The sequence below is a fragment of the Galbibacter kalidii genome, assembly GCF_026241135.1.
GTDB lineage: Bacteria > Bacteroidota > Bacteroidia > Flavobacteriales > Flavobacteriaceae > Galbibacter.
Genome location: NZ_JAPFGA010000015.1, coordinates 1 through 115,343 on the forward strand (window position 1 = coordinate 1; position 115,343 = coordinate 115,343).

111 protein-coding genes (1 of these 111 running past the window's edge) are annotated in these 115,343 nt (G+C 39.0%); 65 read left to right on the forward strand and 46 right to left on the reverse strand.

From position 1 onward, the window contains the following. Positions 1-103: 103 nt before the first annotated feature. Positions 104-1,435 (reverse strand): AGE family epimerase/isomerase, encoded by a 1,332-nt coding sequence (locus tag OOZ15_RS14590; RefSeq protein WP_265957166.1) that lies wholly within the window; start codon positions 1,433-1,435, stop codon positions 104-106. 143 nt (positions 1,436-1,578) lie between these two features. Here OOZ15_RS14590 and OOZ15_RS14595 point away from each other — a divergent pair, with 143 nt between their 5' ends. The 22 genes from OOZ15_RS14595 (at position 1,579) to OOZ15_RS14700 (ending at position 24,290) form a co-directional block, all read left to right on the forward strand. Continuing rightward, positions 1,579-4,062 carry a glycoside hydrolase family 9 protein gene (locus OOZ15_RS14595; RefSeq protein ID WP_265957167.1) on the forward strand — a complete coding sequence of 828 codons (2,484 nt, stop codon included), beginning with the start codon at positions 1,579-1,581 and terminating at the stop codon, positions 4,060-4,062. A 445-nt stretch (positions 4,063-4,507) separates the two neighbouring features. Next, a complete protein-coding gene (locus OOZ15_RS14600) occupies positions 4,508-5,980 on the forward strand; it encodes a DUF5687 family protein (protein ID WP_265957168.1) in 1,473 nt (490 codons plus the stop codon). A 7-nt stretch (positions 5,981-5,987) separates the two neighbouring features. Then, on the forward strand, positions 5,988-6,707 hold the full coding sequence (locus OOZ15_RS14605) for an ABC transporter ATP-binding protein (RefSeq protein ID WP_265957169.1): 720 nt from the start codon (positions 5,988-5,990) through the stop codon (positions 6,705-6,707). Between the two features lie 246 nt (positions 6,708-6,953). After that, positions 6,954-9,488: a type IX secretion system periplasmic lipoprotein PorW/SprE gene (porW, locus tag OOZ15_RS14610; RefSeq protein ID WP_323053914.1), complete on the forward strand. Its 2,535-nt coding sequence runs from the start codon at positions 6,954-6,956 to the stop codon at positions 9,486-9,488. Positions 9,489-9,492: 4 nt separating this feature from the next. Further along, positions 9,493-9,921: a bactofilin family protein gene (locus OOZ15_RS14615; protein ID WP_265957170.1), complete on the forward strand. Its 429-nt coding sequence runs from the start codon at positions 9,493-9,495 to the stop codon at positions 9,919-9,921. Further along, positions 9,875-10,123 carry an AtpZ/AtpI family protein gene (locus tag OOZ15_RS14620; protein WP_265957171.1) on the forward strand — a complete coding sequence of 83 codons (249 nt, stop codon included), beginning with the start codon at positions 9,875-9,877 and terminating at the stop codon, positions 10,121-10,123. Before OOZ15_RS14615 ends, OOZ15_RS14620 begins: the two co-directional genes overlap by 47 nt. Positions 10,124-10,212: 89 nt before the next feature. Continuing rightward, a complete protein-coding gene (locus OOZ15_RS14625; protein WP_265957172.1) occupies positions 10,213-10,653 on the forward strand; it encodes a DUF6168 family protein in 441 nt (146 codons plus the stop codon). Between the two features lie 131 nt (positions 10,654-10,784). Further along, positions 10,785-11,864, forward strand: coding sequence for a F0F1 ATP synthase subunit A (atpB, locus tag OOZ15_RS14630; protein WP_265957173.1), 1,080 nt, complete (start codon positions 10,785-10,787; stop codon positions 11,862-11,864). A 202-nt stretch (positions 11,865-12,066) separates the two neighbouring features. Next, the gene (gene atpE, locus OOZ15_RS14635; RefSeq protein ID WP_265957174.1) at positions 12,067-12,267 is read left to right on the forward strand and encodes an ATP synthase F0 subunit C; all 201 of its coding nucleotides are present in this window, start codon (positions 12,067-12,069) and stop codon (positions 12,265-12,267) included. 85 nt (positions 12,268-12,352) lie between these two features. Beyond that, positions 12,353-12,844: a F0F1 ATP synthase subunit B gene (locus OOZ15_RS14640; protein WP_265957175.1), complete on the forward strand. Its 492-nt coding sequence runs from the start codon at positions 12,353-12,355 to the stop codon at positions 12,842-12,844. 11 nt (positions 12,845-12,855) lie between these two features. Then, positions 12,856-13,404, forward strand: a complete 549-nt coding sequence (atpH, locus tag OOZ15_RS14645; protein ID WP_265957176.1) for an ATP synthase F1 subunit delta — start codon at positions 12,856-12,858, stop codon at positions 13,402-13,404. Between the two features lie 60 nt (positions 13,405-13,464). Next, positions 13,465-15,039, forward strand: coding sequence for a F0F1 ATP synthase subunit alpha (gene atpA, locus OOZ15_RS14650; RefSeq protein ID WP_265957177.1), 1,575 nt, complete (start codon positions 13,465-13,467; stop codon positions 15,037-15,039). A 53-nt stretch (positions 15,040-15,092) separates the two neighbouring features. Next, a complete protein-coding gene (locus OOZ15_RS14655; RefSeq protein WP_265957178.1) occupies positions 15,093-15,428 on the forward strand; it encodes a four helix bundle protein in 336 nt (111 codons plus the stop codon). Positions 15,429-15,458: 30 nt separating this feature from the next. After that, positions 15,459-16,322: an ATP synthase F1 subunit gamma gene (atpG, locus tag OOZ15_RS14660; RefSeq protein ID WP_265957179.1), complete on the forward strand. Its 864-nt coding sequence runs from the start codon at positions 15,459-15,461 to the stop codon at positions 16,320-16,322. Between the two features lie 213 nt (positions 16,323-16,535). Further along, positions 16,536-17,042, forward strand: coding sequence for a hypothetical protein (locus OOZ15_RS14665; RefSeq protein ID WP_265957180.1), 507 nt, complete (start codon positions 16,536-16,538; stop codon positions 17,040-17,042). A 240-nt stretch (positions 17,043-17,282) separates the two neighbouring features. Then, positions 17,283-18,746 (forward strand): lipopolysaccharide biosynthesis protein, encoded by a 1,464-nt coding sequence (locus tag OOZ15_RS14670; protein WP_265957181.1) that lies wholly within the window; start codon positions 17,283-17,285, stop codon positions 18,744-18,746. Further along, the gene (gene dut, locus OOZ15_RS14675) at positions 18,743-19,177 is read left to right on the forward strand and encodes a dUTP diphosphatase (protein WP_265957182.1); all 435 of its coding nucleotides are present in this window, start codon (positions 18,743-18,745) and stop codon (positions 19,175-19,177) included. The genes OOZ15_RS14670 and dut overlap by 4 nt, the downstream gene beginning before the upstream one ends. Before the next feature lie 152 nt (positions 19,178-19,329). Beyond that, positions 19,330-20,340, forward strand: a complete 1,011-nt coding sequence (locus OOZ15_RS14680; RefSeq protein ID WP_265957183.1) for a sugar phosphate nucleotidyltransferase — start codon at positions 19,330-19,332, stop codon at positions 20,338-20,340. A gap of 222 nt (positions 20,341-20,562) precedes the next feature. Beyond that, entirely contained in the window at positions 20,563-21,258 is a 696-nt protein-coding gene (locus OOZ15_RS14685) for a cyclase family protein (protein WP_265957184.1), read from the forward strand. 59 nt (positions 21,259-21,317) lie between these two features. After that, the gene (locus OOZ15_RS14690) at positions 21,318-22,250 is read left to right on the forward strand and encodes a tetratricopeptide repeat protein (protein WP_265957185.1); all 933 of its coding nucleotides are present in this window, start codon (positions 21,318-21,320) and stop codon (positions 22,248-22,250) included. Next, complete coding sequence (lolB1, locus tag OOZ15_RS14695) at positions 22,250-23,041, forward strand: lipoprotein insertase outer membrane protein LolB1 (protein WP_265957186.1); 792 nt, start codon at positions 22,250-22,252, stop codon at positions 23,039-23,041. Before OOZ15_RS14690 ends, lolB1 begins: the two co-directional genes overlap by 1 nt. Before the next feature lies 1 nt (position 23,042). Next, positions 23,043-24,290 (forward strand): murein hydrolase activator EnvC family protein, encoded by a 1,248-nt coding sequence (locus OOZ15_RS14700; protein ID WP_265957187.1) that lies wholly within the window; start codon positions 23,043-23,045, stop codon positions 24,288-24,290. A gap of 4 nt (positions 24,291-24,294) precedes the next feature. Here OOZ15_RS14700 and OOZ15_RS14705 read toward each other — a convergent pair whose 3' ends face one another. The 5 genes from OOZ15_RS14705 to OOZ15_RS14725 all read right to left on the reverse strand — a co-directional run bounded on the left by OOZ15_RS14705 (position 24,295) and on the right by OOZ15_RS14725 (position 30,067). Further along, positions 24,295-24,807, reverse strand: a complete 513-nt coding sequence (locus OOZ15_RS14705) for an acyl-CoA thioesterase (RefSeq protein WP_265957188.1) — start codon at positions 24,805-24,807, stop codon at positions 24,295-24,297. Between the two features lie 121 nt (positions 24,808-24,928). Beyond that, positions 24,929-25,951, reverse strand: a complete 1,023-nt coding sequence (locus OOZ15_RS14710) for an alpha/beta hydrolase (RefSeq protein WP_265957189.1) — start codon at positions 25,949-25,951, stop codon at positions 24,929-24,931. A 156-nt stretch (positions 25,952-26,107) separates the two neighbouring features. Beyond that, a complete protein-coding gene (locus OOZ15_RS14715; protein WP_265957190.1) occupies positions 26,108-28,429 on the reverse strand; it encodes a glycoside hydrolase family 3 protein in 2,322 nt (773 codons plus the stop codon). 121 nt (positions 28,430-28,550) lie between these two features. After that, positions 28,551-29,111, reverse strand: a complete 561-nt coding sequence (locus tag OOZ15_RS14720) for a Crp/Fnr family transcriptional regulator (RefSeq protein WP_265957191.1) — start codon at positions 29,109-29,111, stop codon at positions 28,551-28,553. Positions 29,112-29,125: 14 nt separating this feature from the next. After that, on the reverse strand, positions 29,126-30,067 hold the full coding sequence (locus tag OOZ15_RS14725; RefSeq protein ID WP_265957192.1) for an HU domain-containing protein: 942 nt from the start codon (positions 30,065-30,067) through the stop codon (positions 29,126-29,128). A 271-nt stretch (positions 30,068-30,338) separates the two neighbouring features. On the opposite strand from OOZ15_RS14725, the gene dprA reads away from it, so the two are divergent. Further along, positions 30,339-31,448: a DNA-processing protein DprA gene (dprA, locus tag OOZ15_RS14730; protein WP_265957193.1), complete on the forward strand. Its 1,110-nt coding sequence runs from the start codon at positions 30,339-30,341 to the stop codon at positions 31,446-31,448. On the opposite strand, the gene trpS is transcribed toward dprA, so the two are convergent. Further along, entirely contained in the window at positions 31,445-32,413 is a 969-nt protein-coding gene (gene trpS / locus OOZ15_RS14735) for a tryptophan--tRNA ligase (RefSeq protein WP_265957194.1), read from the reverse strand. The genes dprA and trpS overlap by 4 nt on opposite strands. A gap of 222 nt (positions 32,414-32,635) precedes the next feature. On the opposite strand from trpS, the gene OOZ15_RS14740 reads away from it, so the two are divergent. Further along, positions 32,636-33,376, forward strand: coding sequence for a lysophospholipid acyltransferase family protein (locus OOZ15_RS14740; protein ID WP_265957285.1), 741 nt, complete (start codon positions 32,636-32,638; stop codon positions 33,374-33,376). A 111-nt stretch (positions 33,377-33,487) separates the two neighbouring features. Here OOZ15_RS14740 and OOZ15_RS14745 read toward each other — a convergent pair whose 3' ends face one another. The 6 genes from OOZ15_RS14745 to OOZ15_RS14770 all read right to left on the reverse strand — a co-directional run bounded on the left by OOZ15_RS14745 (position 33,488) and on the right by OOZ15_RS14770 (position 39,370). Continuing rightward, on the reverse strand, positions 33,488-34,993 hold the full coding sequence (locus OOZ15_RS14745; RefSeq protein WP_265957195.1) for an outer membrane beta-barrel protein: 1,506 nt from the start codon (positions 34,991-34,993) through the stop codon (positions 33,488-33,490). Between the two features lie 6 nt (positions 34,994-34,999). Continuing rightward, entirely contained in the window at positions 35,000-35,539 is a 540-nt protein-coding gene (locus OOZ15_RS14750) for an RNA polymerase sigma factor (RefSeq protein WP_265957196.1), read from the reverse strand. A gap of 23 nt (positions 35,540-35,562) precedes the next feature. Then, on the reverse strand, positions 35,563-36,012 hold the full coding sequence (locus OOZ15_RS14755; RefSeq protein WP_265957197.1) for a hypothetical protein: 450 nt from the start codon (positions 36,010-36,012) through the stop codon (positions 35,563-35,565). A 111-nt stretch (positions 36,013-36,123) separates the two neighbouring features. Beyond that, on the reverse strand, positions 36,124-37,131 hold the full coding sequence (gene recA / locus OOZ15_RS14760; RefSeq protein ID WP_265957198.1) for a recombinase RecA: 1,008 nt from the start codon (positions 37,129-37,131) through the stop codon (positions 36,124-36,126). A gap of 302 nt (positions 37,132-37,433) precedes the next feature. After that, positions 37,434-38,915 carry an MbnB/TglH/ChrH family RiPP precursor modification enzyme gene (locus tag OOZ15_RS14765; protein WP_265957199.1) on the reverse strand — a complete coding sequence of 494 codons (1,482 nt, stop codon included), beginning with the start codon at positions 38,913-38,915 and terminating at the stop codon, positions 37,434-37,436. Continuing rightward, the gene (locus tag OOZ15_RS14770; protein ID WP_265957200.1) at positions 38,912-39,370 is read right to left on the reverse strand and encodes a hypothetical protein; all 459 of its coding nucleotides are present in this window, start codon (positions 39,368-39,370) and stop codon (positions 38,912-38,914) included. The genes OOZ15_RS14765 and OOZ15_RS14770 overlap by 4 nt, the downstream gene beginning before the upstream one ends. Positions 39,371-39,538: 168 nt before the next feature. Here OOZ15_RS14770 and trhO point away from each other — a divergent pair, with 168 nt between their 5' ends. The 7 genes from trhO (at position 39,539) to OOZ15_RS14805 (ending at position 47,013) form a co-directional block, all read left to right on the forward strand. Further along, the gene (trhO, locus tag OOZ15_RS14775; protein ID WP_265957201.1) at positions 39,539-40,570 is read left to right on the forward strand and encodes an oxygen-dependent tRNA uridine(34) hydroxylase TrhO; all 1,032 of its coding nucleotides are present in this window, start codon (positions 39,539-39,541) and stop codon (positions 40,568-40,570) included. Positions 40,571-40,685: 115 nt separating this feature from the next. Further along, a complete protein-coding gene (locus OOZ15_RS14780; protein WP_265957202.1) occupies positions 40,686-41,849 on the forward strand; it encodes a PSP1 domain-containing protein in 1,164 nt (387 codons plus the stop codon). Next, a complete protein-coding gene (locus tag OOZ15_RS14785) occupies positions 41,842-42,327 on the forward strand; it encodes a gliding motility lipoprotein GldH (protein WP_265957203.1) in 486 nt (161 codons plus the stop codon). Before OOZ15_RS14780 ends, OOZ15_RS14785 begins: the two co-directional genes overlap by 8 nt. Positions 42,328-42,331: 4 nt before the next feature. After that, on the forward strand, positions 42,332-44,680 hold the full coding sequence (locus OOZ15_RS14790; protein ID WP_265957204.1) for a penicillin-binding protein 1A: 2,349 nt from the start codon (positions 42,332-42,334) through the stop codon (positions 44,678-44,680). Between the two features lie 16 nt (positions 44,681-44,696). After that, positions 44,697-45,236, forward strand: a complete 540-nt coding sequence (locus tag OOZ15_RS14795) for a nicotinamidase (RefSeq protein WP_265957205.1) — start codon at positions 44,697-44,699, stop codon at positions 45,234-45,236. A 347-nt stretch (positions 45,237-45,583) separates the two neighbouring features. Beyond that, positions 45,584-46,285: a CoA transferase subunit A gene (locus tag OOZ15_RS14800; RefSeq protein WP_265957206.1), complete on the forward strand. Its 702-nt coding sequence runs from the start codon at positions 45,584-45,586 to the stop codon at positions 46,283-46,285. Positions 46,286-46,356: 71 nt separating this feature from the next. After that, complete coding sequence (locus OOZ15_RS14805) at positions 46,357-47,013, forward strand: CoA transferase subunit B (RefSeq protein ID WP_265957207.1); 657 nt, start codon at positions 46,357-46,359, stop codon at positions 47,011-47,013. Positions 47,014-47,525: 512 nt separating this feature from the next. Here OOZ15_RS14805 and OOZ15_RS14810 read toward each other — a convergent pair. The 3 genes from OOZ15_RS14810 to OOZ15_RS14820 all read right to left on the reverse strand — a co-directional run bounded on the left by OOZ15_RS14810 (position 47,526) and on the right by OOZ15_RS14820 (position 51,107). Then, positions 47,526-48,272: a succinate dehydrogenase/fumarate reductase iron-sulfur subunit gene (locus OOZ15_RS14810; RefSeq protein ID WP_265957208.1), complete on the reverse strand. Its 747-nt coding sequence runs from the start codon at positions 48,270-48,272 to the stop codon at positions 47,526-47,528. Positions 48,273-48,429: 157 nt separating this feature from the next. Continuing rightward, complete coding sequence (locus OOZ15_RS14815) at positions 48,430-50,433, reverse strand: fumarate reductase/succinate dehydrogenase flavoprotein subunit (RefSeq protein WP_265957209.1); 2,004 nt, start codon at positions 50,431-50,433, stop codon at positions 48,430-48,432. A gap of 14 nt (positions 50,434-50,447) precedes the next feature. Then, entirely contained in the window at positions 50,448-51,107 is a 660-nt protein-coding gene (locus OOZ15_RS14820) for a succinate dehydrogenase cytochrome b subunit (protein WP_265957210.1), read from the reverse strand. A 257-nt stretch (positions 51,108-51,364) separates the two neighbouring features. Between OOZ15_RS14820 and OOZ15_RS14825 the strand changes: the two genes are divergently transcribed. From OOZ15_RS14825 to OOZ15_RS14835, 3 genes are all read left to right on the forward strand, one after another. After that, entirely contained in the window at positions 51,365-52,657 is a 1,293-nt protein-coding gene (locus OOZ15_RS14825) for an aminopeptidase P family protein (protein ID WP_265957211.1), read from the forward strand. A gap of 79 nt (positions 52,658-52,736) precedes the next feature. Next, complete coding sequence (locus tag OOZ15_RS14830; RefSeq protein WP_265957212.1) at positions 52,737-53,516, forward strand: alpha/beta fold hydrolase; 780 nt, start codon at positions 52,737-52,739, stop codon at positions 53,514-53,516. Positions 53,517-53,568: 52 nt separating this feature from the next. Next, entirely contained in the window at positions 53,569-53,820 is a 252-nt protein-coding gene (locus OOZ15_RS14835; RefSeq protein WP_265957213.1) for a DUF1660 family phage protein, read from the forward strand. 103 nt (positions 53,821-53,923) lie between these two features. On the opposite strand, the gene thiL is transcribed toward OOZ15_RS14835, so the two are convergent. Next, positions 53,924-54,973, reverse strand: a complete 1,050-nt coding sequence (gene thiL / locus OOZ15_RS14840; protein ID WP_265957214.1) for a thiamine-phosphate kinase — start codon at positions 54,971-54,973, stop codon at positions 53,924-53,926. A gap of 411 nt (positions 54,974-55,384) precedes the next feature. On the opposite strand from thiL, the gene OOZ15_RS14845 reads away from it, so the two are divergent. The 5 genes from OOZ15_RS14845 to sufD all read left to right on the forward strand — a co-directional run bounded on the left by OOZ15_RS14845 (position 55,385) and on the right by sufD (position 59,920). After that, a complete protein-coding gene (locus OOZ15_RS14845) occupies positions 55,385-55,714 on the forward strand; it encodes a HesB/IscA family protein (RefSeq protein ID WP_265957215.1) in 330 nt (109 codons plus the stop codon). Between the two features lie 119 nt (positions 55,715-55,833). Then, on the forward strand, positions 55,834-57,279 hold the full coding sequence (gene sufB / locus OOZ15_RS14850; RefSeq protein WP_265957216.1) for a Fe-S cluster assembly protein SufB: 1,446 nt from the start codon (positions 55,834-55,836) through the stop codon (positions 57,277-57,279). Between the two features lie 87 nt (positions 57,280-57,366). Further along, a complete protein-coding gene (locus OOZ15_RS14855) occupies positions 57,367-57,696 on the forward strand; it encodes a four helix bundle protein (protein WP_323053925.1) in 330 nt (109 codons plus the stop codon). Positions 57,697-57,739: 43 nt separating this feature from the next. Continuing rightward, positions 57,740-58,492 (forward strand): Fe-S cluster assembly ATPase SufC, encoded by a 753-nt coding sequence (sufC, locus tag OOZ15_RS14860; protein ID WP_265957217.1) that lies wholly within the window; start codon positions 57,740-57,742, stop codon positions 58,490-58,492. Between the two features lie 111 nt (positions 58,493-58,603). Continuing rightward, positions 58,604-59,920, forward strand: coding sequence for a Fe-S cluster assembly protein SufD (gene sufD, locus OOZ15_RS14865; protein ID WP_265957218.1), 1,317 nt, complete (start codon positions 58,604-58,606; stop codon positions 59,918-59,920). A gap of 70 nt (positions 59,921-59,990) precedes the next feature. Here sufD and OOZ15_RS14870 read toward each other — a convergent pair whose 3' ends face one another. Then, positions 59,991-60,404, reverse strand: coding sequence for a hypothetical protein (locus OOZ15_RS14870; RefSeq protein ID WP_265957219.1), 414 nt, complete (start codon positions 60,402-60,404; stop codon positions 59,991-59,993). After that, positions 60,376-61,053, reverse strand: coding sequence for an RNA polymerase sigma factor (locus OOZ15_RS14875; protein ID WP_323053918.1), 678 nt, complete (start codon positions 61,051-61,053; stop codon positions 60,376-60,378). Before OOZ15_RS14875 ends, OOZ15_RS14870 begins: the two co-directional genes overlap by 29 nt. Positions 61,054-61,117: 64 nt before the next feature. On the opposite strand from OOZ15_RS14875, the gene OOZ15_RS14880 reads away from it, so the two are divergent. Then, positions 61,118-61,465, forward strand: a complete 348-nt coding sequence (locus OOZ15_RS14880; protein WP_265957287.1) for a DUF6249 domain-containing protein — start codon at positions 61,118-61,120, stop codon at positions 61,463-61,465. 85 nt (positions 61,466-61,550) lie between these two features. Here OOZ15_RS14880 and OOZ15_RS14885 read toward each other — a convergent pair whose 3' ends face one another. From OOZ15_RS14885 to OOZ15_RS14895, 3 genes are read right to left on the reverse strand one after another with little or no spacing between them, the layout of a single operon-like run. Beyond that, positions 61,551-62,612, reverse strand: a complete 1,062-nt coding sequence (locus OOZ15_RS14885; protein ID WP_265957220.1) for a bestrophin family protein — start codon at positions 62,610-62,612, stop codon at positions 61,551-61,553. Positions 62,613-62,659: 47 nt separating this feature from the next. Then, complete coding sequence (locus OOZ15_RS14890; RefSeq protein ID WP_265957221.1) at positions 62,660-62,950, reverse strand: YciI-like protein; 291 nt, start codon at positions 62,948-62,950, stop codon at positions 62,660-62,662. A gap of 8 nt (positions 62,951-62,958) precedes the next feature. Then, entirely contained in the window at positions 62,959-64,311 is a 1,353-nt protein-coding gene (locus OOZ15_RS14895; RefSeq protein ID WP_323053920.1) for a serine hydrolase domain-containing protein, read from the reverse strand. A gap of 292 nt (positions 64,312-64,603) precedes the next feature. On the opposite strand from OOZ15_RS14895, the gene OOZ15_RS14900 reads away from it, so the two are divergent. The 5 genes from OOZ15_RS14900 (at position 64,604) to OOZ15_RS14920 (ending at position 68,370) form a co-directional block, all read left to right on the forward strand. Further along, complete coding sequence (locus tag OOZ15_RS14900; protein ID WP_323053921.1) at positions 64,604-65,818, forward strand: aminotransferase class V-fold PLP-dependent enzyme; 1,215 nt, start codon at positions 64,604-64,606, stop codon at positions 65,816-65,818. A gap of 232 nt (positions 65,819-66,050) precedes the next feature. Next, positions 66,051-66,473, forward strand: coding sequence for a SufE family protein (locus OOZ15_RS14905; protein ID WP_265957222.1), 423 nt, complete (start codon positions 66,051-66,053; stop codon positions 66,471-66,473). 6 nt (positions 66,474-66,479) lie between these two features. Next, a complete protein-coding gene (locus OOZ15_RS14910; protein WP_265957223.1) occupies positions 66,480-66,803 on the forward strand; it encodes an SUF system Fe-S cluster assembly protein in 324 nt (107 codons plus the stop codon). Between the two features lie 36 nt (positions 66,804-66,839). Then, positions 66,840-67,346 carry a DUF2480 family protein gene (locus tag OOZ15_RS14915; RefSeq protein ID WP_265957224.1) on the forward strand — a complete coding sequence of 169 codons (507 nt, stop codon included), beginning with the start codon at positions 66,840-66,842 and terminating at the stop codon, positions 67,344-67,346. 133 nt (positions 67,347-67,479) lie between these two features. Then, on the forward strand, positions 67,480-68,370 hold the full coding sequence (locus OOZ15_RS14920; RefSeq protein WP_265957225.1) for a DUF3078 domain-containing protein: 891 nt from the start codon (positions 67,480-67,482) through the stop codon (positions 68,368-68,370). Positions 68,371-68,551: 181 nt separating this feature from the next. Here OOZ15_RS14920 and hflX read toward each other — a convergent pair whose 3' ends face one another. Next, positions 68,552-69,763, reverse strand: a complete 1,212-nt coding sequence (gene hflX, locus OOZ15_RS14925) for a GTPase HflX (RefSeq protein ID WP_265957290.1) — start codon at positions 69,761-69,763, stop codon at positions 68,552-68,554. 53 nt (positions 69,764-69,816) lie between these two features. Here hflX and OOZ15_RS14930 point away from each other — a divergent pair, with 53 nt between their 5' ends. Both OOZ15_RS14930 and OOZ15_RS14935 read left to right on the forward strand, forming a co-directional pair. Further along, positions 69,817-70,773 (forward strand): endonuclease/exonuclease/phosphatase family protein, encoded by a 957-nt coding sequence (locus tag OOZ15_RS14930; RefSeq protein ID WP_265957226.1) that lies wholly within the window; start codon positions 69,817-69,819, stop codon positions 70,771-70,773. Positions 70,774-71,049: 276 nt separating this feature from the next. Then, complete coding sequence (locus tag OOZ15_RS14935; protein ID WP_265957227.1) at positions 71,050-73,557, forward strand: S8 family serine peptidase; 2,508 nt, start codon at positions 71,050-71,052, stop codon at positions 73,555-73,557. Positions 73,558-73,560: 3 nt separating this feature from the next. Here the strand turns inward: OOZ15_RS14935 and OOZ15_RS14940 are convergent, their stop codons facing one another. From OOZ15_RS14940 to hemA, 14 genes are all read right to left on the reverse strand, one after another. Continuing rightward, complete coding sequence (locus OOZ15_RS14940) at positions 73,561-74,274, reverse strand: 3'-5' exonuclease (RefSeq protein ID WP_265957228.1); 714 nt, start codon at positions 74,272-74,274, stop codon at positions 73,561-73,563. Positions 74,275-74,345: 71 nt separating this feature from the next. Further along, on the reverse strand, positions 74,346-74,822 hold the full coding sequence (locus OOZ15_RS14945; RefSeq protein WP_265957229.1) for a methylated-DNA--[protein]-cysteine S-methyltransferase: 477 nt from the start codon (positions 74,820-74,822) through the stop codon (positions 74,346-74,348). Next, complete coding sequence (locus tag OOZ15_RS14950) at positions 74,800-75,909, reverse strand: CNNM domain-containing protein (RefSeq protein WP_265957230.1); 1,110 nt, start codon at positions 75,907-75,909, stop codon at positions 74,800-74,802. Before OOZ15_RS14950 ends, OOZ15_RS14945 begins: the two co-directional genes overlap by 23 nt. 101 nt (positions 75,910-76,010) lie before the next feature. Continuing rightward, positions 76,011-76,514 carry a DinB family protein gene (locus OOZ15_RS14955; RefSeq protein ID WP_265957231.1) on the reverse strand — a complete coding sequence of 168 codons (504 nt, stop codon included), beginning with the start codon at positions 76,512-76,514 and terminating at the stop codon, positions 76,011-76,013. 122 nt (positions 76,515-76,636) lie between these two features. After that, the gene (locus OOZ15_RS14960) at positions 76,637-78,802 is read right to left on the reverse strand and encodes a TonB-dependent receptor (protein WP_265957232.1); all 2,166 of its coding nucleotides are present in this window, start codon (positions 78,800-78,802) and stop codon (positions 76,637-76,639) included. 483 nt (positions 78,803-79,285) lie between these two features. After that, complete coding sequence (gene hemB, locus OOZ15_RS14965; RefSeq protein ID WP_265957233.1) at positions 79,286-80,275, reverse strand: porphobilinogen synthase; 990 nt, start codon at positions 80,273-80,275, stop codon at positions 79,286-79,288. A 46-nt stretch (positions 80,276-80,321) separates the two neighbouring features. Further along, a complete protein-coding gene (gene hemF / locus OOZ15_RS14970) occupies positions 80,322-81,287 on the reverse strand; it encodes an oxygen-dependent coproporphyrinogen oxidase (protein ID WP_265957234.1) in 966 nt (321 codons plus the stop codon). After that, complete coding sequence (locus tag OOZ15_RS14975) at positions 81,284-81,955, reverse strand: hypothetical protein (protein WP_265957235.1); 672 nt, start codon at positions 81,953-81,955, stop codon at positions 81,284-81,286. The genes hemF and OOZ15_RS14975 overlap by 4 nt, the downstream gene beginning before the upstream one ends. Positions 81,956-81,981: 26 nt before the next feature. Continuing rightward, entirely contained in the window at positions 81,982-83,007 is a 1,026-nt protein-coding gene (gene hemE, locus OOZ15_RS14980; RefSeq protein ID WP_265957236.1) for a uroporphyrinogen decarboxylase, read from the reverse strand. A gap of 20 nt (positions 83,008-83,027) precedes the next feature. Continuing rightward, the gene (locus OOZ15_RS14985) at positions 83,028-83,702 is read right to left on the reverse strand and encodes a uroporphyrinogen-III synthase (protein WP_265957237.1); all 675 of its coding nucleotides are present in this window, start codon (positions 83,700-83,702) and stop codon (positions 83,028-83,030) included. A gap of 10 nt (positions 83,703-83,712) precedes the next feature. Continuing rightward, the gene (locus OOZ15_RS14990; protein ID WP_265957238.1) at positions 83,713-84,402 is read right to left on the reverse strand and encodes a potassium channel family protein; all 690 of its coding nucleotides are present in this window, start codon (positions 84,400-84,402) and stop codon (positions 83,713-83,715) included. 18 nt (positions 84,403-84,420) lie between these two features. Continuing rightward, positions 84,421-86,163 (reverse strand): TrkH family potassium uptake protein, encoded by a 1,743-nt coding sequence (locus OOZ15_RS14995; RefSeq protein ID WP_265957239.1) that lies wholly within the window; start codon positions 86,161-86,163, stop codon positions 84,421-84,423. Next, positions 86,164-87,117, reverse strand: coding sequence for a hydroxymethylbilane synthase (hemC, locus tag OOZ15_RS15000; RefSeq protein WP_265957240.1), 954 nt, complete (start codon positions 87,115-87,117; stop codon positions 86,164-86,166). Further along, the gene (gene hemA, locus OOZ15_RS15005) at positions 87,114-88,367 is read right to left on the reverse strand and encodes a glutamyl-tRNA reductase (protein WP_265957241.1); all 1,254 of its coding nucleotides are present in this window, start codon (positions 88,365-88,367) and stop codon (positions 87,114-87,116) included. Before hemA ends, hemC begins: the two co-directional genes overlap by 4 nt. A gap of 237 nt (positions 88,368-88,604) precedes the next feature. Between hemA and OOZ15_RS15010 the strand changes: the two genes are divergently transcribed. The 8 genes from OOZ15_RS15010 (at position 88,605) to OOZ15_RS15045 (ending at position 96,449) form a co-directional block, all read left to right on the forward strand. Further along, entirely contained in the window at positions 88,605-89,462 is an 858-nt protein-coding gene (locus tag OOZ15_RS15010; RefSeq protein ID WP_265957242.1) for a helix-turn-helix domain-containing protein, read from the forward strand. Between the two features lie 24 nt (positions 89,463-89,486). Further along, positions 89,487-90,248, forward strand: a complete 762-nt coding sequence (locus OOZ15_RS15015) for a ThuA domain-containing protein (protein WP_265957243.1) — start codon at positions 89,487-89,489, stop codon at positions 90,246-90,248. 130 nt (positions 90,249-90,378) lie between these two features. Continuing rightward, positions 90,379-91,407, forward strand: coding sequence for a ferrochelatase (gene hemH, locus OOZ15_RS15020; RefSeq protein ID WP_265957244.1), 1,029 nt, complete (start codon positions 90,379-90,381; stop codon positions 91,405-91,407). Positions 91,408-91,423: 16 nt separating this feature from the next. Continuing rightward, complete coding sequence (locus tag OOZ15_RS15025; RefSeq protein WP_265957245.1) at positions 91,424-92,782, forward strand: MATE family efflux transporter; 1,359 nt, start codon at positions 91,424-91,426, stop codon at positions 92,780-92,782. Positions 92,783-92,933: 151 nt separating this feature from the next. Continuing rightward, positions 92,934-93,263, forward strand: a complete 330-nt coding sequence (locus OOZ15_RS15030; protein WP_265957246.1) for a hypothetical protein — start codon at positions 92,934-92,936, stop codon at positions 93,261-93,263. Between the two features lie 262 nt (positions 93,264-93,525). After that, positions 93,526-94,077 (forward strand): CopD family protein, encoded by a 552-nt coding sequence (locus tag OOZ15_RS15035; RefSeq protein WP_265957247.1) that lies wholly within the window; start codon positions 93,526-93,528, stop codon positions 94,075-94,077. A 129-nt stretch (positions 94,078-94,206) separates the two neighbouring features. Further along, entirely contained in the window at positions 94,207-95,634 is a 1,428-nt protein-coding gene (locus OOZ15_RS15040) for a sensor histidine kinase (RefSeq protein WP_265957291.1), read from the forward strand. Between the two features lie 38 nt (positions 95,635-95,672). Next, positions 95,673-96,449 (forward strand): enoyl-CoA hydratase/isomerase family protein, encoded by a 777-nt coding sequence (locus OOZ15_RS15045; RefSeq protein WP_265957292.1) that lies wholly within the window; start codon positions 95,673-95,675, stop codon positions 96,447-96,449. 26 nt (positions 96,450-96,475) lie between these two features. On the opposite strand, the gene OOZ15_RS15050 is transcribed toward OOZ15_RS15045, so the two are convergent. The 3 genes from OOZ15_RS15050 to OOZ15_RS15060 form a co-directional block, all read right to left on the reverse strand. After that, positions 96,476-97,132, reverse strand: a complete 657-nt coding sequence (locus OOZ15_RS15050) for an HD domain-containing protein (protein ID WP_265957248.1) — start codon at positions 97,130-97,132, stop codon at positions 96,476-96,478. Positions 97,133-97,134: 2 nt separating this feature from the next. Then, positions 97,135-97,869: a lysophospholipid acyltransferase family protein gene (locus tag OOZ15_RS15055; RefSeq protein WP_265957249.1), complete on the reverse strand. Its 735-nt coding sequence runs from the start codon at positions 97,867-97,869 to the stop codon at positions 97,135-97,137. 233 nt (positions 97,870-98,102) lie between these two features. Beyond that, positions 98,103-98,513, reverse strand: a complete 411-nt coding sequence (locus tag OOZ15_RS15060; protein WP_265957250.1) for a BrxA/BrxB family bacilliredoxin — start codon at positions 98,511-98,513, stop codon at positions 98,103-98,105. A 451-nt stretch (positions 98,514-98,964) separates the two neighbouring features. Between OOZ15_RS15060 and OOZ15_RS15065 the strand changes: the two genes are divergently transcribed. The 4 genes from OOZ15_RS15065 (at position 98,965) to OOZ15_RS15080 (ending at position 102,689) form a co-directional block, all read left to right on the forward strand. Further along, positions 98,965-99,699, forward strand: a complete 735-nt coding sequence (locus OOZ15_RS15065) for a TerB family tellurite resistance protein (RefSeq protein WP_265957251.1) — start codon at positions 98,965-98,967, stop codon at positions 99,697-99,699. A gap of 212 nt (positions 99,700-99,911) precedes the next feature. Next, positions 99,912-100,505, forward strand: a complete 594-nt coding sequence (locus OOZ15_RS15070; protein WP_265957252.1) for a HupE/UreJ family protein — start codon at positions 99,912-99,914, stop codon at positions 100,503-100,505. A 108-nt stretch (positions 100,506-100,613) separates the two neighbouring features. Next, positions 100,614-101,048: a deoxycytidylate deaminase gene (locus OOZ15_RS15075; protein WP_265957253.1), complete on the forward strand. Its 435-nt coding sequence runs from the start codon at positions 100,614-100,616 to the stop codon at positions 101,046-101,048. Continuing rightward, entirely contained in the window at positions 101,049-102,689 is a 1,641-nt protein-coding gene (locus OOZ15_RS15080; RefSeq protein ID WP_265957254.1) for a S41 family peptidase, read from the forward strand. Between the two features lie 8 nt (positions 102,690-102,697). On the opposite strand, the gene OOZ15_RS15085 is transcribed toward OOZ15_RS15080, so the two are convergent. Genes OOZ15_RS15085 through OOZ15_RS15095 form a run of 3 tightly spaced genes read right to left on the reverse strand, consistent with a single transcriptional unit; the run spans position 102,698 to position 104,096 of the window. Continuing rightward, positions 102,698-103,303 carry an FAD-dependent oxidoreductase gene (locus OOZ15_RS15085; protein WP_265957255.1) on the reverse strand — a complete coding sequence of 202 codons (606 nt, stop codon included), beginning with the start codon at positions 103,301-103,303 and terminating at the stop codon, positions 102,698-102,700. Further along, the gene (locus OOZ15_RS15090; protein ID WP_265957256.1) at positions 103,303-103,506 is read right to left on the reverse strand and encodes a hypothetical protein; all 204 of its coding nucleotides are present in this window, start codon (positions 103,504-103,506) and stop codon (positions 103,303-103,305) included. The genes OOZ15_RS15085 and OOZ15_RS15090 overlap by 1 nt, the downstream gene beginning before the upstream one ends. 17 nt (positions 103,507-103,523) lie before the next feature. After that, complete coding sequence (locus tag OOZ15_RS15095; RefSeq protein ID WP_265957257.1) at positions 103,524-104,096, reverse strand: MarC family protein; 573 nt, start codon at positions 104,094-104,096, stop codon at positions 103,524-103,526. Positions 104,097-104,222: 126 nt separating this feature from the next. Here OOZ15_RS15095 and OOZ15_RS15100 point away from each other — a divergent pair, with 126 nt between their 5' ends. The 5 genes from OOZ15_RS15100 (at position 104,223) to OOZ15_RS15120 (ending at position 109,356) form a co-directional block, all read left to right on the forward strand. Then, on the forward strand, positions 104,223-104,792 hold the full coding sequence (locus OOZ15_RS15100; RefSeq protein WP_265957258.1) for a DUF3109 family protein: 570 nt from the start codon (positions 104,223-104,225) through the stop codon (positions 104,790-104,792). A gap of 80 nt (positions 104,793-104,872) precedes the next feature. Next, complete coding sequence (locus OOZ15_RS15105; RefSeq protein ID WP_265957259.1) at positions 104,873-105,160, forward strand: nucleotidyltransferase family protein; 288 nt, start codon at positions 104,873-104,875, stop codon at positions 105,158-105,160. Beyond that, the gene (locus OOZ15_RS15110; RefSeq protein WP_265957260.1) at positions 105,153-105,509 is read left to right on the forward strand and encodes a HepT-like ribonuclease domain-containing protein; all 357 of its coding nucleotides are present in this window, start codon (positions 105,153-105,155) and stop codon (positions 105,507-105,509) included. The genes OOZ15_RS15105 and OOZ15_RS15110 overlap by 8 nt, the downstream gene beginning before the upstream one ends. Before the next feature lie 316 nt (positions 105,510-105,825). Next, a complete protein-coding gene (locus OOZ15_RS15115; RefSeq protein ID WP_265957261.1) occupies positions 105,826-106,806 on the forward strand; it encodes a ribonucleotide-diphosphate reductase subunit beta in 981 nt (326 codons plus the stop codon). 120 nt (positions 106,807-106,926) lie between these two features. Beyond that, on the forward strand, positions 106,927-109,356 hold the full coding sequence (locus OOZ15_RS15120; RefSeq protein WP_265957262.1) for a ribonucleoside-diphosphate reductase subunit alpha: 2,430 nt from the start codon (positions 106,927-106,929) through the stop codon (positions 109,354-109,356). A gap of 280 nt (positions 109,357-109,636) precedes the next feature. Here OOZ15_RS15120 and OOZ15_RS15125 read toward each other — a convergent pair whose 3' ends face one another. From OOZ15_RS15125 to OOZ15_RS15135, 3 genes are all read right to left on the reverse strand, one after another. Next, entirely contained in the window at positions 109,637-110,323 is a 687-nt protein-coding gene (locus tag OOZ15_RS15125; protein ID WP_265957263.1) for a DUF4386 domain-containing protein, read from the reverse strand. Between the two features lie 266 nt (positions 110,324-110,589). Further along, positions 110,590-112,869: an inorganic phosphate transporter gene (locus OOZ15_RS15130; protein WP_265957264.1), complete on the reverse strand. Its 2,280-nt coding sequence runs from the start codon at positions 112,867-112,869 to the stop codon at positions 110,590-110,592. A 124-nt stretch (positions 112,870-112,993) separates the two neighbouring features. Further along, the gene (locus OOZ15_RS15135; protein ID WP_265957265.1) at positions 112,994-114,196 is read right to left on the reverse strand and encodes a porin; all 1,203 of its coding nucleotides are present in this window, start codon (positions 114,194-114,196) and stop codon (positions 112,994-112,996) included. 322 nt (positions 114,197-114,518) lie between these two features. Between OOZ15_RS15135 and OOZ15_RS15140 the strand changes: the two genes are divergently transcribed. Continuing rightward, a protein-coding gene (locus OOZ15_RS15140) for a deoxyguanosinetriphosphate triphosphohydrolase (RefSeq protein ID WP_265957266.1) crosses the window boundary here: on the forward strand, positions 114,519-115,343 show its 5' portion. Its footprint extends 516 nt past the window's final position; 825 of the gene's 1,341 nt are visible here — the first part of the coding sequence; its start codon is at positions 114,519-114,521; its stop codon lies off the right edge, out of view.

The window sequence follows — 115,343 nt, forward strand, 5'->3', positions numbered from 1 at the left end:
GCAAGGAAACAATATTTAATAACCTTATTACCAAAATGGTCAATAGTGATGTTGTATATCAATCGAAATTGATAAGTAACTAACTACTGACCTCTAAAAGCTGTTATTCCTCCAACATATGTATACAATTGACCAAAGCGCGGTAGTTGTGGTAAGTAGATTTCCATATTTGTCCCTTTAGGGCTGTTTTTGCTTCCGGCCTTTTGTCGATGCCCCATTCATACCATCCGCCATGGTCTTGGTCTATGATATAGTTTTCAGTGTATTCCCACAGTGTTTCAAAATGCTTTCTGTAGTTCATTTCGTCCTGGGGGAAATGTTGACTCATCATAAGGAGGGCGTTCAACCCTTCAGCTTGTGACCACCAATTCTTGTTTTCATTTACAATTTGAATGTCTTGTTCGTCATTAAAATAATAACCTCCGTCGTAAAATCCACCTACCTTGTTGTCAAAACCGTTTTTTAAGGCGTGGTCGACCATTTTTTTACCTGTTTTAAGGGTAATGTCGTTTTCCAAACCTAAAGCATGGGAAGCTTCCAGCATTAAATAGGCAGTTTCTACGTCATGTCCAAATGATACATGTTCCAGATAATAGTGCTTTTTAATATTTTCTTTGGAGGTATTTTTAAAAGAAACCGGAGTCCAATCCGCTTCAAAGAACAGCTTCATATAACCATCATCGGTAGTGATAGTATCCCTGATAAGAACGAGTAACTCGTGCAAACGCTTTTTTAATAGCTCGTTGGGCCAAACTTCATACAAAGCGGTAAAAGCTTCTAACAAATGGATAGAGCTATTCTGGTCTTTATAGCCTATATCTGATGTAGATGGGAAATCCGACGTTCTTGCGATTGGTGTTCCGTCCAGTTCAAGCGATTGGAAATAGCCTTTGTGTTTTGGGTCGTGACTATGCCTTTCCAACCAATAAAAAGTTTCTTGGGCCAGCGTTAAAGCTTCACTGTTTTGAGAAGCTTTATAATAAGTGGCGAGTCCGTAAATGGCGAAAGAATTTCCGTATGCGGTTTTCTTTTCGCCCTCTCTTGAAATAGGCTCTCCTTGTTTGGTCACTAAAGTATGAAAACCGCCGTTTTCCTGATCCCACATTTTGTTTTTAATAAAGTCGAAACCATGTTTGGCGTTTTCAAGATAGGTTTCTTTTTTTCCGGGGTTTTCCATGGCCGCTATAGCATTCACCCACATATGGCGGGCTTGGGTAACGATCATTTTTTGTTGGTTTTCACCCAGTTTGAAATCGTAGGTGATATCGCTGTAATATCCTCCGTCCTCTTTATCGATAACCAAAGGATACCATTTATCAAGTAGCTGGGAGGTAGCGGCTTCTTTAAGTGTTTTTACTAAATCTTCGTCCGTTTTTTGGGCATTTAGGACAAAAACACTGCACAATAAAGTTATAAGGATACTGATAGGTTTCATGTTACTACGATTTTGGCTGAGTAAAGATATAATATTATCCTTATTTTATGCTTTTATGTAATTATTTAATATAAAATTGATAAAATAGTATTAATGGAGGCTTTATTGTCCCCCTAACTTTAACCATTCAAACTAACTGACTTATGAACAAGCTTTTTTTAACATTTTGTTGTATCTGTATTGGGCAGATATACGCACAAAACAAAGGAAAATCAGAACAAGAATTTAAAATCAATGACCAGGAATATCTGGAAATGCGTGGTGCCAATGTAATGCTGGCACACGATTTCTATCCGGAAAGCCATCAGGGTGGTATCGGGATTATTCAAAACGGAATTCGCATAGCGACCAACGGGGATTTAAGACTAGAACAAACGCCGGGACAATGGCAGCCTGTGCCCAAGGTTGGAGAAAGGGAAGTTGACCTGAAAAAACAAGAGATCAGCGTTCGCATGTCTTATCCTGATCCTGATAAAAACAGGGTCGGATTTAACCCTATTATATACCCCGACCTCAATTTTTCATATACCCTGAAAGTAGTTCCGCAGGGTAAATCGTTCAAGATTATAGTGGATTTGGATAAACCGCTACCGGAAGAGTGGGTAGGAAAAGTGGGAATGAATATTGAATTGTTCCCGGGAATCCTGTTCGGAAAGTCTTATTATATGGATGACTCTTTTGGGATTTTCAACCGGCAGGCAAACGGACCGGGATATTATGACGATGATAAGAAGTATCAACTAAAACCAATGGCAACCGGAAAGCAACTGGTTATTTCTCCTGAGGATGAAAAACAAACCCTGACCATCGAAAATTTAAAGGGAAATACCTTAGAGTTGTTGGACGGACGTGCCCAACACAGTAACGGATGGTTCATTGTACGGTCGTTAGTGCCTTCCGGAGCAACCAAAAATGCGATTGAATGGCTGATAACTCCAAATACGGTTGAAAACTTCATTTATGATCCGGTGGTGCAGGTTTCACAAGTGGGATATCACCCCGAACAAGATAAAATAGCGGTGATTGAAACCGATAAAAACGATACCAACGTCAAGAAGGCAACGCTGTTGCGGGTAAACAATGAAGGTGGTTATTCCGAAGTAATATCTAAAACGCCTGCAAAATGGGGTGATTTTTTAAGGTATAACTATTATCAGCTGGATTTTTCCAAGATCGAAGAACCCGGAATGTATGTTGTAAAATATGGCGATTATACCACACATGCATTTCAGATAAACAAAGACGTATTCAAAAGGAATGTATGGCAACCTACGGTAGATTATTTCTTGCCGGTACAGATGTGCCACATGCGTATTAATGACAGGTATAAGGTATGGCATGGCTTGTGTCATATGGACGATGCGAGAATGGCGCCCACAGACCTGAATCATTTTGATGGATATCTACAAGGAGAAAAAACGCTGACAAAATACCAATCGGGAGATCACGTTCCCGGTATCAATGTTGGAGGATGGCACGATGCAGGGGATTATGATCTTAGGGTAGAGTCACAAGCATCTACGGTACAAGGCTTATCGCATATCTATGAAAACTTTGGGGTGGATTATGACAACACAACGATTGATCAGAAAACACGTTCGGTAATCATTCTTCAACCGGATGGAAAATCCGACATCCTTCAGCAAATAGAACATGGAGCGTTGTCCATTGTCGGTGGATATGAGTCCATGGGACGTTTTTACCGAGGGATTATTACACCAACTTTACAACAATATGTGTTGCTGGGGGATGCTACAAATCAGACCGATAACGAAATTTTTACCGAAAATGGTAATACCAATATTGAAATAGGTCTGCCCGGTGCACCGGACGACCGTTGGGTTTTTACTGAGGAGAATCCGTATCGGGAATTGAATACCGCTGCAGGTCTTGCCGCAGGGGCACGCGCATTGAAAGCATATAATCCGCAACTCTCCGGAAAGTGTTTAAGCATAGCTGAAAAAATATGGAGGATAACCGAAGTTGACAATCCATTGATTAAGGTAGGTTTGGCCTCCGAATTGCTGAAAACCACAAAGGATAAAAAATATGCCGATTTCCTAGTAAGTCAAAAAGAAGGTATTGTTGAAAACATCAACCGGACAGGATGGGTAATCGGACCGGTAATGTCGCTGATAGATGATAAGGATTTTGAAAAATCGATCAGGGGAGCCATAGAAAAATATTATACTGAAATTGAGGCTTTAGGAGAGAAAACACCTTACGGAATGCCTTATGAACCCAATATTTGGGGTGCTGGATGGGGAATTCAAAATTTTGGGATGAAACAGTATTTCTTACACACATCTTTTCCCGATATTTTCCCGAACACTTATATGCTGAATGCGATGAATTTTGTTTTGGGAGTACATCCTGGGGTTAATACCTCTTCTTTTGCATCCGGTGTAGGTTCCAGGTCGATTACACAGGCTTATGGCACCACTCGTGGGGATTTTTCTTTTATCCCAGGCGGAATAGGTTCCGGAACAGCACTTATACGTCCTGATTTTCCTGAATTGTTGGAATGGCCTTTTTTATGGCAGCAAACGGAATATGTGCTCGGTGGAGGAACAACCGATTATATATTCCTGATATTGGCGGCCGATCAGCTTTTAAATAAAAATTAGATTGAAAATGAAAAACATTGCAGACCGTATCTGTTGAAAATGGGAGTGTTTCCTTTGAATTGGAAGGTGATAGCTTTGTATCGTTGTTCAGTAAGTAGTAGGATAGGGGGCATACGCATTATACAATCAAATCTATATGAATAGGTTTTGCAACCACATTTCTCATAATTGATGCAGACCCGAAAATCTTGGACTATTTAATTTTTTGCTATAAAGATTCCGGTTTTAACCCCGTTAGGAGTGATATATTAATAGCATGGATTGAGTGAAAAGTATTTTAAGCCCGCCCTAGGCGGGGCGGCATATTTAATCACGCGGGAAGGTTTTTCAGATTAAATGTGATGCGTTTGTCTTGGTAAGTAGGGTAAGGATGCATTGAAATAATTCCTTAAGTTTGTAACACTCGTCAAGCTTTGTAGACATATTTTGTAACAACCTTAAACTAATGATAAAACACTTTATATCACTTCAGTGGAAGTCGTTTGTTAGAGCTGCTTCTTTTTCTTCCAACCTAGCCATTAAAATATTGTTGGGCTTTTTTGCTTTGTACATGATAGCCAGCTTTTCCATTATGGGCGGTCTTGCTTATTATTTGATTGAGGAAAATCTGCAAATGGAACCCGTGGAGGTCATCAACCGTTTTCTGATCTATTATTTGGTCATCGATCTTTTCTTTAGGTATCTATTGCAGAAAATGCCAGTGGTGAATATTAAGCCCTTGTTGTACTTGCCTTTTAAAAAATCAAAAATAGTACAGTTCAGTTTATGGAAAACAGCCGTGTCTTTTTTCAATATTATTCACGCTTTTTTCTTTATACCATTCGGTATTGTGTTAATGATGAATGGATATCCGCCTTTACAGGTCATCCTGTGGGTTGTTTCAATATATGCATTGGTATATTGTAATAATTTTATCAATGTTTTCCTGAATGGTGTCGATGTGTTCTTCTATTCATTTATAAGCCTTGTTGCAGCACTGGGCGTGTTGCATTATTATGATATTTTTGATGTGACGGTATATATACATCCGATCTTTCAAGCATTATATGACCAGCCGTTGTTATGCATTATACCAATTGGTTTATTAACTTTGCTATATTATTCAGCATTTCGTTATTTTAAAAGACACTTGTTTCTGGATGCCGGTCTGGCTGTAAAACAACAAGAAGCGACTGCCGAGAATATGGATTGGTTGAACCGCTTCGGAAGCATTTCGGTATTCCTTAAAAACGACATTAAATTGATCAAAAGGAACAAACGCTCAAAAACAACGGTGTTTATGAGTTTCCTTTTTATTTTTTATGGACTCCTGTTCTTTACCGGGGCACTTGAAGTGTATGAAGCACCACCATGGCGTATTTTTGCCGCTATTTTTGTTACCGGTGGCTTTCTTTTTAGCTTTGGACAGTTTGTACCGAGTTGGGACAGTGCCTATTACCCGTTGATGATGAGTCAGAATATCCGCTATCGCGATTACCTCAATTCAAAATGGTGGTTAATGGTGATGGCTACGGTTGTAACCACAATCTTAGCTTCGTTCTACCTTTATTTTGGCTGGGAAGTGTACTTGGCCATTATTGTTAGTGCGATCTATAATATCGGAGTGAATTCTTATATGGTTTTATGGGGTGGCGCTTATGTAAAAACCCCGATCGACCTGACCAGCAACAAAAAAGCCTTTGGCGACTCTCAGGCTTTTAATGCCAAAACCTTGTTGCTGACGATCCCTAAATTGGCTATCCCAGTAATTGTATATGTTATAGGTCATTATACTGTCGGACCGTTTTTAGGATATGCTTTGGTAGTGATTGCCGGGATGTTGGGCTTTGCTTTCAAAGAAAAAGTATTTAACAAAATAGAAAAAGTATATAAAGCCGAGAAGTATAAAACCCTTGCGGCATACAAACAAAAAAACTAATCGAAAGATGATCAGAATAGAAAACCTCTCTAAAAAATATAGTGGAACCACCGTTTTATCAATTGATAATATGGAAATACCTAAAGGACAAATTTTTGGTTTGGTGGGTAATAATGGGGCTGGAAAAACCACCTTGTTCAGTTTGTTGTTGGATTTGATTCAGCCGTCTTCCGGTTTTGTGCTGAACAACGACATCAAAGTTGACGAAAGTGAAGACTGGAAACCCTTTACTTCAGCTTTTATAGACGAAACCTTTTTGATTGGCTATCTGACCCCCGAAGAGTATTTTTATTTTATAGGGGAATTGAGAGGGCAAAACAAGGAGGATGTAGATATAATGCTGAAAAAGTTTGAAGACTTTTTCCACGGGGAGATTTTAGGAGGAAAGAAATACCTGCGCGATCTCTCCAAGGGAAATCAGAAAAAAGCGGGGATTGTGGCCTCCTTTATCGGGTCGCCCGAAGTCATTATCCTCGACGAACCTTTTGCCAATCTCGATCCGACAACGCAGATCCGTTTAAAAAAGATCATCAACGAGTTTAGAGATGATGCAGACACAACCGTTTTGATTTCCAGTCACGACCTGTTGCACGTGACCGAGGTTTGTGAGCGCATCGTGGTGTTGGATAAAGGCATAAACATAAAAGATATTCGAACCTCAGAGGCGACTTTAAAAGAATTGGAAGCTTTCTTTTCTGAAGAAATTTTAGCTCCGGTAGCGAAATAATAAGGCTCTATTTCTTTTTTTACCCAAAAAGAAATGTATTTTTACTCACGAAGTGAGGAGGTTGCCTTCTAAAAAGCAGCAAATTCCGATGTCATACTGAGCCTGTCTGCAGACAGGCTCAGTATGACAAATCAAATTCAACAAGGGCTTTTTAGGAATCCTCAGCTCCGATGTTTGCCCCAAGGTTTTGACTTGATTTGGGCAATAAACGGTCAACTTCTTAGTTAATATTGCAACAACTTGACTTTGAACAAATACCTGAAAATATCAACTTTCCTAATGCTTTTGGTGCTGGCAGCAACGGCTTGTTCGACCAAAAAGGATGCTTTTGTCAATAGAAATTGGCATGCGCTAAACACTAAATTCAACGTACTTTATAACGGTCAGGTTGCCCTGGAAGAAGGGAGAAAATCACTTATCGAGACCTATGTGGACAATTATTGGGAAATACTTCCCGTGGAGCGGATGGAAATTCGCGACGAAATCATCATAGACACTGCTCAATTAAATCCGAATTTTCAAAGAGCTGAAGAAAAAGCGACCAAAGCTATCCAAAAACGGGGGATGAATATCAGGGGACGGGAGCGAAATGCACAAATAGATGATGCCTACCTTTTGTTGGGAAAAGCACGCTATTACGATCAGCGTTTTGTACCAGCCATGGAGGCATTCAATTACGTACTGCGAAAATACACCGATGCCGATGTGGTCCATCAAGCTGCGATTTGGCGTGAAAAGGCCAATATCAGAATGGAAAATGAAGAAGTCGCCATCATCAATTTAAAGAAAGTACTTGCTTCAGCAATCAATAAACAAGAATATGCAGATGCTTCTGCTATGATGGCCCAGGCCTATATCAATTTAGAACAAAAAGACAGCGCTATTTTTAGACTGAAAGTGGCCTCTAACACCACAAAGAATTTTGAGGAAAAAGGACGCTACAACTATATCATTGGTCAGCTGTACAACGAAATGGGGCTTCCTGACAGTGCAAACATTGCTTTTGATAAGGTGATAGCCCTGAAACGAAAGTCACCCCGGATTTATATGATGAACGCCTATGTGGAAAAGATCAAGAATCAATTTCAGAAGGGGGATCAGGATGAAGAATTGATGACCTTGCTCGAAAAACTGGAAAAAAACAGGGAGAACAGACCATATTTAGACAAGTTATACCGCTTGAATGCGATGTATTACCTGAAAAACGACAGTGTTGAACTCGCACAGCTGTATTTGGATAAATCCTTGAGAAATACCACAACTGACAATACGCTAAAAGCGATGAACTACGAAGATTTGGGCGTGATGTATTTTGATAAGGCCGAATATAAACTGGCAAGTGCTTATTATGATAGTACGCTTACCTATCTGGATGAAAACACGGCCAAATACAGGGGCTTGGCCAGAAAACGGGAAAACCTTCAGAATGTCATTAAATATGAAGACATCGCCCAACGCAACGATAGCATCCTCTATGTGGTAAACCTTTCGGATATAGAAAAAGAAGCCTATTATCAAAAACATATCGATTCGCTTAAAGAAATCGAAGAAGAAGAGCGCGAGCGGGCCAAAATAGCTTTATTGGCTCAAAATAGAAGGGGTTCTTCCCTAGGGAGCTTGCAAAGCAATTCAGATTCTGAATTTTATTTTTACAACACCACCAGTGTTCAATACGGAGTTCAGGAGTTCAAAAAAAGATGGGGAAACAGAAGCCTGGAAGACAACTGGAGGTTGAACAATAAGACGGTTGTTTCAAGGGAAGAAGAAGAGTTGGCAGAGACAGAAACAGCATCCAGTTCGGATTCGCCTGACTTCTATATCAGTCAGTTGCCAACAGAAGCCAAGGCGATAGATAGCATTCACAAGGAACGGAACTTTGCCAATTATCAACTCGGACTTATCTACAAAGAACGGTTTCAGGAAAACCGTTTGGCAGCTCATAAACTGGAAACGCTACTGAACAACAATCCGGAGGAAAAATTGGTGCTTCCGGCCAAATACAATCTGTATAAGATCTATGAAGCATTGGAGTTGCCCATGGCACAGCAGTTGAAAACAGACATTATTTCAAGCTTCCCTGATTCAAGATATGCAGAGATTTTGAAGAATCCCGAAGCTGTTTTGTCAGATGACGGTAATAGTCCGGAAACGGTCTATGCCAATCTGTATAAAGATTTTGAAGATCAGAACTATGAAAAAGTAATAACAGAGGCGGACGAACACATTTCAACATACAATGGTGAGGATATTATGATGAAGTTTGAAATGCTGAAAGCAACGGCTACGGGAAGATTGATCGGTTTTGAAGCCTATAAGGAAGCCCTGAGTCAGATTGCTTTAAAATATCCTAATGCCGAGGAAGGGGAAAGAGCGCAAGAGATCATAGACAAAACCTTGCCGAGGATGGCTTCCAAAAGTTTTGATGAAGACGATTCATCAACGGTTTGGAAAGTGGTCTATCCTTTTCAGCAAACAGATACAACAGGGATACGGACATTAGAAGAAAAGGTGGATCAATCTATAGAAGAACTGAAATATCTTTATCTTAGTCATTCAAAGGATATATACGACAGGGACAAGCTGTTTTTTGTGATTCACGGATTTGATTCCAAACAAAAAGCAGAAGGATATGCGGAATTATTAAACATTAACAAAGATTATTTGGTTGATAATGAGAAATTTGTAATTTCGTCATCCGACTATAAAACGATTCAGATCCATAAGAATCTGGACGAGTATTTAACCGAAGATCAATTTATTAACCCGAGTCTTAATAATTAGTAAGATGTTTGCAGAATCCAAAAAAAACAGAATCGAGCCCATTGCGGGGCAGACCAACCGAATTGTAGAAAACACAAAAATCAAAGGAGACCTGACTTCAGAAGCCGATATACGCATTGACGGAGAACTGGACGGAAGCATTACCGCCAAAGGCAAAGTAGTGATAGGAAAAGAAGGCAAAGTGAATGGTAAAATTCAATGTATGAATGCCGATGTTGAAGGTAAATTTGACGGCGAATTAAAAGTAGAAAACATTTTGAGCCTAAAAGGTTCAGCAGTAATAGAAGGTGACGTTATTGTCGGGAAACTGGCAGTAGAACCCGGAGCTACTTTTAACGCTTCTTGTTCGATGAAAGGGGCTTCCATTAAGTCCTTAAAAGGAGAACATGACCAAAAAGAAAAAGAACAAAAAACCAACGAGAAATCAGCTTAATTCCTGGATAAAATTCAGTAATATAGGTTTTCAAATGGCCATTATAATTGGCGGAGGAACCTATTTAGGAGTTTGGTTGGATGAAAAATATCCAAACAACTATTCAACATATACCATAATATGTTCACTTGTTAGTGTGTTTATTGCCTTGTATGTTGTGATTAGACAGGTAAAGAACCTTAATAAAGATGAAGAAGAATAGTGATTGGATTGAAAGAGATTTGCCAACCACTTTCTTTTAAGTTGGAACTAAAAAGATAAAAAACACCTGTGAGACTTTCCCTTAAAAAGATGGGACTCACAGGTGTTAATTTTGTTATAGAACAAATTTTTGATACCGCTTTTAGGTCTATGAAGAAAAAAATTATTTCTTTCTTAGGAATAGTAAGTCCACTGGTTGTTATTCTTGCAGTTGCACAAAGCTATCTACAAACTTCCCTGTTTCCTGATACAATGTTTTATTATTCAATGTGGAGTATTTATACTTTTCACTTCCTTTCAACCATTATTGTATATTTCTCTACTTTAGGAGTGAACAAAAAAATGCCTGATAAAACCGGGTTTGCTTTTTTGGCTTTAAGCTTGCTAAAAATGTTGGCAGCCATTGTTTTTTTGGTTCCTTTAATACAAAGTGAAATGACAGACCCGATACCGAGTGTATTTAGTTTTTTTATTCCCTATTTTATCTTTCTGTTTATTGAAACATTCTTTGTTTTAAAACTCTTGAAATGAGGTTTTTTTGATATGAAAATTTATTTATCGATAGCGAATTAAAAAAAATAGTTGTTAACATTTCAAATGTGAATAAAAAATGTACCTTTGCAGCGAATTTTTGAGGACCAATTATTTTATCAACAAAAGGTATGATATTAGCACGGAAATCTTTTAAGAGATTTTTTCTTTTAGTAATGTTCTTGGCTTCTTTTGCTACAACGGCACAAGAGCACGAAGACACTCATAATGAAGAAGCTGCGGAAGAAGCTTTTGATCCTACGGAATTAATAGACCACCACACAAAAGATTCGCACGAGTTTCATATTGTCGGTTCGGTTTCTATGCCCTTACCGGTAATATTGTGGACCGATAATGGGTTGGTTACCTTCATGTCTTCTGCATTTCATCACGATGAAGAAGGGAAGGTTGTTGTGGAACGAAACGGAATGAAGTTCGTTCGTGTTCATGACGAAATTTATTATACCAATGCGGATGGTGGTGTTACTTATGATGAAGAACATCATCCTACCAATGAGCGCCCGCTTAACTTTTCAATTACAAAAAACGTATTTACATTAATGCTGACATCCATATTGATGTTGGTGATATTCATTCCTGTGGCTCGATCATATAAGAGAAATGAAAGAGCGCCCAAGGGGCTTGCTGCTTTTATGGAACCTTTGGTGGTTTTTGTACGTGACGATATCGCCAAACCAAATATTGGAGAGAAGAAATACGAAAAGTTTATGCCCTATTTGTTGACGGTATTTTTCTTGATTTGGATTGGGAACCTATTTGGACTGATCCCCTTCTTTCCGTTCCAGGGAACTTTAACTAATGACATTATATTTACAGGGGTATTGGCGACCATTACCTTCCTGATCACAATATTTAACGGTAACAAACATTACTGGGGACATATATTTGCAACCCCGGGAGTACCAAAATGGTTGTTGCCTATTATGATACCTGTAGAGGTTTTGGGGATGTTTACCAAGCCGTTTGCACTAATGATTCGTTTGTTCGCCAACATTACGGCAGGACATATCATCATTCTTAGCTTGGTATCCTTGATATTTATATTTAAATCGGTAGCGGTTGCGCCTATTTCTATAGCATTTTCATTATTTATGTATGTGCTAGAGTTATTGGTAGCTGCCTTGCAGGCTTATGTGTTTACGCTGTTGTCGGCCTTGTTTATTGGTCAGGCAGTAGAAGCTCACCATTAAGAAACAGTTTGAATTTGTTTTGTGCGGAATTTTATAGGTTATTTTTGAGCGAAACAAGGCAAATTTTTATAGGATAGCAGGGCTATCGTTGAAAAATTTAACGAAGTTGCAGCCAAAAAGAAGCATAAAAAACGTGCTAAAATAATTTTAAACTGTTTCTAAGAATTGAGTTTTATTTAATAACTATTATAAATTTTTAATTATGATTTTAGCTGGAATAGGAGCTGGATTAGCTGCAATCGGTGCAGGAATCGGGATTGGTAGAATCGGTGGTTCTGCAATGGACGCTATCGCGCGTCAGCCGGAAGCAACTTCAAAAATTCAAACTGCTATGATTATTGCGGCGGCACTTATTGAAGGTGTTGCACTTTTCGCAGTGGTTGTTGCGTTGATCGCAAAATAATTTTTGACAAATAAACTACACTGTAACGGTTGGTTACAGTGTAGTTTACATTAAGAGTAGAAAACGTTATTTAATATTTTTTATAATGAAAGTTACACATCCTGAAAGTTTAATTTTTTGGTCTATAATAGTTTTTATAATTCTATTTGTACTATTACGTAAATATGCTTGGAAACCAATTTTAGGAGCCGTAAAGAGCAGGGAAGCGTCTATCAACAAAGCATTGGATACTGCAGAAGAAGCACGTAAAGAATTACAAAATCTTCAGGCAGATAACGAGAAGTTGTTGAAAGAAGCCCGTGCAGAAAGAGATGCCATGATCAAAGAAGCAAGAGAGATCAAAGATAAAATGATCACTGATGCCAAAGGACAGGCACAAGTAGAAGCTGATAAAATGATACAACAAGCGCGTCAGTCTATAGACAGTGAAAAACAAGCTGCGTTGGCCGATTTGAAAAACCAAGTGGCGTCGTTGTCTGTGGAGATTGCAGAAAAGGTTATAAAAAGAGAGTTATCATCAAATGATAGGCAATTGAAGCTTGTTGATGATATGTTGGATGAGGTTACTCTAAATTAATTGCAGGGAAGATGATTGGTACAAGAGCTGGAAATAGATACGCAAAGGCTGTTTTGAATTTTGCCAAAGAGCAAAACACCCACGAAGTTGTTAATGGAGATATGAAAGACATCTTCAAAACAATTGACGGAAGTGAGGAGCTGGCCGATATGCTGAAAAGCCCTGTGACTAAATTAGCAACTAAAAAAGCAGTGTTGAAAGAGGTATTTTCAGGAATCAATTCTGTTTCTGAAGGACTTATCAATGTGCTTATAGAAAACAACAGGATCGATTTGTTGAAAGTTGTCGCTGAAAAATATATTGTTCTTTTCGACCAGTACAAAGGGGAACAGGTTGCTGTAGTTACTACTGCGGTGCCTTTATCGGGGGAATTGGAGAAGAAAGTACTGGCAAAAGCAGAAGAGCTTACAGGCAGTAAGGCAACGATTGAAAATAAAATAGACGAAAGCATTATTGGCGGATTTATATTGCGTATCGGTGATTTGCAGTACAACGCCAGTATTGCCAATCAATTAAGTAACCTGAAAAGGGATTTAAATAATAATACATACGTTAATTAAAAAAATAGGTAGAATGTCCCGGTGTTTTTCTGGACATGAAAAATCTAAATACTAAATAAGATGGCTGAAGTTAAAGCGGCTGAAGTATCAGCAATATTAAAAAAGCAACTATCAGGATTTGAAGCGAAAGCTTCATTAGACGAAGTGGGAACTGTTCTAACGATAGGGGATGGTATCGCCCGTGTTTACGGATTGTCGAATGCACAATACGGCGAACTTGTTCAATTTGAATCAGGTTTGGAAGGGATTGTACTTAACCTTGAAGAAGACAATGTAGGTATTGTACTTTTAGGGCCTTCAAAAGAAATTGGAGAAGGAGATACTGTAAAACGCACAGAGCGTATCGCATCTATCAAAGTAGGTGAAGGAATGGTAGGCCGTGTTGTTGATACACTAGGGAACCCAATCGATGGTAAAGGACCTATCGAAGGGGAGACCTACGAGATGCCTTTGGAGCGTAAAGCACCGGGGGTTATCTTCCGTCAGCCGGTAAACGAACCTTTACAAACAGGAATCAAGTCGATCGACGCGATGATCCCTGTAGGTAGAGGACAGCGTGAATTGGTTATCGGTGACCGTCAGACTGGTAAGACTACGGTTTGTATCGATACCATTATCAATCAAAAAGAATTTTACGATGCGGGTGAACCTGTATTTTGTATATATGTAGCTATCGGACAGAAAGCTTCTACAGTTGCGGCCATTGCCAAAACATTGGAAGACAAAGGCGCTTTGGACTATACGGTAATTGTAGCTGCAAATGCTTCAGACCCTGCTCCAATGCAGGTGTATGCTCCGTTTGCCGGTGCTGCTATCGGTGAGTATTTCAGGGATACAGGCCGTCCAGCACTTATTATTTATGATGATCTTTCCAAACAAGCGGTTGCTTATCGTGAGGTGTCGTTATTGCTTCGTCGTCCACCGGGGCGTGAGGCTTATCCAGGAGATGTTTTCTTCTTGCACTCAAGATTATTGGAGCGTGCCGCTAAGGTAATTGCAGATGACGATATTGCAAAAGGAATGAACGACCTTCCGGAATCCTTGAAACCAATCGTTAAAGGAGGGGGATCGCTAACAGCATTACCTATTATTGAAACACAAGCTGGTGACGTTTCTGCTTATATCCCGACTAACGTGATTTCGATTACAGACGGACAGATTTTCTTGGAGTCCGACTTGTTCAACTCCGGGGTTCGTCCTGCGATTAACGTGGGTATCTCTGTATCACGTGTAGGTGGTTCGGCACAGATCAAATCGATGAAGAAAGTAGCCGGAACACTTAAACTGGATCAGGCGCAGTATCGTGAATTGGAAGCTTTTGCTAAATTCGGTTCAGACCTTGATGCAGCGACCATGAACGTAATTAGTAAAGGTAAACGTAACGTAGAGATCTTAAAGCAGGCACAAAACGACCCTTATACGGTAGAAGATCAAATCGCGATCATCTATGCAGGTTCAAAAAACTTGTTGAGAGATGTTCCTGTAGAAAAAGTTAAAGAGTTTGAAAGAGACTATATAGAGTTCTTAAACGCTAAACACAGAGATATATTGGATACTTTAAAAGCAGGTAAACTGACTGACGAAGTAACCCAAGTACTATCAGACGTAGCGAAAGAGCTTTCAGCAAGATATTAATCCTTAATGAGTTATGAGTGCTTAGTTAAGAGTGTTGAGTTTGAGTCGTAGTGATGAAGAACGATGAAAGTCCTATTCGAATAAAAAGTTTTGAATTTGCTTGTGATATTGTTAAGTATTGCGACATTTTAAAACAAGAAAAGGATTTTGTGATAGCTACCCAATTGCTAAAAAGTGGTACAAGCATTGGAGCAAATACTAGAGAAGCACAACGAGGAGTAAGTAAAAAGGATTTTAAAAATAAATTTGGAATTGCGCTAAAAGAAGCTGATGAAACCAAATATTGGTTAGAGATACTTCAAGCAACTGGAAGGCATGTACCCAAAGGAATGATGGAAAAGTGTGAAGAGTTAATAAGGATATTGGTTTCAATAATTAAAAACTCTTAACTCTACACTCACAATTCATAACTTGAAAAAATGGCGAATTTAAAAGAAATACGTAGTAGAATAACATCGGTAGGATCAACGATGCAGATTACCAGTGCCATGAAAATGGTATCGGCTGCCAAGTTGAAAAAAGCACAGGATGCCATCACGGCTATGCGTCCGTATGCCGATAAACTTACCGAACTTTTACAAAGCTTAAGTGCAACATTAGACGGTGATTACGGAAGTGTCTTTGCTCAGCAGCGAGAAGTTAAGAACGTGTTGGTTGTAACGATTACCTCCAACAGAGGGCTGTGCGGGGCTTTTAATTCGAATATCATAAAAGAGGCTAATAAACTGGCCAAAGAAGCTTATGCAGATAAAGAAGTATCCTTTATGACTGTTGGAAAAAAAGGACATGATATATTGAAGAAAAATTATTATGTGATCAACAACAATAATGATATTTTCGATGACCTTAACTTTGACAATGTTGCTGCAGTAGCAGATCGTTTAATGAATTTGTATGCTGAAGGGACCTATGATAAAATAGTGTTGGTGTACAATCACTTTAAAAACGCAGCTACACAAATTGTAAAGACAGAGGATTTCTTACCGATAAAACCTGTTGAATCTGAAAATGTAAATACATTAACTGATTATATTTTTGAGCCTTCAAAAGCAGAGATTGTAGAAACTTTGATTCCAAAATCATTGAAGACTCAGCTATACAAGGCGATAAGGGATTCTTTTGCGAGTGAGCACGGTGCGCGTATGACCGCTATGCACAAAGCAACCGATAACGCATCTGAACTAAAAGACAACCTAACGCTTACATACAACAAAGCCCGTCAAGCTGCCATTACCAATGAGATTCTTGAAATTGTTGGTGGTGCGGAGGCGTTGAACAATTAGGCGTTAGCCAAATTGTTTAATTAGGAAGAGAAGCGCTGAATAACTAAGAAGTAAGTTATAATTGATATAAAAAACCCCGAAGATTTTTCTTCGGGGTTTTTGTTTTTAACGGATTTGGCATCAATTTTGAAATTGTATCTTTATAACAAAGAAAAAACATCACCATGGAACACCCATCATGTAGTTTCTTTTTAAAACAAATAAAATATACACATGAAACGGATTTTTAACACCATTATAGGAACAGTCATTATTTTAGGATTTTCACAATGTGGATCTTCACAGGGACTTACCGAAAACCCGCCTTTTGAATTGGGTGAAGTGAGAAGCGAGCCCTGGACAGCCGGAGCAGAGAAAGAACAGGAGGGAGAGAACATTTTTTTACCCGTAAGCAATGGGAAAGAGATTGTCTTGGATAGTTTGTTCTACAAAGGAAAGGTCGTTAAGCTTGAAAAAATACAAAGGGACAATTATTTGGTCTATATAGGCAGGTTTTCCAAAGCGGATACGAAGTATGATGATTTGATCATGCACGCCGATCCGAAGGAAGAATTTGGTAATAAACCACCAAAGCTCAATAAAAAAATACCTTTTGAATTAAAAGAGGGTGAAGCTGTAGTGAGTTATATTGAGGACGGAAAAACAAAATACTATAAGGTAAAATCTATGAGGCCGGCTACGCCTGTACACTACGAAAAGGCGCCTACATCAAAAAACTAAGGTCTTGTTTTGACGGGAGTTGATAAATCGATACTTTTACTCACTAAGTGAGATTTAAAATGCTCCGATGCTTGCCCTGTGAAATTCCTTCGGGAATATTTCACAGGGCGAGCGTCGAAATGTTTTTTTAGGTTTTTCCGCCTAATGTCTCGTGGGCTTTCCCCGAGGTGGTTGACTATAAATCAAAGCCTGTCGGGGCAGTCCAGTAAAACCCACTTATGGGATTAAATCATCTTATCGTTGAGCGCATTTAAAAAGCTATTCAAACAAACGGCAATTTATGGTCTGGCAACTGTTATGCCACGGATGCTTAGTTTTTTGTTGGTGCGGATACATACAGACTCAGATGTCCTTCAATCGGTAGCAGACTATGGAGTGGTTTCAAAAATATATGCCTGGTTTGTAATATTCAATGTGATCTTAGCCTACGGAATGGAAACTGCATTCTTCAGGTTTTACCATAAGGAGAAAAACAAAGAAAACATTGTAAGCACATCAACAACTTCGCTTTTATTTTCATCGGTTGTCTTTTTGATACTGGGCTTACTCTTTAAAGAGCAAATAGCCTATTTAACCAACTTAAAAGTTGAATATATTACCCTTGTTGTCTGGATATTAATGCTCGATGCCTTGGTTATTATTCCTTTTGCCTGGTTACGGGCTATGGAAAAGCCTATGCGATATGCAGTGATCAAGATATTGAATGTGGTGGTGAATTTAGGGTTGAATATCTTTTTCTTATTGTTCCTCGAAGGAATGGCAGCAAAAAGCTCCTTTTGGAACAGTATTTATATACCGAACTTTGAGATAAACTATATTTTTATTGCCAACCTTATTGCCAGTACATCTACATTGGCGTTAATGCTGCCTTTTTATGTTAAAGTGCAGTATCAGTTTGATAAGGTTTTATGGAAAAAAATGCTCAAGTATGCTTTTCCGGTGCTTATTGCCGGTATTGCCTTCTCTATCAACGAAGCTTTTGACAGGTTGTTACTCGACTTTATATTGCCAAAAGACATTTCTGAAACCGCCATAGGGATGTATTCGGCCTGCTATAAATTAGGCTTGTTCATGATGCTTTTCGCTACAGCTTACCGATTGGGAATAGAACCCTATTTCTTTAGTCATGCAAGCAGTGATAATCCGCAGAAGAACTACGCAAAAATATTAGAGTTCTTTGTTATTTTCGGTTCGGTTATTTTGTTGGTTGTAGTGGTTTTTGCTGATGTATTAAAAGTGATATTCATCGGAGATGAGGTCTATTGGGAAGCCATGTCCATCGTCCCCATCATTTTAATGGCAAACTTTTGTTTGGGTATTTACCATAACCTTTCCGTTTGGTATAAAATAACGGACAGAACTAAGTTCGGGGCATATATATCGGTTGCAGGAGCAATCATCACATTAATTTTAAACTTTGCACTTATCCCGATTATCAGCTACAAAGGCTCAGCCATTGCAACCCTGGCAGCCTACGGCAGCATGATGTTACTGTCTTTTTACTTCGGAAGAAAATACTATCCAATTCCATATAACTTAAAGAAAATTGGTTTATATATGTTGGTTTCGGTTTTATTATCTGTATTGATTTTTTACGTATTTAACCGAAACCTTTATATAGGAACCATGTTTGTTTTGCTATTTTTGCTGATGATACTTCTTTTAGAAAAAAACGAACTTAAAAAAATATTGAAAAGAACATGACGATCAAGATTATAAACAAATCCCAACACGCCTTACCAAATTATGAAACCGAAGCTTCTGCAGGAATGGATATACGTGCAAACTTGGCAGAGCCGATTGTTTTAAAACCCTTGGATAGGGCTATTGTTAAAACTGGCTTGTTTATCGAACTTCCGGTAGGTTTTGAAGCTCAGGTAAGACCTAGAAGTGGACTGGCTGCCAAAAAAGGGATAAGTGTATTGAATGCCCCCGGGACCATAGATGCAGACTATCGCGGCGAAATAGGCGTTATTTTAGTAAACCTTTCCAATGATGATTTTACAGTGGAAAACGGTGAACGCGTAGCCCAACTGGTTATAGCCAAACACGAACGCGCCGAATGGAATGAGGTAGAAGTGCTTTCAGAAACATCCCGTGGAGAAGGAGGATTTGGAAGTACCGGAACTTCGTAGAGGGCAAATAATCCCTGCGCAGGCAGTGAGATATAAAAAACAAAGTTTGTTAAAAGGGACACCTGTCTTTGCAGGTGCTTGTTAAAAGAGATACCCGCCTTCGCGGGTATATGTGTAACCTAAAAAAGATACCCGCCTTCGCGGGCATTAGTATGAAAATTATAGTACCAATGGCAGGAAGAGGTTCAAGGTTAAGACCACATACCTTAACAGTGCCAAAACCATTAATTCCCATAGCAGGAAAGCCCATTGTTCAACGTTTGGTAGAAGACATTGCCAAAATATTGGATCAAAAGATCGACGAGGTGGCTTTTATCATCAAAGATGATTTTGGTGAGGAGATTGAGCAAAAGTTAAACGAAATAGCCGATAAACTAAACGCTAAGGGAACTATTTATTATCAGGATAAACCCCTGGGAACGGGACACGCGATCATGTGTGCGAAGGAATCCTTGTCAGGACCTTGTGTTATAGCCTATGCCGACACGCTTTTTAAAGCGGATTTCAATTTGGATCAATCCGCCGACAGTGTGATTTGGGTAAAACAAGTGGAAAACCCGGAAGCTTATGGGGTAGTGCAGTTGGACAACAATAAAAACATATCCGGTTTGGTAGAAAAACCGCAAGAATTTGTGTCTGACCTTGCGGTAATCGGAATTTATTATTTCAAGCAGGGAGAAGTGTTGAAAGCGGAGTTGCAGAAGGTGTTGGATCAAAACATCATTCACGGCGGGGAATATCAGATCAACGACGGAATCAAAGCTATGATGGCACAAGGGAAAAAGTTCGTCCCCGGAAAAGTAGATGAATGGATGGACTGCGGGAATAAAAATGTAACAGTAGAGACCAACGGGCGCATGTTGAATTTCCTCCAGCAAGATGGTGAGGACTTGGTATCAAGTTCAGTAAAACAAGAAAATTCGAAAATCATTCAGCCCTGCTATATAGGCGAAAACGTGGTATTGAAAAACGCAACGATCGGTCCCAATGTATCGATTGGCGACGAAACTGTAGTTGAAAATTCAACTGTAAAAAACAGTTTAATACAAACGCATTCAACAGTTAAAAATGCGAACCTGGACAATGCCATGATTGGGAATCATGCTAAATTCAACGGTGAGTTTACCGATGTAAGTATAGGAGATTATTCTGTTTTGGAATAATCCCTGCGTAGGCAGGGATCTCTGCCCGCACCTCCGTCAGAGAGAACGAGGGTGTCTAAAAATCCCTGTGTGAATTTGATTTGTCAGTCTGAGCCTGTCGAAGACTTGTTGATTTTAGTTAACTGTGCTTCGACAAGCTCAGCATGACATCAGAATTTAGAGCTTTTGCATTGAGATGAATAAAATAATATTATTAGGAGAGATTTATCTAAAAAAACAGAAATGGCAGAAATAATTGATTTGAGTCAAGAAATCTACGAAGGCATGCCCGTTTACAAAGATTTCCCACAGGTTAAAATGACAATCCATAATTCTCATGAAGAATGGGATGGGATTAAAAACCCTAAAATAAAAACCCCAGCCGTTTATAAATTAGAACTTGGGGAACATACAGGCACACATGTTGATGCTATAAATCATATGGCTCGTGAATATCGGGAACAATCAATAGATACAATGCCATTATCTATGTTTTATACAGAGGGCATTTGTTTGGATTTTTCCCATAAAGGATTAAAAGAATTAATCGAGTCCCATGAAATTGAAAATGCTTGTAAAAAAGAAGGATTAAGTATAAAAAAAGGAGATACCGTATTTTTTTATACAGATCACTATAGAAAAACTTTTGGCGGAAAAAATTGGGGAAATGGTCCTGGAATAACGATAGATTCTGCAAGATGGTTAGGGGATAAAAAAATAGCCGCTTTTGGAGTTGAAACAATGTCTCCTGGAGTACCGGGAATATCAAACAAAGAAGTTCATCATATTTGTGGCGAACTCGGATTTACACATTATGAGAATATGATAAATCTACACAGATTAATAGGGCGTGGAAGATTTCGTTTTATTGGACTTCCTTTAAAAATTAGAGGTGGAACAGGCTCTCCCGTTAGGGCAATTGCTGTATTTGAAAACTAAAATTACATTCCCATAATGTGATTACTGAGAGGAAACGAAATCTCATATGGTATTGAAAAATGAAAAAAAACTTCTACATAATCCTTTTGTGTTTCGGGATATTGATCGTTCCGCAGCTGGGTTATGCCCAAGAAGAAAATGCAGACACTACCAATGAAGTTGTTGAAGATGCTTTTCAAGAGCAATTTTATGAGGCCCTAAAACAGAAAGGCATTGAAAATTATGATAAGGCCATTCAGGCATTATTGGAATGCAAACAAATAGATCCGAAAAATCATGTAGTTGATTATGAATTAGGGGTCAATTATATGTTTCAAAATAAATTTGCTGAAGCCGAATCTTATTTTTTGACGGCTATTGAAAAGGAACCGGACAATAAATGGTATTTGGATGCGCTGCTGAATTGTTATAAAGCACAACAGAACATAGGAAAAGCGATTGAAGTGGCGAAGAAGCTTTCCAATACAAAAGCAAATTACAAATTGATGCTGGCAGACCTGTATGTAGATCAGAAATCATATAACAAGGCTATGGAAGTTCTGGATGCAATGAAAGAAGAGGGAGGAAACCTTACGGAAATTGAGAGGAGGAGGGTTAAAATCACAATGATACAAAACATGAATGCCCTTGCAGATGAATACAACAAAACAATAAAAGAAAGCGAGCTGACAAATAATCCTGTTGAAAATTATAAGAATCGTATTCAGGAACTCCATGAGACCGGGGAATATAACGAAATGCTGTCCGTGAGCAGTGAAGCTTTGGATAATTATCCTACCCAGCCAGGGTTTTACTACCTGAAAGGTGTTGCGTTGAACAGGCTTAAAAACTACAAAATGGCCGTCAAGGTCTTGGAAGAGGGCTTGGTGTATTTGTTGGGCGATATAGAGCTGGAAAACAATATTTACAAAGAATTGGTGTTAGCATATCAGGCGATGGGAAATTCGGAAAAAGAGAAAGAATATCAATTAAAAATGAAGGAAAACAAGTAATGAACGTTGATACAGGTAAAAAAATAATCAAATCCCCTTATGTTTTTGTGTTTTTGTTGATGTTACTTGTTTCCTGCGGATCCAAAAAAGTACTGGCGCCGGGGGAGATAAAAAGTGATCTTTCAGCAAGAAATATCATTGAAAACCATTATAACAATGAACTTGATTTTGAAACCATGCGGGGACGTATCAAAATTGATTATAGCAATGGAGAGAGCAGTCAGGGGGTAACAGTGAGTTTACGCATGAAAAAAGACGAAACTATTTGGTTGAGTGCCCCGCTGTCTGTTGTAAAGGTGTTGATCACTCCGGAAAGGGTGAGTTTTTACAACAAACTCGACAACACGTATTTTGACGGGGATTTTTCATACCTGAATCAGCTTCTAGGAGCCGATCTTACATTCGGGATGGTACAAAATCTGTTGCTGGGGCAGGCGGTTTTTGATCTTAATGAAGATGATTATTATGCTGCTATTTTGGAAAACAACTACCAATTAAAGCCTGAAAAACAAACTGAACTGTTTAAAAGATTATTTTTGTTGGAACCTAATCATTACAAAATGGCAGTTCAGCAAGTGTCCCAAGCCGAAAAAGGACGTTTGTTGAGTGTAGCATATAAAAATTATCAAACTGTGGATGGGAGAATATTGCCTAATCAAATAGAGATAAATGCAATTGACAAGGATAAGAAAAATCATATCGATATTGAATACAACAATGTGGAATTCAACAAAAGAGTATCTTTTCCGTATAGCATTCCTAGCGGATTTAAACCGGTAGAAATTGAATAATATGAACAAAAGGATTTTCTTCTTTACAGCCTGTTTAATGGCTTTTTTTGCTTCAACGCACATATGTGCCCAGTCTGAAGAGCAAAAGGAACTGGAGCTTCGCAAATCACGTTTACAGGAAGAAATTCAGCAGTTCAACAGCTTGCTGTCACAAAAAAGAAAGGAGAAGACGAGTGTTTTGGAAGATGTGGAAGACTTGGACCACAAGATCAGGATCCGCAAAGAGCTTGTAAAAGTCACTAACGAGCAGGCGAGCCTCATCACCCGACAGATCAATAACAACATCAATAAAATTTCCAAACTTCGGGATGATTTAAAGGAACTGAAAGCCGATTATGCGGAGATGATTAAAAAATCGTATAAAAGCAAGTCGCAACAAAGCCGTTTGATGTTTTTACTTTCTTCTGAAAACTTCCTCCAAGCCTACAAGCGAGTGCAGTATATGAAGCAGTACACCAATTACCGAAAGGAACAAGCTGCAGAAATTCAGTCAAAAACCAAAGAGTTGCAGGATTTGAACAACGGTTTGGTAGATCAGCGGAAAGAGAAGGAAATACTCATTGCCGAAAGTAAAAAGGAACAGGAATCACTGGAAAAAGCGTTGAATACACAAAGAGGGCTTATTGCCAGCATCAAGGCAAAAGAAAGTGAATATGCAGCTCAAATACGAAAAAAACAACGCGAAGCAGATGAGATCGACCGTCAGATCGATAGGTTGATCCATGAAGCCATTGCAAAGGCCAATGCTTCAAATAAGGAGGCCAGTGCTGAAACTCGGGAGACTGCTACAAAATCGTCAAATTTTGCATTGACGGCAGAAGCCAAACTGGTAGATGCCAGTTTTAAGGCTAATAAAGGAAAGTTGCCGTGGCCAGTAGAAAAAGGGGTAGTGAAAATGCGCTACGGAAAACAGCCACATCCGGTGGTAAGATCGGTAACGATTCAGAGTAATGGAGTTCGTATTGCTACTGAAAAAGGAGCCAAGGCACGAACCATTTATGAAGGGAAAGTGTTGGCTGTTCAGGCGATAAAAGGGGGGAACAAAGCGGTTTTGGTTCAACATGGTAATTATATTTCCGTATACAATAACCTAGGGAAAGTGTATGTACAAGAAGGAGACAAATTGATTACCAAACAAGAAATAGGAGAGATATTTACGAGTCTGAGCAATAATGAAACGCTTTTAAAATTTATGATCTATGACAATAATAGAACCGATAATCCTGCAAGTTGGATTTATAGGATGTAATTGATCAATCGTTAAACAAAGCCTTTAACTCAGTTGCTTTGTTCGGTTCCATTTTTCCGGCTAAAACCAAACTGAGTTGTTTTCTTCTCAAGGCAGCTTCGTAGCGTTCTTTTTCAAGCTTGGTTTCCGGTTCTACCGCGGGAACAGCGACAGGTCTTCCGGTTTCATCTACAGCCACAAAAGTATAGATAGCCTCATTGGCCTTGGTTTTTTTACCGCTTTCCCTATCTTCTATCCACACATCGATGTAGATTTCCATAGAGCTTTTAAAGGCTCTGGAAACAGCAGCTTCCACGGTAACCACACTCCCCAATGGGATGGCTCTGTTGAAAGCCACATGATTAACCGAAGCGGTCACAGTAACCCTACGTGAATGCCTTCTCGCAGAAATACTTGCTGCGCGATCCATACGGGCAAGCAGTTCCCCACCAAATAAATTGTTCAACGGATTTGTTTCACTGGGTAAAACAAGGTCGGTCATTACGGTACGGGATTCACTAGGCTTTTTTGCTTCCATTGTTTAAAATTTCAGCAAAGATATTGAACTCGTTTAAACTTTTTTGATTGAAACGAAAATGATTCTTATTCAATCTGACTCACTAAGTGAGATTTCACGGGACTTGTCCTGAGGCTGTTGATTATTCCGCATAAAAAACACCATCCAAAAAGGCAATGATCTTTTTAAGGGGTTCGATGGCATCTTTTTCAAAGCTGTTTCCTAAAAATTCATTGCTTCCTGAATCCAAATATGCGTGATTCCTGCCTTCGTGAACCCAGTATGATACCTTCTGTCCGTTTTCTTCTAAGGCATCAACATAAGATTTTACCGATTCGGGAGAAGTGGTTTGGTCTTCTGAGCCTACATGGGCAAACTGTGGTGGCAGTTTTCGTTCACCAGCCTTTGGAATAGTGTACATGGGGGAGCAACGCTTGTAGTACTCGGGATTGTTTTCTACATTGATTTTATCGCCAAAAACTCCACGGGCTTCTCCGCCTCCCATTTGCCAAAAGACATTATCGGCTTTTTCAAAACCACCTTTGGCTGCTTTGTAAATATCTACTGCCGGATAGCTTAAAATAGCTGCTTGTACTTCGAGTTCGTTTTCGGTTTTAATCTGCTGTACATTTTTTCCTTTTGGAATATACGATGGAGTAAAACCGGGTTCTTTTCCCTTAAATCCGGAAGCGTTGAGGTAATCGCTGCCATTAACGATCATGGCTGTCAAATGTCCCCCGGCACTGTCTCCCGTCACGGCTATGGCTTTTGGGTCTCCTTTGTATTCTTTGATATGTTCTTTTACCCACAAAACAGCTCCCATAGCGTATTCTATGATCTCGTTCATGTTTGTGGTGTTGTCGTTGGCGGTAAGAAGCCGGTAATTGACATTACAAACCACATAATTGGAATGCGAAGCCATATATTGTGACATTTCATCCATGATGGATTTGTTGTTGATCAACCAACCGCCACCGTGATAAATAATAAGCACCGGATAAGAATCAGCCTCGGTTTCGGGGGTGTATATGTCCATCGTGAGGTCATAACCCTTCGGACTTGCCCAGAGGACATCTTTTTCAACCGTATAGGAATGTTCTGTGATTTCCTGTGCTCCTAAAATTGTAGAGCATATAAATAATGCTGAAATGAATAATTGTTTCACACGAAAAATTTAAGTTAAACATTTATTTTCAAATATTATTAAACAATAAAGCAAGTAATCACTACCTCTAAAAACTTTTGATTCATTCACCTCCTTTTGTTGAGGCGATTACCTTGGCCATACTAAATCCCTCTATGAGGGCTTCATAGTGTAATCTTATTGTTTTTTTAGTTCGTCAATCTTTTGTTTTGGCGCTAAAGCATTATGTGTTTTCTGAGTTGTTTTTCCGTTTAATGATACAACTTTTTCTAGTTGAACCTGTTCGGCATCAGAAGCGATTATTATCGTGTAATCTCCTTCGTCGCGAACCCATGCATCTTGTTCAGCATCAAAAGAACTCAACTCGTTTTCATTTATAGTAATGCTGATTTCCTGTGTGTTACCGGGCTCCAAAAGTTTGGTTTTTACAAAAGCTTTCAACTCTTTTGACGGTTTTTCGAGCGTGGTTTCCGGAGCATTTACGTACAGTTGAGCTATTTCTTTTCCAGTAACCTCCCCAGAATTGGTAATGCTGAATGAAACAGTAATGTCTTTATCATTTTTACTGATTTCAAGACCGCTATATGAAAAGGCTGTGTATGAAAGTCCGAAACCAAAAGGGAAAGAGGGTTTTACATCAAACGTATCAAAATAGCGATAGCCTACATAAATTCCTTCTTCATAAATCTCGGTGGAAGGCGAAGCAACCAAAGGGTTTGGAGAAGGAGGGGAGTCGGGATCATCCAGTGTTCCGGGGAAGTTCTTGCTGGAAGCTATGTCTTTAAAAGTTATAGGAAAGGTTGTAGGAAGTTTTCCACTTGGATTGACTTTTCCTGAGAGTACGTCTGCGATGGCATTTCCGGCTTCCTGTCCGGGTTGCCATGCCAACAAGATGGCATCGGCCAAGTCTTTCCAATTGGCGGTTTCAACAACGCCACCAATATTAAGCACTACAACAAACTTTTTGTTTTTGGCATGAAAAGCATCACTGATAGCTTTCATGGTAGCCAGTTCGTCTTCCGATAGCAGAAAATCGCCTTCCTTTTTCCTGTCCTGAAATTCACCCGAGGTCCTTCCGAAGGTAAAAACGGCAATATTGGTCTTATCGGCAATGGCTTCGAGTTCTTTATTGCTCCATTTCTTTTCCTTTACCAATACATCGGGTTCAAAAAAGAATTTTTTAGGGGGAATGTTTGCTTTTTCTTCTTCAATATAGTTTTTGTAGGTGCTTACAATGTCGTTATCGACAGCAAAACCTGCATTGGTCAGCCCTTTTTCCACAGAAATCATATAGCCCTTATTCACATCACCACTTCCTGTACCTCCGGCAATAGTTTCATAGGAAGTTACTCCAAACAGAGCAATTTTTTCTTCGGAAGGCAAGGGAAGTACATTGTTGTTCTTCAGTAATACCATTCCTGCTGTGGCAGCTTCACGTGCAAGCGTTTTATGGTCATCCAACGGAGGATTGTTTGAAGGTTGTTGTCCCTGGAATGACGGAGTTTTGGCATACTGATTTAAAATATAAAGGATGTTTCTATCTAAAATGGCTTCGTCTAGCTCCTCATTTTTTACAGCTTCAATAATGGCATTGGCCTGATCGATCCTACCGGGCATTAGCAGATCATTTCCGGCTTTCATTTGTGCTACCGGGTTTTTACCGCCAAACCAGTCGGTCATCACAAAACCTTTAAAATTCCATTCGTCCCTGAGAATGGTAGTGAGCAAATCTTTATTTTCAGAAGCGTAAACACCGTTTATTTTGTTATAGGATGACATTACTGCCCAAGGCTGTGATTTTTCAACCGCAATCCTGAATCCTTTCAGGTAAATTTCCCTTAATGCCCTTTCGCTTACGACAGTATTTAAAGCCATACGATTGGTTTCAGAATTATTGGCCACAAAGTGCTTGATGGTAGCTCCGATGCCTTCTGATTGAACGCCGTTTACAAATGCGGCGGCAATATTTCCCGAGAGTACCGGGTCTTCACTGTAATATTCAAAATTTCTTCCGCCAAGGGGATTTCTATGAATATTGAGCGCTGGAGCCAGTAAAAAATCTACTCCATAGGCTTTCCCTTCTTTTCCGAAGGCTTGTCCTACTTTATAGATGATGTCTTTGTCCCAACTCGATGCCAACAAAGTGGCGGTAGGGAAGGCTGTAGCATAAAAAGTTTTGTCAGGAATTCCTTCCCGCTCTGGGGCAATTCTGATTCCTGCGGGACCATCTGCAAAGACAACAGCGGGATAGCCCAATTTTTTTATGATATAACCCGTTCCGGCAGCTCCAGGAACTTTGTTTTTTGTTGCTCCTACAGTAGCTTGTGGAGCTTCTCCTTCTTGGCCCATACCCGGAATATCCATTCCTGTACCTATAAGGAAATATACTTTTTCTTCCAGACTGAGTTTGCCAATTTCTTTACTGAAATCGGTCGTTGTATTTTGCGCATTTACCGTGCAGTAAAAAGCAATAAATAAGAATAAGATTGTTTTTTGCATGACTTTTACATTAGTTAGTATAATAAGCTATCTCGGGGTAAAAAGCTCACTTAGTGAGTAAAAATCTGTATTTTTTAAGCCAATTCAATTGATAATTGTCAAAAAATTATATAAAAAACAATCAATTTCTTATTCTGCTCAGGGTTTCTGAGGTAATTCCCAAATAGGAGGCAATATATTGAAGTGGAACTTTTTGAAGAATTTCAGGTTGGTTTTTCAGCAATTTGTCATAGCGTTGTTTGGCGGTTTCAAACTGTATGGAATCCATTCTTTCCTGAGAAATCATCAAGGAATATGAAAACATTTTGATGATGAGCTGTGCAATATCGATATGGTTATAAGACAGTTCATACATCTCTTTTTTGGGAAGGTAAATGACTTCTGAATCTTCGAGACATTCAATAACCAATTTGCTGGGTTGTTCCTGAAAATAACTGGTGATGGAGAAGGAAAAACCTTTTTCGTCAGCAAACCATTCGGTGATTTCTTTACCGTTTTTATAGTAGAAAGTTCTGGCAAATCCTTTATGGATAAAATAAATATGCTTACAAACTTCTCCGTGTTTTAAGATGAAACTGTCTTTCGGAATACGTTTACTACTGAGGTGTTTTAAGAGGGCGTTTCTGCTTTTGTCGGATAGTGGACTAAGATCAGACAAAATATCTAAAAATGCAGAAAACATAAGGATTGAATTAGTTAATCAATCTCATCTACCAACAACCATGCTTCAGGAGATTCAGTCCGTTTTATTTTCCGAAGGGATTTTAAAGCTTCCGGAACTGTAGTAAAACTGGCATAAGTAACTTGATGAAGTCCGTATTTGTTTTTACCGATACGCTCTGCATCATAACCTTTTTCTCTCAGTTGGCGCACTTTTTTGTCAGCGTTTTCTTCAACTCTGAAGGCTCCACCAACAATATGGTATTTTAAAGGTTCTTTTTCCACTTTTACGGTGATAGAAGGAATTTCAAGAGGTGTAGTATCGAAAAAGGTGGCTTTTTGAATGTCTTTCTCCACTTGTTCCTGAGCCTCTTGCTGTGCTACCTGTGCTCGTTGTGCAGTATAGGTGTTTACATAGCGGTAACCAACAGTTCCTGCAGAAAGTGCTAAAAGGAAAATCGCAGCATATTTTAAATAAGAGCGATTCTTTCTTTTTTCCGGAGTAAAGGCGATAGGTGCTTTTTCTTCTAGTACTTCCACTTCTTTTTTAAGTTCTTCCCGAGTAATCGAAGGTGATACAAAAGAAGAGAACCCGAATGAGGATGTTAAGTAGTTCGTGTGATATGATGGTTGGAATATTATTTTCTTATCCTGATTAAGTGAAAGTTCACCAATGTTTTTGAATTCCAGTACTTCCTCATCTTCCAAAGCTTTTTTCCAAGAAAGGACAGCTGTTTCAATTTTTTTTGAAGCATCTTCATATGGAATTTCCTGAGTCTCTGCAATGTGTTTTGTCAAGAGGCCATCATTAGACTTCAACTGCTCGTTAAAAGAAACAGATTTTGATGGCGGATAGAAAGCATTTGTCGTATAATGCACCTTAGCAGGGCGGTGTTGGGTCAAAAATGACCCAAACCCGGGAACAGTTACACATTCGTATCGATACAACAAGTCGCTTATGTAATTCTCTATTCGCATATAACAAAGATGTGAAAAAATAGTGTTCAATAAAAAAATGTTTTTAAGATTTTATCAACAGTAGGTTTTTTTCGCAGAACTCATCTTGACTTTTATGATTGAAGCGAGAAATAGGGATTTTTACCCCAGATGAAGGCTTTTTTGCACCGCATCCGCCTCAGGCGGACGGGGTAAGAAAAAGGTGAAATATGGGGTGAAAAGACCATTTTGTAGCCAATTAGGAAAAGTGAAGATGAGTTTGTTACTTGCATATTGATATTCAAATTATTGTATGGAGGATAAAGAACTCTTTTTTTTACTGGCATTACAACACGCACATAATGTAGGGGATGTTACTGCCAAAAAATTGCTTCATCATTGTGGTAATGCCGAAGCTATTTTTAATGAAAAATCCGGAAATCTGGTTAAAATTGAAAGGATTGGACGATTGACGATCAAAAATGTGCTCGACAAGGAAAATCTTTATGCAGCTGAAAAAGAATTGGAATATTTGAGAGAAGAAAACATAAAGGTTTGTGCGTATAATGAAGAAAGTTATCCTGAAAAACTAAAGCATTGCATCGACGGACCTATCCTTTTGTTTGGGAAGGGAAATATGGAATATTCAAATCCCCGTCAAAGAATATTGAGTGTGGTAGGCACGCGTCAAATTACTTCCTACGGAAATGCTTTTTGCGAACAATTTATAGAAGATATTGCGCCTTTCAATCCGATTATAGTGAGTGGTTTTGCTTACGGAGTAGATATTTGTGCACACAAGGCAGCGATAAAAAATGAATTGCAAACCATAGGTTGTCTCGCTCATGGATTGAATCAATTATATCCGAAGGCACATAAAAAATACGTGGATCAGGTAGAGCAGAATGGTGGATTTCTTACCGATTTTTGGAGTTCAGATGACCTGGACCCAAAGAATTTCCTTCGGAGGAATCGAATAGTTGCGGGTATGTCTGAAGCAACTGTTGTGATTGAATCAGCACATAAAGGAGGAAGTTTGGTTACAGCCGATATCGCTGCTTCATACCATAGAGATGTTTTTGCAGTACCCGGTAGGGCGCAAGACAAATACAGCGAAGGCTGTAATAACCTGATTAAAAGTCAGCAGGCACATATGCTTACTTCTGCGGCCGATTTGGTGTATTTGTTGGGGTGGGAACTGGAAGAGGCTGAAACACCTACGGTACAAAAACAATTGTTTGTAGAGCTGGAAGCTACGGAGCAAAAAATATACGACTACCTCACTAAAAAAGGAAAAGAGTTGCTGGACGTTATCGCTTTGGATTGCGAGATGCCTGTGCATAAACTCACATCAACCTTATTGGCGATGGAAATGAAAGGTGTGATCCGTCCTTTACCCGGTAAATTGTTTGAAGCAGTTTAATACCCAATCTTCCCTCGTACCCTTGCCAAGGTTTCGTTGGCTACTTTTTTGGCTTTTTTAGCGCCAATAGCCAGAGCATCGTCAATTTCGTTGAGGTTATCCATGTAATAATTAAAGCGCTCCCTTTCCGTAGCAAATTTTTCAATAATCAATTCGTATAAAGCTTGTTTGGCATGTCCGTATCCGTAACCACCTTGCTCATAGTTGGTGCGCATTGTTGCAATTTGTTCTTCGGAAGCCAATAATTGATATAAACCAAAAACATTACAAGTGTCCGGATTTTTCGGTTCCTCTAACGGTGTACTGTCGGTTTCGATGCTCATCACCTGTTTGCGCAGTTTTTTATCGGGCAGGAAAATATTGATGATGTTGTTTCTCGACTTGCTCATTTTATTTCCGTCGGTTCCGGGAATATACATGGTTTCCTCTTGTACTTTTCCTTCAGGAATTACAAAGGTTTCCCCAATTTGAGTGTGCATTCTTGAAGCGACATCGCGTGTCATTTCAAGGTGTTGCATTTGGTCTTTTCCTACCGGAACGATTTCAGCATCATAAAGCAAAATATCGGCTGCCATCAACATGGGGTAGGTGAAGAGTCCGGCGTTTACGTCCTCCAGTCGATCAGCTTTGTCTTTAAACGAATGCGCCAGTGTTAATCGTTGATACGGGAAATAACAACTCAGGTACCAAGTGAGTTCTGCCGTTTGCGGAACGTCACTTTGGCGATAGAAAACCACCCGGTTGATATCCAGCCCAAAGGCAAGCCAAGCAGCAGCGACAGTATAAGTATTGCTCCTCAGTGTTGTTCCATCCTTTATTTGTGTGAGCGAGTGCATGTCCGCAATAAAAAGAAAGGAGTCATTTTCAGGTTTTTCCGCCATTTTTATTGCGGGAACGATGGCTCCCAATAAATTCCCCAAGTGTGGAGTCCCTGTGCTTTGTATGCCTGTAAGTATTCTTGCCATTATGTTATTGGTTATTGAGTTGATGAACCCTAATTCCTATTAACTAATAACAGTTATCTATTAACTATTAATAATAGGCTGCAAAGGTAAAACGTTTTGTGAAATGCCCATAACTTAATTTTGTGTATCTACCTTAAGCTTTTGGGATGTGAGGATTGTTCGTTGTAAAACAATAGAGATTATCAGATGAAAAGTATATCACAATTGTTTATTTTTGATTCCATGATCAAACTCATTACCCGATTTTTACAACTACTATACAGAATATGGTTCTATTTACTGGTGGCCATACCCATCATTGTATTTTTCCCCCTCCTTTTGGTTTTGACTTCCAGTGAGCGGTTATATCCGCAGTGTTTTTGGTTTGCCCGTAATGTGTGGGCCAATTTTATCCTCTACGGAATGTTCTTTCTCCCTAGGATAGAAAGAGAACAAAAATTGGAAAAGGGGAAGAGTTATATGCTTATTGCCAATCATACTTCTATGGCCGATATCATGATGATGCTGAGAGCTTCAAAAAACCCTTTTGTTTTTGTGGGAAAGAAAGAGCTGGCCAAGATCCCTATTTTCGGATTTGTCTATAAAAGAATCTGTATTTTGGTTGATAGGAGTTCTTCACAGAGCAGAACAGCGGTCTATAAACGTGCAAAAAGGCGTCTGGATCAAGGGTTGAGCATTTGTATTTTCCCTGAAGGCGGAGTGCCCGACGACAGCTCTGTTGTTTTAGATAGGTTTAAAGACGGAGCTTTTAAATTGGCCATAGCACACGAAATTCCTGTAGTGCCTATTGCATTTTTGGACAATAAAAAGCGTTTTTCCTATGACTTTTTCAGCTGTTCACCGGGAATGATGCGTGCAAGGGTACATAAATTCATTAAAACAGAAGGATTGGAATCTTCCGATAGTGATATCATAAAAGAAAAAGCCCGTAAAGTTATTTACGACGGATTGACTTCTGAATAGTTAGCTTTACTGTCACATAAAAAAAGCCCCTTTCCGAAGAAGTGGAAAGGGAACTTCTTTTCAGGTCTCTTGCCGAAGCAAGTTTAACCTAACCAACTAAAAATTAAAAACCTAAAACTTAAAACTTAGGCCGGTGTAAACACCCAAGATATACGGACTAAATCCGCCATCTTCTCTTGAAAAGGTGTTTAATTGATATTTAAACATGGGTTCCAGATTGAACAATACCTTGTCTGATACTTGATAATCCAATCCAATCCCGATATTGGTGCTGAAACTCAAATCGTTTACATTATTGGCATGTCCCACTTCGGTTTCCAGATTGTTTGTCTTCAGGGAAACTTCATTGGCGGTGAGGAAAAGCGAACTTACCCCTCCGATAATGTTAACACCAAATTTATTGTCGATAAGACGATATTTAAGCTCCATTGGCACTTCCAAATAACCAAATTTCTGATTCATCGATCCTGTTTCGGTGATGGACTCCGGTCTTGACAAGACTTCGCTGTTTAATGCAGCAGATTTTTGATCGGCTACATTTACAGTAGGCTCAGGCCTGTTAAAGGTGATATTGGCCAAAGCGCCATTTGAAGCGATCACTGACGGACTGAATTCAATATTGTCCGTGGTATAACCCACTTTTACATTGCTGACTCCTGATCGGATACTCAATCGCTTGCTGATGTTGTAAGCAATATTGATCCCTACACTCATGTTGAAACCGCCTTCTTTGCTATTGTTGGCAAATTCCTGACTTATGGGGGATCCGTTGCTCAAGGTGTTGTAATACACCGGAGCTATATTCGGATTTACCGCCCAGCGTGAATTTTGGGTGTCAACTACGGGATCAGTTTCTTCTTCATTTTCCATTTCGGCAACTGCTTCCAAAAGCGATTTCTTTTCGGTTAGTGTGTCCTTTTCCTCTTGATTTTGCTGATTGGCATCATTTTGAGCCACTTCAGTTTTTTCTTTTTCCGGTGAAACGGGTTGTTGGGTTACAATCTCAGTTTCCTCTTGTTTATCAACAGGAGTCTCTTTGTTTGTCTCTGTTGTCTCCACCTGTGCAATTTCTCCCCTTCCTTTATCTGTTGCATCGATTTCATCATTTGTAAGATTTTTATCGATGTTTTCTTGCGTAACCGTAGGTTCGTTTGTTGTTTTTCTCTGCTGATCGCTATTTACCCATTCATCCTCAGCATCTTTTTGGATAGTCTGCTGGTCAGTTTCAACGGATGTATTTTTGATGTCTTCTTCGGAAGACGTATCTGTTTCCGTGTTTACAATTTCGTTTTGAGGGTTATCTGTGTCCAATGGATCAACAACATCATTCTTTTCAGTTGAATTTGATTCTTTTATCTCATTTTCAGTATCCGTTACGCTGTTTGATTCAGGGAAAGGTTGGTCGTCATTGTTAAAAAACACATTTCCAGCTAAAAACAGAATAGCTATTGCCGCAGCGATACCGCCCAATTTCCACCACAGCGGAATCACATTCCGTTTTGTCTTTTTATTGTCCAACGAAGCCTCAATAGAAGTCCACACACGCTCAGGTGGGTTATATTCAAAGTCCTTAAACTTCTCTTGAAATAAACGTTCTATATTTTTTTTCTCCTTCATAGTCTTTTACACCGAGTTGGCCCGGTTGTTTGTTGCATCTTCTTCAATTTTATTTCTCAATGTCATTTTGGCTCTTGCCAGGTTCGATTTTGAAGTGCCTTCGCTAATATTCAACATATCGGCAATTTCTTTGTGCGAATACCCGTCCATTACATACAAATTGAATGTAAGGCGATAACGATCGGGCAATTCCTGAATCAATTTCAGCAAATAATCCAAAGAAACAGTTTCATCAACATCTACCATTACATCTGCTTCTAAATGATTGGGTAAGGTGTCGAAAATTCCTTCTTTTCGATATTTTTGGAGCACCGTGTTTATGGTAACCCGCTTTATCCAACCTTCAAAAGAACCTTTAAAATTATATTTATCAATTTTTTCAAAAATAACCATAAAGCTATCGTGCAGATTGTCTTCTGCCTCTGTTTGGTTGCGGGAATACTTAAGGCATACGGTATAAAGCTTGGTGTTAAAAAGTTTATAAAGTTGTTCTTGAGCCTTTCTTTCCTGCCGCTTACATTGCTTTATGAGCTGTTCTAAACTCACTCAAAAGGGTTATTTTTTTGTTTTTATTGCACTTCTGATTCTTGTACCGGAACTTCGTACGTAAGATACTGTTTTTCCCCATTTTCATCATCACCTGTATAAAATTTGAAGGTATAGGTATCTCTATAGCGAACTTCAAAGTCAAAACTGTCTACCCCTTCAGTATCGGTCAAGGTTTCACAATCACTTTCTTCCAAAACCGTTGAAATGGCAAAAATAGTGCGCTCGGTCATAGTGGAATCGGTATTGGTGTGATTAAAATCAAACCCCGAATACACATGGCAACTTGTAGGTCTTACATACGAAAACTCGATGTTGTAGACCTTGCCATATTCAAAAAACTCCGGAAAAACAGCATCGGTTATTTCCAAGGTTTCATAGTGAAAATTTGCCGCATCGTCATCATCAATACTACAAGAATTAAAGCTCAGCAACGTAAGGCTGCACATTATTAAAACAAAAAACTTCTTCATTCTTTTATATGGTTTTCTTTATAGATGCGAAAAGAATGAAAGGGTTGCGTGAACATAGAAAAATCCCGAATAAATCGGGATTTTATATACAGATGTTATGTTTTTTAAAGATTAGCTATTCACAGCCTTGATGGCTTCTTTTATTTTTCCTTCCAATTCTTCCAGCAATTCCGGGTTGTCTTTGAGCAATGTTTTCACTGCATCACGACCTTGTCCAAGTTTGGTGTCGCCATAACTGAACCATGAACCACTTTTCTTGATGATCTCATATTCAACACCTAAATCCAGTATCTCACCAACAAGGGAGATGCCTTCACCATACATGATGTCGAACTCTGCGGTTTTAAAAGGAGGCGCTACTTTGTTTTTGACCACTTTTACGCGTGTTTTATTTCCTGCTGCATCTCCGTCACTGCTTTTTATCTGTGTAGATCGACGGATGTCCAAACGTACCGAGCAGTAGAATTTTAAAGCGTTACCACCGGTTGTGGTTTCCGGATTTCCAAACATCACCCCGATTTTTTCACGCAATTGGTTGATAAAGATTACCGTGGATTTGGTCTTGCTGATGCTCGATGTGAGTTTCCGCAATGCCTGGGACATCAAACGGGCGTGTAATCCCATTTTGGAATCTCCCATTTCGCCTTCAATCTCACTTTTTGGAGTCAAAGCAGCTACAGAATCAATAATAATAATATCAATAGCACCCGAACGGATGAGGTTATCTGTAATTTCCAAAGCTTGTTCTCCGTGGTCGGGCTGGGAAATAATTAAATTATCGATATCCACTCCTAATTTTTGTGCATAAAAACGATCGAATGCATGTTCAGCATCGATAAAAGCGGCAATACCACCTGCTTTTTGTGCTTCGGCAATAGCATGTAGAGTGAGTGTGGTTTTACCTGATGATTCAGGTCCGTATATTTCGATAACCCGACCCCTGGGATAACCACCAACGCCTAAAGCGATATCCAATCCAATAGATCCTGTAGGAATTGCTTCTACATCTTCTGCTACGCTGTCTCCCATTTTCATCACCGCTCCCTTACCGTAGGTCTTGTCCAACTTATCTAAAGTGAGCTTTAGTGCTTTTAATTTTGCATCTTTTTCCGAACTCATTTTTCTCTGTATACTTTTTATTGATTCGTGCTAAAATACTATTTCTTTTTTCAGCATACAATTTGCGACGCAACCTTTTTCAATATTTAGCATCTATTAGAAAAGTAATGACGGTTTAATGAAATTCTACAGACGCATATTAGTAATTAAATCGAATAATTTGGCAATTGCAATACAATGCAATGGCAAGCTTGATGGTGGCTAGGTTCGTTGTTATGGTTGAAAGATGAATATGTTAAATGAGATATTAACAACGAATTAGCTACGAAAAGAGCTTCAATTTTCATTGAAGCTCTTTTTGTTTAATTTAAGTAAGAAGGAATGGCAAACCATTTGGTAGCTTCATCTTTTTCTGGAGTGATTTCTATTTCAAAATCACCTTTCTTGGCTTTTGTTTCCGGAAGTTGACCTTCCGAAAGGGATTTTAACATGGGTGTTGGGTCAACATCAAATTTTGCTAATTGGATCGTATTGTATAAAATGGATTCCAATATCTGGTTCTCATAGTTTAATAATCGGTATAACCAAGGCATTTTATACGCTTTATCCTTTAAGTAACTTGAAAAGTTTTGAGCTTCTTTGTAGCTAAGTTGTTCAGGCGGATTTTTAGACCAGAAGTTGTCTAATATTGTAAAAAAAGAATCCATGCCCAAAACTAAAATAAGATAACGGGTTGTGAGTTTGTATATTCTTACAACCATTGAGGCTCTAAATTCGTTTATAAGATGTTGATACATAGCAACTCTATCAGCGTTTTGCTTGGCTAGGAAGTTTAAAGAATCATTTGCTTTCCTTCCAATGACTAGATTGGATAAAATTCCTTCCCATTCATCAAGGTCGTAATTGCGACTCATTTCTTGTATTTTATATGCTTGCTCCGGGAGTTTTGCTCTTTTGGACTTAGGGGTCCTCTTCTTTCTGTTTTCCCATAATGTCCTTACCTTTTCCAATTCTTTAATAATGGTAGCATCGCCAACAACAGGGACATAAGAGTCAAAGATCTCATAGGTGATTGCTTTTAAATTGCTAAACTCAGGCAATACTTCTTTTGTAATACTTAATAAACGCTCGTCTATAGGTCCGGAGTGTGAGTCTAACCATAAAGCGTTTAACTCTGTGCCACCGGCTATGTGGATTTCTATCACATTTTCTTTTGGAATTTGTTCAATAAATTCTTGAATACTCTGTCTGCCATTTAGTTGATTGGCAAAAAGATTGTGGATGTCAAGGAGAATACCGCAATTGGTTTCTTTACATATTTCTGAAACAAACAGACCGTCTTCTATTTCTTTTTCATTGGGTTTTAAATAATTTACGCCGGTCTCAATTGCAATTGGTGCATTGATGGAATCTTGTAATAATTTAACGTTTTCAATAACGGTTTTTAATCCGTCCTGAGTTTGACAGGGAGGGAGAAAAAAACCCGTTTGGAATGAAGAGGTGGCATTAAAGCTTAAATGTTCAGTAACCCATGGGCTTTTAAAAAGTGAGGAGCAATAATTAATCAGAGCAATTTGTTCTTTACTCGGTTTTAAAGAACCACCAACAGGAGCCCCAATACTATGGGTTAATTTGTTGTATGGGAGTTCATTTATTTTTTCAAAAATGGCTTGGGGAACATTTAGGCGGTCATTTTTGTCTCTGGTGCATAGTGTTTGAGGCTCAATTTCTATGGTATCGATTAAACCGTCAGGCATGGTTATTTCTTCAATAGAAGGGGAATAGATAATGCCTACCCCTAATTCGGGGAGGCACTCTAATTGATTCAGCATGTTTTTTTTCATAGTCGAGGTATTTCAATTCTATCTATGAAATTCCTAAACAATATATCATGACCCGAACAACACGCCATACACCCAATCTCTTCAAAAACACTGTCGATTATTGAATCTACTTGTTTGATTGTTTGAGTGAGTTTTGGTTTTGTTGTTACGGTTAAATTGTTGTTGTTTTTCATACTAAAGGGCATTGGTTGTGGACGCCCGTCTGTATTGATTCCCGCAGCTTTACTAATAGACGCAAAATCCTTTTCTGCTGGGATGAGTCTCTCTCCTTTGGCTTCATAAATATAATCCCTCAATGTTGAAATATGACAGTCTACACCAGAGAAGCACTTTGGGCATCCAATTTCATCAAGAAGACTAAAAATACTTTTTTTAAAAGCATCGCCATTGTAAGCAATTTTTGCAGGAATAGACATTCTTACGACCCCTTTCCCGTGTTTTTGAATTGTTTCCATAATGATTATTTTTTTGATTTTGAATAAACTTACGCATATAATTAATTGGTTTCAAGGGTGTTAATCTTGTTTATTTAAGGGTGTTTTTCCTTGTTTTGAACTTCTTTTTATCTAAAAAAAGCTTACTTTTGCAAAAAATATTCTTTTAACTTAAAATATTGGTATAGCATGCAACTGTACAATAACTTAAGCGCAGAAGAAAGAGCAGCACTTATTCAAGAAGCGGGAAAAGACCGCCTTACGATCTCTTTCTATAAATACGCTAAAATCGGAAATCCCGAAATTTTCAGAAACCATTTGTTTATTGCCTGGAACGAGTTAGAAGTCCTCGGAAGGATTTATGTTGCCCACGAGGGGATCAACGCACAATTATCGGTACCGGCAGATAATTTCAAGGACTTTAAAGAACATTTGGATTCCATTAGTTTTTTGGAAAACGTCCGTTTGAATATCGCTATCGAACACGACAACTTTGCCTTTTTAAAACTGAAAGTGAAAGTCCGCAAAAAGATTTTGGCAGACGGTTTGAACGATGCGACTTTTGACGTGACCAATAAAGGGAGACATGTCGATGCGTCTACCTTCAATGAATTGATCGAAGACCCGAACACCATTTTGGTGGATATGCGTAACCATTACGAAAGTGAAATAGGACATTTTAAAAATGCCATGACTCCCGATGTGGATACCTTTAGGGATTCATTGCCGGTTATCGAAGAAGATATCAAAGACCACAAAGAAGACAAAAAACTGGTGATGTACTGTACCGGAGGAATCCGTTGTGAAAAAGCGAGTGCCTACTACAAGCACAAAGGTTTTAAGAATGTGTTTCAGCTGGAAGGTGGGATCATCAATTATGTAAGACAGGTCGAAGAAAACAATTTGGAAAACAAATTTATAGGAAAGAATTTCGTTTTTGACGAGCGCAGGGCCGAACGCATATCAGAAGATGTTATAGCACAATGTCACCAATGTGGAAAACCCTGTGATAATCATGTAAATTGTGCCAATGAGGCCTGTCATTTGCTTTTTATCCAATGTGATGAATGTGCCGAAAAAATGAATCATTGCTGTACTGATGAATGTATGGAAATAGCCGCTTTGCCATACGAAGAGCAAAAAGCATTGCGAAAGGGGAAACACTCAAGCAACCTGATATTTAAGAAAGGGCGCTCTGAGGTGTTGAAATTTAAAAAGTAGGCGGCAATACAAAAACGTTTCTGAAATATATAGTATCTTTACAGAGACAGTAAATTATTTATGAACCTTGACCGGATATTCCACAAGAATATTTTCCGGTTCAATATATAAAATTATGGGATGTAGCAGTTGTTCAACCGGTAAGGATGGGCAACCACGTGGGTGTAAGAATAACGGTACTTGCGGAACAGATGGTTGTAATAAACTTACCGTTTTTGATTGGCTTTCTAATATGACGCTGCCCAATGGCCAAGAGCCTTTTGATTGTGTAGAAGTTCGATTCAAAAATAGTAGAAAAGAATTTTTCAGAAATAAAGATAACTTGACGCTTTCTATTGGAGATATAGTAGCCACCGAGGCTTCTCCGGGTCATGATGTGGGAATGGTGACTCTTGTGGGTGAGCTGGTAAAGGTGCAGATGAAGAAGAAGCGTGTCGAATATACAGACGAGAACCTTCCGAAAATATATCGTAAAGCTTCTCAAAAAGATATTGATATTTGGCAGGCCGCACGTGATCGCGAAGCTAGTGTGCAAAAACGCTCCAGAGAGTTGGCGATCCGGCTTCAGTTGCAAATGAAAATCTCTGATGTAGAGTTTCAGGGTGATGGTTCCAAAGCCACTTTTTACTATACTGCAGAAGAACGGGTAGATTTCCGTCAACTGATCAAAGATATGGCTAGGGCTTTCAATACCCGTATCGAAATGCGCCAGATAGGCTACCGTCAGGAAGCCGCGAGATTGGGTGGGGTTGGTTCCTGCGGAAGAGAACTTTGTTGCTCTACATGGCTTACAGACTTCCGTTCGGTGAATACGGCTTCGGCACGGTATCAACAACTTTCGTTGAATCCGCAAAAATTAGCAGGTCAGTGCGGGAAACTCAAATGTTGTCTTAATTACGAACTTGACGCTTATCTCGATGCTTTAAAAGACTTTCCGAATCAGGACGAACGTTTGAAAACCAAAAAAGGTGAAGCTGTTTGCCAAAAGGTGGATATTTTCAAGGGACTTATGTGGTACGCCTATGAAGGCGAATGGGCCAATTGGTTTGTTTTCACAACAGATCAGGCGAATGAGATTATTCAGCTCAACAAGAAAAAACAAATAGTGACCAGTCTGGAGGAATACGCCTTAGATTTGAGCAATGATACTAAAACCGAGTTTGAGAACGTTGTAGGGCAGGATAGTTTAACACGTTTTGACCGTCCGAAGAACAAAAAAGGAAGGAATAAAAGACGTAGAAATAAAAACAATAAACAGAAAAGATCCAGAAATGCATAAAAACTTCGTTTTTTTGTGTTTAGCGGCTATAGCGCTGAGTGCTTGCGATTCTGAAATCGCTTATGGTGAATATCAATCTTTGAAAGGAGATTGGGAGAAAGATCAAAGTGTGGCGTTCAATTTTGTAGCTCCGGATACTATCAATCCGTATAATATATACATCAATCTGAGGAACAACGAAGACTATCCCTTTAGTAATTTATTTTTAATTGTAAATTTAGACTTTCCCGAAGGCAAAACGATTTCAGATACCCTGGAATATGAAATGGCCAAACCCAATGGTGAATGGTTGGGGAAAGGGTTTTCTTCGGTAAAGGAAAACAAGCTTTTTTATAAAGAGGCTGTGGTTTTTCCAGATACCGGAAGCTATAAAATAGCAATTGAACACGCGATGAGGAAAAACAGCAATGTTGAAGGCGTGAAATCTTTAAAAGGGATTACAGACGTAGGTATAAGTATAGAAAAAACAGCTAAGTAATAACATGGCAAAGAAAGTATCGAATACTAAAAAAACAAAAAAAGGCGGACAAGGATTCAGAAAGTATATCCTCTGGTTTTGGAAACTTTTTGGAATAGGGATTGTTTTAATCGCACTGATTTTCTTGTTAGCCTCCTGGGGGGCTTTTGGTAAACTGCCCACATTCGAGGTTTTAGAAAATCCACAGACCAATTTGGCTACTGAGGTGATTTCGGCAGACGGACAAACCTTGGGGAAATATTATTTAAACGACAACAGAACCCCGGTTGACTTTGAAGAACTTCCGGATCATTTGGTCAACGCATTGATCGCTACTGAAGATGAGCGTTATTACGACCATTCCGGGATCGATGCCTGGGGAACCTTGCGTGCTGCTGTGTTTTTAGGAACCCGTGGTGGGGCAAGTACAATTACTCAGCAATTAGCCAAGCAACTTTTTACAGAAAGACCATCTAATAATGCTATTGCAAGAATTATTCAAAAAATAAAAGAATGGATCATTGCAGTACGATTGGAAAGACAATACACCAAGCAAGAAATTGTTGCAATGTATTTCAATATCTACGATTTCGGGAATTTTGCTGATGGAATTCGTTCTGCCGCAAGGATCTATTTCGGTAAAGAACCCGGAGAACTTGATGTAAAAGAATCGGCTATGTTGGCAGGGATGTTTAAAAACTCATCCTTGTATAGTCCTATGAGGAATCCAAAAGGAGTGGTTAACCGTCGTAATGTGGTGCTTAATCAAATGTATAAGAACGATTTTTTAGATGAAGCACAACGAGATTCTTTGTCGAAATTGCCGTTGGATATAGACTATCATCCCGAATCACACCGGGAAGGGATTGCTACCTATTTCAGGGAATATTTAAGAGAATGGTTGGGGACATGGACCGGAGACGAAAAGAACTACAAGCCCGATGGTGAAAAATACAACATCTATTTGGATGGACTCAAAGTGTTTACAACTATTGATTCGCGTATGCAAACCTATGCAGAAGAGGCAGTAAAAGAACACATGAAGCGTTTGCAGGCTGAATTTTTTGTTCAGAATACAAAAGAAAGAAATCCGACAGCACCGTTTTTGGATTTGACCCCTGAAGAGGTCGAAAAAGTTTATGAGCGTTCTATGAGACAGTCGGAGCGTTGGAGACATATGAAAGCCGAACTTAAAAAATCCGATGAAGAGATTGTCGCTTCTTTTAAGGAGAAGATTTCAATGAAAGTCTTTACTTGGAAAGGGGAAAAGGATACGGTGATGTCACCTTTGGATTCTTTAAAATATTATAAATTTTTCCTTCGTGCCGGAATGATGTCCATGGATCCACAATCGGGTCATGTAAAGGCTTGGGTTGGAGGTGTCAACTACAAACATTTTCAGTATGATCAGGTAAAACAGGGGAGACGTCAGGCAGGATCTACATTCAAGCCTTTCGTTTATGCAACGGCCATCGATCAGCTGCATTTATCGCCCTGTGATGAATTTCCGGATATTTATACTTGTATTGAAGCCAATAAATATGGAAATATGGAGCCTTGGTGCCCTAAAAACTCCGATGGAAAATACTCAAGTGAAATGCGTACATTAAAGTATGCCTTGGCAAATTCGGTAAACTCTATTACTGCCCGTTTGATGGATAAGGTTGGTCCACAACCGGTGGTCAACCTGATCAAGAGAATGGGAGTAGAAGCCAATATTCTGCCCGTTCCATCAATCGCGTTGGGGACACCGGATATTTCCGTTTACGAAATGGTAGGAGCCTTTGGGACTTTTGCCAATCAGGGAGTATATGTAGAACCCGTTATGATTACCCGTATTGAAGACAAGAACGGAACGGTGTTGTATGAATCTGTACCAGAGACCAGGGATGTGTTGAGCGAAGAAGTAGCCTACACCACCGTAAAACTGATGGAAGGGGTTACCCAACACGGTTCCGGAGCAAGATTAAGAGGTAGCTACGCCAAAAACCAAACCATGTATAAAGAGATCATTACCGGATATCCATACAACCTTACAAACCCTATTGCCGGAAAAACAGGAACCACACAAAACCAGAGTGATGGTTGGTTTATGGGAATGGTTCCCAATTTGGTGACTGGTGTATGGGTGGGTGGAGAAGATCGCGCTACCCACTTTAAGGGCATTAGATATGGTCAAGGAGCGAGTATGGCATTACCTATTTGGGGAGTATATATGAAGAAATGTTATGCTGATGAGGATCTGGAAGTGTCTAAAAGTAGTTTCACAAGACCAAAAAACCTCAGTATCCGTGTTGATTGTAGTGTTCCTGCTGAAACAGAACAAGACTCTATACAAAAGGATTCTGAAGATAGCTTAGATATCGATTTTTAATGAACTCATTTAAATCATGCGAGCGTTACTTATTGTAGATGTTCAAAACGATTTTTGTACCGGGGGTGTGCTTGCCGCCAAGGGTGGGGAAGAGGTAGTCCCTGTAATCAATAAAATTGCTTCAAGTTTCGATTTGGTGATCGCTTCAAAGGATTGGCATCCTGAAAAAACAGCACATTTTGATAAATGGCCGGCACACTGTGTTCAAAATACAAAGGGAGCCGAATTTCATCCTGATCTTCAAACAGAAAATATAGATGTGGTGGTACTTAAAGGTACCGGTATCATAGACGATGGCTATTCGGCTTTTGAGGCTACCAATGTCAAGCTTGCAGACTTTTTAAAGGAGAAAAGAGTCACAGAACTATATGTGACAGGAATAGCTACTGATTATTGTGTGCTTTCCTCGGCTTTGGACGCTGTAAAATCCGGTTTTGTAACCTATGTGGTGGAAGATGCTATTCGCGGAGTGAACGTAGAGGAAAACGATTCTGAAAAGGCCTTAAAGCAAATGCAAGACGCCGGATGTACACTAGTCACATCGAATAAGATTTAAAAAAATACCCCTTCACGGTTCATAAAATAGTCTGAGTTCATATTAAAAAAACAGAAGAACCGCGGTCTTTTTCTTCAGTATAGCTGAGAAAATGAACAAATAGACATTAATTAATGTTGGTTTTTATCTGACATTGGGTTTGACCTGCTAATGTCGAGTTCGAGTTAAAATATAACCTTACCATCTTTTCCACAAGCTTTCTTTTATATAATCTTCATTTTATCGTTTAATCATTTATATTTTGTTGAAATATTCGTAATTTTCATGTGATAAATTATAGATTATTAAATCAGTCACCGGAACCTGTAAGTGTTTAGATGTACAGGTTGCAGATAAAATATTAAAGAATGATAAGCAAAAAGGTAGATTCGGTATCAAAAGCCCTTGAAGGTGTAAAAGACAATATGACTTTTATGCTGGGTGGTTTTGGGCTTTGCGGAATTCCCGAAAACAGCATAGCAGAACTTGTAAAACGTAACGTTAAAAGACTTACCTGCATTTCAAACAATGCTGGGGTTGATGATTTTGGATTGGGGTTGCTCCTGCAAAAACATCAGATAAAAAAGATGGTATCCTCTTATGTAGGGGAGAACGATGAGTTTGAACGACAGATGTTAAGCGGGGAGTTGGAGGTGGAGTTAATCCCACAAGGGACCCTGGCAGAGCGGTGCAGGGCTGCACAAGTTGGGTTGCCGGCTGTTTATACCCCGGCCGGTTTTGGTACGGAAGTAGCCGAAGGTAAAGAAACCCGTGAATTTGACGGGAAAATGTATGTGCTGGAACACGCTTTTAAAGCCGATTTTGCTTTTGTAAAAGCCTGGAAAGGAGATGAAGCCGGAAATCTTATTTTTAAGGGAACTGCACGTAATTTTAATCCGATAATGTGTGGCGCAGCAAAAGTAACCGTGGTTGAGGTAGAAGAATTATTGCCTGCCGGTGAATTGGATCCTAATCAAATTCATATCCCGGGAATTTTTGTTCAGCGGATATTTCAGGGGGAAAAATTTGAAAAGCGAATCGAACAACGTACCGTTCGAAATAAAAAATAACATGGAGGCGGAAGATCTGCGCCTCCACAGATGCAAAATTTTGCATCCAAATCATCAAGAAATTCAAAACAATGTCACTAACAAAACAACAAATAGCACAGCGTATAGCCAAAGAGGTCAAAGATGGATATTATGTAAATCTGGGAATTGGGATACCAACCTTGGTGGCCAATTATGTAAGAGAAGATATTTCTGTCGAATTCCAAAGTGAAAACGGGGTTTTGGGAATGGGGCCTTTTCCCTTTGAAGGGGAAGAAGATGCCGATATAATCAATGCCGGAAAGCAAACCATAACCACACTGCCAGGGGCCAGCTTTTTTGATTCCTCTTTAAGTTTCGGGATGATACGCGGGCAACATGTAGACCTTACCATTCTCGGAGCAATGGAAGTGGCTCAGAATGGGGATATTGCCAATTGGAAGATCCCCGGAAAAATGGTCAAGGGTATGGGGGGAGCCATGGACTTGGTGTCATCTGCAGAAAATATCATTGTGGCGATGATGCATACGAACAGGGCAGGGAAATCAAAATTGCTGAAAGAGTGCTCATTACCGCTTACAGGGGTTCAGTGTGTTAAAAAGATTGTCTCCAATTTGGCTGTACTTGAAGTTACCCCTGAAGGCTTTTTGCTTTTGGAAAGAGCTCCCGGTGTTTCCGTAGAAGAAATACAAGCTGCGACAGAAGGCAAGCTTATTGTCAATGGCGATATACCTGAAATGGTTGTTTAGTTGGAAATAACAACTCAGCCTATACGTTTTTCTTAATTATGCATTTGGTCGAAAAAATAAGTCGATTTAACCGAGATATCGATTGTTTTTTGTCAGAATTATCTTCGTTGGGGCTAGGTATTTTCAACTAAACAGACAGTTTCTTTTGTTTCACAACAATTTTTGTGTGTTTCACAACAAAAATATGGATTTTTACATTTTTTCAGTTAGATTTATAGTCCCTGATTTAAGCGGATTAACAACCTATTTAACTATTTATGCTTATGAGAGATACTACTTTGACCTACGAAAACAACAACCAGGAAAGTCAATCACCCTTAGCTATCCTAAACGATAATATAAGAGGAACTGTGACTTTGATTAAAAGTTTGATGTTAGTGGCAAAAAAACTATTAATGTTCTAATAGCCCCAAAAAGGAACAGCCCCAAATATTAGTTTTTTGCTAGGAAGTTAAAAAAGGGATAAACACCGAGTGTTTATCCCTTTTTTGTTGGGTATATATAATAGATTTTTATTTCTTCAAGCTGGCTGAAAGATATTCCCTGTTCATTCTGGCAATGTTCTCCAAGGAAATGCCCTTAGGGCACTCTATTTCGCAAGCTCCGGTGTTAGAGCAGTTTCCAAATCCCTCTTCATCCATTTGTTTTACCATGTTCAAGACACGATCGGTTGCTTCAACCTTTCCTTGTGGTAATAAGGCAAACTGGGAAACCTTAGCCGATGTAAAGAGCATAGCACTTGCATTTTTACAAGCGGCTACACAAGCTCCACACCCAATACAGGTAGCTGCGTTAAAAGAAGCATCTGCTTTCTCTTTCTCTACAGGGATTGAATTGGCATCGATAGTATTTCCGGAAGTGTTTACTGAGATAAAACCGCCGGCTTGTTGGATACGCTCAAAAGAACTCCTGTCTACAATAAGGTCTTTGATCACAGGAAAAGCCGTAGCCCTGAAGGGTTCGATATGAATAGTATCACCGTCTTTAAATTTACGCATATGCAACTGACAGGTGGTAACACCTCTGTCCGGACCGTGTGGCTCTCCATTGATTTGAAGTGAACAGGTTCCGCAGATACCCTCCCGGCAATCGTGGTCAAATTCTACCGGTTCTTCTCCTTTGGTAATCAAATCTTCATTTAAAACATCCAGCATTTCCAAAAAAGACATATCAGGATCAACTCCGGATATGGGATATTCAACCGTTTTTCCTTTTGAGTTGGCATCTTTTTGACGCCATATTTTTAATGTAAGATTCATCTGTTTATTTTTTTATTTTGTTAAGTAGGTCAGATGGAATTCGCTATAGTTTAAGTGTGTTTTTATATTCACTTTTTTATGGCTCATTTCATAATCTTTGATGTTATAAGTGCTCCATTGATCCTCACCCTTTGGGGGGAGGACTTAGGAGGGGGCTTTACTTATAACTTCTTGTCTTCAATTCAATATTTTTGTATTCCAATTCTTCTTTATGCAGTACCGCATCACTTGGTGCACCTTTGTATTCCCAGGCTGCCACATATTTAAAGTTCTCATCGTCTCTTTGAGCCTCCCCTTCTTCTGTTTGATATTCTTCCCTAAAATGTCCACCACAAGATTCGTTTCTGTGGAGGGCATCTTTAGCAAACAATTCTCCCAACTCAAGGAAATCAGCTACTCTCATTGCTTTTTCAAGTTCGCTGTTTTTGGCTTCGGCGCTTCCGGGAACTTTTACGTTCTTATGGAAATCTTCCCTTAACTCACGAATCTCTGTAATGGCTTCTTCCAGGTTTTTAGCGTTACGGGCCATTCCACATTTATTCCACATGATCTTACCTAGCTTTTTGTGGTAGTGATCAACAGAGTGTTTTCCTTTGTTATTAACCAGTTTTTCTATCTGATTTCTAACGTTCTTCTCAGCTTCGTCAAATTCAGGAGAATCTGTAGGGATTTTTCCAGTTCTAATATCCTGAGCTAAGTAATTACCGATAGTATACGGTAAAACAAAATATCCGTCAGCCAGACCCTGCATAAGGGCGGAAGCTCCCAATCTGTTTGCTCCATGGTCGGAGAAGTTGGCTTCTCCTGCGGCATAACATCCGGGAATGGTAGTCATCAGGTTATAATCCACCCAAATACCTCCCATGGTATAATGAACCGCCGGATATATCATCATTGGTGTTTTATACGGGTTCTCATCCACAATCTTTTCATACATCTGGAAGAGGTTACCATATTTGTTTTCAACTACTTTTTCACCAAGTTCCCTTACTTTAGTTTCTGAGGGGTTATCGACCCCTAGTATGGCTGCTTGTTCTTTTCCATAGCGTTCTATGGCCGAGGCAAAATCCAAGAACACGGCTTCACCTGTTTTGTTTACTCCAAAACCGGCATCACAACGTTCTTTTGCTGCTCTTGAAGCCACATCACGAGGCACTAGGTTACCAAAGGAAGGATATCTTCTTTCCAAATAGTAATCCCTATCTTCTTCAGCAATTTCCGTAGGGCTTAATTTTCCCTGACGGACGGCTTCAGCATCTTCTTTTTTCTTAGGCACCCATATCCTACCATCGTTACGGAGTGATTCAGACATCAATGTCAATTTAGATTGATGGTCACCAGAAACAGGAATACAGGTGGGGTGTATCTGTGTGTAACAAGGATTGGCGAAGTATGCCCCTTTCTTGTGTATTTTCCATGAAGCGGTCACGTTACTACCCATAGCGTTTGTCGATAAGAAGAATACATTTCCGTATCCACCGGAAGCAACAACGACTGCATGGGCAGAATGTCTTTCAATTTCCCCAGTTACTAAGTTGCGTGCAATAATACCACGGGCTTTCCCATCAACAATCACAATATCCAGCATTTCATGGCGGGTGTAAGACTGAATTTTACCACGGTTTATTTGTCTGTTCATCGCTGCATAGGCACCGAGAAGAAGTTGTTGTCCGGTTTGTCCTTTGGCATAAAAAGTTCTGGAAACCAAAACCCCACCAAACGAACGATTGTCCAGTAAACCGCCATACTCACGGGCAAAAGGAACTCCTTGTGCCACACATTGGTCAATGATATTGGCGGAAACTTCAGCAAGACGGTAAACGTTAGCTTCGCGCGAACGATAATCACCTCCTTTTACGGTGTCGTAAAACAAACGGTAGATAGAGTCACCATCACCTTGATAGTTTTTTGCAGCGTTGATCCCTCCTTGTGCCGCAATCGAGTGTGCACGACGTGGGGAATCCTGATAACAAAATGTCTTTACGTTATATCCAAGCTCTGCCAAAGTAGCGGCAGCAGAACCTCCTGCCAAACCTGTACCGACAACGATAACGTCTATATTTCGTTTGTTGGCCGGGTTGACAAGGTCAATATTGTTTTTATGATTGGTCCACATCTTGGCTAATTCGCCCTGTGGTATATTTGAATCTAAAACTGCCATAATACTTAAAATCTTTAGTGATTAAAATGGTGGAAAAGAGCAATGAATATAAAACCTAACGGAATAATAATCGCAAAGTATTTCCCGAAAGCTTTAAGCGCCGGAGTATATTTGTTGTTGAATCCAACAGACTGAAAAGCCGACTGGAATCCGTGCAGCAGGTGTAAGGCCAACAAAACAAAAGCGATCACATAAGCGCCTACACGTAGCGGGCTGTGGAACTTTTCTACAAGTTCGTGATAATATCTTGTTGGATCTTCTGGATTGAATTCAATGTATTTGTAATTCATTTCCGGTAACCAAAAGTCAATAAAATGAAGTACGAGGAAGGCTAAGATTACCAATCCGCTGTAAATCATATTTCTGGATACCCATGTTGAATTTTCACCTCCTTTGAAGCTCGCATATTTGATATTTCTTGCCTTTTTGTTTTTGATTTCCAAAATGAAACCCATTACAAAATGAAACACCACAGCAAATATCAAAATAGGTTGCATTATAAACTGTATCAGCGGGTTGGTTCCCATAAAATGGGAAAACTCATTAAAGGCGTTTTCGCTAATTACAGAAGTAAAATTGATGATAAAATGCTGTAAAAGGAAGATTAATAAGAATATAGCTGAAAGCGCCATGGCTACTTTTCTGGCTATTGATGAATTTAACATTCCGCTCATTATAAAATTTTATTAGTATGCACAAAAATACAGCACGAAGGAGTGATTAACAAGCTTTCGAAACTGTTTTCCTTACAATTTAGAATGAGTTTAAAGTAAGAGTTTTAAAAATGTAGTTTTTACATCAAAAGAGCAATTTTTGATACTTTATGGCTTAAAAATAAAGGATTTTTCACAAGGGAAATTCAATTTTATCCGAAGTTTGACAGGAAAGGTATCTATTCTTCTTAATTTTGGCAAAATTCAAAAGTGATTATATGAAGTACGATCTTATAGACCGAAATCTGTTTATAAAAAACCGCAAAAAATTCATGACTCAGATGAAGCCAAAAAGCATAGCGGTTTTCAATTCCAACGACATTTATCCTATTGGTGCCGATAGTACACATCCTTTTCAGCAGTCGAGAGACCTTTTTTACTTAAGCGGGGTCGATCAGGAGGAGAGTATTTTGGTACTTTTCCCCGATGCACACGAAGAAAAACACAGGGAAGTGTTGTTTGTGCGTGAGACCAACAAACATATTGCTGTTTGGGAAGGCGAAAAACTGACCAAGGAAAAGGCACTGGAAGTAAGCGGAATAAAAACAACCTATTGGTTGGAGGAATTCGACAAAATTTTCTTCGACTTGATGACCGAAGCAGATACGATCTATTTCAATACTAACGAACACTACCGTCAGGCAGTTGAAACAAAAACCCGTGAAGCTCGCTTTATAGAATGGTGTAAAGAGAAGTATCCGGCACATAAATGGGAAAAAAGCAATTCGATCTTACAAGAATTAAGGGGAAAGAAAGAACCTCAGGAAATTGAATTGATACAGCAGGCGTGTACGATTACCGAAAAAGCGTTTAAGCGTGTGTTGCAATTTGTAAAACCCGGGGTGTGGGAATATGAGATAGAGGCAGAATTTATCCATGAGTTCACAAGGAATCGATCGCGTGGATTTTCATATACACCTATTATCGCTTCGGGAAAGAACGCCAATGTGTTGCACTATATTGAAAACAAAGCACAGTGTAAAGAAGGGGAGTTGATATTGATTGATGCCGGGGCAGAATATGCTAATTATGCCAGTGATATGACACGTACCATTCCGGTGAGCGGGAAGTTTACTGATAGGCAAAAAGAAATATATCAAGCAGTGTTGAACGTGAAGAAAGAAGCGACAAAAATGTTGGTTCCGGGAACGATATGGAAAGACTATCACGTAGAAGTCGGAAAATTGATGACCAGCGAGTTGTTGCGCTTGGGCTTGCTGGACAAAGCCGATGTTCAGAATGAAAACCCGGATTGGCCGGCCTACAAGAAGTATTTTATGCACGGAACAAGCCATCATATCGGTTTGGACACACACGATTACGGAGCGTTGAAGCAGCCTATGACAGCCAATATGGTGTTTACCGTAGAACCGGGAATTTACCTACCGGATGAAGGCTTCGGAATCCGTTTGGAAGACGATGTGGTGATTCAAGAGAAAGGAGAGCCTTTCAATTTGATGAGAGATATTCCAATAGAGATTGATGAAATCGAAGATTGGATGAACCGATAAAAATATTGTCATGCTTAGCTTGTCGAAGCATTTTTTAGGACAGCCCTTCGACAGGCTCAGGGTGATATCATAGAGGTAGATGATGCTCAATTACAAAGGAACAGAAGTTTTTTATGAAGACAGCGGCAGTGGAACAGCTGTTATGCTGTTACATGGTTTTTTGGAGAATTCCTCCGTCTGGGAGTCGCTTAAAACGGTACTTGTAAAAAAGTACCGTGTAGTGACCATTGATCTTTTGGGGCATGGACAGACAGGTTGTCTGGGTTATGTGCATACGATGGAAATGATGGCCGATATGGTCAAAACAGTGCTAAACGAGCTCAAAATAAGAAGAGTTGTTTTGATAGGACATTCTATGGGTGGCTACGTTTCGTTGGCGTACGCCGAAGAACATCCAGACGATGTGAAGGGCTTGGTGCTTGTCAATTCCACTGTCAGGGCAGATTCCGAAGAAAAAAAGAAAAACAGGGATCGCGCGATTAAAGCGGTAAAACAAAGCCATAAGGATTTTGTGAGAATGGGCGTGTCCAATCTCTTTCGGCCAAAAAACAGAAGGATTTTTTCAGAAGAAATAAAAAAACTGAAAAAAGAAGCCTTAAAAACACCTTTGCAGGGTATCGTAGCCGCTTTAGAAGGAATGAAGGTGAGAAATGACCGGGAGATCCTGTTACATTTTACCCCTTTTAGAAAAATGATGATGATAGGGAAAAAAGATCCGGTACTGAATTACAACGATTTGATCGATCAAATTGAAGGAACAGAGACAGAAAAGGTCGAATTTCCCGACGGACATATGAGTTTTATTGAAAACAAAGTGCAGTTCATCGAGAATATCAAAAATTTTTTGAAAAAGATTTGACGGTTAATGGGTTTTTTATATATATTCACGATACCCAAAAACAATTTAACCTATGAAAACCTCAAATTCTACGTTTGGAAGAGTGCTATGCTCTCTGTTCGGACACAATTATGTGGTGTCCCGAAAAGTAACTTTACACATTACTGAATATCAATGTACAAAATGCAAGTGTGAGATGACGACCAATGAGTTGGGTCGTATGGATGTGCTCACTCCTGAGTTGAAAGAGATCAACGAGACCTTAGCTAAGTTCTACAGGAGAAGACAAGCAATACTCGAACACACTTTACAATCTGTAGCCTAACCCACTAAGTGGGTTTTGTTCCCCGATATTCTGTATCAAAACTAGCTAAGGCTTGTTTGTTTTGAACATCTTATGGGTTTGCCCTGAGGTGATTGATTCATTCTTATTCTTTTTTTAAGGCGTTCCAGCCCCTTGCTTCTATCGGGATTTTGGTATTGGCGCGGGTAATCAGGTGCATACCTTCTTTTTCCTCGGTCATGTGTCCTATAAGTGTCATGCTTGGATTGCCCTTTATTTTAGGGTAATCGTCTTGAGAGATGGTGAATAGCAGTTCATAATCTTCTCCGCCACTCAAGGCTACGGTCGTACTACTGATGTCGAATTCTTCGCAGGTTGAAATAACTTGCGGATCAAGTGGTATTTTGTCTTCATACAGCGCACAACCTACTTTTGATTGCTTGCAGATATGAATGATTTCCGAAGACAATCCGTCACTGATGTCGATCATGGAAGTTGGTTTTACCTTCAGTTTTTTCAGTAATTCAGGGATATCTTTCCTTGCTTCAGGCTTTAATTGTCTTTCTATGATGTAGGAATACATATCTAGATCCGGTTGATTCTGCGGATTTACCTTAAACACTTGTTTTTCACGTTCCAATACTTGAAGTCCGAGGTAAGCGCCGCCAATATCACCGCTCACGACCAAAAGATCGTTGGGTTTGGCTGTGTTGCGGTAAACAATTTCACCTTCATCAGCTTCACCGAGTGCGGTTACTGTAATCAAAAGCCCTTTGTTTGATGAAGTGGTGTCGCCACCAATAAGATCCACTCCATAAACGTCACATGCCAATTTAATTCCGGCATAGAGTTCTTCCAGAGCTTCCAGTGGGAACCGATTGGAGACAGCGATAGAAACGGTAATCTGGGTTGCCTTCGCATTCATGGCATAGACATCAGAAAGATTAACCATAACCGATTTGTACCCCAAATGTTTTAAAGGCATGTAGCTCAGGTCAAAATGGACGCCTTCGACTAAAAGATCGGTGGTTACAATGGTCTTTTTTCCTTTAAAATCAATTACAGCGGCATCATCGCCTACACCTTTGAGGGTTGTGGGGTTTTTTATTTCAAAATGTTTGGTAAGGTGTTCTATCAAACCAAATTCCCCCAAATCGGAAATCGAGGTACGCTGTGGGTTTTTATCTTCAATCATGCTGCAAAGGTACTCAAGATGCTTTAAAGTTTGTAATCCGTGAGAAAAAAGTAAAGCAAATCCTATTAAGGGGGGTTAATTACCCCCGAACAGTCGAGGCTGCATCGAAGTGATTTAAGGTTTGCTCGTTTGAACCTGCCCGACTAACTCGTTCAGGCGGATACTTCACGTCCCGATAGCTCCCGATAATTATCGGGGCGGTACCCCCGAAGTAGTTGATCGACCTGTAATTAGAGGGAATCAAGCATTAGATAGAGCAATTTTATGAAGTTTCTAAGCAATTATAACAAAACTTTATGTTTGGATATATTATATTAATAATGGTTTGTATGGGAAATCATGTGGAATATCGTATTTTTGTAAACTATTTAGAAATGAACTTGTTTAAACGAGTTCAATAACAGTTTTATTATGATAAAGGTTTCTGAAACAGCGAAAAAGAAAATTTCCGAGCTTATGTCAGACGATGGTTTTGATGTTGCTCAGGACTTCGTGCGTGTGGGGGTGAAGAGCGGAGGATGTAGTGGTTTATCATATGAGTTGAAATTTGATAAGGACAGCAACGGCGAAGATAAGGTCTTTGAAGATAACGATGTAAAGATTATTATAGACAAAAAAAGTTTTTTATACTTGGTCGGAACCACATTGGAATACTCTGGAGGATTAAACGGAAAAGGTTTTGTGTTCAACAACCCTAATGCACAAAGAACCTGTGGTTGCGGAGAGAGTTTTTCACTATAAATGATTTAAAAATTTAAGAGTAAATGAAATTTCTAAGTTGATAAGTAGACTAATCAATTACACCTACTCAATGATGTAGACTTTGTGACTTCAGAACTTTCAACTTTACAACTAAGAATATGGCATATACTGAAGAAGAATTAAAGAAGGAGCTCGAGACAAAAGAATATGAGTACGGGTTTTATACCGATATAGAATCGGATACATTCCCTGTGGGACTCAATGAAGAAATTGTCCGGGCGATATCAAAGAAAAAGAATGAGCCGGAATGGATGACCGAGTGGCGTTTGGAAGCCTATAGGGCATGGACAGCCATGATAGAACCCGAATGGGCCAATGTGAAATATAAAAAACCCGATTTTCAAGCGATTTCTTATTATTCGGCACCAAAAAGTAAGCCGCAATATGATAGTTTAGATGAGGTAGATCCTGAAATGCTGGATACCTTCAATAAATTGGGCATCTCTATAGACGAACAAAAGAAATTAGCCAACGTAGCTGTAGATGTGGTGATGGATTCTGTTTCTGTGGCAACTACTTTTAAGAAGACTTTAGCTGAAAAAGGTATTATTTTCTGTTCGATCTCAGAAGCAATCCAGGAACATCCGGAATTGGTAAAAAAATATTTAGGGACCGTAGTACCTCAAAAGGATAACTTTTATGCAGCTTTGAACTCAGCGGTCTTTTCAGATGGTTCTTTCTGCTATATCCCGAAAGGGGTGCGTTGCCCGATGGAACTATCCACCTATTTCCGTATCAACCAAGCCGGGACCGGACAGTTTGAAAGAACTCTGGTTATTGCCGAAGAAGGAAGCTATGTGAGCTACCTTGAAGGGTGTACGGCGCCTATGAGGGATGAGAATCAGTTGCATGCCGCTGTGGTAGAGCTAATCGCTCTGGACGATGCTGAAATTAAGTATTCTACGGTTCAGAACTGGTTCCCCGGTGATAAGAACGGAAAAGGAGGGGTTTTCAATTTTGTGACCAAAAGAGGACTTTGCGAAAAGAATGCAAAAATCAGTTGGACACAGGTTGAAACGGGATCGGCTATAACGTGGAAATATCCATCTTGTGTGCTTAAAGGAGATAATTCAATTGGAGAATTCTATTCCATCGCTGTGACCAACAATCATCAGCAAGCAGATACAGGAACCAAAATGATCCACCTAGGGAAAAACACTAAGAGTACGATTATTTCCAAAGGTGTTTCCGCTGGAAAATCACAAAACAGCTACCGTGGATTAGTGCAAGTGAATAGTAGGGCCGAGAACGCGAGAAACTTTTCACAATGTGATTCCTTGTTAATGGGTAACCTTTGTGGAGCGCACACATTTCCATATATAGAAACGAAAAATAAAACTGCTCAAATCGAGCACGAAGCAACCACCAGCAAGATTGGGGAAGATCAGATTTTTTACTGTAACCAAAGAGGAATTGATACAGAAAAGGCGATTGCCCTTATCGTAAACGGATTCAGTAAGGATGTATTGAGCAAACTCCCGATGGAATTTGCAGTGGAAGCTCAAAAATTACTAGAAATTTCATTAGAAGGTTCAGTAGGATAGAAGGTTGAAAATTGATTAATGGCTACCATACAAGTATTTGAAGATTTAGAAGTTTGGCAGAAAGCAAGAAAATAATATGCTAAGGAAATTTTTAACATAGCTTCTGCTGATAAATTTAATAATGATTTTAAACTGATTAATCAAATACTGGGTTCTTCAGGATCGATTATGGATAATATTGCTGAAGGATTTGAACGTGAAGGAAATAAAGAATTTGTACATTTTTTAACCATTTCTAAAGGGTCATGTGCAGAATCTAGGTCTCAATTATATAGGTCTTTTGACAGGAAATACATAAATGAAAATGAAGAAGAGTTAGATTATTTGAAAAATAAGAGTATTGAATTAAGTAAATCCCTTTCAGGATTTATTAAGTATTTACAAAAAGCGAAGATAAAGGGGAATAAATTTGTATGATTGAAAGAATATTCAATCTTAAATTTTAAATATAAGATTTTAAATGTTAAAGATTAATAATTTACACGCCAGCGTAGAGGGCAAAGAAATATTGAGAGGGATTAACTTGGAGGTTAACCCCGGGGAAGTACACGCTATTATGGGACCGAACGGTTCTGGAAAAAGTACATTGGCATCGGTCATTGCAGGAAATGAAGATTTCGAGATGACTGAAGGGTCTATTACTATGGAAAATGAGGAAATTACCGATTTGCCTCCGGAAGAAAGGGCACATAAAGGGATTTTCCTGTCGTTTCAGTATCCGGTAGAAATTCCCGGGGTAACGGTGACCAATTTCATGAAAACATCTATCAACGAAAGCAGAAGGGCACAAGGCTTGGAAGAAATGCCGGCCAATGAGATGTTGAAGAAAATTCGTGAGAAATCAGAATTGTTGGAGATCGATAGAAAATTCTTGTCCCGTTCTTTAAACGAAGGATTTTCAGGAGGAGAGAAAAAACGTAACGAGATCTTCCAAATGGCGATGTTAGAGCCTAAGCTAGCCATTCTTGACGAAACAGATTCAGGATTGGACATTGATGCTTTGCGTGTTGTTGCCAACGGAGTGAACAAATTGAAAAACAAAGACAATGCGGTGGTATTGATTACCCACTACCAACGTTTGTTGCAATATATCATCCCTGATTTCGTGCACGTTATACTTGACGGAAAAATAGTGAAGTCCGGCGGGAAAGAACTAGCGTTTGAGTTGGAAGATAAAGGGTACGACTGGGTTAAGCAGGAAGTGGCGGTTTAAACATTTTCGAGCGTATCGTTAAATAAGCCGAAGGCTTGTTAGTATATGTTTTTAGACCGAACCGATAAATAAAAAGACTTCTGAAAAGAGAAGTGGAATAAGAAAATAAAAATGGAATTAAAAGATAAATTAATATCATCATTTATGGCTTTTGAAAATCGCGTGGATATAGACCATCCGGTGCACGATATTCGTACGGAAGCCATAAAGGTCTTTGAAGAAAAAGGGTTCCCTTCCAAAAAAGATGAATTGTGGAAATATACTTCGTTGAATACGCTTTTGAAAAACAACTACAGTGTGTTTCCAAAAGATGAACCGGGATTGGAATTTAAAGATGTTAAAAAGTATTTTATACACGATATCGATAGTTATAAGATAGTTTTTATCGATGGAATTTACAGTTCTCACCTGTCGCAAACCTCACACGAGGGTCTGGACGCTTGTTTGATGAGCTCTGCATTGAATAAACCCAAGTACAGAACTGTTATAGAGAAGTATTTTAATAAGATTGCCAAAAAGGACGATAGTCTTACATCGCTGAACACCGCTTTTTCAAGAGAAGGGGCATTTATTCATATCCCAAAAGGAAAGGTGGTTGAAAAGCCTATTCAAATAATTCATTTTGCAACGGGAAATGAAGCTTCGTTAATGTTACAACCGCGTAGCTTGGTCATCGTAGAAGAAAATGCTCAAGTGCAGATTATTGAAAGACATCAAAGCACAACAGAAAATGCTGTTTTTACCAATTCGGTAACTGAAATATTCGTGCATGAAAGGGCAATTGCAGATTATTATAAAATACAGAATGATAAGCAGAGCGCTTCCTTGATCGATAACACATATATCGCTCAGGAGAAAAACAGTCATGCTTCAGTACATACTTTTTCCATAGGTGGTAAGCTTACGCGAAACAATCTACAGTTCCTACACAAAGGGGAGTATATCAATTCAACCTTAAAGGGAATTACCATTATCGAAGGGAAACAACACGTTGACCACAGTACTTTGGTACACCATTCCGAACCGAATTGTGAAAGCCATCAGGATTATAAAGGGATTTATGCCGATAAAAGTACCGGGGTTTTCAACGGAAGGATTATTGTGGAGAAAGAAGCACAAAAAACCAACGGTTTCCAGCAGAGTAACAACATCCTTATTGATGATAAGGCAACCATCAATGCGAAACCTCAGTTAGAGATTTTTGCAGACGATGTTAAATGTTCCCACGGATGTACGATAGGACAATTGGACGATGAGGCGCTTTTTTATCTACAGACCAGAGGAATTCCTGAAAAAGAGGCCAGAGCCTTGTTGATGTATGCTTTTGCCAATAATGTATTGGAAAGTGTAAAGATTCCGGAAGTAAAAATCCGGATCAACAAATTGATAGCAATGAAATTAGGTGTTAATATAGGTTTTGACTTGTAAAAAAGTCAATTTAAGAATGTGAAAAACCCGAAAAGCTTCAGCTTTTCGGGTTTTTTGTTAAGTATAAATTCTAATATTTAAGTCGTTTGTTAAAATGGTGTTTCAGTACTGGGATTTGTATTCCTATCATTATAGCTATGATATATATTGCATAAATGACGGTGTCTGATACTTTAAGATTAAAAAATGCTTGAGAAAACACATTTTTAAATAGAGTGTCAAAATCAATAGTACTTATGAAACTCTCCTCTTCTGATGTCTTTGCTTGAAGGATATAAATAGTGAGTGCCGCCAAAACGATGGCGATAATCACCCAGGTGATCTTTGAAATCAATGGCTTATATACAAAGGCTTCCGACTTTTTTATGCGCTCAACCTCTAGCATTACAGACGATCTAAAATCTGCTGTAGGAAATTGTGTACTGTCATGCTGAAGCCACCTGTCTGTTAATTCTTCAAGATGTTTTTCGTCCTGCTCTTTCATAGGATTCTATAATTTCAGGTTCTAATTTTTGACGCAATACTGCAGCCAGCTTTTTTCTACTTCGGAACAATTTAACCTTTACGTTATTTGGTTTAATTCCGATGATGTGCGAAATTTCTTCAAGTGATTGTTCTTCAAAATAATACAGTGTTAACAGGAAGCTGTCCTTGGTGGGCAGGGTTTCCATACACTCCAGAATAGTTTGTCTTTTTTCTGCCCGTGCCAATTGCTCAAAAGCATTGTCTGTTATTTTAATATTGGGTTCTGTGATGGTTTCCATAGACACCAAAGCACGCTCCTTTTTATACAATTTTAATCGATCGAGACAGTTGTGGTACGCAATTTTATATAACCAAGTTGAGAATTTTGAATCACCTTTAAATTTTTGCAATGATTTATATGCTTTTATAAAGGTGTCTTGAGCAACCTCTTCTGCCTCTTCTTTGTTTTTTAACATTCGCAATGTTAAAGTAAACACTAAATCTTTATATCGGGTAACTAAAACCGAAAATACAGCAGTATCTCCGGAAATAACTTGATCGATTAAATGTTGGTCGTTGTTAGCGGTCATTTGTCCGTTAGACGACAAAATTTTTACTGTGGTTACAGATATAGGAGAAAAATATTTTGAAAAACTTGTAACCATCATTTAAAAACTATCGTCATAAGGAATGAAACACATAAATATAATCAATCTTAAAAAAAGAACCGTTATGGGAGGACCAACAATTGTTTTTTCGATTTTAATAGTTGCTATTTTTGGAATTTTCTATCTGTATTTTTCAACACGCAATAAAGAGCGTTTAACTCTTATTGAAAAAGGTGCAGATGCCAGTATTTTTGTTCATGGTAAACGAAAAACTGCACCGATTTGGAAAGTTATTATCCTGAATTTGGCCTTGTTGTTTATGGGGGTTGGTCTTGGGATTTTCATTGCTCAGTTATTGGAAAACTATACTACTATGAATGATGATGCTATTTATCCAGCCTGTATATTTTTAATGGCCGGGGTAGGACTGTTTGTCGGGTTTACAATGACAAAAAACCTTGACAAGGAATAAATCAACTTCAAATGAATTATTTTAAAAGCCCGAAAGGTATAGAAAAGCTTTTCGGGCTTTTTATTTTCATCAATTCCATAAATACTTACATCTGAACATGATGTTTCTCCGGGAATTGACCTGGTATGATGTCGAAGTCTTCATCCAGCATTTGCCGCAGGTCAATTTCAATTCCTCTGGCTATGGTAGAGATAGGCACATCGTTTGAACTCCCTTCAAAAGGATTTTCACCTACCCTTGCCAAACGTTCCATGATGTGGAATGCCCAGGAAACCGCTCCGCATAGCGGAATGGCCATCCAAACAAAAAAACGGCCTATTAAAGGATTGGTCTCACTAATTATGTCACTAATATTTGCAAACTCAGGGACAATCCCGAAGGGGAGTAAAAAGAGGAAAATGAAGACCAGATAATAGCTTAAAGCCGCATATTGTCTCGGGTATGGAAAGTTCTTTATACGTTCGCTCTTTCCTTGATGATCAAATAAAGTTTCCAACACGTTTTCCAATTCCAAAAAAGAGAATTCCCAAAGGAGGCCTTGTTCTTTCAACGCTTTTAAATGTTTGGATTGTAGGTACAACAAAGCGGTTTGCTTGTTGTTTTTAGACAAAACATAATCCATTTCATGATCTTCGAGATACATACTAAGGTCATCTTTTAATGATGTTGTAAACTCAGGAATATAAATCTTTCTTTGCCATTCCCTGTTGGTTCTGTGCAAGCGGAAGGTTTCCCAGTCCTTGGTCTGCCTCATGGCATACCGCAAGGCAGTCATCCATGCAATATGTCGGTAGATGAGTGTTTTTTTATGATGATTGAGTTCTTCTTCGCTAACAGGGGTGTCACAATATTCGTTAGACACCATAGCTTGTACTTTCATTCCGAATGTTCGTGAAGTATTTACAATGCCTCCCCATATTTTACGGGCTTCCCATATCCTGCCGTAAGCCGAATTGTTCTGGAAACCGACAAGGAAAGCCACAGCAGTACCTACCAAGGCTACCGGTGTCCACGGAACGTGTAAAAACGTATATCCTAAGATGTGGTATGCTACGGTAATTATTAAGGCATACAATAGAAAAAGAAAGGTTTCCCAACGCGACCATAAGAAAAGGTCTTTAACGGAATAGCGTTTTTTGGTAAGCATATGATAATTTTAATATAAATATAGCTAAAACTTAGAGACTAAAGAGACTAAGGTGTTTTAAAAAGACTTCCTATAACAACTGTCCACGGACGAACACTCCATTCACTAATCAAGCCGTTTTTGACGTAGGGGTCGTTTTTGGCAAAGTCTTCGGCTACTTTTGGGCTGTTTCCCTTAAAAACAAGTACGGCGCCATCTGCAGGGTCATCAAGGGCTCCAGCTAAGACCAAAGCTCCACTTTTGGTAGCTTCTTGTGCAAGTGCCAGATGTTCGGCACGAAACGGTGCGCGTTTTTCAATATAGTCATCAATGGTTTTGTAGAAAAGAATGTAGTACATGATTGTTTTTATTTAATCGATGATGTGATTCCGCTTAAAAATCCGTTAAAGTCAAAGGCATCCCCGGAGGCGAGTCCCATTCTAACGACAACCAGGTCTTTGGACGGAACGATATACACCCGTTTCCCCTGAAACCCGTCGGCATAATAAGTATCAGATGGCACATCGGGTAATTTTTCAAGAGTTTGTAACCAGAAATGTCCTCCGTATTCTGCTTCAGAAGCTGTAGCAGGGGTGTTCACGTAATCTACCCATGATTTGTCAAAAAGCTGATCGCCGTTCCAGTTTCCGTTGTGGAGATAGAGCAATCCGAATTTTCCCCAATCGCGGGTAGTTGCCCATCCGTAGGAGGAAGCAACATAGTTCCCTGCCAGATCGGTTTCTATAATCATGCTGTTCATGCCAATACGGTCTATCAAGGCCTCGTAAGGAAAATTGACATAGTCACGATAGTTGTCAAACTCTTTTTGCAAAAGTCCGGAGAGCAAATTACTTGTTCCTGAAGAATAGTTCCAATGGGTGTCAGGAGGATATTTTGCTACTTTTTCTGCCTGTCTCTTGGTCATGTCTTCGTCTTGGTAGAGCATTTTTGTAACGTCAGATATGGTGGAGTAATCTTCTTCCCATTCCAATCCGCTGTTCATATGGAGGAGGTTGCTATAGGTAATGTTTCTCCTTTCATCGTTTTGCCATGCATCAACTTTTGCCGGATCGTTGATGTTCAGTTTCCCCTGATATTGTAAAATTCCGTAGAGCGTAGCCAAAACACTTTTGGTCATCGACCAGCCTAATAATTTGGAATCTTTGTCGATGGAATCGCTATATTTTTCAGCAATAATATGATCCTTGTAAATTACCAGTACCGATCTTGTTTTTTGAACGTCATTATTTTTAAAAGCAGCCTTGACAGTAGCATTTATCTTTTTATAATCCAGATTTGAAAACGCAGTGTCTTTTTGTTCTTTGTTACCATAAGGATATGGGAGTCGGTTAATGCTTTTTGTTCGTTTGGGGAAGATAAATTTTTTTGGGAGGTTGCTCTTGGTTTCAGGAATGAGTACACAACCCAAGCCTTTTCGGTAAACCGCTTTTCTGGGCTTTAGTCCTAAAACAGAAGCGATGGAAGCCTTTTGTGCTTTATCCACTTCGTTTTTGGCAAAGTTTACGGGAGGGAAATCATTATCGTTTTCAGCAGTATAAGTTGAGTTTCTTTGATCGTTGAATACGCAGGAGCACATATTTTTGGCAGAAAACCCACTGATAATAGTCAGTTTGGGATAATTAAAGTAGGCAACTACAGCAAAAATTATAATAAGTACTAAAAGAAGGAAGGAGAACAGGCGTTTTAATTTTTTCAACAAAACAATATTCTTTAATGATTATATGAATCTAAAGATACATAATCCTCTTAGATTTAAGAACTCTTCTCAACTTTTCCTTTTGGCTGCAAAATGATTGCCAGTGTGCCATCTGGCCTTTTCACTAAAAGCAGTCCCTGGCTGCTTTCTTAACGTTCGGTTCTGTCTTTTTATGACACCATAGCGCTGCTATGCTGCTCAAAAAAGCTTTCATTAGGAAACAAAAGCACAATTTTTCGCTCAAATACGAAAAGTCAAGACGAGTTCAGTACTTTTGTAGTATTAAAGAATGAATATGATCAATATAGATAAAATACGAGAAGACTTTCCTATTCTGAAAAGAAAGGTAAACGGACATCCGTTGGTTTATTTTGATAATGCGGCGACCTCTCAAACACCACAACAGGTCATCGATTGTATAGTGGATTACTATTCAAACTACAATGCAAACATACATCGCGGGGTGCATACACTTTCACAAGAGGCGACCGATAAATATGAGCAGGCACGAATAAAAATACAAAGGCATTTCAATGCGAAGCATTCCCATGAAATGATCTTCACCTCAGGAACAACACATGGAACAAATTTGGTGGCTCACGGTTTTACGGCTATCCTTAAGGAGGGGGACGAACTTATTGTTTCGGCGGTGGAACACCATTCCAATATCGTGCCTTGGCAGATGTTGTGTGAAAGAACGGGTGCTGTACTTTGTGTACTACCCATAGACGATCATGGGGAATTGATCATGAGGGAATATGACAAATTGTTGTCTGAAAAGACCAAGCTTGTGTTTTGTAACCATATTTCCAATGCTCTTGGGGTTGTGAATCCGATTGAAGAGATTATAGAAAAAGCCCATAAAGTAGGGGCTGCCGTGTTGATCGATGGCGCACAGGCAACTGCCCATATAAAGCCGGATGTTCAAGAACTGGATGTCGATTTTTATGTAGCCTCGGCTCATAAAATGTGTGGCCCGACCGGTGTTGGAGTACTCTACGGAAAGGAAGAATGGTTGGAAAAACTACCACCGTATCAAGGTGGAGGGGAGATGATTGCTGAGGTGAGTTTTGAAAAAACCACTTATGCCGGACTTCCACATAAATTTGAAGCAGGAACACCTAATATTTGTGGTGGAATAGCCTTTGGGGCTGCGATTGATTATATGAACAACATCGGTTTTGACAATATCAAAGCTTATGAAGATGAACTGCTGCATTACGGAACCGAAAAAATGAGCCAGATCGAAGGACTTAGAATTTATGGGAATTCAAAAAATAAAGCTTCTTTGATTTCTTTTAATATTGAAGGCATCCACCCGTATGATATAGGAACCATAGTTGATAAACTCGGAATCGCCGTAAGAACTGGTCACCATTGTGCACAACCGGTAATGGATTTCTTTAAAATTCCCGGAACCGTAAGGGCGAGTTTTGCTTTTTACAACACTAAAGAAGAGATAGATGCTTTGGTAGAAGCCGTTAAAAAAGCAAAAATGATGTTATCTTAATAACAATACTACGACTTATAGGGGTAAACGTCTTTTTTAAGACAGTACTATAGGTTAAAGCTATGCCAACATTGACAGAAACAGTTGAATAGCAGTTTTTCTTGTTGTACTTTTGTTGAAAATTGAATCTATGAAACGAACATGATTAATAAAAATCATGTGAGAGTGCAGCGGTTCCATATGCGCAACAATTTTTTTGCACATTTTAGCCATTGTAAAAAAAATTAAACATATGACAATTCAGGATATTCAGAATGATATAGTGGATGAGTTTTCCATGTTCGACGATTGGATGCAGCGTTATGAATACATGATAGAACTAGGAAAATCCCTTCCGCTGATCGATGAAAAATATAAAACCGAAGATAATATTATAAAGGGCTGTCAAAGTAAGGTATGGGTACATGCCGAGTTGGAGGATGAGAAATTGGTGTTCACGGCAGACAGCGATGCGATTATCACCAAAGGTATTATCGCTATTTTGGTCAGGGCATTTTCAAATCAAAGTCCGAAAGCGATTATTGAGGCCAATACCGAATTTATTGACCAAATAGGTTTGAAAGAGCACCTTTCGCCAACAAGGGCCAATGGTTTGGTGAGTATGATAAAACAGCTGAAAATGTATGCTATTGCATACCAAACACAACTAAATTAAAAAGACATGAGCGAAACAATAGATACAGCAGCGCTAGGAGAGAAGATTGTTAAGGTGTTGAAAACCATATTCGATCCTGAAATTCCGGTTGATATATACGAATTAGGGTTGATCTATGACGTTTTTGTCAATGAAGATCGTGAAGTAAAGATCTTAATGACCCTAACAACACCCAACTGCCCGGTAGCAGAGACATTGCCTGTAGAAGTGGAAGAAAAAGTAAAAACTATAGATGATGTGAAAGATGCTGAGGTAGAAATCACTTTTGATCCGCCATGGAGTCAGGAATTAATGAGTGAAGAAGCCAAATTGGAGTTGGGACTGTTGTAAATAGCATAACTTAGTTTTTCAATTTTAAATTACAGTATGGAAGGGGAAATCCTCAATAGAGTAGCGCAAAGCAAATTGCTTACTTTCAATCTGGAAGATCATTATCCGGAGGGGAAGCGTGTACTTTTTGATGTTAAAGATTGGTTGCAGGAGGGTTTTTTGTTAAGGGAAAAAGATTTCCGTGAAAAAGCAAAGCAACACGATTGGGAACAATATCAAGATGCTTATGTAGCACTGACTTGTTCTACTGATGCTGTCATTCCCGCATGGGCATATATGCTGCTCACCACATACCTTTCAGCATATGCAAAAAAAGTAATTACCGGAAACTTGGAGCAATTGGAAACTTCCATCTACCAAGATGTTATTGATAAACTTGACCTTTCGGAATATAAAGATAAACCGGTTATCGTAAAAGGCTGTTCGCAAAAGCCTGTTCCACAAAATGCTTACCTAATGATCACTCAAAAATTAATGCCGGTTGCAAAGAGTGTGATGTATGGTGAAGCCTGTTCTTCTGTTCCTCTTTTTAAGAGAAAATAATTTCGGATGATATCGAAAAATCTAATCTAAACAGTATTTTTGTACGTATTTAAATTAGCATTACAAATATTAATCTATGAAATGAACATGGATTAATCGACTATCAATTTATTAACTAAAAATTTTTTTACGAGTGAAAAAAGTATTGTTTGTAGCAACCCTGTTTTTAGGAATCACCTTTTCTTACGGACAGGAGGATGAAGCCCCAAAAGAAGGATGGACAAAAGGAGGAACATTTACATTCTTATTAAATCAGTCGGCGTTTAGCAATTGGGTAGCCGGTGGACAAAACAACGTTTCGGGTACCTTAGGGGTAAACTACGATTTTAATTACCTCAAAGGCGATTGGACTTGGGACAATAAGATAATGGGCTCTTATGGTCTAACGAATACGAAAGACCAGGGAACACGAAAAACAGACGACCGTTTTGAATACAATTCCCAGGTCGGGAAAAAAGCTTTCGGAAATTGGTATTACTCTTTTTTCCTGAATTTCAGGACACAATTTACAAATGGGTATGATTATAACAATGATGCTGATACCGATTTTCAGACTTCAGGCTTATTTAAACCTGCATACCTCACTTTTGGCCCGGGATTGGCGTGGAAGAAACACGATAATCTTAAGTTCAATTTGGCTCCTTTGACTTCAAAAATGACTTTTATAACAGATGAGGTTTTCAAATATAATAGTGATACGGGTATTTTTGATTCAAGCGATGATGCTGATGTTTTCGGAATTGATCCCGGAGACAGCATGCGTTACGAATTAGGTTTCTATGCTTCAGGATATTATAAATTCAATGCGATGGACAATGTTTCTATTGAAAATATCCTGAATTTGTATTCAAACTATTTGGAAGACCCCAAAAATATAGATGTCGACTACACCATGAATGTGGTTATGAAGATCAACAAATATCTTTCAACCAATTTGACTTTCCAAGCGGTATATGACGACAATGCCATAAGTGTTTTACAGATACGTGAAGTGTTCGGTTTGGGAGTGAATGTTGGTTTTTAAGCTGAAAATTACGTCAACTCAACAGGATAAGTTGAAACGAAATCTGTGTAAAAAGTAATAAAAACCTGATTATGTCAGGTTGAGCGCAGTCGAAACCTATTGATTTTTAATGGTGTTTAGTTCTCGACTGCGCTCGAACTGACAGGGAATAATCTTTTTTTTAGACAGGTTTTTTATTGTTCTAAAAACCTTCTTCGTATTCAGGATACAAGAAGTTGTTGTAGGGGAAGCGTGTTATGTGAATCTTTCTCACTTCCTGATAGACCTTTTTCCTGAATTCTTCCATATTTTCCTTGTTCAAGGCAGAAATAAACAACACATTGTCGCCCATACGGTTCATCCATGTGTCTTTCCATTCTTCCAAAGTAAAGTGCTCGGTGGTCTTTTCAGTGACAAGATCATCTTCATCTATGGTTTGATGTTTGTAATTATCGATCTTGTTAAAAACCATTATGGTGGGCTTGTCAACACTTTTTATCTCGTCCAGAATTTGGTTTACCGAATCGATATGCTCTTCAAAATTAGGATGTGAAATATCAACTACATGCAAGAGCAGGTCGGCTTCACGTACTTCATCCAATGTACTTTTAAACGATTCTACCAATTGGGTCGGTAATTTTCTGATAAAACCAACAGTATCGCTCAACAGAAAAGGAAGGTTCCCGATCACAACTTTTCGAACGGTAGTATCAAGGGTCGCAAACAATTTGTTTTCAGCAAAAACATCACTTTTACTAATCACATTCATCAAGGTCGATTTTCCAACATTGGTATAACCGATAAGGGCAACACGAACCAAAGCTCCGCGATTCCCCCGCTGGGTTTCCATTTGTTTGTCGATTTTTACCAGCTTTTTCTTAAGCAAAGCGATTCGATCCCTAACAATACGCCTATCCGTTTCAATCTCGGTTTCACCAGGTCCACGCATCCCAATTCCACCACGTTGACGCTCCAAGTGAGTCCACAGCCCGGCCAATCGGGGCAAGAGATATTGATATTGCGCCAATTCTACTTGTGTCCTTGCATAACTGGTTTGGGCCCGCTGTGCAAAAATATCAAGGATTAGACTGGTTCTGTCCAATATTTTGGCTTTTAAGATCTTTTCGATGTTCTTTTGTTGGGCGGGTGTGAGTTCATCATCAAAAATGACCGTTCCTATGTCGTTTTCCTTAACATATTGCCTTATTTCTTCCATTTTCCCACTACCGATGAAGGTTTTAGGATTGGGAACGTTTACTTTTTGTGTGAAACGTGCGGTTACTTCACCTCCGGCTGTATAGGCCAAAAATTCAAGTTCGTCCAGATACTCTTTAGATTTTTCTTCATCCTGCTCCAGATTGATAATTCCGATGAGCACCGCTTTTTCATAATCTAATGTTTTCTTTTCCAGCATAAAATAAATATCAAAGTACAAAGGTACGCAATTGATTTTTTTATTTTTGTGCTATGGACAAGAACAACACATATAGTATAGGTTTTTACAATCTGGAAAATCTATTTGACACTATTGATGATCCCAATATTTTAGATGATGATTTTACTGAAGAGGGCAAACTGGAATGGGATGAGGATCGCTATCAAAATAAGATTTACAAATTAGGAAGAGCTATTTCTGAAATCGGCACCAATGAAGCCGGGGAGCCCCCTGTACTTGTCGGTGTTGCTGAGGTGGAGAACAAAAAAGTATTGAACGATCTTACGGGAAGTAGTATTTTACGACCCTTTTCTTATGAATATGTACATTATAACTCTCCTGATGAAAGAGGAATAGATACCGCGTTACTGTATCAAAAAGAACATTTAGAGGTTCTTAATGAGGAGATTGTTCCTTTGTTGGTGGACAGTGAAGAAGGGGAGCGTGATTATACCAGGGACATATTACATGTAACTGGTAATTTGCACGGCGAACGCATACATATTTTGGTAAATCACTGGCCTTCGCGAAGGCATGGAGCTGATGAAACTTCCTACAAGAGAGTAAAAGCGGCCAAGCTTATACATTCTATTATCGAACGGGTAAAGGAAGAGGAAGCGAGTCCAAAGTTTATCATTATGGGTGATTTTAACGACGACCCGCAATCTGAAAGTATTAAAACATTGGTCAATGAGGCTAAGCTGAAGTTGTATAATCCAATGGAGAAACTTCATATACCCGACGAACGAGGAAGCTTAAGTTATCATTCCAAATGGAATCTTTTTGACCAAATCATTATTTCAGCCAACTTTTTTGATGTAACAGTAAGTAAACACACCTTTATCCGAGCTGATATCCTGGATGAACGTTTTCTTGAAGAGTGGAATAAAAAATATGAAGGCGAACCTTTCAGAACATATGTTGGCAGAAAATACCTCGGCGGATATAGCGATCACTTTCCGGTTTTTATCCATTTAAAGAAGAAGTAAACAAGAAAGGACGGACTTTTCTTATATTAATGACTGTCTTCTACTCACTTTTTGTGCAGTTACGAGCTAATTTTTCCATTAAATACCAAAATCATCGATGAAATACACTTTTATATACAAAATAGGATTACATTAAAATTAAGAAAAATACTATAAAAAATGCAAATTTATGCAGTTCGTCGAAAACTAATATGCAGTTCGTCGAAAAAAACGTGCATTTTATCGATATGATTTGTGTTTCATCCTACTTTAGGTGTAGCAAAAACCCAAACTACTATGAAAGCTACCCTACACAAAACCGTATTTACTGTATTTACAGTTATCGTACTTTTTAATGTACAAGACATTTTTGCACAACAAACTTTCCAAAGAAATAAGCACGTAAAGGATATCCAGAGTAGAACATTGAAAAAGATTTCTTCCAAGCTAAGAAGCAAAGCCATGATGCAAAAGGAGGAAGCGCATAGCATGGCGAAGCGAAAAGGTTGGGAAATATCAAAAAAACTTCCTAATGGTGGATTTATGGAGTTGGAAAAAATTGGGCCGGATGGTGCTCCAATTTACTTTTCTACATTCAACGACAATATAGTACACACATCAAGATCGAATGCCTTGTATCAAAATGGAGACTTGAACTTGGGTGTAGACGGATTGGGGATGTATGTTGGGGTATGGGATAGTGGTAATGCCTTGATGAGCCATCAGGAATATGGAGGAAGAGTACAATCAGGAGATGATTCCAATAGAACAAGTGGTCACGCTACTCATGTTTTAGGAACTATTTTGGCTGCCGGGGTTGATCCGAAAGCAAAGGGAGTTGCCTATAATGCTGAAGGAGTAACGTTTGATTGGACCAATGATGAAGCTGAAGTAGCTGAAGCTGCTGCCAATGGTTTGTTACTTTCTAATCATTCCTACGGAATTAGCGGTAAAACCATCCCGGATTGGTATTTCGGAGCTTATATCTATCAGGCTCAGGAATGGGATGATATCATGTATAATGCTCCTTATTATTTGATGGTGACTGCTGCGGGAAACACACAACAATATCAGTATAATGAAGAACCGTCTTACGGAACAGCTGCTGATGCCTACGATCTTTTGTTGGGATATGCCGTAGCCAAAAATAGTTTGACTGTTGCTGCTGCCGACAATATTAAAATGGATGCTAACGGAAATCTTAGAAAAGCAGATATTGCTCCATTCAGTAATTTTGGTCCTACCGACGACGGAAGAATCAAGCCGGATATTACCGGAGCCGGTGTTGATGTGTATTCTTCATACAGCACAGATGAGAAGAGTTATTTGTCACAATCAGGAACGTCTATGGCCGCTCCTGGGGTAACCGGATCGCTTTTGTTGTTACAACAGCATTACAGCGAAATGAACGGTGGCTTTATGAAAGCAGCTACCTTAAAAGGATTGGCTTTGCATACTGCTGATGAGGCCGGAGATTTCCCTGGACCCGATTACAAATTTGGATGGGGAATTATCAACGCCAAAAGAGCAGCAAACACCATTTCTGCTTCAGGTTTTGAATCTGTAATCAAAGAAGAAACACTTGCTGAAGGACAAACATATTCTTTTACGGTTAATGCAGAGGAGGGGAAAACCTTAATGGCTTCTATTTCTTGGACTGATATGGCAAATGAAAATAAAAACACCGGAGTTTTAAATGATGCTACTGCGGTTTTGGTGAACGATCTTGATGTCGTTATCACAAAAGAAGGAGATGCTCATTATCCTTGGACATTGTCTGTTTCTTCTGCTGAAAGTGGGGCACAAAAAGGAATCAATAATGTAGATCCGTTTGAAAGAATTGAAATTCCTAATGCTTCCGGAACCTATACAGTGACGGTTACACATAAAGGAGCGTTGACTAGCGGATCTCAGGATTTTTCGGTAATCGTTACCGGAGTTAAAAAGAATGACTGCGTTTTGGAAACTCCTGAAAGACTTACAGCTTCTACAACAGAAAGAACAGCCCAATTGGAGTGGGAAGAAGTTACCGATGCCATATATGAAGTGGCATACAGAAAAAGTTCAAATAACAAAAACACTAGCGATGTTTGGGAAGTTGAAGTAATTGCTGAAAACAAAACAATTTTAAGAGCTTTAGCTGAAAATACGACTTATGAATGGAAAGTAAGAACGCTTTGTTCTGAATTGGCTGAGTCTGAATTTAGTGCAATACACGACTTTAAAACAAAGTTTGTCGATATAGACGCTCCTGAAGTTCCTGTTAATCTGAACGTGAGCGCTGTAACTCAAAATTCATTGGAATTGCACTGGAATGCATCCAATGATAATGTTGCTACAGCTGCTTATGAAGTGTATATGGACGGAGTAATGATTGGTGAGGTTTCTCATAACCATATTGCTGTTGATGCTTTACAAGCAGATACTCCTTATGTGTTTGAAGTATTGGCAAAAGATAAAGCAGGGAACAGTTCTGCGATGAGCGAGGTTTTTATGGCTACAACCTTAGCCGAGGAAAAAATAGAAATTGAAGAACCAGCTCAAGAAAATACAACAGTGGTAAGTACTCAGACTCAGAAGAAGCGCATAAGCGTTTATCCAAATCCGACGGTAGATTATATCACCATCAATGGATTGGCAGAAGGTAATGATGCTTATCAAATAGCAAACGCTTCAGGAACAGTTGTTGCCACCGGAAACGGATACAACAAAAACATCGATGTTTCCAATTACCCTTCAGGTTTATATGTGTTAACGGTTCGCGAAGGAGGAAAAACGACAGGAGCTAAATTTGTTAAGCATTAGGATTTAAACATGCAAAACCTCAGATTCATCCAGGATTTCGTCTCCCCGAAGCCGTAAAAATACCTGAGCGACAGCAACGACATCTTTTTCACAATAAGTAATGATCTTATCTATATCTTTTTCGTTGTAAAACACGTCGCGAACCATACTTCCATCAATATCGTCTTTTGGCGATGGAATGTTTAAAATATTGGTCAATAACTTAATTGATGTAAAATGTTTGTAATCACCGAATTTCCAAAGTTCCATGGTGTCCAGATGCGGAATTTCCCATGGTTTTTTGCCGAAAAGATTTAGTTTGGAAGGGAGTTTAATACCGTTGATGATCATTCTTCTGGCAATAAAAGGAAAATCGAACTCCTTAGCATTGTGACCGCATAAAAGTTTGTGCGGACTGCCATAATGGGTTTCCAGTAAAGATTTAAAATCTTTTAAGAGTTGTATTTCTTCTCCGTGGAAAGTAGTGACACGGAAGCTCCTCGTGTCTCCTTTATGTGTAAAATAACCCACAGAAATACATACTATTTTTCCAAATTCGGCCCAAATCCCTGCACGGTCATAAAATTCTTCGGGCGTGTATTCGTCTTTGCGTTGGTATTGTGTTTTTTGTTCCCACAAGGCTTGTTTTTCAAGGGAAAGAAGTTCGTGCATTTCTACTTCCGGAACAGTCTCTATGTCTAGAAATAGGATGTTTTCAAGGCTAAGTTTATGTAACATGATAATATTTCAATTAAGTGAAATAATAAACTATTGGATTTGAGAGGGATGACCTAAATATAATGATTTTCTTAAAACAAGCTTTGTTGTGTTACCGGACTTTCGTGTTCCAGTAGCCATTGTTTGCGATGCAGTCCGCCGGCATAACCAGTTAGACTGCCGTCACTGCCAATCACTCGATGACAGGGGATAATAATCCACAACGGATTTTTCCCATTGGCCGAAGCCACGGCCCGGATGGCTTTTACATCGCCAAGTGTTTGCGAAAGCTTTAAATAGGAAGTGGTTTTTCCATAGGGGATATCGAGCAATGCGTTCCACACTTTTTTTTGAAAATCAGTTCCTTGTGGATTCAATTTTAAATCAAATTTCTGCCGTTTTCCGTCAAAATATTCACGGAGTTGTATCACACACTCGTTCAATGATTCAGGAATGCTTTCAGAAATGGTTTCTTCAGAATTGAGAACAGAAACAGCAGATATTCCGTTTTCGTCCCCGGTAATTCTTGTGTAACCCAAAGGGGTTTTAATTATTGCTTGTTGTTTCATTGCTGTTGTCTTCCGGTTTTTTATAAATACCCATCCGTTCAGCCCGAAGCTGCCAATTTCGTCTTGCCAGGAGCTGAAGATCTTCAACATTATCGCTTTCATCAACAATTTCCAGTCCTAAAAGTGTTTCAATAATATCTTCCATGGTTACGAGTCCGCTTATAGAACCATATTCATCGACAACCAAGGCGATATGATCCTGATTGCTGATAAATTTATCAAACAATTCGGGAATAGGAATGCTTCTTTTGGAAACAAAAACTTCACGTTTTAAAGTAGCTAGTTTTTCTTCTCCGTGACCGTTGATCATGGCTTCCAAAACTTGGTCTTTTAGTACGAAACCGGTAATATTGTCTTGACTGTCTTTATAAACCGGAATTCTGGAAAAGCGTAGCTTTGGGTTGTTTTCAAAAAAATCGGCTATGGTCATATCTTCAGAAGCTGTTTTCATTACTGTTCGGGGCGTCATAATGTCTTTTGCCCATACTTGATCAAACTTTAAAAGGTTTTTGATTACTTTCGATTCCGATTCTTGAAAAACACCTTCTTCCTCAGCAATATCGGCCATGGCGGTAAAATCTTCTTTACTGAATACGGATCCTTCTGCATGGGAACCTCCGATCATTTTTGTGGTGAATTGCAATAGCCAAAGAATCCCTGTCCATCTTAAAGGAAAGATCATAACGGTTAAAGCTTTGGCGGTAAAATTGGCAAGTCGTTTCCAATATGTGGCGCCAATGGTCTTTGGAATGATTTCTGAAAGTACCAGAATCAAAAAGGTCATTACTGCCGAAACAATTCCTACAATATTAAAACCGAAGATATCGATTTTATAAGGCAGTTTTTCAGCTTGAACCCCAACCAAAATAGCACCAACAGTATGAGCAATGGTATTGATGGTCAAAATAGTGATCAAAGGTTTGTCAACATCCTGTTTTAAATGCTCTAATGTTGATGCGTAAGCTTTTCCTTCTTGTTTTTTTAGATTGATAAATGTAGGAGTGATACTCAGAAATACCGCTTCCAATATCGAACACAAAAATGAAAAAAAGATAGAGATAAAGGCAAAAAATATCAGTAAGCCCATAAAAATGATTTGTAGCTAATTTAGGTATATATCCACTAAGAACCAAGACAGCTGTGTTATTCCCATATACAATTTCACAGAATCAAGTCTTTTTTAAAATATTACCAACCCACATATTTTGGAGGCTTGACATCATTTAGATTTAAATGCACAATAAGTTGTCCTCTGTGATGGGTAACATGGTCTTGTAGGAGGTTTAGTATCTGTAGTTTGGTTTTCTTTCCGGCAAAGAAATCTACTTGTTCTTTTAATTCTGAAAGGTTTAATTGTTTAATAACAGAAGAAACCGAATTAAAAGAGATTTTAACATTCTCTATAATTCTTTCCTTTCTGTTTTTAATGATACTTACTTCAGCTTCTTTCACATGAAAATAGTTTGCTCCTAACCAGCTCATGTTTTGCATAATGTGTAATAGCTGCTCTTCAAAGGTCATCTCTCTTTCGGTGGGCTTAAAATCATAAGCATCCTCGGGCATGCTTTCAGCAACTTTGATAAGATAATCTTTAGAGTTTTCCCATTTCTCTAGGAAGGCAGTTATGGGAGTGTCTTGAGCATTCATAATGCTTGTTATCAAGATGAAAGTTACAAAGAGAAGCTTTTTCATTTAAACTTGATTTTCTTTTATTTATTAGACCTGTCAGATATTAGAAACCTGACAGGTCTTTAAAAATACAAAATTAGTCCCACTAAGGGTTTATCCTGGTTGTTAAGGAAGTTTCATCAGCTTTATAGCTTTAGCTTGAATCCTCCATTGATAACAAACCCGTCTACCGGAGCATAGATATCGTTAAATTCGGGATTGTCAATATTACCGGTGTATATCGAACCGAATTTAGTCTGACGTGTATCCAGGAAATTTTCAAAATTCAGAAAAATAGAAAAGCGCTCGCCCAGTTTTTTTTCAGACATTAATCCCATGATCCAATAAGATTGCCCGGTTTCACCGTTGTTCAGTTCCTGCGGACTAAAATAATAGGCCTCTAAACCTACCCAGAAATTTTCGTGTTTTTCATACATCAAGACATTGTTCAGTCTGTGTTTTGAGACCAAAGGATATTGGGTTATACCTGCTGCATAATGTTGTTTCACATCGGCAAAAGTATATCCTACAAAAAGCTTAAAATCGTGATAGCTCCACTTCATATTGGCTTCAATCCCTTTGGATTCTACATGTCCGTTGGGTTGAATGAATTCATAGTTGTTATTTTCGTTTGAAGTCATAATCAAAGGATCGTCAATTTGTGTGTAAAACAACAGTGTGTTGGTCGATAGGGTGAGGGATTCTCCGATGGGCCATTTGTAATTCACATCAAAATTGGCTCCGGTAGAACGTTCCGGATTGGCATTGTTCACATCAATAGGCAAGACATTTTGAAACTGTAACCTTTCGACATCTTCAGTAAAGATGGTAGGGGTTTTGTATCCCAATCCGCCACCCAAACGGAAGGTGAGCCTGGTTGTAGGTTCAAACATTGCTGAGAATCTTGGAAGGAAAAAGAAACCATAATCGCTTTGATAATCGCCCCTTATGCCGGTTTCCAATGTCCATTTTTCATGGATGTTCCACATATTCTGGGCGAATAGGCCAAAAGTGGTATTGGAGAAACTAAGGTCTTGATCGGGACTTCCTTCAGCTTGATTAAATTCTTCGGTCCACAGGTTCATTCCTGCGATCCACTCCATGGTGTCGTTGGCGGTGGAAAAGTTGATTTCTGAAAAGGATGACAACTGATCTCCCGCAAAGGTGTAATCCGGAATGTTAATCGTTCTATCGAACATGCTCAAACTGTTTTTGAATTGTATTTGCGAACGCTCTGAAAATTTATGAACCATATCCAATTGTGTCGAAAAACGATTGGTTTTGTTTTCCTCAAAATAGCCTGTGCTTTGTTTTTCTTCAATAAAATTGATGTTACCTCCCTTTCGATTTTCAGTCACGTATTGAAATCCGAAGTTCATCTCTGTTTGCTGGTTGAGGTAAAGGAAGAAACGCGGATTCAGTGTAAAACGTTCAAATTCAGGAATAGCGGTAAGACCGATATCTGCCGGGTCGTAAGGAGTTCCTTTATTATATGAAGCAAAAACGGTAGTTCCCACTTTTCCATATTTTTCAGCATAAAATCCGCTAATGTCCAATCCCAGGGCAGAAGTACCGTTCAGCATAAAACTTAATTCGGGTTCGTCTTCCGGGGTTTTGGAAACCAGATTGACCAAACCGGCGATGGCGCCACCACCGTGCAAGGTAGAAGAAGCCCCTTTTACAACCTCCACTTGTTTTAGGTCTAAGGGGGCTATTTGCATCAGACTCAATCCGCCGGAATAACCGGAATAGAGTGGAAGTCCGTCTCGCAAAAGCAGGGTGTATTTGCCGTCCAATCCCTGAATACGAATACTGGAATTATAACTTGTAGCCGAGGTTTGTTGGGTTTGTATTCCGGTACTTTCGTTGAGTAGCATACGGATGTCCCCAGGTTTCATATTGCCCTTTTCGGCCAATTCCTCTCCGGCTATAAATTCAACCCTGGTGGGAATATCTTCAATGGTCCGACTGCTACGGGTTGAGGTAATGACCACTTCTTCCATTTCTTCATGGACAGGGGTCATATACAGGATTTGTTTTTTTTCACTTAAAGGAAAAGCTCTTTCCAATCTTAGCGCTTCATATCCGATATATGACAGCTCAATGTTATGTTTTCCGTTGGGGATATCAGGAATGGAAATATGCCCGTCTACATCGGTGGAACCTCCTTTTTCCAAGGATGGAAAATATACCGACACCCCAACAAGCGGTTCTTTGGTTTCTTGGTCTTTAATGGTTGCTTCAAAAGTGTTTTGTGCTATGGATATACTACATACGAACAGCAGTATAATCCCTGAAATATATTTTTTCACAGAATGATTAATTTAAAAAATGATTTGAGTATTAAAGTATTGGATTACGAACTAAAAGTATCAAAATACTGGGGAGGCTTGAATAGATAGGGATGGAAAGCAGATAATTTAAAATGTGGAATATATGTAATGTGAACTCTAGGCTCAATATAATGAAATAAAGGAGCAATATCAGTAACCGGAAGGTTGAAGCCTGTACAACTTCCACAAGAAAAGAAAGGGGAACAACCTGAATCGGTATGATCATGATCTTCTTTCGGTTGATCGTCACAATGAGTTGAGATGTTATTAGAATCACATTCTTTGGCTAAACAACATGGGGTTGCCGATAAAAAAAGTGTAAGGCCAGCAAGAAATATTACCATGAATCTCATAAGACAAAAGTAATTAATTTTACATAGGAAAAAATAAAAAATCAATTAGCTTGTCAGCCTGACCACATCCTTAGCAACCCTTCAGCTGCGCTCAGGGTGACGTAGCTTGTTAGCCTATTAATTTAACAATGTCTTTAGCGAAATAGGTCGCTATGATATCCGCCCCTGAGCGTTTAATGGCGGTAATCTGTTCAAGCATAACTGCATCGTGGTCCAGCCAGCCTTTTTCGGCTGCGGCTTTGATCATGGCATATTCACCTGAAACCTGATAAACGGCTACGGGCACTTCTACCTCATTTTTAATATCCCTTACAATATCCAGATAACAAAGTCCGGGTTTTACCATCACAATGTCTGCGCCTTCTTCAATGTCCATTTTGGTTTCTCGCAGGGCTTCAATACGGTTTGCAGGATCCATTTGGTAGGCTTTTTTGTCCTTCGGAATGTCTTTTACATCTACCGGAGCAGAATCCAATGCATCACGGAAGGGACCGTAAAAAGCGGAAGCATATTTGGCGCTGTAGGCCATGATACCTGTATTGTGAAAACCTTCGTCTTCCAACAAAGAACGGATTTCAAAAATCCGACCATCCATCATATCACTCGGAGCGACAAAATCGGCTCCAGCTCGGGCATGGGAAAGGCTCATTTCAGAAAGAATGGCATTGGTTTCATCGTTTAAAATCTTTCCGTTGTGAACAATACCATCGTGACCAAAACTCGAATAAGGATCCAGGGCAACATCAGTCATAACCAGCATATCTGGCACGGCATTTTTTACGGTTTTGATGGCACGTTGCATCAATCCGTCGGGATTGAGGGCTTCAGTGCCTTGGTTGTTTTTAAGGTTATCAGGCACTTTAACAAATAACAATACCGATTTTAACCCCATATTCCAAAGTTCTTTTACTTCTTTTTCCAGTAAGTCCAAGCTGTAACGGTAGTAATTGGGCATGGAAGCAATTTCTTCTTTTACGCCTTTACCTTCCACCACAAAAAGCGGTACCAAAAAATCGTTTGGTGTGATGATATTCTCACGCACCATGCTTCTGATGGCCTCGTTGGTTCTTAATCGTCTATTTCTTCTTAATGGATACATGGTTTTTCTGTTTTTTATGTAAATATGTCACTCCTAACGGAGCTATTTACACCCAATCCTTCGGATGTTGTAAAACTTTTGTCAATTTTTCCTCTTCACTTCCCGTTTCGGGATGATGATCATAAACCCATTGCACATGTGGAGGTAAACTCATCAGGATACTTTCGATTCGTCCGTTGGTTTTTAGTCCGAACAAGGTGCCTTTATCGTGTACAAGATTGAATTCCACATAACGTCCGCGACGGATTTCCTGCCATTTTCTGTTTTGATCCGTATAGGGAATGTCCTTGCGTTTTTCCACTATGGGAACATAGGCATCAAGGAAACTGTCGCCAACCTCAGTTACAAAGTTATACCAATCTTCCATAGATTTTCCTTGCCTACCGGCAGGCAGGTCTTCTGTGGCCTTTAAATAATCAAAAAATAAACCACCAATGCCACGGGCTTCATTCCGGTGGGCGTTCCAGAAATATTCATCGCACTTCTTTTTGTATTCAGGATAAAACTTTGAATCGTGCTTATCGCAAGCTGCTTTACTAACCTGATGAAAATGCTTCGCATCCTCTTCAAAAAGGTAGTAGGGCGTTAAATCCTGTCCGCCACCAAACCACGCCCTCCTCAATCCCCCCGAAGGGGGAAAGTTTTTTTCGTTTTTAGAACCCCCTCCTTTGGGGGGGCTGTACATCTCAAAATAACGCCAATTGGCGTGCACTGTAGGTGCAAACGGGTTTTTAGGATGAATGACTAAACTCAACCCACAGGCGAAAAAATCAGCTTCATCCACACCAAACATTTTTTGCATGGTGTCTGGCAATTTGCCGTGAACAGCAGAAATGTTTACACCACCTTTTTCGAATACCTTACCGTTTTCGATCACTCGTGTTCGTCCACCACCACCTTCGGGGCGTTCCCACAGGTCTTCACGGAATTTAGCCTCGCCATCGATTTCTTCCAATTTGGAGGTGATGGTGTTTTGTAAATCTTGTATGTATTGGTAGAATTTGTTTTTCATGAATTCTTGGTTACTTCTACTGGTTTTAACAACAGTTTTTTGGTGTGGAATAAAAATCCCGTTTCCACAAAGATAAGTGTGCCATAGTATAATGTTCCCAGGCACATAAGCATTTCCGGATGTATAAAAGCTCCTGAAAACCCTTTTTTATGAGCTTCCTGTATCAATCTATCATAGCCGGAAACCGATATGTACTCGGTTGTGAGGCCAAGATTTGGGATATAATTGAATTTTTGTGCTGTCCCAACCAAAATCATTAAAAAAATACAAAGCACAAAGGCGCATATGGTATAGCGATGCATTTGCTTTAATAAGACTTTGTTTGTCTCCAAAAAAATAAACCTCAAGCGATTAATAATTACAAAAATAACCAGAATTAATAGAGTATTGTCTGTCATGATCATATTAAAAACATATCCAACACCCAATAAGAGAGGAATCCCTATAAGGAGTTTGAATTTTCTTGGAATGCCATTAAGCAGCATAACCATCCCGGATATGTTGATAATTTCTTCAAAGAATATCAATGTGCCTAACGACCATATTTTTTCAGCCTGATCCGGTTGTGGTGCGTACCACAGTATAAAGTATTGAATGGCAAGTATAATGTTGAACAAAATACCTGCATATTCAAACTTACTGTTGTGCTTTTCTAAAATATCAAGCATAAATAAACAAAATTGGGGTCTGTTATCTACTGCTTATACTCCTTCACTGCCTCCACAAATGCCTTGGCATGATCTACCGGGATATTGGGCAAAATACCATGGCCTAAATTCACAACGTATTTGTCCTTGCCAAATTCATCGATCATCTGGTGAACCATTTTCTTGATGGTCGGGATGGGGGAGAGTAACCTTGACGGATCAAAATTACCCTGTAGCGTGATATTTCCTCCTGAAAGGTATCGAGCGTTTGTGGCAGAACAAGTCCAGTCTACTCCCAAAGCAGAGGCTTTACTTTTAGACATTTCGTTTAGCGCAAACCAGCATCCTTTTCCAAAGACGATGACTTCGGTTTCTTCAGCTAATGCTTCTACAATTTGATTGATGTATTTCCAAGAAAACTCCTGATAATCCACAGGAGAAAGCATGCCCCCCCAACTGTCGAAAATCTGAACGGCATTGACTCCGTTTTTTACTTTTTCTTTTAAATACAATATGGTCGTATCTGTTATTTTTTGAAGCAGGGTATGAGCGGCTTCGGGTTGTGAAAAACAGAATCCTTTGGCAGTGTCAAAACTCTTCGAACCTTTTCCTTCTACAGCATAACACAAAATTGTCCAGGGGGAACCTGCAAAACCGATAAGAGGTACTTCATCGTTCAGCATCTCTTTGGTGAGTTTAATGGCGTCCATTACATAACCCAACTCTTCATTGATCTCCGGAGCCACTACTTGTTCTACATCTTTTGCTGAACGAATGGGGTTAGGTAACCAAGGCCCTAGACCGGGCTTCATCTCTACCTCGATATTCATAGCTTGCGGAATTACCAAAATATCTGAAAACAAAATAGCTGCGTCTGGTTTTACGATACGAATGGGTTGTACAGTAATCTCGGCTGCAAGTTCCGGGGTACGACATCGGGTAAAGAAATCGTATTTTTCTTTTAATGCCATAAAATCCGGTAAATATCTTCCGGCTTGACGCATCATCCATACTGGCGGACGCTCTACAGATTCGCCTTTTAATGCTTTTAAAAATAAATCGTTCTTAATCATATATCTCTATAGCTTAGCAACTATTCAAAATGTTTTATTACTTGAACAATGACGTTTTCTATGGTTGTTTTATTGGCGGTAATGATGTTGTTGGTGTGTTTTTTGGCTTCGGCTTCGGTGGTTTTTCCAATGCAAAAAACAATGGTGTCTTCAAATAAATTTCTTTGGGAAAAACTTTCCACTGCACTCGGACTAAAAAAGAGCACCCCGTTATATGAACGTGACATTTGTTTTGGAGTGAGTTTTGTTTTATAGACTTGAATTTCATCCAACGCTATATTGTTTTCAGCTAAAACTTTCGGCAGTTCTTCCCGTCTTTTATCGCCGCAGAAAAGGATAAACTTTTTGTCGGAATGTTTTTTTATGATATGTCGGGCTAAGGTTTTTGCCTGATAGGCTTTTTCTACAACGGTAAAACCATTTTCAATCAACAAAGCTTCGGTTTTATCACCCACACAAAAGCAGTTTTTAATTTCGATTTGGTGGTTCAAAATTGATTTTACTGCATTTTGGCTTGTAAAAATTACATTGTCAATGGATGCTGTACTTTCAAAATCGATAGGGACAATTTTGATAAAATCTTTATCAATACAGTTTATGTTTGCTTTTAATAGTGGCTCTTTCTGAGCTTCATTTAGTTTTTTTGTGCTTAGGACCTCTATCATTCTATCATTAAAATCATCATGCCGTAGCATGCAGGGTAAATTATTTGTTTATCTTACAAAACCGTTTGATATCTGGGTTACTTCCAAAGACTACTAAGATATCACCTTCTTGAATAACGGTATCCTTGTTGGGGAGGCCGATAGATTCATTTACCATGGTTTTAGTACCAATGAGTGTGTTGCGTTGTCGCTTCCGAAGGATGGTTACTATGGTGAGGTCGTATTTGTTTCTAAAGCTTAGGTCGAAAAGTGATTTCCCTATCATTTCGGGAAGGGCTGTAATTTCAGAAACGGAATAATTCTTGTCCAAATCGAAATTCTCCACCATCGATTTTACGTTGAGCTTTTTGGTAAGTCGCTCTGCCGACTCCTGTTCGGGATGTACAATGGTATCGATTCCCATGGCCATCAATACGGTATCGTGGATGGGTGATAAGGAACGACCAATGATTTTGGCAGTTGACAGTTTTTTGACAATGGCCGTTGTGATAATGGCAGCCCCTTCATTTTCCCCAATTGCAATTACGACTATGTCGGTTTCTTTCACCGGGAGATTATTATAGGCCAATTCATTGGTGGCGTCCATACAGATGGAATGGGCAATCCTGTCTTTAATCAGATTTATTTTGTCCATGTTATTGTCAACCCCTATGACCTCGTTACCGGTTTCGGTAAGATTGACTGCCAAAGAGGCTCCAAAGTTCCCAAGTCCGAAAATGATGATTTTCATCTGTTTAAAATTTAAATATTAGTTAATGAGTATCTTTTCTTCGGGATACTCATGAAATGACACACTCAATTGGCGTATCATTCCTATCATAAGGTTTATAAGTCCGATACGTCCTATAAACATAACGGCAATAACCACAGCTTTGCCTTCATTGCTAAGATCTCCTGTAATCCCCATGGAAAGTCCCACGGTACTATAAGCCGAAAAGACTTCAAACCCTATTTGAATCAGCGTGAAACCTTTTTCAAAAAAGAGCAATAGCAATATGGCTATGCCAATACAGATGAGAGATATACTCATAATGGCAAATGCCCGCCTTACAGAGTCATTGGAAACCCTTCGTGTCCCAATTTCTATGTGTTGTCTTCCGCGTATGATGGCAAAAATATTAAGTGTTGCCAATGCAAAGGTACTGGTTTTTATTCCACCACCGGTAGAAGCAGGTGAAGCCCCTATCCACATCAACAACATAACAAACAGTAATGAGGGCATGGAAAGAGCCGAGACATCTACCGTATTGAACCCTGCTGTACGTGTAGTTACCGATGTAAACCCTGCTGTGGTAAATTTACCCCACCAACTACTGTGTTCGCGCAATACGTTTCCATATTCAAAAACACTAATAAAAATGGTGCCCACCACGAGAAGTATCGCCGAAGTCACCAAAACAATCTTGGAATTGAGGGTGACCATACGTACAGGGGTTGTTCGTTTTTCCGCGTTAAAAAGGTTTTGAAATATATGTTTCAGGTATTTCATTATGTTTTCTACAATTCCATAGCCCAATCCTCCGAAGATAATCAGAACAATAACCATCCATTGAAATGCATAAACAAACCGTAGGTTGGTGTCATATAAACCGTCTGACATAATTGAAAAACCGGCATTACAAAATGCCGAGATAGCATGGAAAATCGAGAAAAATATCTTGTTGTCCAATTCGGGGATACCGAGTACCGAAATATAGATAAAAATGGCACCAATAAATTCCAATGTAAAGGTAAAGGCTACCACACGCATGGCGGTTTTCAATACGTTGCTGATATTATCGATACCTACAAAATCTTTTACATACAATCCTTCTTGAAATGAAGAGCCCCCTTTAAAGAAATAAGCAAAAAACGAGGTAAAAGTAAGCATTCCAATTCCTCCCAACTGAAATAATACCATGATGATGGATTGCCCCATGAATGTAAAGTCGTGTGCTGTGTCCACAACAATCAAACCGGTAACACAAACAGCACTGGTGGCTGTAAAAAGCGCATCGATAAAACTGATGCTTTCGGTGGTGGCGTTGGGCAGCATCAACAGCAGGGCACCGGTAAAGGCAATTAGGGCAAAACTTCCTACAAAGAGGATGGCCGGGTTGTAGTGGTAGTGGTACAGTTTGCGGATGAGCTTCATCAAGCGCAATACAAAATAGCCCAACAACTCGATTTCTATGATTGTTTTTATACCAGAGATGGCTTCAACCAGATCAAATCCGTGTGCTATCCATGAAATGAGGATGGTAATAATGATCAGGATAAGAATGCCAATGTTGGCGGTAAACATCATCCTGGTGTAGTGGTCACTCGAAAGCCTTCTTCGGATAATGCTAAAAATAAGTAATATCAATGTGACTCCCATAAGGGTGAGCCCACGTTGAAAAGCCGTTTCCTTGTTTTCAGTAAAACCGAAATCATATACTAAAAATGCTATGAGCGACAGATCTATAAATCCGTAGAGTTTGGACAAGAAGTTTTTTAAATCACTTTTCATTTACGATTGCAATGTGTTCTTGATCTGTTGCATGAGAGCCCTTCCGCCGTTTTGTAAAACTTCTTCGGCACAGATTTTTCCAAAATTTTTGAATTCCTCAAGAGCAACACTTTTTTTAATAGCTATTTTTTCTTTTCCGTCTAAAGAAAACAATGCACCCTCAAATGTAAGCATATTTTTATGTCTTTTTGCCAATGCTCCGATAGGAGCTGTGCAACCTCCTTCGAGCGTACTTAGAAATTCGCGTTCGATGTGGGTACAGATGTCGGTTTCATTGTGATTGAGCTTTTCCAAAGCCTCTCTTGAAAAGGTGTCGTTTTCCATGGCAACTACCATCATGGCACCTTGGGCAGGTGCGGGGATCATCCAGTCTAAATCCTCCCCAACCCCTCCAAAGGAGGGGCTTTTTATTTTATTGCCTTTTTTTATAAAGTCTAATCGCTCTAAACCGGCTGCGGCAAATACAGCGCCATTCCAATTGCTGTTGTTTAATTTTTTAAGACGGGTGTTTACATTTCCTCTCAAGCCTTCAACCTTGTGTTTTGGGTATTTGTGGAGCCATTGTGCCTTTCGCCTTAAACTTCCGGTGGCAATAATGGTATTTTCACCTTCAAGGGATTTTACGTCACCTTTAAAAACCAAGATATCTTGCGTGTTCGCGCGTTTAAGAACAGCCGCCTTAACAATACCTTTTGGAAGTTGGGTAGGAACATCTTTCATGCTGTGCACGGCAATATCTACTGTTCCGTTGAGCATGGCGATATCGAGCGTTTTTGTAAAAATCCCGGTAATTCCCAATTCATAGAGCGGTTTGTCTAATATGAGGTCACCATCGGATTTAACAGATACAATTTCTGTGCGGTATCCGTTGCTTCCCAGTAAATCCTTGACGTGATTGGCTTGCCATAGTGCTAATTCACTATCGCGAGTTCCTATTCTTATGACTTTGTTCATTTCGTAGTTTCTAATTGAAACACCTTGTTTATGAATTCGATACTTTCACCGGTATTGTCCGAACTGTCTTTTAAGTGATTGGCGAAGTGTGTAGTTATTTTTTGAATGATTCTGTTACTGATGATTTCCGCTTGCTCGTCATTAAAATCATCAATTTTTTTCCGTTGGAAATCAATTTCGGCATCTTTCATCGTTTTTAGCTTCTTTTTTAAAGCTTTGATAGTAGGGGCAAATTTACGGGTTTCCAACCAATGTTTAAAATCGGTTTCTACCTCGTTCATGATAGCTTCTGCCTTCGGGAGGAATTTTTCTCTTCGTTTCAAAGTATCGTCTGTGATTTTCGACAATTGATCCAAATGTACTAAAGTGACATTGTCTAATTCTTGAACATTTGGATCCACATTTTGAGGAATAGACAGATCCAAGATCAACAAATCTTTAGAAGTGTGAATGAGTTCCTTGCTAACGGTCGGTTTTTGAGCACCCGTAGCCACTATAAGTATATCACTTTTTCTTATTTCCTCTTGTAAATTGCTGTATTCTTTGACCAGAAGATTGAATTTCCCTGCTATTTTTTCAGCTTTTCCTTTAGTTCGGTTGATGAGGACAATATGGTCGTTTTTCGTATGTTTAACCAGATTTTCACAGGTGTTTCGACCTATTTTTCCGGTACCGAACAACAAAATATTCTTATCTGATATATTAGGAATCTTCGAAAGGATATACTGAACAGAAGCAAAAGCTACTGAAGTTGCACCTGAAGAAATTTCAGTTTCATTTTTAATGCGCTTGCTGGCCTGAATAACGGCATTGCACAAACGCTCTAAAAAAGGATTGGTAATGTCTTTTTTCTTGGAGTTTATAAAACTTTGTTTTACCTGACTGATGATTTCAAAATCCCCTAAAATTTGACTGTCAAGTCCGGTTCCTACCTTAAAAAGGTGTGAAATCGAATCGTTGTTTTTATAAACATAACCTATTTCCTGAAACTCGTTCACAGAACCGTTGGAGTTTTTGCAAAGCAATTGGATGAGTTGAAAAGGATGTTGGGCAAAACCGTATAATTCAGTTCGGTTACATGTTGAAATGACTAAAAGGCCATCGATGCCGGCAGACTTAGCTTGATCCAAAAGTGCATTTTTGCCCGCTTCATCCAAACTAAACTTACCTCTTATAGCGGCATCAGCTTTTTTATAGCTGATCCCTATGGTATAAAAAGAACTATGTTTTGATATGTTATAAGCTTCCATTCAATCTTTTACAGAAATCGTGGACAAAAATAAACCTTAAGAAACTAAAAAAATAACGCTGGAGGGACTTTTTATGTCGCTTTAAGAAAAAACCACTTCATTTCAACTTAAAAATGGTAAAATAGTGTATTTTTGAAGTAAAATAAGGTGTTGTGGGCGGTATTGTTTAGATTTATTCTAAATAATAATATTTAAATACCTGTAGAAATCGAGTTAAAAAATATCGCTAAAAGTGCTATGGAAGAAATTGTAATCGAAAACGGGTTTACGCTTTTGAAAATTCAGAATGAAACCAATGATATTCAGCATATTAGTAAGGAAATAGACAGCAGTTATATTCAGTTTCATTTTTGTTTGAAGGGGGGGGCTATTTTCCATTTTAATGATGGACGTTATGCATTGGATTTAAAAGAAGAGGAAGCACTTTTGCTGTACAATCCACAAAGGGGGTTGCCTATCAATTTGGAGATGAATTCCAAAACTTGGGTGGTTTCTGTACTGATTCCGATCAAGAAATTTCACTCGCTTTTTTCTACGGAAGCCGATTATATCCATTTTCTGAATGAAGAAAATATCGATAAAAAATATTACAATTCAACAGTCATAAACCCTGCAATGTCTGTAGTTCTGAGTCAGATCATAAACTACAACTTGCATCCATCGATCAAAAAACTGTATTTGAAAGGAAAGGTCTATGAATTGTTGGGACTTTATTTCAACAAGCCTGAAGATGCTGATGTGGAGCAATGTCCTTTTTTGATAGACGAAGACAATGTGCGCCGCATAAGAAAAGCAAAAGACATTGTGATTTCCAGAATGGCAGAACCACCATCGCTTCAGGAATTGTCGGATGAAATCGGACTTAACCTGAAAAAACTAAAAGAAGGTTTTAAACAGGTGTACGGCGATTCGGTCTATAGCTTTTTGTTTGATTATAAAATGGAATATGCCCGAAAAATGTTGGAAAGTGGGGATCACAATGTGAATGAAGTAGGTTTGAAAGTGGGCTATAGCACAGCCAGTCATTTTATAGCGGCTTTTAAAAAGAAGTATGCCACTACGCCCAAAAAGTATATCATGTCGTTGAGTAACTAATCAATAACCATAATTAATATGAAAATGAAGTATTTTTTAATCACTACCATCTTGTGTGTGACCATAGGTTGCGGACAAACCCCAAAAAAAGAAACGACTACCGATGAAATTGTAACCGATGTTCATGAGGAAAACGTATTGGTTTTCAGTAAAACAAAGGTCTATAGGCATAAATCCATTGAAACCGGAGTGGACTTAATCAAGAAATTGGGTAAAGAAAATGAATTTGGTGTTGCGCATACCGAAGATGTGTCACTTTTTACCCTAGAGAAACTTTCTGAATATGATGTGGTGTTATTCTTGTCAACTACAGGAGATGTGTTGAACGAAGAACAGCAAAAAGCCTTTGAAGGCTATATTCAGTCTGGTGGGGGTTTTATGGGAATTCATGCAGCTTCCGATACCGAATATGAATGGCCGTGGTATGGAAAATTGGTAGGAGGCTATTTTGTGGACCACCCCAACAATCCCAACGTAAGGAATGCCGATATCAAGGTGTTGGATAACAACCATATTTCGACCAAGCATTTACCGGAAACTTGGAATCGTGACGATGAATGGTATAATTTTAAAAACCTCAACCCTGATGTGAATGTGTTGTTGAATTTAGATGAAACTTCTTATGAAGGTGGGACCAATGGAGAGCATCACCCCATCGCTTGGTATCATGAGTTTGACGGCGGCCGTGCTTTTTATACAGGTGGTGGACATACAAAAGAATCGTATGCCGAACCGCTTTTCGTTCAGCATGTATTGGGAGGAATTTTCTACTGTTTGGGACGCTAGTTATAAGAATTATCTATAGCAATATCGAAATCTTAACACCATATAAGGAGAAGGTGAAGATTCAAAACATTAATTTTGCGGCCTGCAAATTATAGTTTTTACAGAGGAAAATTTATAAAAAATCAAACTTGTGAAAGGAGTTTTATTGGTAAATCTGGGTTCGCCGGATTCTACAGATCCGAAGGATGTAAAACGATATCTGGAGGAGTTTTTAATGGATGAAAGGGTCATCGATATGCCCAAATGGTTGCGGAGTTTTATCGTAAAAGGAATCATTTTACGTACACGTCCAAAAAAATCAGCTGAAGCCTATTCAAAAATATGGTGGGACGAAGGTTCGCCCCTCATTGTACTTTCAAAAAGGTTGACCAAGCAAATGGATAAACTCACATCCGTTCCGGTAGCTATGGCGATGCGTTATGGGAATCCATCGATAAAACACGGTATGGAAACGCTTCATAAACAAGGGGTGACAGAGGTACTTTTGGTGCCGCTTTATCCGCAGTTTGCCATGGCAACTACAGAAACCATTTTGGTATTGGCTGAAGAGCTGCGGAAGAAACATTTCCCCGAGATGCAATTCACCAACGTTCCTGCGTTCTACAATCATCCGGATTATATAAGAGTACTTTCCGAGTCGATTCAACAACACCTTAAAGGAAAAGAATGGGATCATATCCTTTTTTCATATCACGGAGTTCCTGAAAGGCACATCAAAAAATCGGATATTACCAAATCACATTGTAAAATAGATGGACAATGTTGTATGACAGAGTCGCCTGCACATCAGTATTGTTATCGTCATCAGTGTTATGAAACCACTAATCAAGTAGCAAAATATCTGGAATTGAAAGACGGGAGCTTTTCAACATCCTTCCAATCGCGTTTGGGAATAGACCCTTGGTTAAAACCGTTTACAGATAAAACAATTAACAACTACGCACAAAGCGGAACCAAAAAACTGACGGTTGTAACACCGGCTTTTGTTTCAGATTGTATTGAAACCTTGGAAGAAATAGGAATGGAAGCCCGTCATGAGTTTGAAGAGAACGGAGGAGAAGAATTTCATCTGGTTCCTTGTTTGAATGATGATGAAGCATGGGTGAAAGTATTGTCCCGTTGGATCGACGAATGGGCTACTGCTAAATCAGAAAATTAAAAAAACAACTTTTTTAATGACGAAAGTCTCTTCAAAAGAATTAGGAACAGGTTCCATAGGAAGTTTATTGGTCAAGCAAGCAGTTCCGGCATCTATCGGGATTCTGGTGATGTCCTTAAACATTTTAGTAGATACCATATTTGTTGGAAACTGGATTGGCTTTATTGCCATTGCAGCTATTAATGTAGTCTTACCGGTTTCGTTTTTTATCGCCGCTTTGGGAATGGCGATTGGTATTGGCGGATCTTCAATTATTTCAAGGGCTTTAGGAGCGGGAAATACAGTCAAAGCACTCAAGACCTTTGGAAATCAGGTGACACTTACAATTCTTCTGACATCGATTCTTGTTATCGTGGGGCTGGTGTATGTCGATACCATTATCCCAAGTTTTGGAGGTAAGGGCGATATTTTTGATCCGGCAAAGATATATTACAAGATTGTATTGTACGGAGTTCCCTTTTTGGCCTTGTCCATGATGGGAAACAACGTGATCAGGGCCGAAGGAAAACCCAAAATTGCCATGGTAGCGATGATTCTTCCATCCGTAGGGAATATTTTGCTCGACTATATCCTTATCAACATTATGGATTTTGGTATGTATGGTGCCGCTTGGGCTACTACCGGATCTTATATGTGTTGCTTTTTCTATATCCTATGGTTTTTTATGTCCGATAAATCTGAGCTAAGGATAAATTGGGTGGATTTCGGATTGAACAAAAGCGTGGTTTCGGAAATTGCTTCTTTGGGAGGTGTTACACTCGCCAGACAAGCGGTAGTGAGTGTTACCTATTTGTTTTTGAACAATATTCTGTTTGAATTGGGAGGTGAATCCTCGGTTACTGTTTATGCTATCATTGGACGGATGTTGATGTTCGCACTCTTCCCCGTTTTGGGGATTACACAAGGATTTTTGCCCATTGCAGGGTATAATTATGGTGCTGCACAATATGGAAGGGTACGGGAATCGATCAACACAGCCATAAAATACGCCATGCTTTTAGGTTTCCTGATTTTTATGCTGATTATGCTTTTCCCGGAGGCCATCACCTCAGTTTTTACTACGGACGAAGCAGTGTTGTCTGATACTCCCGGAGCCATGCGATGGGTGTTTGCAGCCACACCAATTGTCGTGATACAGCTCATCGGATCGGCCTATTTTCAAGCCATAGGGAAAGCGGTGCCGGCTTTGTTGCTTACCTTAACACGTCAGGGCTTCTTTTTTATCCCGTTGATTTTGATTCTGCCACGCTTTTTTGGGGAATTAGGGGTTTGGATTTCCTTCCCTATTGCAGATACGCTATCAACCATCGTGACAGGTTATTTCTTGAACAGGGAAGTACGGAAAGATCTTGTTTTGGATGTTGAGGATGTATAAGTAATGTGACTTTTATGATATTACAACCAAAAGCGCTATTTTTGAATTCATTATGACTTTTTTGATTGAAGCGAAAAATAGAGATTTTTGTCCCAAATGAAGGTTTTTTGCGCTGCATAGCTCTAGCTATGGAGCAATAAAAAGACAAAATATGGGGCGAAAAGATTATTTTGCAGCCAATGGGAAAAAGTCTATAATGAATTCTTTACCAAAAAACGAAATGAAGATGACTGTTTTGGAGCAAAAAAAACTTCAGGTACTAGAACGTCTTGCATTGTCAAATGACGAATCTCTTTTTGATGAGATTAAAATTTTGATGGATGATAAGTCTGATGAAGATGTTGTTCCTGAAGAGCACTATCGTATTCTTATGGAGGAACATGAAGCTTATTTACGTGGTGAAACCAAGTCTTTCACTTGGGAAGAAGTAAAACAAAACGCAAGGAAAGCACTTGAAGAAATACGAAATAAAAAAGCTTAGTAGGGCTAATGTTGAAATTACAGAGGCGTACGTTTATTACGAAATTAAATTGGATGGGCTCGGGGAACGGTTCATAGACGAAGTGGATAAGGTGCTTTTATATATTTCACAGAACCCATATCTTTTTCCAAAGAAATACCTGTATTTCAGACAAGCACCTCTTAAAGTTTTTCCGTTTATCGTTATTTTTTCTGTTGAAAATACTGAAGTCTTGATTCATTCTGTTTTTAATACTTACCAAAACCCTCTCAAAAAACCATAAATGATAGATTATTACAACTATATAAAATCCTTGCACCTCATTTTTGTTATCACCTGGTTTGCCGGGTTATTTTACATTCCGCGTTTGTTTGTCTACCAGATTGAAGCTTTTCACAAGCCTTCCCCGGAAAAGGAAATCCTCGGGAAACAATTAAAGCTCATGGCCAAACGCCTTTGGTATATCATCACCTGGCCGTCAGCAATACTGGCTACTGTTTTTGCGGTGTGGTTATTGGTTTTAATGCCTGTCTGGCTTCAGCAGGGGTGGATGCATGTTAAATTAGGCTTTGTTCTCTTGCTTTTTGCCTATCATTTAAAAACCCATCAGATGTTTAAACAATTGCAACGGGATGAGGTGAAATATAGTTCGCGATTGATGCGTATTTGGAACGAAGGTGCGACGATTATCCTGTTTTCGGTAGTGTTTTTGGTCATTTTAAAAAACAGTATCAATTGGGTATTTGGCGTCATCGGAATTTTTGTGTTGGCGATTTTATTGATGCTGGGGATCAAATTATATAAAAATATCAGGGACAAAAATTCGGAAGCATAATTCGCATTGGAATTTGTTTTTTGAGATTTGTAATTTCCCGCTTTTTGGCTTAATTATTGTTATCTTTATTCTTGAAAAATAAAGCCTGTGTACAACAAACTTTCACTTCGCACACGTATTTTTATTACAATGATTTTAATTGTGGTTACCGCATCTGTCTTGATAGCCGGGGTAACCATTTATCAGTACAAAGAGCAGGCACAAGACTATCATAGGGCAGATTTGGATCGGAAGGAAAACCAATTGAATGCCCAGATTGATTATATTTTAAAAAAAACCACTTGGGAGGTAAAAACCGAGAATCTGAAGTATATTTTTAATGATGTTATTTATGAAATATCCGATGTACTCAATCTGAATTTCAACATCTACGACTTGGAAGGAAACCTGATCAGGAGCTCTAAACCAACAATAGAACGTGACGATTTGGTATATGAACTAGACCAAAGTGTTATACAGGGGCTGGCATCGAGCTCAACCCGAAATTATGTGGAAAGGACCAAGGTGGCGGGCGAACGTTTTCGATCGTCCTATAGTTATATTTTAGACCCGAAATTCAAACCTATTGGGATATTGAACATTCCTTATTTTGAAGACGATACACTTTACAATACTGAGCTCAAGAAGTTTTTACTGAAACTTGTTGCCGTGTATCTGTTGTTATTAGTTCTCGCTACCATGCTGGCCTATGTTATTTCGAGATACATCACCAGGTCGTTGAAGGCGATAAGCGAGAAACTGGATCAAACCCGGTTGAGTAAGCGCAATCAAAAGATATATCTGGACGACCCTAGTGAAGAAATAGGGGCTTTGGTCAATGCTTACAACGGAATGATAGACGAGTTGGATAAAAGTGCTGCACTTTTAGCAAAAAGTGAAAGGGAACAAGCGTGGAGGGAAATGGCAAAACAGGTGGCGCACGAGATCAAGAATCCGTTAACACCCATGCGGTTGAGTGTCCAAAGTTTTCAAAGGAAATTTGACCCCAAGAGTGAAGACATTAATAAAAAGGTGAACGAATTCTCCAAAACCCTCATTCAGCAAATAGACACCATGAGTAATATCGCTTCGGCTTTTGGAAGTTTTGCCAGTATGCCGGCCCAGCAAAACGAAACACTTAATGTGGTCGAGGTGGTAAGGCTTTCTGTAGAAATCTTTAATGAAGATTACATACAGTTTATCTCAGATGAAGAAGAGATCATTGTCAAAATGGACCGCACACAGCTCATCAGGGTGGTGACCAATCTGGTGAAAAATGCCACACAGGCCATCCCGGACGATCGGGATCCTAAAATTGTGGTCAATGTCTATGCTGAAAAAGATAATGTAAAAATTTCCATCGCCGATAACGGCATAGGAATAGCACTCGAAAATCACGACAAGGTCTTTGAACCTAAGTTTACTACCAAAACCAGCGGTATGGGATTGGGATTAGGTATGGTAAAGAATATTGTGGAGACTTATAACGGTCAAGTTACGATGTCTTCTGTTGAAGGAAAAGGAACGGTTTTTACGATTTCTTTTCCTAAATTTAAGGATAGAGATAATACTAAATAGAAATGAAATTTTTCAGAAAAAAGAAAAACACAGATTTTATGCAATTTGAAAATATTTTAGTTGATGTTGATGAACATATCGGGCTGATTACCATCAACAGGCCTAAAAAAATGAACGCACTGAACAAAGCAACTATAGGAGAGCTTCACCAAGCTTTTAAAGCCTTAAATGAAGACAGTGACGTCCGGGTGATCATAATTACCGGATCAGGAGAAAAGGCTTTTGTCGCTGGGGCAGATATCGCTGAATTTTCAGATTTTTCTATTGAAGAAGGCGCTCAACTGGCTGCAAAAGGACAAGAATTGTTGTTCGATTTCGTAGAGAATCTTGAAACTCCGGTAATTGCTGCCATCAATGGTTTTGCTTTGGGTGGCGGACTCGAACTGGCGATGGCGTGCCATTTCAGGATAGCCAGTGACAATGCCAGAATGGGGTTGCCGGAAGTGTCCCTAGGAGTAATTCCCGGTTATGGTGGAACACAACGCTTGCCACAATTGGTAGGAAAAGGAAGGGCGATGGAGATGATCATGACCGCCAAAATGATAGGGACTGAACGCGCTTTAATGTCGGGACTTATCAACCAAATGGTCGCACAAGAACAACTGATTCCATATTGCAAAAAAATTGCCGGAAAGATTATTCAAAACTCACCTGTGGCCATAGCAGCAGCTATCAAAGCGGTGAATTCCGGATTTAACGGACAAGGCTATAAAAAAGAAATCGAAGCCTTTGGTGAATGTTTCGGTACCGATGATTTTCAGGAAGGAACTACCGCATTTTTGGAAAAACGAAAAGCTGATTTTTCGGGGAAATAATTTGTGATAGGTGATTAAATAAAAACTCAAGCCCGCCCACTGATTTCCCGATAAAATTGCTCTAAAAAGGTCTCCATAAATTGATGTCTTTCTGCTGCCAATTTTTCCCCGGTTTCGGTATTCATGCGGTCTTTTAAGAGAAAAAGCTTTTCATAAAAGTGATTGATGGTAGGGGAATCAGATTTTTTATACTCCTCTTTGCTCATGTTCATTTTTGGAGGGATCTCCGGGTCGTAGAGTTTTCTGTTTTTAAAACCACCATAGTTGAAACAACGCGCAATCCCGATAGCGCCAATGGCATCCAGTCTGTCTGCATCCTGAATGATATCCAGTTCGATGGATTTGAATTTTTGCTCAAAATTACCGCCTTTGAACGAAATGTTCTCGATGATGTTTTTAATGTGTTCTATAGTTGAATGGTCTACATCAATACTCTTTAGGAAGGTTTCTGCCATTTTTGGACCAACGCTTTCATCGCCATTGTGAAATTTTGAATCAGCTATATCGTGAAGCAAAGCCCCCAAGCCCACCACCAACGGATCGGCTTGTTTTTCATCTTTGGCAATGAACAGGGAAGTGTTGAATACCCTTTCGATATGAAACCAATCGTGTCCGCCTTCGGCATTTTTCAATGTTTCCTTTACAAAGTTGATGGTTTTGTCTATGGTTTCAGAGTTGCTCATTTTTAAGCTTTAACGTGACTGGTTATGGTTTTTTCCACAGAAGCGATAAGTTCTTCAGGAGGAAGTTCGTTTACTTTTACAGGTTGATGAACCTCAAAAGTAATGTGATTGCCAATACCCATCGGGAATTTGCCGTAGCGTAATGTTTTCCACGAATTGCTAATGCTTACAGGCACAATAAGCGCATTGGGCATTTTTTTCATCAATATTTTCAATCCGCCACTTTGAAAACGTTTCGGTTTCCCTGTCCGACTCCTTGTTCCTTCAGGAAAAATAACGACCGATCTATTATTCTTTTCAGCATAAATCGCCAGTTTTAAAATTTCTTTTAGCGACTGTTCCCTGTTTTTTCTGTCGATCAAGACCGAACCACCGTGTCTTAAGTTATAAGAAATACTGGGAATTCCTTTACCCAATTCCTTTTTACTGATGAATTTAGGGTGATGTTTCCTCATATGCCAGATTATGGGCGGAATGTCGTACATGCTCTGGTGGTTGGAAACAATGATACAAGGTTGTTCCGTATGAATTTGGTGTTGATTGTTAAAGGTAACCCGAGTACCCAATAACAACAAACTTTTCGTTAAAAAATAATTGAGGAAATCGACACTTTTTTTATGTGCCTGATAACCAAAAACGTTAAAACAAACCCACTGGATAAGATGGAAAACCACTAATATGAGACCGAAGATTATGAGGTGGATAATGGTTAGCGGATATGCGAGTATTTTTCTCATTTTTATATTCCGGATGTTATTTTTTCAAACGATTGTCCGCAAAATCAATTACCTTAGGATGAGCTATTAAGATATTAAAACGAACAAACCTTAAATTTATTTCGACGCAGTCCCGACGCTTCGGGAGGGGAGACTTACCTGACGGCAGTTAGGTTAAACCCACTTAGTGGGAATCAAAAAAAGCCACGTATGTGTTGTGGCTTTTCTATTATTTTTTAATTCGATAGAATTGACTAGCAATGTTCGTCGTAAGCGCCAACCAAATTATCTGCAATGATTTCTGCAGGTCTACCTTCAATGTGATGTCTTTCCAACATGTGAACCAATTCACCATCCTTAAACAAGGCCATACATGGCGAAGAAGGAGGGAAAGGAAGCATATATTCCCTTGCTTTGTCAGTAGCTTCTTTATCAAACCCTGCGAATACGGTAAATAAATTGTCAGGAGTTTTACCATTTTTAAGACTCATTTTGGCTCCCGGTCTGGCATTGGCGGCTGCACAACCACATACTGAGTTTACAACGACCAATGTAGTTCCTTTTTTGGCCATGGCCACATCTACTTCTGCAGGTGTGTGTAACTCTTCAAATCCTGCCGCTACAAGGTCTTCCTTCATGGGTTTAACTAATTCAGCTGGGTACATAATCTTTATATTTTTAAAATTTGTATTTCAGTTATTGAACTCATTTTTATTTCAATCAAAAAAGTTTAAACGAGTTCGCCTTATATAGGTCGCAAAGATAGGTAAAAACATTACACTTTTAGACCTGAAAGTTTAGGATTGTTGTTTTGAAATCGTTAATTATCTGCTCCTTATAGTTATCGAAGCTGAATTATAAAAAAGTACAATCTTATATATTCCACTTATGCTGATATTGGGGTTTGCTTCGTCAATTCATTGCTGATGTCATGTTCACCTCTCCTTGGGGGGGCAGAATTGCTTTTTTAGCAATTCAGGATGGGGCAAAATAAAAAAAATCTATGATCTGAAAGAGAAAATGAAACTGGAAAAGCAGCATTATTGGACTACTATGTGGATAGCAGTCTCAAGAAATTTTTTATTGTATTTTTGAAGCCTATTTAAACGGTAAGCTATGTATAAATGGATCTTTGGGTTTTTAGGATTTTTTGTGTTGAGGTTTTACGGAGCCATCATCGGTTTTATTATCGGTAGTGTGATGGACGGTTTTAAAGGGAAAGGAGGTATTTCTTTTGATACCTTGTTCAATGATCGAACCCGAGAAGTGTCTCCCGCCGATTTCGAACTCAATCTGCTTTCACTCTGTTCCATCGTGATCAAAGCTGATGGAAAGATCAATCAGAACGAATTACAATATGTACGTGCCTATTTTGTTTCAACCTACGGAAAAGAAAAGGCCAATGCTATTTTCAGAACGTTTAATGAAGTAGCTAAAAATAGAGAAGTTTCTTCACAACGCATCTGTGCTTACCTGAATCAGCGTACACGCTATGAAATGCGTTTGCAGTTGCTACATTTTCTTTTCGGAATAGCACAGGCAGATGGTGCCGTTACTGAAGCTGAAAGGATAAAAATCAGGGAGATAGCGGGATATATGCGGGTCCATTACAGGGATTTTGAAAGCATCATGGCGATGTTTGTAAAATCGGCCGACACTGCTTATAAAATTCTTGAAGTAAACAAAGACGCGAGCGATGCCGATGTAAAGGCTGCTTACAGGCAAATGGTGAAAAAATATCATCCTGATAAGGTACGGACCACTGATGAAGCCATCAAAAAAGGTGCGGAAGAAAAGTTTAAAGAGGTACAAAAAGCATACGAACAAATACAAAAAGAGCGAGATTTGTAAATCTTTAATCCCACGAAGTGGGTTTAATCTGACTGCCCTGCCTTTGCCGGCAGATAAGCATGCCCTGAAGCAGTTGATTTTTCTTCAAAATCAGCTTTTTGAACGTTTCTTTGTGAGTTAACAGCCAATTTTTGCATACAATTTGCCTGAAATCCGTATCACTTTTTTTAAAATAGTTGTATGTTTGAAAAACCCTTAAATCGTCTTTAATTATGGATCAATTTTGGTTCTACTTTAAACTAGGTCTTAACCATGTACTCGATATTAATGCATACGACCATGTGCTTTTTCTTGTGGTGTTGACAGTCCCCTATACATTTTCCAACTGGAAAAGAGTGTTGTGGTTGGTGACCATGTTTACCTTGGGGCATACACTTTCGTTGATTTTGGCTACCTATGGTGTGGTAAGTGTGAATTCAAAATGGGTAGAGTGTTTAATTCCCATTACCATCTTAGTTACAGCGGTTTTCAACATTTTTACAGCCGGAAAAGGAGCCAAAAAGGAAAAATTCGGACTTACATTCTTTGTGGCGCTTTTCTTTGGTTTAATACACGGACTGGGCTTTTCTACCTATTTTAAACAAATTGTGGCGAGTGCGTCCAACAAAATGGTTCCTTTACTCGAATTTGCCTTAGGAATAGAAGGGGCACAAGTGATCGTTGTTCTATTGGTCTTGGTGTTGGCGTTTGTCTTTCAATCGATCTTTCGCTTTAACAAAAGGGATTGGGTTATGGTTATTTCGTCGATTGTGGTTGGTTTTGTGATTCCTATGATGATAGAGACATGTAGGGAATGTTTTTTGTAATTAGCTAAAAATTAACGGCTGACAGGTTGTGATTAATGACGAAAGCCGTTATCTTCGCTCTATAATACAGTAACCCGGACTAGGGTTGCTTTACTTCGAAATACGCTAATGGCTAATAAAAAGCAAGCAAGATACGACCGGGCCTATTTAAGAATGGCTCAGGAATGGGGAAAGTTGTCATATTGTAAAAGAAAACAAGTTGGCGCGATTATTGTAAAAGATAGAATGATTATTTCTGATGGATATAATGGAACGCCCACAGGATTTGAGAATATATGTGAAGATGAAGAAGGATATACGAAGTGGTATGTGCTTCATGCGGAAGCAAATGCAATTTTAAAAGTGGCTTCTTCTACACAATCTTGCAAAGGAGCGACCTTGTATATAACACTATCACCTTGTAAAGAATGTAGTAAGCTGGTGCACCAGGCAGGTATAAAAAGGGTGGTTTATGTGAATGCGTATAAAGATCGAGAAGGACTGCAGTTTTTGGAAAAAGCAGGTGTAGAATTGGTGCAGATCAAGAATTTAGATGAAGAATAGATGTTGAAGAACAAGAATTACTTATTTCCTCTTATCATAGCTGCAGCCGTAGCGGTGGGGGTTTTTATTGGAGGAAAACTCAATTTTAACGATACTCCGGAGAAACTTTTTACCACAAATTCAAAAAAAGACAAGCTCAACAGGCTTATCGACTATATCGATTATGAATATGTAGAAGATGTCAATACAGACAGTATAGTCGATGTTACCGTAAACAATATTTTAGACAAATTGGATCCGCACTCGGTTTATATTCCGAAGCAGGAAGCCAAACGTGTGGCCGAAAGCATGAAAGGGGATTTTGTAGGTGTTGGGGTTAGTTTTTATATGTATAAAGACACCTTGGCAGTTATTAGGCCAATAGAAGATGGACCGAGTATCAAGGCAGGGATAAAAGCCGGGGATAGGATTTTGATGGCTGATCAGGACACACTATATGGAAAAAAACTGAGCAGTCAGGATATTGTAAATAGACTTAAAGGAAGCGATAAAACAAAGGTGAAATTGACGGTCTACAGACCTTCTGAAGATACGGTGCTGACACTCAATATAGAAAGAGCTGATGTTCCGATTCAAAGTGTAGATGCCTATTATTTATTGGCGCCAAATTTGGGCTATATAAAAGTGAACCGCTTTGCGGGAAGTACCTATCGGGAGTTTAAAAAAGCCTTGGGGAGACTTCAAAATATAGGAATTGATAAACTGGTGTTGGACCTAAGGGACAATCCCGGGGGATATCTAAGGATTGCTGAACAAATAGCCGATGAATTTTTGGAAGACGACAAACTCATCCTTTTTACAAAAAATAAAAGCGGTGCCATTGAAGAGGCTTATGCTTCCAAAAGAGGAAATTTTGAAAATGGCGAGGTCTATGTGCTGATCAATGAAAAATCGGCCTCCGCAAGCGAGATCGTAGCGGGAGCCATACAAGACAATGATAGAGGAACAATTGTAGGTCGTAGGTCCTTTGGTAAAGGATTAGTTCAACGCGAGATGGGACTTGGTGACGGTTCTTCCATACGCCTTACGGTTTCTCGTTATTACACACCAACCGGAAGATCCATACAACGATCTTATGAAAATGGGACGGAAGATTACTATAATCAATTTTATCAACGTTATGAAAATGGTGAATTGCGCTCAGCAGACAGTATGAAAGTGGCCGATTCACTTATTTTTAAAACCCCGAAAGGTAAAATTGTTTACGGTGGAGGTGGAATTATCCCTGATGTTTTTGTGCCTATGGAAGAAACAAGCGAAGAAGCTTGGGTAAATACAATATTAGAATCCGGTTTTATGTCTTTTTATGTTTTTGAGTATTTAGACAAGCATCGCAATGAATACAAAGGTCTATCAGAAACCGATTTTATGAACGATGTTGTAGTGGATGACGAGATGGTAAGCAGATTTATGTATTATGCTGAGAGTAGGGGATTGAAAATAGACTTACAGCCCTACAAAGAAAATCTAAAGCGTTATATAAAAGCCACTCTTGCTGAACAGCTCTACGGAAAGAATGTCAACCAACAGGTGCTAAAAGACACCGATTCGGTGCTCAATGCTGTTTTACATTTGACCGGTAATGATGTTGAGGTGGAAACAGAAGAAGCAGAAGTTGAAACTGAAGCTGTAGTGGAGTAATTCTGACTTTATTCCAACTTATCATGAACCTTAGTGTGTTTGCCATCGTTCCATAATGTAAGAATGTCTGTAGCGACTTGAGCTCCACTTCCGGAGGCAATGGAAAACTGACTTCGCCATCCGGCCAAAGTGCCTGCCACATAGATACCTTCTTTTACCAAATGATCGGTGTTTTTTAGTTGAACGCGCTCCTTTTCAGCAAGACTCAGGCGATGAGGTTCCAGATATTTGTTAAGTCCTTCAATATTAAAAAAATTAGTGTAACCTAAGGCGACCACGATCAGTTTGGTAGAATAGCTGTTCTTATTGGTTTTAATGGTAAAATTACCTGTAGTTCCGCTAACGGCAGTAACTTTTTCTTTTTCAATTTGATCGACATGAGGGTAAAGCGTGGTTAATTGCTTTTTTCCGGATTTTAAAACCTCCATACCCACAGTCCCGGGAGCTATCCCCAAAACATTATTGAACAAAGCCGATTGCAATTGCGATGCTTTTTGATGGATAACAATTCCAATTTTTTTATCCTTGGCATACAAAGTTTTATGTGCAGATCCTAAAACCAGTGCACATTGCATGCCCGCTGCTCCGCCACCAATGACTAATGCATCATACATCACTCTTTTTCTTTTATTTTTTGCTGAATCTTTTTAGACTGATTGAAGATAATGAGCAAGAGCACGGCACACAGCGCTGCAACAATCCCAATAATAGCGATCAGGCTGTCACCCTGAAACGGATTGTCGAAATTGAGCATGGTAACATTAACTGCTATCATGGCAACGGCAAAAAGGATAAGTAGAATGGTGAAAATTCTCATTTTTTATGATTTGTGTGTTAGAACAATCCGGTAACGTTGTTTGCAAACAGCTTGACGGCAATAGCTAACAAAATAACCCCGAAGATTTTCCGAATAACGGCCAGCCCCGATTTTCCCAAGATTTTTCCGATTTTACTGGACGATTTTAATACAATATACACAATTATAATGTTCAGTACAATGGCAATTATGATATTCTCGACGTGATATTCCGCACGAAGCGATAATAAAGATGTCATAGTTCCCGCACCGGCAATCAGCGGAAAGGCCAATGGAACAATAGATGCAGTCTCCGGCGCATCGTCTTTGTATAGTGAAATACCAAGGATCATTTCGATAGCCAGAAAAAATAGGATAAAAGCACCCGCTACGGCAAACGAATTGACATCAATGCCGATAAGCTTTAAAATCTCTTCCCCGATAAAGAGGAAGGCTACCATAATGATAGCAGCGACAATTGAGGCTTTCTCAGATTGAATATGCCCCACCTTATTTCTGAGATCGATAATAATAGGAACGTTGCCTATAATATCGATCACGGCAAAAAGAATCATTCCTGCCGTTGCTATTTCCCGGATATCAAAATTCATTTTTGTATGGTTTTAAAAATGCTGCAAAATTATAAATAACGAATTGATTTATATGCCTTATCAGGAATAAAAAATTGTAAAAAACCTTATTAAGGTTCCAAGGAGTAAAAAGAGTATATTTGCAGTATGTTTCAGTTAGGAAAAACCATCGTATCAGAAGAGATCATAGAAAATGATTTTGTATGCAATTTGAGTGCGTGTAAGGGGGCTTGTTGTGTAGACGGAGAAGCGGGCGCTCCCGTAGAAGATGAAGAAACCCAAGTATTGCATGATATTTATGAAGATATAAAACCTTTTTTGCGTCAGGAAGGCATAGATGCCATAGAAGAGCAGGGCACTTTTGTTAAAGGTTGGGACGGCGAATGGGAAACACCATTGGTTAATGAAAGTGAATGTGCTTATGTGACTTTTAGTGATAACGGCACGGCACTTTGTGGAATTGAACAGGCGTACAATGCCGGTAAAGTCAACTGGAAAAAACCCATTTCGTGTTCTTTATACCCGGTACGCATCAAACAATATCAAGAATTTGCGGCAGTCAACTACCACAAGTGGCATATTTGTGACGATGCTTGTTCCTTAGGGAAAGAACTTCAGATACCGGTTTATAAATTTGTTAAAGAGGCGCTGATCCAAAAATTTGGAGAAGCATGGTATGCTGAACTGGAGCAAGTCGCTAAGGATATGTATCGGTAGTTTTATTGTAAGTTGCTGATAAATAATTCGGTTTGTCTCAAAAAATAGATAAATTAGCGATAACCTAAAATGGTTTGAAAATGATGACGATTGATAAAATAAAGCAAATTATTGCTCCCATTCTCAAAAAATATAATATAAAACGGGCCGGGGTTTTCGGCTCGTATGTTAAAGGGGGAAATACGGAGGAAAGCGATATTGATATTTTGGTGGAGTTGGAAAGCAAGATAAGTCTGTTGGAATTTGTAAAGATCAAATTGGACTTAGAGGATCTGTTGGGGAAAAATGTAGACCTAGTTGAATACGGTGCAATAAAACCAAGGCTTAAAGAGCAAATTTTATCCGAAGAAATGAAAATATATGGCTAAGAAAAAACAAAGAAATGAGCTTGTCTTTCTTGAGGATATTATAGAATGTATTGATAAAATCATTGAATATGTAGAAGGTGTTTCTGAAAATGATTTTGAGAAGAACATTGAAAAACAAGATGCCGTCATTCGGAGGATTGAGATTATAGGTGAAGCCGTTAAAAGTATTTCAACAAAAACAAGGGATATGTATCCTGATATACCTTGGCGGGAAATGGCAGGAATGAGGGATATAGTTATTCATGAATATTTTGGAATTTCAATCGGGATGGTATGGAGAGTAGCGGTATCTGATATACCAAAACTTAAAAGTCAGATTGAGAAAGTGATTAGTGATCAATCACAATAACCCTCCTTAAACCCTCAAGCGATATTTTTTATTTTTAAAATGCCTTTCTTTACTGTAAATAAGCGAGTTGATTTTATTTTTGTAGCTTTTTTCTCTATTTAGCCATATCAAAAATTCGGTTTTTAATATTGTGATTAACAATAGCTTAACATGCCCTTTGTTTATCACTACTAGACCTACATTTCAACATCCCTTGTTAAAAACTTTTGCAATTATTGTCTGTATTTACCTTTTAATTCCGGCGTCATTTTGCAATCTTTGTTAGTCCCGAGTCACATCAAAAATTCACTCACTAATACATTAAAACACAGCATAAATGTCAGCAGCAATAGAACCGATTTTACAAGAAAACAAGGACAGATTTGTAATTTTCCCCATCCAACACCACGATATTTGGGAATGGTATAAAAAATCTGAGGCCAGTTTTTGGACAGCAGAAGAAATTGACTTGCATCAGGATTTGACCGATTGGAATAACAAATTGAATGACGATGAACGTTATTTTATCAAACATATCTTGGCGTTTTTCGCGGCTTCTGATGGTATTGTGAATGAAAATTTAGCCGAAAACTTTGTGAGCGAAGTACAATACTCTGAAGCAAAATTCTTTTACGGCTTTCAGATCATGATGGAAAATATCCATTCTGAAACTTACTCTTTGTTGATCGATACCTATGTGAAAGATGAAAAAGAGAAGGACACGTTGTTCAATGCTATAGAGAATTTCCCGGCGATTAAAAAGAAAGCCGATTGGGCACTAAAATGGATCGAATCGCCAAGTTTTGCCGAAAGATTGATCGCTTTTGCCGCAGTAGAAGGGATTTTCTTCTCCGGTGCATTCTGTTCAATTTTCTGGTTGAAAAAACGAGGACTGATGCCCGGGTTAACATTCTCAAACGAATTGATTTCCAGAGACGAAGGGGTGCATTGCGACTTTGCGGTGCATTTACACAACAAGCATTTAATCAATAAAGTTCCAAAAGAACGAATTACTCAAATCATCACCAATGCCTTGGATATTGAACGCGAATTTATAACAGAGTCACTTCCGGCGAGCCTTATCGGGATGAATTCGAAATTAATGACACAATATCTTGAGTTCGTTACCGACAGACTGCTTGTGGAATTGGAATGTGAAAAGGTGTATAACTCGACAAATCCGTTTGACTTTATGGATATGATCTCCCTGCAAGGAAAAACCAATTTCTTTGAAAAACGAGTAGGGGACTACCAAAAAGCGGGTGTGCTTAATAAAGATGATGAAGATCAGAAAATAAGCTTCGACGCAGATTTCTAAACTTTAAAAACCAAAAGGAGGCAACTCCAAAAAAATATAAAAAAATATCTCGGAGCCTGTGTACATGGCAGTAACACGGGCAAGACCAACTATTTTTAACTTTTTTAAAATTTGTAGCGTATGTATGTAATTAAAAGAGATGGCAGAAAAGAGCCTATCATGTTCGACAAGATCACCGCGAGGGTGAGAAAACTTTGTTACGGACTTAATGACTTGGTAGATCCTGTAAAAGTGGCTATGCGGGTTATTGAAGGACTATACGACGGTGTGACCACATCAGAATTGGATAACTTGGCGGCTGAAATAGCAGCCACAATGACCACAACCCATCCGGACTATGCCAAATTAGCGGCAAGGATATCGGTATCTAATTTGCACAAAAATACCAAAAAGTCGTTTTCTGAAACGATGACTGATCTCTATAATTACATCAATCCACGGACAGGGAAAGAGGCTCCGTTACTTTCAGACGAGGTGTATAAGGTGATCGAGAAGCATGGGGATAAACTCGATTCCATGATTATCTATAACCGTGATTTTGGCTATGATTACTTCGGATTTAAAACCTTGGAACGTTCCTATTTGTTAAAGTTGAACGGAAAGATTGCGGAGCGCCCACAGCATATGTTGATGAGGGTTTCCGTAGGAATTCATTTGGATGATATCGATAGCGTCCTTGAAACCTACGAATTGATGTCCAAAAAATACTTTACACACGCTACACCTACTTTATTCAATTCAGGGACACCAAAACCACAAATGTCGTCTTGTTTCTTGTTGACAACAAAAGAAGACAGCATCGATGGTATTTATGATACCTTGAAACAAACCGCTAAAATATCACAATCTGCCGGAGGTATCGGACTTTCTATCCATAATATACGCGCTACGGGAAGTTATATCGCAGGAACCAACGGGACTTCAAACGGAATTGTTCCCATGCTGAAAGTGTTTAACGACACAGCACGTTATGTTGACCAAGGTGGTGGAAAACGAAAAGGATCTTTCGCTATTTATATGGAACCATGGCATGCTGATATTTATGATTTTCTTGACCTGAAGAAGAACCACGGAAAAGAGGAAATGCGCGCTCGTGACTTGTTTTATGCCATGTGGATACCGGATTTGTTTATGAAACGTGTAGAAAAAGACGGAGAATGGACATTGATGTGCCCTAACGAATGCCCGGGCTTGTGTGATGTGCATGGCGATGAGTTTGAAACCTTGTATGCTAAATATGAAAAAGAAGGGAAAGGAAGAAAAACAGTTAAGGCCCGTGAACTTTGGGAAAAGATATTGGAGTCTCAAATAGAAACGGGAACACCTTATATGTTGTATAAAGATGCGGCTAATAGAAAATCGAACCAAAAGAATTTGGGAACTATCCGCTCTTCCAACCTTTGTACGGAAATTATGGAATACACCGCTCCGGATGAAGTGGCTGTGTGTAATTTGGCTTCTATCGCTTTACCAATGTTTATAAAAGACAATGCGTTTGATCATAAAGAATTGTATAAAGTGACTAAACGTGTAACTAAAAACCTGAATAAGGTGATCGATAGGAATTATTATCCTGTTGAAGAAGCCCGAAATTCAAATTTTCGTCACCGGCCTATTGGTTTGGGGGTTCAAGGTTTGGCAGATACGTTTATCAAGCTGAGGATGCCTTTTACTTCTGATGAAGCAAAACAGTTGAACCAGGATATTTTTGAAACCTTGTACTATGCTGCTGTAACTGCCTCTATGGAAATAGCAAAAGAAGATGGACCGTATGAAACATATAAAGGATCACCTATTTCCAAAGGAGAATTCCAACATAATTTATGGGGCATTAAAGATGAAGAATTGTCCGGAAACTGGGATTGGGCTAAATTGAGAAAAGATGTGAAGAAGCACGGTGTTCGCAACTCACTTTTAGTAGCGCCTATGCCAACTGCCTCAACGTCTCAGATTTTAGGGAACAATGAATGTTTCGAGCCGTACACCTCCAATATTTATACGCGAAGAGTACTTTCAGGAGAGTTTATTGTAGTGAATAAACATTTGTTGGAAGACTTGGTGAATTTAGGACTGTGGACCGAAGAATTAAAACAAGAATTGATGAGGGCCAATGGTTCTATTCAGCATATTGAGAGCATTCCGCAGGAAATCAAAGACCTTTACAAAACCGTGTGGGAATTGAGTATGAAAGACATTATCGACATGTCTCGCCACAGAGGGTATTTTATTGACCAATCACAATCGCTGAACCTGTTTATGGAAGGCGCAAATTTCGCTAAACTGACTTCTATGCATTTCTATGCATGGAAAAGCGGTCTGAAAACAGGAATGTATTATTTAAGGACCAAATCTGCAGTTGATGCAATTAAGTTTACCTTGGACAATACCAAGAAAAGTGAACCTATTCCTGCTGAAGCTGCAAAGCTAGAGCCACAAGGAGCACTTCCAAAACCGGAAGCTGTAGAGCCGTTATCACCTCAAGAGCTTAAGGAATTGCTTGCAAAATCGAAAGATGCAGAAGGGGATGATTGCCTAATGTGCGGATCTTAGATCTTTTCATTTATATAATTGAAAAAGGGAAGTCTGGTATAAACCGGCTTCCCTTTTTTTGTTTTGTAGTTTCTCTATCAGACCTTGAGGTTTTGAAAACCTTCAAGGTCTTTCGGGCTCTCAACACACTACTGAAAAGTTCCAAGAATAACCCTTGAAGGGATCCAAACCCTTCAAGGGTTGGCTAAATAAAAAGTAATTCCATTTTACCTTTTTCAATCAACAAAGGCAAACCAAAACCTTCGAGGTCTTTAAGACCTATGTCTGTGCATTTATCATCTTAATTATTCATGGGTCGTATTCCATAAATTAATAGATAGCCTATCATCCAGAATTCTCCGACAGTTGCAGGAATGACTAAAATTTGCAAGAAAGGAGAATTCAGCCCTAAGCAATTGATAAAAGTACTAAGAAGATAACCGATACCGCCTATAATTAGGGTTCTCCCGAGCCAAATAGGCATTCTTTTTGAACGGATTATAATATACCCCATTGGAATAAGCCAAAGTCCAAAGAAAAGACTTCCGACCCCCCAAGCATTTGTAATTAAATTGCCCAAAAGTTCTATCAATATAACTTTATCTTCATGGGTCTGGATAGAGGAACTTGCGATCTCAATGGCAGAACTCATTGATATTGCACTAATCATAATTGCTGCGGAATTCATCATTCCCCATATACCAACTGCCCAAGCTGCCCAATTATTAATATCTTTAAACAGTCTGTAAAACCACACTGCCGTAAGTGCTTGTGCGATGATAAGAACAAATTCAAATAGAAGCCGTATTCTAGAAAGTGATTCCAGATTGATTAAATTCGTCAATGTTTTTTCAGGGTCATTTGAAACAAAAATCTGAGGATGAAATACTATGAATCCCAACATCCCTGAAATTGCCATAATCAAATACCAAACCCCGGTAACTTTTGCGGTAGTTATTAATTGTCTTTGGCTGTTGTTTTTTGTCATTTTTTTGGTCTTCGTTATTTTTCTTTCATACAATGATGAATTCTGATCCTAAAAACTCCAATATATTTATTAAGACGATTTCCGACTGATTTTGTTACAATGTTGGTTTTCAGTATGTAGAGAACTCGTTATATCTTCCCCTAGTGGAAGCCTCTTGACTTAACAAAAAAGGGAAGCTGGTTTTAAAACCAGCTTCCCTTTTTTGTTATTTTATCCATAGATATCGAATAAAGAAAATCATTCGTGCATCCGTGGCAAAAAAGTAATTATTTCTCTTTTTCTTCTATACTTACTTCAGCTTTGGGAACAGAACTGTCGTATTGATCGTAATACATTTCCAACAGATTCATAACAGCAGTAACAAGATCTTTGGTTTCAGTCAAGAGATTGAAATACAAAGAGGTGTTTTTCGGACTTGACTCTTCCGTTCTCGTTCTCGAAATCTGCTTTTCTATCTTTTTGCTAACGCTTTCTAATAAAGGTTGCTTTTCTTCCAACAACAAATGAATATCGTCAAAAGCCCTTGCATCAAAAGTTTTCTTAATGTTTTTAAACAGCGAATGCATCTCGTTTTGGATGTCGAGCAACTCACGTGTTTGATTGAACTTCAATTTCTTGTGATTGTTGTTGACATGCTTGTAAGACATTTTCCCGATATGTTCTAAAGACTGCGCCATATCCTGCAAATAGCCTAATATATTGATATAAAAATGACTGGCACCCACACTTGATTCATCCAGGTTTTTAATAAAATAAAAAACATTTTCTTGAAGGTCATCGATTTCTGAGGTGAGTTTCGCATTTCCTTTTTTCGATTTTTTAAGCTGCTTCAGATCTTCCTTGGCAAGTCCGGTAATAGCTCCATTGTATATTTTACTGGAACGATTGGCAACAGCCTTGATATTATCGGCACTCTCTTCAATAACACCTTGAATGGAACTGCTTTCGGCTCTGCTCAAGCTATCTTCTTCTTTAAGCTCACTGGTTTTCTTTTTATATCTGATATAGTTTCTGGCCAATAATACCACAGCAAAGAACAATAAGATAGCGATAACTGCAGGTCCTCCAATATAGATGAGGTATGCCATAACAGCGGCGGCGATAAACGCAGAAATAGCAGTAAAGAACCAACCACCAATAACATTAAACACCCCGGCAACACGATAAACAGCACTTTCCCTTCCCCAGGCTCTATCGGCCAAAGAAGTACCCATCGCTACCATAAAGGTAACATAGGTGGTCGATAAAGGCAGTTTCATGGATGTGGCTATAGAGATAAGGATTCCGGCAATCACTAGATTAACAGATGCTCGGATGAGGTCAAAAGCCGGTAATTCGTGATTTTTATCTTTTTTAGTAAGTACAGGTTTATCAAATTGTTGATTGATAAAACGCTGTGTTGATTTTGGTAGGATCATATTGATCCCCTGGCTTGTTTTTGTAGCCGCTCTAACAACAAATCGTGATAAAAGGTTGGGTTGAAACTTTTCCTTTCCTTCATCCTGTCTTGAAAGGCCTATCTCGGTTTCTGTTACCACTCTTGCTTTTTTGGAAAACCAAAGTGTCAATACCATAACACCCCCGGCGATAAAAAGCAACAAAGGTTCTGTGGGCACTTTTTCGGCCAAGGATCCCATGGCAAATTCGTTAGCCGTTGCTCCTGATGCACTCCAAGCTTCATACGAGTGATAAGCGGCCATAGGAACACCGATAAAGTTAACAAGGTCGTTCCCGGAAAAAGCCAATGCAAGTCCAAATGTACCTATGGCAATAACCACTATCAGGATATTTTTCTTGAATAGGTTCATGTATAATTGAGAGAACAAAGACCAAAAAATAAAGCCTCCTAGAATGATATAGAGCTCCTTTCCAACAACAAGACCTTTTAGGGTGTCATAATAAGGGGTTCCTTTCAATCCTTTCATAAAAATGAAATAGGTGATCCCTGTTAATGCAAAACCGCCAAAAAGGGCTCCAAAACGCTTTATTTTACCTTTGTGATGAAAAGAGAATATCATTCTGGACAGAAACTGAACTAACGCTCCTACGGAGAAAGCGATTACTACAGAAAGCAAAATCCCCATGATAATAGAAAATGCTTTGCTTGAATTGATATATTTTGAAAGGTTAGCCACAGTTTCTACGTCTGATGCTGATATTTTTATCAGAGAGACAGCAACAGCAGCTCCCAGTAATTCAAAAACGATAGAAACCGTTGTCGATGTTGGCATTCCCAGGGTGTTGAAAAAGTCCAACAGAAGAATATCCGTGATCATGACCGCCATAAAAATAACCATGATCTCACTGAACATAAATTGATCGGGCATAAAGATACCTTTACGAGCTACTTCCATCATTCCACTGGAAAAAACAGCTCCGATAAAAATACCCAAACTGGCCACTATCATGATGGTCTTAAATGGGATGGCCTTAGAACCAATGGCAGAGTTTAAAAAATTAACCGCATCGTTACTAACACCAACAACAAGATCGGCGATGGCAAGAATGGCCAAGGCAACGATCATTAACAAATAGATATTCTCCATGACTTCAAATATAAATTATTCTGTATTATCTTAAATGCTTAATATTCAGTTTTTTACTCACTCACTGAGATTTTATCCCGATCCCGATAACTTCTAGGACGGGATTGACCCGAGGTAATTTACTTTAAAAATGCACTTCTAGCTGCAATCTGGCCATCAATTCGTTTGTATTATTATTGACAGCTAAATAGCTTACATCGGTCTGTACTTTCAATTTATGTCCAACAATATATTTTGAGAGACCTAATGTATATTGATTTTGTTCATCTCTTGTGCTCACTATTGTTTTGGGATCAATATTCGTATATCTCGTACTCAATTCCCAATTATTTTTAAACAAATAACCGGCTTGCAGATTCAATCCGTTTCCTACTTCAACAATATCACCGGTAAGGCTTCCATCAGAATTTTCAGCTATGGGATTGTCTGCTTCTCTATAAGCATATTCTCCCATGAATGAAAACCCTTGATATTTAAAAACCATATCGACAAAAAGAGTGGAAACATCAGTTTCATAAAGCCCTGTATCAGTTTCCATAAAGCTTCCCATATTGCTTCTTGTTTTAACAGCATCGTCGTTAAAGTCGTATGTAGTAGCAAACATTAGCTTGGGAGTTTTTTCACGAGTGAGGTCGGATCCTTTATATTCACTACCTTCAAACAAACCAAAAGGAAGTAATTCGATCCTTCCGGTGTATTTATAACCTCCTTGATTCCCTACGGTAATATTTCGGCCTTCACCTTGGGCAAGGGAAAATTTTTCCCGCACGGTAAAACCAGAACCTAAATTAAAATGATGCCTTAGCTGAAAGCCCATATCGCGATCTAAGGTAAACCTTGAATTGAGAAGTGAGCGGTCTACAAATTGTAAACTCCCTGAGGAAATAACACGTTCTACATTGCCCGGAAGCTTTGTTTGCCCTACCCAGAAACTGAAGTTTTTATAGAAATTCCATTTAACAACGGCGTCCAAAATATAACGAGGCGCATTGTTGGTATAAACAGAAGCTCCCCCGATATCCCTATTAGATAGGCCTAATTCAACTTTGTATTCCAGTTTTTTGCTGAAAACATATCCTTTAAGTTTTATTCGGGCTCTTCTTATCAAGAAATCAGTGTTGAAATTGGTAAGGTTATCGTTTTCGTCTTGCCAAGTGGCACTGCTTAAAAATTGCATTCTACCGGATAAATTCATAGTCCAAGTACTATCTTTCCCCGTGATGTCTATAATTCCCTTACCAAAAGAAGGTGCTTTCACTTCCTGTGCATTGAGGTGTACACAACAAGATATAACAAACAGCATTGATGCTATTGCTCTATATTTCATAACAGTATTTAGTTTTTGTCGGCTGCAAATAACCGACACTAATGTTAAGAAATTGTTTCCTCTAAGTTATGATATTAAGAAATTATATAAAAATAAAAGGCTGCCTTGGAAAAGGCAGCCCACATATCTCATTTATTAAGTCGACAAAAACTAAATATAAATTGAAATATAGTGGAGCCAAAATTCCTGTATTAAGTTCAAATGAATGTAAATTAAAGATTAATTTAATATTAATTTTAAAACGAAGGGAATTGATAGGATTTCAATAAAAGACTTACTTATCACAAATCTGTACTGTATCTTGCAGTCTTAAATTTATGGTATGAATTGGGAAGAATTGCTGTCGCTTAAACGGTGCAATGATACAAACAAAAGACTGAGGAAAGAACAGGACGAAACCCGTTTGGGCTTTGAGGTGGATTATGATAGGATTATTTTTTCTTCGGCTTTTCGAAGCCTACAAGACAAAACACAGGTCATTCCCCTTTCAAAAACAGATTTTGTTCACACCCGGCTCACACATAGTATGGAAGTTTCCGTTGTGGGAAGGAGTTTGGGGCGTACCGTAGGTAAAGCTGTTTTGGAAAAGCATCCTTATTTGAGTGAAGTACACGGCTATAAATTCAACGATTTTGGAGCTATTGTTGCCGCAGCGGCATTGGCACACGATATTGGTAACCCGCCATTCGGACATAGCGGAGAAAAAGCCATTGGAGAATATTTTAAAACCGGGAAAGGAATTCAGTACAAATCAGTGTTGACAGATAAAGAATACCAAGACCTGATCGATTTTGAAGGTAATGCAAATGGATTTAAAATCCTTACAGAGAGTAGGGAAGGTATTGTTGGTGGATTACGATTAAGCTATGCCACCCTCGGAGCTTTTATGAAATATCCCAAAGAATCCTTGCCTAAAAAACCTACGCAGGAGATTGCTGATAAAAAATTTGGCTTCTTCCAATCTGAAAAAGACGTTTTTGTTGATGTTGCTGAGGAATTGGGATTGATACAAACGCGAACAGGCAAAGATATTTCTTATGCAAGGCATCCGCTTACATTTTTGGTAGAAGCTGCCGATGATATTTGCTATACCATCATCGATTTTGAAGATGGAATCAACCTCGGTTTGATACAGGAAGAATATGCC

Coding starts and splice junctions, on each gene's coding strand:
- OOZ15_RS14590 (WP_265957166.1), bottom strand. CDS start 1,435: ATGAAACCTATCAGTATCCTTATAACTTTATTGTGCAGTGTTTTTGTC.
- OOZ15_RS14595 (WP_265957167.1), top strand. CDS start 1,579: ATGAACAAGCTTTTTTTAACATTTTGTTGTATCTGTATTGGGCAGATA.
- OOZ15_RS14600 (WP_265957168.1), top strand. CDS start 4,508: ATGATAAAACACTTTATATCACTTCAGTGGAAGTCGTTTGTTAGAGCT.
- OOZ15_RS14605 (WP_265957169.1), top strand. CDS start 5,988: ATGATCAGAATAGAAAACCTCTCTAAAAAATATAGTGGAACCACCGTT.
- OOZ15_RS14615 (WP_265957170.1), top strand. CDS start 9,493: ATGTTTGCAGAATCCAAAAAAAACAGAATCGAGCCCATTGCGGGGCAG.
- OOZ15_RS14620 (WP_265957171.1), top strand. CDS start 9,875: ATGACCAAAAAGAAAAAGAACAAAAAACCAACGAGAAATCAGCTTAAT.
- OOZ15_RS14625 (WP_265957172.1), top strand. CDS start 10,213: ATGGGACTCACAGGTGTTAATTTTGTTATAGAACAAATTTTTGATACC.
- atpB (WP_265957173.1), top strand. CDS start 10,785: ATGATATTAGCACGGAAATCTTTTAAGAGATTTTTTCTTTTAGTAATG.
- atpE (WP_265957174.1), top strand. CDS start 12,067: ATGATTTTAGCTGGAATAGGAGCTGGATTAGCTGCAATCGGTGCAGGA.
- OOZ15_RS14640 (WP_265957175.1), top strand. CDS start 12,353: ATGAAAGTTACACATCCTGAAAGTTTAATTTTTTGGTCTATAATAGTT.
- atpH (WP_265957176.1), top strand. CDS start 12,856: ATGATTGGTACAAGAGCTGGAAATAGATACGCAAAGGCTGTTTTGAAT.
- atpA (WP_265957177.1), top strand. CDS start 13,465: ATGGCTGAAGTTAAAGCGGCTGAAGTATCAGCAATATTAAAAAAGCAA.
- OOZ15_RS14655 (WP_265957178.1), top strand. CDS start 15,093: ATGAAGAACGATGAAAGTCCTATTCGAATAAAAAGTTTTGAATTTGCT.
- atpG (WP_265957179.1), top strand. CDS start 15,459: ATGGCGAATTTAAAAGAAATACGTAGTAGAATAACATCGGTAGGATCA.
- OOZ15_RS14665 (WP_265957180.1), top strand. CDS start 16,536: ATGAAACGGATTTTTAACACCATTATAGGAACAGTCATTATTTTAGGA.
- dut (WP_265957182.1), top strand. CDS start 18,743: ATGACGATCAAGATTATAAACAAATCCCAACACGCCTTACCAAATTAT.
- OOZ15_RS14680 (WP_265957183.1), top strand. CDS start 19,330: ATGAAAATTATAGTACCAATGGCAGGAAGAGGTTCAAGGTTAAGACCA.
- OOZ15_RS14685 (WP_265957184.1), top strand. CDS start 20,563: ATGGCAGAAATAATTGATTTGAGTCAAGAAATCTACGAAGGCATGCCC.
- OOZ15_RS14690 (WP_265957185.1), top strand. CDS start 21,318: ATGAAAAAAAACTTCTACATAATCCTTTTGTGTTTCGGGATATTGATC.
- lolB1 (WP_265957186.1), top strand. CDS start 22,250: ATGAACGTTGATACAGGTAAAAAAATAATCAAATCCCCTTATGTTTTT.
- OOZ15_RS14700 (WP_265957187.1), top strand. CDS start 23,043: ATGAACAAAAGGATTTTCTTCTTTACAGCCTGTTTAATGGCTTTTTTT.
- OOZ15_RS14705 (WP_265957188.1), bottom strand. CDS start 24,807: ATGGAAGCAAAAAAGCCTAGTGAATCCCGTACCGTAATGACCGACCTT.
- OOZ15_RS14715 (WP_265957190.1), bottom strand. CDS start 28,429: ATGCAAAAAACAATCTTATTCTTATTTATTGCTTTTTACTGCACGGTA.
- OOZ15_RS14720 (WP_265957191.1), bottom strand. CDS start 29,111: ATGTTTTCTGCATTTTTAGATATTTTGTCTGATCTTAGTCCACTATCC.
- OOZ15_RS14725 (WP_265957192.1), bottom strand. CDS start 30,067: ATGCGAATAGAGAATTACATAAGCGACTTGTTGTATCGATACGAATGT.
- dprA (WP_265957193.1), top strand. CDS start 30,339: ATGGAGGATAAAGAACTCTTTTTTTTACTGGCATTACAACACGCACAT.
- trpS (WP_265957194.1), bottom strand. CDS start 32,413: ATGGCAAGAATACTTACAGGCATACAAAGCACAGGGACTCCACACTTG.
- OOZ15_RS14740 (WP_265957285.1), top strand. CDS start 32,636: ATGATCAAACTCATTACCCGATTTTTACAACTACTATACAGAATATGG.
- OOZ15_RS14745 (WP_265957195.1), bottom strand. CDS start 34,993: ATGAAGGAGAAAAAAAATATAGAACGTTTATTTCAAGAGAAGTTTAAG.
- OOZ15_RS14755 (WP_265957197.1), bottom strand. CDS start 36,012: ATGAAGAAGTTTTTTGTTTTAATAATGTGCAGCCTTACGTTGCTGAGC.
- recA (WP_265957198.1), bottom strand. CDS start 37,131: ATGAGTTCGGAAAAAGATGCAAAATTAAAAGCACTAAAGCTCACTTTA.
- OOZ15_RS14765 (WP_265957199.1), bottom strand. CDS start 38,915: ATGAAAAAAAACATGCTGAATCAATTAGAGTGCCTCCCCGAATTAGGG.
- OOZ15_RS14770 (WP_265957200.1), bottom strand. CDS start 39,370: ATGGAAACAATTCAAAAACACGGGAAAGGGGTCGTAAGAATGTCTATT.
- trhO (WP_265957201.1), top strand. CDS start 39,539: ATGCAACTGTACAATAACTTAAGCGCAGAAGAAAGAGCAGCACTTATT.
- OOZ15_RS14780 (WP_265957202.1), top strand. CDS start 40,686: ATGGGATGTAGCAGTTGTTCAACCGGTAAGGATGGGCAACCACGTGGG.
- OOZ15_RS14785 (WP_265957203.1), top strand. CDS start 41,842: ATGCATAAAAACTTCGTTTTTTTGTGTTTAGCGGCTATAGCGCTGAGT.
- OOZ15_RS14790 (WP_265957204.1), top strand. CDS start 42,332: ATGGCAAAGAAAGTATCGAATACTAAAAAAACAAAAAAAGGCGGACAA.
- OOZ15_RS14795 (WP_265957205.1), top strand. CDS start 44,697: ATGCGAGCGTTACTTATTGTAGATGTTCAAAACGATTTTTGTACCGGG.
- OOZ15_RS14800 (WP_265957206.1), top strand. CDS start 45,584: ATGATAAGCAAAAAGGTAGATTCGGTATCAAAAGCCCTTGAAGGTGTA.
- OOZ15_RS14805 (WP_265957207.1), top strand. CDS start 46,357: ATGTCACTAACAAAACAACAAATAGCACAGCGTATAGCCAAAGAGGTC.
- OOZ15_RS14810 (WP_265957208.1), bottom strand. CDS start 48,272: ATGAATCTTACATTAAAAATATGGCGTCAAAAAGATGCCAACTCAAAA.
- OOZ15_RS14815 (WP_265957209.1), bottom strand. CDS start 50,433: ATGGCAGTTTTAGATTCAAATATACCACAGGGCGAATTAGCCAAGATG.
- OOZ15_RS14820 (WP_265957210.1), bottom strand. CDS start 51,107: ATGAGCGGAATGTTAAATTCATCAATAGCCAGAAAAGTAGCCATGGCG.
- OOZ15_RS14825 (WP_265957211.1), top strand. CDS start 51,365: ATGAAGTACGATCTTATAGACCGAAATCTGTTTATAAAAAACCGCAAA.
- OOZ15_RS14830 (WP_265957212.1), top strand. CDS start 52,737: ATGATGCTCAATTACAAAGGAACAGAAGTTTTTTATGAAGACAGCGGC.
- OOZ15_RS14835 (WP_265957213.1), top strand. CDS start 53,569: ATGAAAACCTCAAATTCTACGTTTGGAAGAGTGCTATGCTCTCTGTTC.
- thiL (WP_265957214.1), bottom strand. CDS start 54,973: ATGATTGAAGATAAAAACCCACAGCGTACCTCGATTTCCGATTTGGGG.
- OOZ15_RS14845 (WP_265957215.1), top strand. CDS start 55,385: ATGATAAAGGTTTCTGAAACAGCGAAAAAGAAAATTTCCGAGCTTATG.
- sufB (WP_265957216.1), top strand. CDS start 55,834: ATGGCATATACTGAAGAAGAATTAAAGAAGGAGCTCGAGACAAAAGAA.
- sufC (WP_265957217.1), top strand. CDS start 57,740: ATGTTAAAGATTAATAATTTACACGCCAGCGTAGAGGGCAAAGAAATA.
- sufD (WP_265957218.1), top strand. CDS start 58,604: ATGGAATTAAAAGATAAATTAATATCATCATTTATGGCTTTTGAAAAT.
- OOZ15_RS14870 (WP_265957219.1), bottom strand. CDS start 60,404: ATGAAAGAGCAGGACGAAAAACATCTTGAAGAATTAACAGACAGGTGG.
- OOZ15_RS14875 (WP_323053918.1), bottom strand. CDS start 61,053: ATGATGGTTACAAGTTTTTCAAAATATTTTTCTCCTATATCTGTAACC.
- OOZ15_RS14880 (WP_265957287.1), top strand. CDS start 61,118: ATGGGAGGACCAACAATTGTTTTTTCGATTTTAATAGTTGCTATTTTT.
- OOZ15_RS14885 (WP_265957220.1), bottom strand. CDS start 62,612: ATGCTTACCAAAAAACGCTATTCCGTTAAAGACCTTTTCTTATGGTCG.
- OOZ15_RS14890 (WP_265957221.1), bottom strand. CDS start 62,950: ATGTACTACATTCTTTTCTACAAAACCATTGATGACTATATTGAAAAA.
- OOZ15_RS14900 (WP_323053921.1), top strand. CDS start 64,604: ATGATCAATATAGATAAAATACGAGAAGACTTTCCTATTCTGAAAAGA.
- OOZ15_RS14905 (WP_265957222.1), top strand. CDS start 66,051: ATGACAATTCAGGATATTCAGAATGATATAGTGGATGAGTTTTCCATG.
- OOZ15_RS14910 (WP_265957223.1), top strand. CDS start 66,480: ATGAGCGAAACAATAGATACAGCAGCGCTAGGAGAGAAGATTGTTAAG.
- OOZ15_RS14915 (WP_265957224.1), top strand. CDS start 66,840: ATGGAAGGGGAAATCCTCAATAGAGTAGCGCAAAGCAAATTGCTTACT.
- hflX (WP_265957290.1), bottom strand. CDS start 69,763: ATGCTGGAAAAGAAAACATTAGATTATGAAAAAGCGGTGCTCATCGGA.
- OOZ15_RS14930 (WP_265957226.1), top strand. CDS start 69,817: ATGGACAAGAACAACACATATAGTATAGGTTTTTACAATCTGGAAAAT.
- OOZ15_RS14935 (WP_265957227.1), top strand. CDS start 71,050: ATGAAAGCTACCCTACACAAAACCGTATTTACTGTATTTACAGTTATC.
- OOZ15_RS14940 (WP_265957228.1), bottom strand. CDS start 74,274: ATGTTACATAAACTTAGCCTTGAAAACATCCTATTTCTAGACATAGAG.
- OOZ15_RS14945 (WP_265957229.1), bottom strand. CDS start 74,822: ATGAAACAACAAGCAATAATTAAAACCCCTTTGGGTTACACAAGAATT.
- OOZ15_RS14950 (WP_265957230.1), bottom strand. CDS start 75,909: ATGGGCTTACTGATATTTTTTGCCTTTATCTCTATCTTTTTTTCATTT.
- OOZ15_RS14955 (WP_265957231.1), bottom strand. CDS start 76,514: ATGAAAAAGCTTCTCTTTGTAACTTTCATCTTGATAACAAGCATTATG.
- hemB (WP_265957233.1), bottom strand. CDS start 80,275: ATGTATCCATTAAGAAGAAATAGACGATTAAGAACCAACGAGGCCATC.
- hemF (WP_265957234.1), bottom strand. CDS start 81,287: ATGAAAAACAAATTCTACCAATACATACAAGATTTACAAAACACCATC.
- OOZ15_RS14975 (WP_265957235.1), bottom strand. CDS start 81,955: ATGCTTGATATTTTAGAAAAGCACAACAGTAAGTTTGAATATGCAGGT.
- hemE (WP_265957236.1), bottom strand. CDS start 83,007: ATGATTAAGAACGATTTATTTTTAAAAGCATTAAAAGGCGAATCTGTA.
- OOZ15_RS14985 (WP_265957237.1), bottom strand. CDS start 83,702: ATGCTACGGCATGATGATTTTAATGATAGAATGATAGAGGTCCTAAGC.
- OOZ15_RS14990 (WP_265957238.1), bottom strand. CDS start 84,402: ATGAAAATCATCATTTTCGGACTTGGGAACTTTGGAGCCTCTTTGGCA.
- OOZ15_RS14995 (WP_265957239.1), bottom strand. CDS start 86,163: ATGAAAAGTGATTTAAAAAACTTCTTGTCCAAACTCTACGGATTTATA.
- hemC (WP_265957240.1), bottom strand. CDS start 87,117: ATGAACAAAGTCATAAGAATAGGAACTCGCGATAGTGAATTAGCACTA.
- hemA (WP_265957241.1), bottom strand. CDS start 88,367: ATGGAAGCTTATAACATATCAAAACATAGTTCTTTTTATACCATAGGG.
- OOZ15_RS15010 (WP_265957242.1), top strand. CDS start 88,605: ATGGAAGAAATTGTAATCGAAAACGGGTTTACGCTTTTGAAAATTCAG.
- OOZ15_RS15015 (WP_265957243.1), top strand. CDS start 89,487: ATGAAGTATTTTTTAATCACTACCATCTTGTGTGTGACCATAGGTTGC.
- OOZ15_RS15025 (WP_265957245.1), top strand. CDS start 91,424: ATGACGAAAGTCTCTTCAAAAGAATTAGGAACAGGTTCCATAGGAAGT.
- OOZ15_RS15030 (WP_265957246.1), top strand. CDS start 92,934: ATGGGGCGAAAAGATTATTTTGCAGCCAATGGGAAAAAGTCTATAATG.
- OOZ15_RS15035 (WP_265957247.1), top strand. CDS start 93,526: ATGATAGATTATTACAACTATATAAAATCCTTGCACCTCATTTTTGTT.
- OOZ15_RS15040 (WP_265957291.1), top strand. CDS start 94,207: ATGATTTTAATTGTGGTTACCGCATCTGTCTTGATAGCCGGGGTAACC.
- OOZ15_RS15045 (WP_265957292.1), top strand. CDS start 95,673: ATGCAATTTGAAAATATTTTAGTTGATGTTGATGAACATATCGGGCTG.
- OOZ15_RS15050 (WP_265957248.1), bottom strand. CDS start 97,132: ATGAGCAACTCTGAAACCATAGACAAAACCATCAACTTTGTAAAGGAA.
- OOZ15_RS15055 (WP_265957249.1), bottom strand. CDS start 97,869: ATGAGAAAAATACTCGCATATCCGCTAACCATTATCCACCTCATAATC.
- OOZ15_RS15060 (WP_265957250.1), bottom strand. CDS start 98,513: ATGTACCCAGCTGAATTAGTTAAACCCATGAAGGAAGACCTTGTAGCG.
- OOZ15_RS15065 (WP_265957251.1), top strand. CDS start 98,965: ATGTATAAATGGATCTTTGGGTTTTTAGGATTTTTTGTGTTGAGGTTT.
- OOZ15_RS15070 (WP_265957252.1), top strand. CDS start 99,912: ATGGATCAATTTTGGTTCTACTTTAAACTAGGTCTTAACCATGTACTC.
- OOZ15_RS15075 (WP_265957253.1), top strand. CDS start 100,614: ATGGCTAATAAAAAGCAAGCAAGATACGACCGGGCCTATTTAAGAATG.
- OOZ15_RS15080 (WP_265957254.1), top strand. CDS start 101,049: ATGTTGAAGAACAAGAATTACTTATTTCCTCTTATCATAGCTGCAGCC.
- OOZ15_RS15085 (WP_265957255.1), bottom strand. CDS start 103,303: ATGTATGATGCATTAGTCATTGGTGGCGGAGCAGCGGGCATGCAATGT.
- OOZ15_RS15090 (WP_265957256.1), bottom strand. CDS start 103,506: ATGAGAATTTTCACCATTCTACTTATCCTTTTTGCCGTTGCCATGATA.
- OOZ15_RS15095 (WP_265957257.1), bottom strand. CDS start 104,096: ATGAATTTTGATATCCGGGAAATAGCAACGGCAGGAATGATTCTTTTT.
- OOZ15_RS15100 (WP_265957258.1), top strand. CDS start 104,223: ATGTTTCAGTTAGGAAAAACCATCGTATCAGAAGAGATCATAGAAAAT.
- OOZ15_RS15105 (WP_265957259.1), top strand. CDS start 104,873: ATGATGACGATTGATAAAATAAAGCAAATTATTGCTCCCATTCTCAAA.
- OOZ15_RS15110 (WP_265957260.1), top strand. CDS start 105,153: ATGGCTAAGAAAAAACAAAGAAATGAGCTTGTCTTTCTTGAGGATATT.
- OOZ15_RS15115 (WP_265957261.1), top strand. CDS start 105,826: ATGTCAGCAGCAATAGAACCGATTTTACAAGAAAACAAGGACAGATTT.
- OOZ15_RS15120 (WP_265957262.1), top strand. CDS start 106,927: ATGTATGTAATTAAAAGAGATGGCAGAAAAGAGCCTATCATGTTCGAC.
- OOZ15_RS15125 (WP_265957263.1), bottom strand. CDS start 110,323: ATGACAAAAAACAACAGCCAAAGACAATTAATAACTACCGCAAAAGTT.
- OOZ15_RS15130 (WP_265957264.1), bottom strand. CDS start 112,869: ATGGAGAATATCTATTTGTTAATGATCGTTGCCTTGGCCATTCTTGCC.
- OOZ15_RS15135 (WP_265957265.1), bottom strand. CDS start 114,196: ATGAAATATAGAGCAATAGCATCAATGCTGTTTGTTATATCTTGTTGT.